The sequence below is a fragment of the Ferdinandcohnia sp. GQ5 genome, assembly GCF_059759275.1.
The window spans coordinates 115,344-214,504 of record NZ_JCAXEW010000009.1 but is presented as its reverse complement, the minus strand read 5'-3'; the positions used below and the strand labels follow the sequence as shown (position 1 = coordinate 214,504).

At 37.3% G+C, this 99,161-nt stretch carries 92 protein-coding genes, 1 riboswitch and 1 other annotated feature; of the genes, 29 read left to right on the top strand and 63 right to left on the bottom strand.

Annotation, left to right across the window (positions count from 1 at the left end; all coding sequences use genetic code 11):
• Positions 1-3: 3 nt before the first annotated feature.
• The 5 genes from AC6CHV_RS13265 to modB all read right to left on the bottom strand — a co-directional run bounded on the left by AC6CHV_RS13265 (position 4) and on the right by modB (position 4,070).
• Positions 4-645, bottom strand: a complete 642-nt coding sequence (locus AC6CHV_RS13265; RefSeq protein ID WP_498079028.1) for a hypothetical protein — start codon at positions 643-645, stop codon at positions 4-6.
• Positions 646-655: 10 nt separating this feature from the next.
• A complete protein-coding gene (locus AC6CHV_RS13260; protein WP_498079027.1) occupies positions 656-1,264 on the bottom strand; it encodes an SCO family protein in 609 nt (202 codons plus the stop codon).
• Positions 1,254-2,741, bottom strand: a complete 1,488-nt coding sequence (locus tag AC6CHV_RS13255) for a cbb3-type cytochrome c oxidase subunit I (protein WP_498079026.1) — start codon at positions 2,739-2,741, stop codon at positions 1,254-1,256. Before AC6CHV_RS13255 ends, AC6CHV_RS13260 begins: the two co-directional genes overlap by 11 nt.
• A gap of 14 nt (positions 2,742-2,755) precedes the next feature.
• Positions 2,756-3,280, bottom strand: coding sequence for a cupredoxin domain-containing protein (locus AC6CHV_RS13250; RefSeq protein ID WP_498079025.1), 525 nt, complete (start codon positions 3,278-3,280; stop codon positions 2,756-2,758).
• A gap of 136 nt (positions 3,281-3,416) precedes the next feature.
• Entirely contained in the window at positions 3,417-4,070 is a 654-nt protein-coding gene (gene modB / locus AC6CHV_RS13245; RefSeq protein ID WP_341332367.1) for a molybdate ABC transporter permease subunit, read from the bottom strand.
• Between the two features lie 172 nt (positions 4,071-4,242).
• Between modB and AC6CHV_RS13240 the strand changes: the two genes are divergently transcribed.
• On the top strand, positions 4,243-4,947 hold the full coding sequence (locus tag AC6CHV_RS13240; protein WP_341332368.1) for a Crp/Fnr family transcriptional regulator: 705 nt from the start codon (positions 4,243-4,245) through the stop codon (positions 4,945-4,947).
• A gap of 41 nt (positions 4,948-4,988) precedes the next feature.
• On the opposite strand, the gene AC6CHV_RS13235 is transcribed toward AC6CHV_RS13240, so the two are convergent.
• The 4 genes from AC6CHV_RS13235 to AC6CHV_RS13220 form a co-directional block, all read right to left on the bottom strand.
• A complete protein-coding gene (locus tag AC6CHV_RS13235; protein ID WP_498079024.1) occupies positions 4,989-6,113 on the bottom strand; it encodes a TIGR04053 family radical SAM/SPASM domain-containing protein in 1,125 nt (374 codons plus the stop codon).
• Positions 6,114-6,448: 335 nt separating this feature from the next.
• On the bottom strand, positions 6,449-6,742 hold the full coding sequence (locus AC6CHV_RS13230) for a DUF5316 family protein (RefSeq protein ID WP_121445440.1): 294 nt from the start codon (positions 6,740-6,742) through the stop codon (positions 6,449-6,451).
• 140 nt (positions 6,743-6,882) lie between these two features.
• Positions 6,883-7,488 (bottom strand): molybdenum cofactor guanylyltransferase, encoded by a 606-nt coding sequence (locus AC6CHV_RS13225; RefSeq protein ID WP_341332370.1) that lies wholly within the window; start codon positions 7,486-7,488, stop codon positions 6,883-6,885.
• Positions 7,489-7,637: 149 nt separating this feature from the next.
• Complete coding sequence (locus tag AC6CHV_RS13220; RefSeq protein WP_121445442.1) at positions 7,638-7,868, bottom strand: DUF2249 domain-containing protein; 231 nt, start codon at positions 7,866-7,868, stop codon at positions 7,638-7,640.
• A 201-nt stretch (positions 7,869-8,069) separates the two neighbouring features.
• On the opposite strand from AC6CHV_RS13220, the gene AC6CHV_RS13215 reads away from it, so the two are divergent.
• The 7 genes from AC6CHV_RS13215 to AC6CHV_RS13185 all read left to right on the top strand — a co-directional run bounded on the left by AC6CHV_RS13215 (position 8,070) and on the right by AC6CHV_RS13185 (position 11,718).
• Entirely contained in the window at positions 8,070-8,207 is a 138-nt protein-coding gene (locus AC6CHV_RS13215; protein ID WP_341332371.1) for a hypothetical protein, read from the top strand.
• Positions 8,208-8,365: 158 nt separating this feature from the next.
• Positions 8,366-9,055 (top strand): cyclic nucleotide-binding domain-containing protein, encoded by a 690-nt coding sequence (locus AC6CHV_RS13210; protein ID WP_121445443.1) that lies wholly within the window; start codon positions 8,366-8,368, stop codon positions 9,053-9,055.
• Between the two features lie 121 nt (positions 9,056-9,176).
• Positions 9,177-9,416, top strand: a complete 240-nt coding sequence (locus AC6CHV_RS13205; RefSeq protein WP_341332372.1) for a DUF2249 domain-containing protein — start codon at positions 9,177-9,179, stop codon at positions 9,414-9,416.
• Positions 9,416-9,622 (top strand): DUF2249 domain-containing protein, encoded by a 207-nt coding sequence (locus tag AC6CHV_RS13200; RefSeq protein ID WP_341332373.1) that lies wholly within the window; start codon positions 9,416-9,418, stop codon positions 9,620-9,622. The genes AC6CHV_RS13205 and AC6CHV_RS13200 overlap by 1 nt, the downstream gene beginning before the upstream one ends.
• A 14-nt stretch (positions 9,623-9,636) precedes the next feature.
• Positions 9,637-10,878 (top strand): hypothetical protein, encoded by a 1,242-nt coding sequence (locus tag AC6CHV_RS13195; RefSeq protein WP_498079023.1) that lies wholly within the window; start codon positions 9,637-9,639, stop codon positions 10,876-10,878.
• Positions 10,879-10,893: 15 nt separating this feature from the next.
• Entirely contained in the window at positions 10,894-11,193 is a 300-nt protein-coding gene (locus tag AC6CHV_RS13190) for a metal-sulfur cluster assembly factor (RefSeq protein WP_099354253.1), read from the top strand.
• Positions 11,194-11,409: 216 nt separating this feature from the next.
• Positions 11,410-11,718, top strand: a complete 309-nt coding sequence (locus AC6CHV_RS13185; protein ID WP_121445447.1) for a metal-sulfur cluster assembly factor — start codon at positions 11,410-11,412, stop codon at positions 11,716-11,718.
• Between the two features lie 46 nt (positions 11,719-11,764).
• On the opposite strand, the gene yjfP is transcribed toward AC6CHV_RS13185, so the two are convergent.
• Positions 11,765-12,532 (bottom strand): esterase, encoded by a 768-nt coding sequence (gene yjfP, locus AC6CHV_RS13180; RefSeq protein WP_498079022.1) that lies wholly within the window; start codon positions 12,530-12,532, stop codon positions 11,765-11,767.
• Between the two features lie 152 nt (positions 12,533-12,684).
• Here yjfP and AC6CHV_RS13175 point away from each other — a divergent pair, with 152 nt between their 5' ends.
• From AC6CHV_RS13175 to AC6CHV_RS13165, 3 genes are all read left to right on the top strand, one after another.
• Complete coding sequence (locus tag AC6CHV_RS13175; RefSeq protein WP_498079021.1) at positions 12,685-13,506, top strand: Cof-type HAD-IIB family hydrolase; 822 nt, start codon at positions 12,685-12,687, stop codon at positions 13,504-13,506.
• A gap of 109 nt (positions 13,507-13,615) precedes the next feature.
• The gene (locus tag AC6CHV_RS13170) at positions 13,616-13,765 is read left to right on the top strand and encodes a competence protein (RefSeq protein WP_099354257.1); all 150 of its coding nucleotides are present in this window, start codon (positions 13,616-13,618) and stop codon (positions 13,763-13,765) included.
• Between the two features lies 1 nt (position 13,766).
• Complete coding sequence (locus AC6CHV_RS13165; protein ID WP_099354258.1) at positions 13,767-13,964, top strand: DUF3813 domain-containing protein; 198 nt, start codon at positions 13,767-13,769, stop codon at positions 13,962-13,964.
• Between the two features lie 58 nt (positions 13,965-14,022).
• On the opposite strand, the gene AC6CHV_RS13160 is transcribed toward AC6CHV_RS13165, so the two are convergent.
• Together AC6CHV_RS13160 and AC6CHV_RS13155 are read right to left on the bottom strand one after the other, a co-directional pair.
• On the bottom strand, positions 14,023-14,904 hold the full coding sequence (locus AC6CHV_RS13160; protein ID WP_341332377.1) for a BsuPI-related putative proteinase inhibitor: 882 nt from the start codon (positions 14,902-14,904) through the stop codon (positions 14,023-14,025).
• Between the two features lie 49 nt (positions 14,905-14,953).
• A complete protein-coding gene (locus tag AC6CHV_RS13155) occupies positions 14,954-15,796 on the bottom strand; it encodes a YitT family protein (RefSeq protein WP_341332378.1) in 843 nt (280 codons plus the stop codon).
• 157 nt (positions 15,797-15,953) lie between these two features.
• Between AC6CHV_RS13155 and AC6CHV_RS13150 the strand changes: the two genes are divergently transcribed.
• Both AC6CHV_RS13150 and AC6CHV_RS13145 read left to right on the top strand, forming a co-directional pair.
• Complete coding sequence (locus AC6CHV_RS13150) at positions 15,954-16,817, top strand: DegV family protein (protein WP_341332379.1); 864 nt, start codon at positions 15,954-15,956, stop codon at positions 16,815-16,817.
• A gap of 64 nt (positions 16,818-16,881) precedes the next feature.
• Positions 16,882-17,013 (top strand): DUF3941 domain-containing protein, encoded by a 132-nt coding sequence (locus AC6CHV_RS13145; protein WP_099354262.1) that lies wholly within the window; start codon positions 16,882-16,884, stop codon positions 17,011-17,013.
• A gap of 36 nt (positions 17,014-17,049) precedes the next feature.
• Here AC6CHV_RS13145 and AC6CHV_RS13140 read toward each other — a convergent pair whose 3' ends face one another.
• On the bottom strand, positions 17,050-17,913 hold the full coding sequence (locus AC6CHV_RS13140; RefSeq protein WP_341332380.1) for a CvfB family protein: 864 nt from the start codon (positions 17,911-17,913) through the stop codon (positions 17,050-17,052).
• A 169-nt stretch (positions 17,914-18,082) separates the two neighbouring features.
• On the opposite strand from AC6CHV_RS13140, the gene AC6CHV_RS13135 reads away from it, so the two are divergent.
• The gene (locus tag AC6CHV_RS13135) at positions 18,083-18,574 is read left to right on the top strand and encodes a YajQ family cyclic di-GMP-binding protein (RefSeq protein WP_341332381.1); all 492 of its coding nucleotides are present in this window, start codon (positions 18,083-18,085) and stop codon (positions 18,572-18,574) included.
• A 35-nt stretch (positions 18,575-18,609) separates the two neighbouring features.
• Here the strand turns inward: AC6CHV_RS13135 and AC6CHV_RS13130 are convergent, their stop codons facing one another.
• The 8 genes from AC6CHV_RS13130 to AC6CHV_RS13095 all read right to left on the bottom strand — a co-directional run bounded on the left by AC6CHV_RS13130 (position 18,610) and on the right by AC6CHV_RS13095 (position 25,554).
• Positions 18,610-19,050 (bottom strand): YtoQ family protein, encoded by a 441-nt coding sequence (locus AC6CHV_RS13130; RefSeq protein ID WP_341332382.1) that lies wholly within the window; start codon positions 19,048-19,050, stop codon positions 18,610-18,612.
• Between the two features lie 47 nt (positions 19,051-19,097).
• Positions 19,098-19,607, bottom strand: coding sequence for a GNAT family N-acetyltransferase (locus AC6CHV_RS13125; protein WP_341332383.1), 510 nt, complete (start codon positions 19,605-19,607; stop codon positions 19,098-19,100).
• Between the two features lie 593 nt (positions 19,608-20,200).
• Positions 20,201-20,404, bottom strand: coding sequence for a hypothetical protein (locus AC6CHV_RS13120; protein WP_341332384.1), 204 nt, complete (start codon positions 20,402-20,404; stop codon positions 20,201-20,203).
• A gap of 16 nt (positions 20,405-20,420) precedes the next feature.
• Positions 20,421-20,567 carry a hypothetical protein gene (locus AC6CHV_RS13115; RefSeq protein WP_341332385.1) on the bottom strand — a complete coding sequence of 49 codons (147 nt, stop codon included), beginning with the start codon at positions 20,565-20,567 and terminating at the stop codon, positions 20,421-20,423.
• A gap of 13 nt (positions 20,568-20,580) precedes the next feature.
• Positions 20,581-22,296 (bottom strand): M56 family metallopeptidase, encoded by a 1,716-nt coding sequence (locus AC6CHV_RS13110; protein WP_341332386.1) that lies wholly within the window; start codon positions 22,294-22,296, stop codon positions 20,581-20,583.
• 9 nt (positions 22,297-22,305) lie between these two features.
• Positions 22,306-23,382, bottom strand: a complete 1,077-nt coding sequence (locus AC6CHV_RS13105; RefSeq protein ID WP_498079020.1) for a LolA family protein — start codon at positions 23,380-23,382, stop codon at positions 22,306-22,308.
• A 1-nt stretch (position 23,383) separates the two neighbouring features.
• Positions 23,384-24,847, bottom strand: a complete 1,464-nt coding sequence (locus AC6CHV_RS13100) for a HAMP domain-containing sensor histidine kinase (protein ID WP_341332388.1) — start codon at positions 24,845-24,847, stop codon at positions 23,384-23,386.
• Entirely contained in the window at positions 24,844-25,554 is a 711-nt protein-coding gene (locus AC6CHV_RS13095) for a response regulator transcription factor (protein ID WP_341332389.1), read from the bottom strand. Before AC6CHV_RS13095 ends, AC6CHV_RS13100 begins: the two co-directional genes overlap by 4 nt.
• 157 nt (positions 25,555-25,711) lie before the next feature.
• Here AC6CHV_RS13095 and AC6CHV_RS13090 point away from each other — a divergent pair, with 157 nt between their 5' ends.
• Complete coding sequence (locus tag AC6CHV_RS13090) at positions 25,712-26,578, top strand: SDR family oxidoreductase (protein WP_341332390.1); 867 nt, start codon at positions 25,712-25,714, stop codon at positions 26,576-26,578.
• 152 nt (positions 26,579-26,730) lie between these two features.
• Here AC6CHV_RS13090 and AC6CHV_RS13085 read toward each other — a convergent pair whose 3' ends face one another.
• Positions 26,731-28,119 (bottom strand): alpha-amylase family glycosyl hydrolase, encoded by a 1,389-nt coding sequence (locus AC6CHV_RS13085; RefSeq protein WP_498079019.1) that lies wholly within the window; start codon positions 28,117-28,119, stop codon positions 26,731-26,733.
• 212 nt (positions 28,120-28,331) lie between these two features.
• Here AC6CHV_RS13085 and AC6CHV_RS13080 point away from each other — a divergent pair, with 212 nt between their 5' ends.
• Both AC6CHV_RS13080 and AC6CHV_RS13075 read left to right on the top strand, forming a co-directional pair.
• Complete coding sequence (locus AC6CHV_RS13080) at positions 28,332-29,702, top strand: MATE family efflux transporter (protein WP_498079018.1); 1,371 nt, start codon at positions 28,332-28,334, stop codon at positions 29,700-29,702.
• A 138-nt stretch (positions 29,703-29,840) separates the two neighbouring features.
• On the top strand, positions 29,841-30,404 hold the full coding sequence (locus tag AC6CHV_RS13075; protein WP_165918095.1) for a DUF2777 family protein: 564 nt from the start codon (positions 29,841-29,843) through the stop codon (positions 30,402-30,404).
• 168 nt (positions 30,405-30,572) lie between these two features.
• Here AC6CHV_RS13075 and AC6CHV_RS13070 read toward each other — a convergent pair whose 3' ends face one another.
• From AC6CHV_RS13070 to AC6CHV_RS13060, 3 genes are all read right to left on the bottom strand, one after another.
• Entirely contained in the window at positions 30,573-32,006 is a 1,434-nt protein-coding gene (locus AC6CHV_RS13070) for a putative bifunctional diguanylate cyclase/phosphodiesterase (RefSeq protein WP_341332393.1), read from the bottom strand.
• Between the two features lie 129 nt (positions 32,007-32,135).
• A complete protein-coding gene (locus AC6CHV_RS13065; RefSeq protein ID WP_341332394.1) occupies positions 32,136-32,495 on the bottom strand; it encodes a YisL family protein in 360 nt (119 codons plus the stop codon).
• A gap of 137 nt (positions 32,496-32,632) precedes the next feature.
• On the bottom strand, positions 32,633-33,538 hold the full coding sequence (locus AC6CHV_RS13060; protein WP_341332395.1) for a fumarylacetoacetate hydrolase family protein: 906 nt from the start codon (positions 33,536-33,538) through the stop codon (positions 32,633-32,635).
• Between the two features lie 231 nt (positions 33,539-33,769).
• Between AC6CHV_RS13060 and AC6CHV_RS13055 the strand changes: the two genes are divergently transcribed.
• Positions 33,770-33,937 carry an aspartyl-phosphate phosphatase Spo0E family protein gene (locus AC6CHV_RS13055; RefSeq protein ID WP_121445467.1) on the top strand — a complete coding sequence of 56 codons (168 nt, stop codon included), beginning with the start codon at positions 33,770-33,772 and terminating at the stop codon, positions 33,935-33,937.
• A gap of 14 nt (positions 33,938-33,951) precedes the next feature.
• On the opposite strand, the gene AC6CHV_RS13050 is transcribed toward AC6CHV_RS13055, so the two are convergent.
• Positions 33,952-35,148: a DUF418 domain-containing protein gene (locus tag AC6CHV_RS13050; RefSeq protein WP_341332396.1), complete on the bottom strand. Its 1,197-nt coding sequence runs from the start codon at positions 35,146-35,148 to the stop codon at positions 33,952-33,954.
• A gap of 222 nt (positions 35,149-35,370) precedes the next feature.
• Between AC6CHV_RS13050 and AC6CHV_RS13045 the strand changes: the two genes are divergently transcribed.
• The 6 genes from AC6CHV_RS13045 to AC6CHV_RS13020 all read left to right on the top strand — a co-directional run bounded on the left by AC6CHV_RS13045 (position 35,371) and on the right by AC6CHV_RS13020 (position 37,790).
• Entirely contained in the window at positions 35,371-35,592 is a 222-nt protein-coding gene (locus tag AC6CHV_RS13045; protein WP_121445469.1) for a spore germination protein, read from the top strand.
• Positions 35,593-35,606: 14 nt separating this feature from the next.
• Positions 35,607-35,822: a spore germination protein GerPB gene (locus tag AC6CHV_RS13040; RefSeq protein WP_341332397.1), complete on the top strand. Its 216-nt coding sequence runs from the start codon at positions 35,607-35,609 to the stop codon at positions 35,820-35,822.
• Between the two features lie 258 nt (positions 35,823-36,080).
• Positions 36,081-36,707: a spore germination protein GerPC gene (gerPC, locus tag AC6CHV_RS13035; RefSeq protein ID WP_341332398.1), complete on the top strand. Its 627-nt coding sequence runs from the start codon at positions 36,081-36,083 to the stop codon at positions 36,705-36,707.
• Entirely contained in the window at positions 36,704-36,883 is a 180-nt protein-coding gene (locus AC6CHV_RS13030) for a spore germination protein GerPD (protein ID WP_099354282.1), read from the top strand. The genes gerPC and AC6CHV_RS13030 overlap by 4 nt, the downstream gene beginning before the upstream one ends.
• A gap of 5 nt (positions 36,884-36,888) precedes the next feature.
• The gene (locus AC6CHV_RS13025) at positions 36,889-37,272 is read left to right on the top strand and encodes a spore germination protein GerPE (protein ID WP_341332399.1); all 384 of its coding nucleotides are present in this window, start codon (positions 36,889-36,891) and stop codon (positions 37,270-37,272) included.
• A gap of 299 nt (positions 37,273-37,571) precedes the next feature.
• On the top strand, positions 37,572-37,790 hold the full coding sequence (locus AC6CHV_RS13020; RefSeq protein WP_099362373.1) for a spore germination protein: 219 nt from the start codon (positions 37,572-37,574) through the stop codon (positions 37,788-37,790).
• Between the two features lie 32 nt (positions 37,791-37,822).
• Here the strand turns inward: AC6CHV_RS13020 and AC6CHV_RS13015 are convergent, their stop codons facing one another.
• The 4 genes from AC6CHV_RS13015 to addB form a co-directional block, all read right to left on the bottom strand.
• Positions 37,823-41,209, bottom strand: a complete 3,387-nt coding sequence (locus AC6CHV_RS13015; protein ID WP_498079017.1) for an AAA family ATPase — start codon at positions 41,207-41,209, stop codon at positions 37,823-37,825.
• Complete coding sequence (locus AC6CHV_RS13010; protein ID WP_341332401.1) at positions 41,206-42,390, bottom strand: exonuclease SbcCD subunit D; 1,185 nt, start codon at positions 42,388-42,390, stop codon at positions 41,206-41,208. Before AC6CHV_RS13010 ends, AC6CHV_RS13015 begins: the two co-directional genes overlap by 4 nt.
• Positions 42,391-42,520: 130 nt before the next feature.
• A complete protein-coding gene (gene addA, locus AC6CHV_RS13005; protein WP_341332402.1) occupies positions 42,521-46,282 on the bottom strand; it encodes a helicase-exonuclease AddAB subunit AddA in 3,762 nt (1,253 codons plus the stop codon).
• Positions 46,275-49,763, bottom strand: coding sequence for a helicase-exonuclease AddAB subunit AddB (gene addB / locus AC6CHV_RS13000; protein WP_498079016.1), 3,489 nt, complete (start codon positions 49,761-49,763; stop codon positions 46,275-46,277). Before addB ends, addA begins: the two co-directional genes overlap by 8 nt.
• 169 nt (positions 49,764-49,932) lie before the next feature.
• Between addB and AC6CHV_RS12995 the strand changes: the two genes are divergently transcribed.
• Positions 49,933-51,084 (top strand): MFS transporter, encoded by a 1,152-nt coding sequence (locus AC6CHV_RS12995; protein WP_341332404.1) that lies wholly within the window; start codon positions 49,933-49,935, stop codon positions 51,082-51,084.
• On the opposite strand, the gene AC6CHV_RS12990 is transcribed toward AC6CHV_RS12995, so the two are convergent.
• From AC6CHV_RS12990 to AC6CHV_RS12975, 4 genes are all read right to left on the bottom strand, one after another.
• Complete coding sequence (locus AC6CHV_RS12990; protein ID WP_341332405.1) at positions 51,081-51,536, bottom strand: flavodoxin domain-containing protein; 456 nt, start codon at positions 51,534-51,536, stop codon at positions 51,081-51,083. The two genes, AC6CHV_RS12995 and AC6CHV_RS12990, sit on opposite strands and share 4 nt — an antisense overlap.
• Positions 51,537-51,538: 2 nt before the next feature.
• A complete protein-coding gene (locus AC6CHV_RS12985) occupies positions 51,539-52,582 on the bottom strand; it encodes a ribonucleotide-diphosphate reductase subunit beta (RefSeq protein WP_341332406.1) in 1,044 nt (347 codons plus the stop codon).
• Between the two features lie 14 nt (positions 52,583-52,596).
• Positions 52,597-54,885 carry a ribonucleoside-diphosphate reductase subunit alpha gene (locus AC6CHV_RS12980; RefSeq protein ID WP_341332407.1) on the bottom strand — a complete coding sequence of 763 codons (2,289 nt, stop codon included), beginning with the start codon at positions 54,883-54,885 and terminating at the stop codon, positions 52,597-52,599.
• 143 nt (positions 54,886-55,028) lie between these two features.
• Positions 55,029-55,226, bottom strand: a riboswitch (cobalamin riboswitch).
• Between the two features lie 97 nt (positions 55,227-55,323).
• Complete coding sequence (locus tag AC6CHV_RS12975; protein WP_498079015.1) at positions 55,324-55,833, bottom strand: GNAT family N-acetyltransferase; 510 nt, start codon at positions 55,831-55,833, stop codon at positions 55,324-55,326.
• A gap of 157 nt (positions 55,834-55,990) precedes the next feature.
• Between AC6CHV_RS12975 and AC6CHV_RS12970 the strand changes: the two genes are divergently transcribed.
• Positions 55,991-56,401: a VOC family protein gene (locus AC6CHV_RS12970; protein WP_498079014.1), complete on the top strand. Its 411-nt coding sequence runs from the start codon at positions 55,991-55,993 to the stop codon at positions 56,399-56,401.
• Positions 56,402-56,435: 34 nt separating this feature from the next.
• Here the strand turns inward: AC6CHV_RS12970 and AC6CHV_RS12965 are convergent, their stop codons facing one another.
• The 19 genes from AC6CHV_RS12965 to AC6CHV_RS12875 form a co-directional block, all read right to left on the bottom strand.
• Positions 56,436-56,975, bottom strand: a complete 540-nt coding sequence (locus AC6CHV_RS12965) for a GNAT family N-acetyltransferase (RefSeq protein ID WP_341332410.1) — start codon at positions 56,973-56,975, stop codon at positions 56,436-56,438.
• Positions 56,976-57,114: 139 nt separating this feature from the next.
• Entirely contained in the window at positions 57,115-63,999 is a 6,885-nt protein-coding gene (locus tag AC6CHV_RS12960; protein WP_498079013.1) for a 5'-nucleotidase C-terminal domain-containing protein, read from the bottom strand.
• 287 nt (positions 64,000-64,286) lie between these two features.
• Positions 64,287-65,789 (bottom strand): long-chain-fatty-acid--CoA ligase, encoded by a 1,503-nt coding sequence (locus AC6CHV_RS12955; RefSeq protein ID WP_498079012.1) that lies wholly within the window; start codon positions 65,787-65,789, stop codon positions 64,287-64,289.
• 546 nt (positions 65,790-66,335) lie between these two features.
• Positions 66,336-67,073 carry a 3-oxoacyl-ACP reductase FabG gene (fabG, locus tag AC6CHV_RS12950; protein WP_498079011.1) on the bottom strand — a complete coding sequence of 246 codons (738 nt, stop codon included), beginning with the start codon at positions 67,071-67,073 and terminating at the stop codon, positions 66,336-66,338.
• A complete protein-coding gene (phaZ, locus tag AC6CHV_RS12945; RefSeq protein ID WP_341332414.1) occupies positions 67,070-67,981 on the bottom strand; it encodes an intracellular short-chain-length polyhydroxyalkanoate depolymerase in 912 nt (303 codons plus the stop codon). The genes fabG and phaZ overlap by 4 nt, the downstream gene beginning before the upstream one ends.
• Positions 67,963-68,994: a 3-oxoacyl-ACP synthase gene (locus AC6CHV_RS12940; RefSeq protein WP_498079031.1), complete on the bottom strand. Its 1,032-nt coding sequence runs from the start codon at positions 68,992-68,994 to the stop codon at positions 67,963-67,965. The genes phaZ and AC6CHV_RS12940 overlap by 19 nt, the downstream gene beginning before the upstream one ends.
• A 12-nt stretch (positions 68,995-69,006) precedes the next feature.
• Positions 69,007-69,186 (bottom strand): hypothetical protein, encoded by a 180-nt coding sequence (locus AC6CHV_RS12935; RefSeq protein WP_121445486.1) that lies wholly within the window; start codon positions 69,184-69,186, stop codon positions 69,007-69,009.
• Between the two features lie 12 nt (positions 69,187-69,198).
• On the bottom strand, positions 69,199-70,206 hold the full coding sequence (locus tag AC6CHV_RS12930; RefSeq protein ID WP_341332415.1) for a branched-chain amino acid ABC transporter permease: 1,008 nt from the start codon (positions 70,204-70,206) through the stop codon (positions 69,199-69,201).
• A 4-nt stretch (positions 70,207-70,210) separates the two neighbouring features.
• On the bottom strand, positions 70,211-71,071 hold the full coding sequence (locus AC6CHV_RS12925) for an ABC transporter permease subunit (RefSeq protein ID WP_121445488.1): 861 nt from the start codon (positions 71,069-71,071) through the stop codon (positions 70,211-70,213).
• Positions 71,072-71,102: 31 nt separating this feature from the next.
• The gene (locus AC6CHV_RS12920; RefSeq protein ID WP_440272894.1) at positions 71,103-71,810 is read right to left on the bottom strand and encodes an ABC transporter ATP-binding protein; all 708 of its coding nucleotides are present in this window, start codon (positions 71,808-71,810) and stop codon (positions 71,103-71,105) included.
• Complete coding sequence (locus tag AC6CHV_RS12915) at positions 71,794-72,561, bottom strand: ABC transporter ATP-binding protein (protein WP_440272893.1); 768 nt, start codon at positions 72,559-72,561, stop codon at positions 71,794-71,796. Before AC6CHV_RS12915 ends, AC6CHV_RS12920 begins: the two co-directional genes overlap by 17 nt.
• Before the next feature lie 66 nt (positions 72,562-72,627).
• A complete protein-coding gene (locus AC6CHV_RS12910) occupies positions 72,628-73,881 on the bottom strand; it encodes an ABC transporter substrate-binding protein (protein ID WP_498079010.1) in 1,254 nt (417 codons plus the stop codon).
• A 97-nt stretch (positions 73,882-73,978) separates the two neighbouring features.
• Positions 73,979-74,983, bottom strand: a complete 1,005-nt coding sequence (locus tag AC6CHV_RS12905) for a 3-oxoacyl-ACP synthase (protein WP_498079030.1) — start codon at positions 74,981-74,983, stop codon at positions 73,979-73,981.
• 69 nt (positions 74,984-75,052) lie between these two features.
• The gene (locus tag AC6CHV_RS12900; protein ID WP_498079009.1) at positions 75,053-76,537 is read right to left on the bottom strand and encodes an o-succinylbenzoate--CoA ligase; all 1,485 of its coding nucleotides are present in this window, start codon (positions 76,535-76,537) and stop codon (positions 75,053-75,055) included.
• A 15-nt stretch (positions 76,538-76,552) separates the two neighbouring features.
• Positions 76,553-77,158, bottom strand: a complete 606-nt coding sequence (locus AC6CHV_RS12895; RefSeq protein WP_341332420.1) for a TetR/AcrR family transcriptional regulator — start codon at positions 77,156-77,158, stop codon at positions 76,553-76,555.
• A gap of 109 nt (positions 77,159-77,267) precedes the next feature.
• Positions 77,268-80,504 carry a winged helix-turn-helix domain-containing protein gene (locus AC6CHV_RS12890; RefSeq protein WP_498079008.1) on the bottom strand — a complete coding sequence of 1,079 codons (3,237 nt, stop codon included), beginning with the start codon at positions 80,502-80,504 and terminating at the stop codon, positions 77,268-77,270.
• A gap of 123 nt (positions 80,505-80,627) precedes the next feature.
• On the bottom strand, positions 80,628-81,188 hold the full coding sequence (gene lepB, locus AC6CHV_RS12885; RefSeq protein WP_121445496.1) for a signal peptidase I: 561 nt from the start codon (positions 81,186-81,188) through the stop codon (positions 80,628-80,630).
• Between the two features lie 27 nt (positions 81,189-81,215).
• Entirely contained in the window at positions 81,216-81,836 is a 621-nt protein-coding gene (locus AC6CHV_RS12880; RefSeq protein WP_341332422.1) for a TVP38/TMEM64 family protein, read from the bottom strand.
• Positions 81,837-83,772: 1,936 nt separating this feature from the next.
• Positions 83,773-85,764 carry a prolyl oligopeptidase family serine peptidase gene (locus AC6CHV_RS12875; protein WP_498079007.1) on the bottom strand — a complete coding sequence of 664 codons (1,992 nt, stop codon included), beginning with the start codon at positions 85,762-85,764 and terminating at the stop codon, positions 83,773-83,775.
• Between the two features lie 170 nt (positions 85,765-85,934).
• Here AC6CHV_RS12875 and AC6CHV_RS12870 point away from each other — a divergent pair, with 170 nt between their 5' ends.
• Positions 85,935-86,312 carry a YhjD family protein gene (locus AC6CHV_RS12870; RefSeq protein WP_498079006.1) on the top strand — a complete coding sequence of 126 codons (378 nt, stop codon included), beginning with the start codon at positions 85,935-85,937 and terminating at the stop codon, positions 86,310-86,312.
• Between the two features lie 34 nt (positions 86,313-86,346).
• On the opposite strand, the gene AC6CHV_RS12865 is transcribed toward AC6CHV_RS12870, so the two are convergent.
• A complete protein-coding gene (locus AC6CHV_RS12865; RefSeq protein WP_341332426.1) occupies positions 86,347-86,886 on the bottom strand; it encodes a competence protein ComK in 540 nt (179 codons plus the stop codon).
• Positions 86,887-87,071: 185 nt separating this feature from the next.
• Positions 87,072-87,287, bottom strand: a complete 216-nt coding sequence (locus tag AC6CHV_RS12860; RefSeq protein WP_121447029.1) for a hypothetical protein — start codon at positions 87,285-87,287, stop codon at positions 87,072-87,074.
• Positions 87,288-87,474: 187 nt separating this feature from the next.
• Between AC6CHV_RS12860 and AC6CHV_RS12855 the strand changes: the two genes are divergently transcribed.
• On the top strand, positions 87,475-87,711 hold the full coding sequence (locus AC6CHV_RS12855) for an IDEAL domain-containing protein (protein WP_121447030.1): 237 nt from the start codon (positions 87,475-87,477) through the stop codon (positions 87,709-87,711).
• A gap of 74 nt (positions 87,712-87,785) precedes the next feature.
• Here the strand turns inward: AC6CHV_RS12855 and aceA are convergent, their stop codons facing one another.
• The 3 genes from aceA to AC6CHV_RS12840 form a co-directional block, all read right to left on the bottom strand.
• A complete protein-coding gene (gene aceA, locus AC6CHV_RS12850) occupies positions 87,786-89,063 on the bottom strand; it encodes an isocitrate lyase (RefSeq protein WP_498079005.1) in 1,278 nt (425 codons plus the stop codon).
• A gap of 36 nt (positions 89,064-89,099) precedes the next feature.
• Complete coding sequence (gene aceB / locus AC6CHV_RS12845; RefSeq protein ID WP_498079004.1) at positions 89,100-90,689, bottom strand: malate synthase A; 1,590 nt, start codon at positions 90,687-90,689, stop codon at positions 89,100-89,102.
• A 200-nt stretch (positions 90,690-90,889) separates the two neighbouring features.
• Entirely contained in the window at positions 90,890-92,152 is a 1,263-nt protein-coding gene (locus AC6CHV_RS12840) for a M48 family metalloprotease (RefSeq protein WP_498079003.1), read from the bottom strand.
• A 163-nt stretch (positions 92,153-92,315) separates the two neighbouring features.
• Positions 92,316-92,682 (top strand) — a binding site (T-box leader).
• Between the two features lie 41 nt (positions 92,683-92,723).
• On the opposite strand from AC6CHV_RS12840, the gene argS reads away from it, so the two are divergent.
• The gene (argS, locus tag AC6CHV_RS12835) at positions 92,724-94,409 is read left to right on the top strand and encodes an arginine--tRNA ligase (RefSeq protein ID WP_498079002.1); all 1,686 of its coding nucleotides are present in this window, start codon (positions 92,724-92,726) and stop codon (positions 94,407-94,409) included.
• 28 nt (positions 94,410-94,437) lie between these two features.
• On the opposite strand, the gene AC6CHV_RS12830 is transcribed toward argS, so the two are convergent.
• The 5 genes from AC6CHV_RS12830 to AC6CHV_RS12810 form a co-directional block, all read right to left on the bottom strand.
• Positions 94,438-94,743, bottom strand: a complete 306-nt coding sequence (locus tag AC6CHV_RS12830; RefSeq protein WP_498079001.1) for an MGMT family protein — start codon at positions 94,741-94,743, stop codon at positions 94,438-94,440.
• Positions 94,744-94,791: 48 nt separating this feature from the next.
• Positions 94,792-95,568 carry an enoyl-CoA hydratase gene (locus AC6CHV_RS12825; protein ID WP_498079000.1) on the bottom strand — a complete coding sequence of 259 codons (777 nt, stop codon included), beginning with the start codon at positions 95,566-95,568 and terminating at the stop codon, positions 94,792-94,794.
• Positions 95,569-95,696: 128 nt separating this feature from the next.
• Entirely contained in the window at positions 95,697-97,250 is a 1,554-nt protein-coding gene (locus tag AC6CHV_RS12820; protein ID WP_498078999.1) for a long-chain-fatty-acid--CoA ligase, read from the bottom strand.
• Positions 97,251-97,421: 171 nt separating this feature from the next.
• Positions 97,422-98,411 carry a lipoate--protein ligase gene (gene lplA, locus AC6CHV_RS12815; RefSeq protein ID WP_341332435.1) on the bottom strand — a complete coding sequence of 330 codons (990 nt, stop codon included), beginning with the start codon at positions 98,409-98,411 and terminating at the stop codon, positions 97,422-97,424.
• Positions 98,412-98,417: 6 nt separating this feature from the next.
• Positions 98,418-99,149, bottom strand: a complete 732-nt coding sequence (locus tag AC6CHV_RS12810) for an MBL fold metallo-hydrolase (RefSeq protein ID WP_341332436.1) — start codon at positions 99,147-99,149, stop codon at positions 98,418-98,420.
• Positions 99,150-99,161: the final 12 nt, after the last annotated feature.

The following is a 99,161-nucleotide window of genomic DNA, read 5'->3' as shown; positions in this document are numbered from 1 at the left end:
TCTTTATGTCATCCGTTCATCTAGTTCTTTTGCATGAATATTCAGGTTAATATATTTCCTTTTTTTCATAGTTGTATTCTTATTGATTTCAGGCTTTCCTAAAAATACCCGTCCAATAAATAAAAAACAGATTGCTAATCCTAATACAAACATCGCTTTTCCAAGCTGTTGTTGGGCTGTCACTAAGTAGTTATTACAAAGCCGGACTGGTGATACTGAATAAAGCCAGCTCATCACAAAAATCATAGAAATCAGATTAGCCCAAATAAAGGCTTTACTTATCGGACCTAGCAGTTGCCAACTATAAAACAATAGTACCCCCGCAAGAAGTGATAGACTCATATATTTCGCAATCTCCATGATTGGCTCATTAAGTGCGGCATCTACTGACCTAGGCAATACCCAAAAACCTACAACACATATTGTTATTAATATACCCGCTATTCCATTTTCATTGTATAACACGATGAAACCTCGCCATTTTCTCGGAAACCCTTTTGCAAGAAAATATCCACTTCCTATTAATAGTGGATATTGAATAAGCATTGTTCCAACCATACTCTCTTCTAACAATGACCTTATATACGGAAGTGAAACGAATAGAAGTAAAAGTAGCCCTATCATTACATATCGAAAACGGTACATATTTTCACCTCTAGAATAGGATAGAATCCATGTATTCCACAACAACTTGTGGTGTTTGGTAATCAAAGATATTAGTTAATTTTCCTTCTGGATTAATCACATAAAATGCAGAATTGTGCTCATAGCCTCCGTATTCATTAGGGATAACTACTACTTCAAGAGCGTCAAGGACATTCTGTAATTCCTGCTTATCCAGAATCGTAGCCATTTTCCAATGCTCTCCATCTGCACCAAAATGATTAGAATATGATTTTAATACCGTCGGAGAATCATTCTCTGGGTCAAAGCTTATGCTTACAAGCACAACTTCTTTCCCTAGGACATCATTAGGAATATTTTCATAAATCTCTGCAAAATTTCTTTCTAAAACCGGACATACGTCCCCACACGAGGTATACATAAAGGTTAAAAGCGTATATTTCCCTTTTAACTCTTGTATTTGAAAGTTTTCTGAATTGGAATCAATTAATGTAGCAGATGGGAGTTTTGGCTGCTCCCTTTCTAATTCAATAATTCTTGCTTTCTCAGCAGTAAAAGCTCGTAATCCATCTGTACCTATCCATAGCAATGAAAGACCCGCTACAAGTGCAAATAGAATTCCAATACTTTTACGCAACATGATGATCTAATCCTATTTTTTCTTTAAACTTATAATCAATTGACCTACAGAAATTCCAAAAGCGGATTATAAATATCAATACAGCAAAGACTATAAAGATACCGAAAATAGCTCCCATCCGGTCATATGGAATCCACTCTGGAAAATGCTCCGCCCATCTTCTTGGAGCTCCGACCTTACCGGAAAATAGAAAAGATCCACATAATCCAATGAAAAACATGATGTATACCCAAAAGCTAATTCCATCAATTGCTGTTTCCTTCTCTTTTTTATTCACTTTTGCCAAGTAATACATAAAACCAAATAACATCGCAGTTGCACCTAATCCCATATACATATGGAAATGACCTGGTACCCATTTTGTGTTATGCATGACATGGTTTACAACAATTGTTGCATCAATAATTGCTGGTACGACTCCGATTACCCAACCAAACATGGATAAAAACATGAACGAAGAGGCAATGTCCCATTTAATTCCTGAACGATAGACAATCATTAGCGCACCGTAGGCTGTGATAACTAATACTGGTAATCCGTTTGCATAGGAGAGCACTTGTCCAATTATAATCATCCACTTTGGTAATGCAAAGTCCATTAACAAGTGATGAGTATAGATAGTAATCGTAAATAATGTTGAACAGTTCCACGCAATTAAGAATGGGCGGTTTGCCTTCCATGGTCGATTTGTATAAGCCGCTAATATCTCATAAACTGCGATAACCCCCATGTAAATAATAGAATTTGCAAAGATATGACCAAATGCATATGTTAGATTTTTTGCAAGTAGTGGATCAATTTTGATTGTTGGAATATATAGATTAATAAGGTTCATAACGAGTGCTGTTGCACCTGCGATTAATGCAGTGGTGTTTACAATTGAAACCATTGTACTAGCAACGACAGCTGCTGGGGGACCATAGCCTTTTACCTTACCGAAGACGATAGACCACCCTAAACCTTCTCCTAAACTTCCATATTGTTTAATAATCGCTCTAGCAACATCCAAATTTAATAATAAGAATCCCACACCAAGTATGAGCATACCACCTAAATATAATGTTGCCCCCGCCATCTCCCATCCACCAGCAGAGATAGCTGGTAGCGGATATAAAAACGTCCAAGCTCCTGCAAAGTCAAATACAAATATTCCTACCAATACCATTAGGACACCGATTATAAATGTGATAAAATTTGTGATTAAAATTGCTTTGCTTAATTTTACATATTTACTTAAGAAGAACCACATGACTGCAGCTGCGGCTAATGCTGCGGCCCCTATCATTCCCGTTCCATGGACGGTCATAATTTCATAAAAGAATGCAGGGTCCACATCAATCATTTTTCCTTGTGCAAGTAGCATTAAGACTCCGAATACCATCATTGAAAAAATGATGAGGCTTCCTGTTAATAGATAAATAGCGATTGTTTTGTTTCGGGAGTTATTTGTCGCTCCCATTACCATATTAGTAGACATTGTTAACCCCCTCCTTAATTTGTTACAACAATTTCACCAACCATGAGATGGTGAGCAAGCCCACAGTATTCCATACATAATATTTGATATGTCCCAGGCTCCGAGAATGTGTAGTAAACCGTATTAGTATAATCTGGCATTGCCTGAGTCTGTGCTAATAAATTCATGTCTTTGTCATAGATACCAAAGCCATGGTTAACATCTGAGCTTGTGATATCGAATTCAATTGGCTCTCCCACTTTGAATTCCATTTGACTCATGTTCCATCCAAATTGAACGGCTTCAACATCGACAATGACTGGATTTTCTTCTTGTCCATATACCGGTCTTTCAAATGGAAGATCCTGGAGTGTAAAATACGTTAAAGTTCCAAATACAACGAGTAGAACTAAGAAATAAATCGTTCTAAAACGGTACCATTTTTTCTGAATTGGTTCATACTCTCTTTGTTTATTGGTTTTTAATACGACGGTAATAAAAATAACTGTAATTAAGGCCATTAAAATAATGGAAAGATACCAAGCGGCTGTTTGGTACAAAGAAACCCCCTCCTAATTTCTCTTTTCAGCAAGATTGTCACATATTGCTCGGCCATAAATCTGTTAAGTTTGTCACAAAATGGGACTGAAACAAAAAAAGACACATTCTTGTCAAGAATGCATCTTTTTATAACGACTATTTAATTAAGTAGGTTAACGCTAGCATTAGAAATGAGATGAAGACCGTTGTTAATACCCATAGCCAGGCCAATTCCATATTTCCGCTATCAATGGCAACATAGATTGCTGTTGGTAGTGTTTGTGTTTTTCCTGGTATATTGCCCGCAAACATCAAAGTTGCACCAAACTCCCCAAGTGCTCGAGTAAAACTCAAGATAAAACCCGTTACAATTGCTTTCAACGATAAAGGAATCGAAATGAACAGAAATATACTAAATTCATTTGCTCCATCCGTTCTTGCCGCATCCTCAATATCTGTATTTACTGTTTGAAATCCCGTCTTTACAGATTGGTACATTAACGGAAATGCAACGACAGAAGAAGCAATAACAGCTGCCAACCACGTGAACATAATCGGTTGTCCTGTTAATTTCTCAAGGAACATTCCTACAAAACTATTTCGTCCAAAAATCACAATTAATAAAAAACCAACAACCGACGGAGGCAGAACCAGTGGCAGCATTAATACTGTTTCCAGAAAGAGTTTGCCTCTAAATTGCTTATGTGACATCCATTTGCCTATGATTAAGCCTAGAAGTAAGACAATACAACCGGCCGTGATAGCAATGATTATCGATAGTTTAATAGGTGACCAAAAAGTAAGTTCCATTATGCAAACCTCAATTGTTTAAAATTGTTCAAAAAGTCAGGAATCCTTATTTTCTAAGGTATTATGCTTAATAAATGAAGGATGTGTGATTTATTATACACCTAATGTATGCCTAACATTATATGATTTCCTTAGAAACAAGTATAGCATTCCTATATGGAAGGTGGTACCTATGAGTAAATTAGCTTTACATCAATCAACTATTTCAGATGAATTAACCGAACTTCTTAAATCAGCTAATCAAGTCATCAATATGAAAAAAGGAACCTATTTATTTCGTGAAGGAATGAAAGCTTCTGAACTCTATCTGATTCTATCGGGGCGTGTAAAAGTAAGTAAAGGGACATCGGATGGCAATGAGTTATCGCTTCGAATCTGTAGCCAAAATGAAATCGTTGGGGAGTTGACCCTATTTACAGATCAACCTAAATATTTATTTGATTGCAGGATATTGGAGGATTGTGAAATTGCTGTAATTCAAAAGGATGAATTAGAAAAAAAACTCTTTGAAAATACAACACTAGCATTTGAATTTATGAAGTGGATGAGTGATCATTTCCGAAAAACACAAACAAAGTTTAGAGACCTTGTTTTATTAGGCAAAAAAGGAGCATTATATTCCACATTAATTAGGATGACCAACAGCTATGGGGTGGAAAAGGAAAACGGCACTTTAATTGACCTACGTCTGACCAATCAGGAACTAGCTAATTTTTGTGCAACCACAAGAGAAAGTGTAAACCGGATGCTGCATGATTTACGAGTGAAGGATATCATTTCTGTTCAAAAGGGCTATATCACTATTCACGATTTAGGATATATAAAAAAAGCAATACAGTGCGAGGAATGCCCAGCTAAATATTGTAGTATTGAATAACCTAAAGAAAAGACCCACGGGCTCCATGGGTCTTAGGTATTTTAATGTAATGTTCTTTCTTTTTTACGAAGTGCTTCAGGAATATATACACAGAATGGTTCACTCTCCATGTAATCGCCTGTCATGGCATATGCACGAGAACGGGATCCACCACATACATGTCTAAATTCACATACTCCACATTTCCCTTTATATTTGTCAGGATTACGCAAATCTTTGAAGATTGGGGATTCACGATAAATTTCAGCAAGTGGGGTCTCACGAACATTTCCTGCTTTTACAGGTAATAAACCACTCGGATACACATCTCCAGTATGAGAAATAAAGACGAATCCATTCCCATCGTTTACACCTTGTGGCGCTCTTCCAAGTCCATCAATTTGCCCCGTTTTCCCTTGCATAAGGGCATCTTCATAGCGGATTTGTTGTTTTGCATCCTTTGTTTCACGCAATTTTGATTGAATAACTACACGGCGATAGTGTTGTGCAGCAGTCGTTTTTATATCAAATTTCACACGTTTACTAAGGTCATACAACCAGCGAAATACCTTTTCATGTTCAACTGGAGAAATCATATCCGTTTCTTTTCCACGACCAGTAGGTACTAGGAAAAAGACGCTCCATAATACACAATCGAGGTCCTCAACTAATTTTGCCATTTCATCTAATGCATGGACATTGTATCTTGATATTACAGTGTTGATTTGAATTGGAATTTCAAGTTCATGTAAATATTTAATGGCTCTCATTGTTAAATCGAATGAACCATTTGTTCCGCGGAAATGGTCATGAATTTCAGCAGTTGGACCATCTAAGCTAAATGCCCAGCGAGCTAATCCTACTTCTTTCGCCTTTTGAATGGCTTCTTTTGTTACATTTGGTGTTGCACTTGGTGTCATGGAAACGTGCACACCTTTTTTAATTGCATATTCGGCAATGTCATAAACGTCAGTCCGCATTAACGGGTCCCCACCTGTGAATACAAGCATCGGATTATTCATCTCATATATTTGGTCGATTAGCTTTTTCCCCTCTTCAAAGGAAAGCTCTCTAGGGTCTCTTTTATACTGGGCTTCGGCACGGCAATGTAAACATTTTAATTGGCAAGCCCTTGTAAGCTCCCAAATCACAATAAATGGAACTTCGTTATAGTCTCTTTCAAACATGAGGCAAACCTCCCTTGTTAATGTACACATTTTAGCATTATAAAATAGTGAGCAATGTGAGGTACATCACAGGAAACGGAGGTGTTTAAAATTGTTCACAAATTAAGAAAAGCGTAAGCACCTTGAAATTGAACGTCTACTTACTACTGCCACGTCCTGTGGCAAACGTAGACGCCAGCACATCGTGTGCAAGTCCGAAAAGCATAAGAAAAGCTGGCGAGAAGGATGCATTTTATCCTTCTTGACTGATTGGCTTATGACCTCAAGGGGGTAGGCGATGGAGCTAGACAACAAAAATATATGAAATTGAAATGAAGAAATATTCTTTGAAGAAATTAAATGTAATTGAGGGTTAACACTACAGCTACAAGTAGGTTTGGAGCCCCCAAGAGGAAAAACAAATAGGAATATCGAATTCTTGTTTTGCGTTCTTTTTTGCTTTCGGTGTAATAGTTCGCTCTGGCACGATCGCCACTTACAAAGGTATCAGATACAATTCCTGCAAGTAAAAAACATATTATACCCAAAGTCCCAGAAATAACTGAATATGTTTCAAATTGACGAGTAGACAAACCAATTAATAGTAGAAGTCCAGAGGTTACTATACCTAAAATTAAGCCTACTCTCAAACATAATCCCTCCTTAAAGATAGCTCAGATATTATTATTTTATCACATTTTTCAGAAAATTATGAGTGTTAGACTTGAATAATAACAAAGACGTTGCGATGTAATATGGCAACGTCTTTGTGACATATATCGTGTGATCCTCAAGTCGGCTTATGGTTTATTTTTTCATATTCAGTTTTATTATTGATATTCTCAAATTCCATACCTTGTAGCTGAAGATCTTGGTCGGTAACAAATTTTACATTGCAAGTGCCTAATAACTGTGTCATTTTTAATTTTTTATCTTTAAGTAATTGTTCAATCTTTTTTGCGACTCTAGCATGATACACGGCAATTAATGGCTGTTGTCTGTCATTTATAATGGGTACGATTGCATCAATACTTTGATCATTGGTAAAAGTAATAAGCTGCTTTACTAGATTGTCTGTAACAAAAGGAGTATCACAAGGTAAAATTACATACCAATCTGAGTTTGTTTTCTGCATGACTGTGAATATGCCAGCGAGTGGTCCATTGCCCTGAAATTCAGGTAAATCCTGAATTATGGAAATCGAGGCTTCGTTTCGAAATTGCTCTTCTAATACAGGATGGCTCACAATATAAAGTTGGTCCACGTTATCTTTTAATGCATCAACTGCATATTCGTAAAAATATTTGTTTTGAAATTGCGCAAATGCCTTAGGGCTTCCGAATCTCCTTGATTCCCCCCCAGCCAAAAGAACACCTATGAATGTCGGGATTTTCATCAGTAAACACCCTTTTGATTTTTTCTTCATAGTAGCATGAATGAAACAGCCTACCAAACAAAATTCATCATGAATCAAAAAAAGTGTAAACAAAGCCTTTAAAGACCATGCCTACACTATGTAAGAGATTGGAATCTGCGATTGATTTTTTATTTTTTACCGATTGCAACGCGCCATACTTCTGGTCCCTGTTCAAGGTATTCCCAAGTGAATGCGTCACCACGTTCGATCATAAACTGGTATTGGAGTGGTCTTGGATCGTGGTCATTTGATAGCTCCATGATTTCACCTGGTTGTAAACTATCAAATGTTCTAAAGATTGTTGGATGCTTATCCTTCGGTGCATAATCTGGTGCGTTTACTTTCGCTGCAAATACCATTTTAAAATTCCTCCTTTTGATTTATGGGTCCATTGTACCCGAGTCTTTTTAGACCATGTTGTGAAGCAAATCACTATTTACGTATGTTTTTTATCATATGTTCCGAAAACTATGCGATAATTAGATTAAATGAATATCCCACGTAAACATCTTGTCATTCTTCATGATTGTGGAGTTTAAAAGAATTAACGGGGTGAACACATGAAGGAATTTGTAGGCAAATGTAAGGAATGTGAAAAAGATATTTTTTGTTTAGATGGTTTTATTAATGGTGTTGTATTAGATGATAAAAATGGAATACTTTGCTTTAATTGCGCTGAAGAAAAGCATGATAACTAAGCTAGGAGTTTGACTCCTAGCTTTTTTGTGTCCAATTTTTGAACATTGTTGTCATCCTCACCGACTATGATTTATATCACTGTTTTAAAAAGTGGAATTGTTACACTAAATGTTGAGTAACCGCATATATAGTTTATTTTGAACAAGGAGTGAGACAGATGGGATTGCCATCGATTCGTGAACAATTGAAAGGAGTACCCTTGTTTCGGGAACTAACATCAGAAGAACTCGACCCAATTGTAGAAATTTCACAGTCACGATTATATAAACAAAAGATGTTTATCTTTATGCAAGACGATCCACTTGATCGTGTATTTTTCATCCAATCTGGAAAAGTAAAAATTTACAAGTCTGATATGCATGGGAAGGAACAAATTGTTTCTGTTCTAGAAGCAGGAGAAATGTTTCCTCATGCTGGCTTTTTTCGAAAAGGCGGATATCCCGCACATGCCGAAGTAATCGAGGATTCAAATATCATCTTCACCCCCATTGATAAGTTTGAAGACATATTGCTAAAAAATCCTGAGCTTTGCATAAAAATTTTTAAAGTGCTTGGTGAAAAAATAATAGACCTCCAAAAACGTCTAGAAGAACAAATTTTGTTAAGCACCCAAGAACAAATCATAATGCTTTTACTTCGTCTATGTAGGAGTAATGGTGAAAAGACTGGAAATCGCTTTAAACTTACAACTCATTTTACAAATCGAGAACTCGCTAATATGATCGGAACAACTCGTGAATCAGTGAGTCGAACGATTTCTGTTTTGAAAAAGAAGCATATTGTTGACTTGACTACAGACGGTTATTACTTATTAGATCATATGAAACTGCATGATGAGATTTTCTAAAACTAACTTTCAGCCTAATTGACAATCCTAAATAAAATTTGCATTTGTGATTCAGGTCACAACGTTTCTCATTGAAAATGATTATCATTAGTTTATAAACGTTGATAAGGGGGACTTTCAAGTGGAATCAAAAGTAGTAGAAGTAGATGTTAGGGAAGATCTTAAAAATAAGATTGAGCCATTTCAAAAGATTATGGAAGCCGTTAAACCTCTACAGAATGGAGATACATTCATCTTACATGCTCCATTCAAACCGACTCCTTTATTTCCTATTTTAAAGGCAAAAGGGTTTTCAAACGAGGTAGAGCAAATTGATAAAAAACATTGGAAGGTTACCTTTACTAAAAGAGGTGACAAATAATGATATTAGATAACCGAGGTCTTGAGCCACCAACTCCAATGATGCGAACGTTAAAGGCTCTCGAGAAACTAAACAAAGGTGAAACATTGACGATTATAAATGATCGTAAACCTATGTTTTTATATGAACAGCTTGAAGAACTTGGTTACAAGCATATAACAGAACCACATCCTGAAGGCGGCTTTCAAATTGAGATTACAAAATAAGGAGCTGCTTGATCATGATACCTCAATTATCAAATGAAACAAATATCAGGCTACCACTTTCTTTCATTTTATTTAGTGTTGCGGCATTGGTCACATCCCAAGTCATCCTGCTATTCAATGGACATATGGTGATTGATGGGAACTTTAGGGCCCCTGCCATTCTATCATCAGCTCATTTACTTATTCTTGGTTGGGCCTTAATGGTTGCGATGGGGGCAATGTATCAGCTTATACCGGTAGCATTTTTGACTCCGATTTGGAGTGAAAAATTCGGATTTATTCAATTTTGGATTACGGCAATTGGGTTTGGCGGATTTGGCATCACTCTTTCTTTTTCACCAGCCATTTCTATTTTTACAGGATCACTCGCTATAATTGGAATATTATTATTTCTTGTTCAAATGTTTATGACAATGAAAAAACAGGCAAAGAAAAACATTCTAACTGCATTCGTTGGTAGTGCTCTATTTTGCTTGTTACTCACTATTTCGTTAGGAATTCTATTGATTGTTAATTTAGGTGCTGGAATAGCTCACCTAGATCATTTTGCTGTTCTAAAAAGTCATATTCTACTAGGTGCCGCAGGATGGTTTACATTTTTAATTTTCGGCTTTTCCTATAAAATGGTTCCTATGTTTTCGTTAGCACACGGATTTTCGATGAAACTATCAAGTTGGGTTTATTTTGTTTATGCCCTCGGACTTGTTGTAACCATTTTCAGCTTTATTACTGAATTGAACCTAATGTTACAAGTTGGTATGGTTTTGCTTTTTGCTGGTTTCGCCTTATTTTCTTACCATATTTCCACTATCATCAAGGTTAGATTAAAGAAAAAGCTTGATAAACCATTTATTTTTTCATTAATTGCCATTTGTTTTGGCTTAGTTATTCACTTTTTCGGAATGGTTCTTGCTCTCTTACCAGGGTATTACAAATTATATGGTGTACTAGTCTTTCTTTATATCTTTTTATGGGTTGCAGGTAGCATTCTTGGCTATTTATATAAAATTATTCCTTTTCTTTGGTGGACACATAAATATAGCAAACAGATTGGTAAAAGCGATGTTCCTACTTTAAAACAAATGATTGATGAAAAAATGGCAATACCCATTTTTACAGGTTTCGTTGCTGGTTGTATAGTCGTAATTTTGGCCCTTGCCACAGGACAATTGCTTATCTTTTCGATTGGTCAAAGTATTGTTGTCGCTTCAGCATTCTTTTTCAGTTACAGCATTATAAGGGTTCTATTTAAATAAAAGGGGAGAAACATAATGGAATTAAAAGAAAAAATCCTTGAGCAGTTAAAACAAGTGATTGACCCTGAATTAAATATTAATGTTGTTGATTTAGGACTTATTTATGAAATTAATATTAAAGAAAATAATAATGTGTATATTGAAATGACGCTAACTACACCTGGTTGCCCACTACATGATAGTATTACCAGTGGAGTAAAGCATGCAGTTGCCTACCTTGAAGAAGTAAATGATATAGAGGTTTTAATGGTATGGCATCCTGCTTGGTCCCCTGAACGGATGTCTGAAGCTGCCATGAAGCAACTCAGAGGTTAACTATATTTAGCAAAATGCAGGGGATTTCACATTCTTAGATTGTTTCGTTATACTTAAGAAAAGCGCAAGGCGCCGTATATCGGCGACAAGCATAAGACGAGCGCTGACAGAAGGTGTTCTTTACCTTCAGAAGCGATTGGCTTATGACCTCAAGCCGATGGCACCTGGAGCTAGACACCTTTTAAATAAGCTATTTCTCGAAAGGAGAGGTTTTAAATGGATGAAGCTTTAAAGGAAAATATGTTGGGGGCGCTTGAACAAGTGGTAGACCCTGAGTTAGGAATTGATATTGTTAACCTAGGTCTTGTTTATGATGTGGATATGAACGATGAGGGTGTCGCTCAAGTTACAATGACATTAACATCCATGGGATGCCCACTTGCTGGAACGATTGCAATGGATGTAAAACGCGTTCTTACTGAATTGCCAGAAGTAAAAGACGTAGATGTTAACATCGTTTGGAATCCACCATGGAACAAAGATATGATGAGCCGGTACGCTAAAATCGCACTAGGAATCCGATAAATCAAATGAAAAAGAACGTGTCGACTGTGGCACGTTCTTTCTCTTATTATAGATGCTTTTTAAACCATTCAACAGATGCGAGTAGTCCTTCTCTTGTCACTTTATGATCTGCTCGTGTATCAGCAATAAAAGATAGATTCTCCTCTTTCCCCTTATACAGTGGTTTAATTTTTTGGTAAAATTCATACGTGTATTTGAAAGGAACCATCTTGTCTTTTTCACCATGCCAGAAAAACAATGGTCTTCCGTTTACTTTTTCAGGTTGCATGCTTAAATCATATTTCCGTAATTCCGCATATTTTTCTTCCAACTCTGCATCTGAGAAAGGAAGTTCAATGTCAAGTCGCTTTAATTCCTCAATTTGCCCCCGACAGAACTCTTCATAATATGGACTACCCATTAAACTTACTGCTGCCTTTATCCATGGGTATTGGGTCAATGCCCCTAATGTCACGATACCTCCCATTGAAGTACCTGCCACACCGATTCTTGCCTCATCGATTTGGCCTTGGTTTAGCAGTTCGTCCTTAATGATTTGAAGTTCTTTAATTTCATTGACGACAATATCCCAAAACTTAAAATCCATTTCATGATCATCTATGCCTCTATCTCTTTCACCATGATAGTCAGCTTCAGGCAATAATACCCGAAATCCTTGTTCTGCATAAAGATAAGCATAGTGTAAATTATGTTCTTTCGCACTGCCAAATCCATGAACAAAGAGAATTAACGGTAACGCTTCGTCTTTTAACTGATTTTTAACAATATGTAATGCTGGTATTTCTGCATATTTCTTATTTTCGATAATAATCATCTTTTTGTATGTACTCCTTTTATGAAAACTTTTGCCATCCTCTAGTGTATCATTTGTTGGAAGTTTATTGAAAAATATTGACTTTTCAATTGACGATTATTTTAATATCTGTTTAAGTTAAGGAAAGAGATAAGGTTCACAAGGAGATTGATATGACTAAACAACATTTAATTGCACTTGACCTAGATGGTACTCTACTAAAAGATGATAAAACGATCTCAAAAAGAACAAAAGACGCTTTAGAAGAAGCCAAAAAAGCCGGCCATATGGTGATGATTGCGACGGGAAGGCCTTTCCGTTCGAGTTCAATGTATTACCAAGAACTTAGCCTTACAACACCAATTGTTAATTTCAATGGAGCATTTGTCCATCACCCACTTGATCAAAATTGGGGAGTTTATCATGATACGCTCGATTTAAAAACGGTAAAAGAAATTGTTGATGTTGCCGACGAGCTCCGTGTAAAAAATATTTTAGCGGAAGTAATTGATGATGTATATTTTCATTTTCACGATGAAACAATGTTAGATATTTTTGGAATGGGGAAACCAAATATTGAAACGGGTGATTTACGAAAAATCTTAAAACATGATCCAACTTCATTACTAATCCACCCCGATGAAGAAATTGCAGATAAAATCCGAAAGTATCTTTCTGACATGCATGCCGAGGTAGTCGATCATCGCAAATGGGCAGCCCCTTGGCACGTGATTGAAATTGTTAAATCAGGATTAAATAAAGCTGTTGGAATTCAAAAGGTTGCTGACTATTATCAAATTCCAAAAGACAGAATTATTGCTTTTGGAGATGAAGACAATGATTTGGAAATGATTGAATACGCTGGTCACGGAATTGCCATGGGTAACGGGATTGATGAGTTAAAAAGTATTGCTAACCATATAACAATGACTAACGAAGAAGACGGAATTGCCCTTTATTTAGAGGATGTTCTAAAATTGGAGAAAAATAAGTAGGTTGGTTCAGAAATAATTACCTGATATAACCCAAACGTAAAACTCAAACAATATAACTGGTGCTACAAATAAGCACTTCTTTTAAAGCTGTTAAAGGGGGAATTTACGGATGGGTAGTAATAAATCAAAACGATTTGTTCATCAAGGTGCAGATGCTGTTCAACAACATGCTCAGCGCTTTCCTTACCGTTCCACTCTAGCTGAAGCAGAAGCAAAGAAAAAAGCGAATGTCGAAAACTCATCACTTGGAGGCATCTAATATGGGAAACCGTTTATTCCAAAAGGCTCGTGAAACCGTAGAAGTTGCGAAATTAGCGAGTGCTGGCCAAAGTGATACATCCTTACAGGATGCCGTTTCGGTTGCTAAAAATGCACTTTCTTCTGCATATGCTAACTCTACAACAGCCGAAAAAGAACAACTCCGCGAATTGCAAAATGAATTAGACCAACTTCAATAACCTTTGGTTAATTCAAGAAAAAATAGGGTCAGACTTATCGTCTGACCCTTCCCTGTTTTTATTGGAATTGTTGAAGTTTTGCATGATAAAGGTTTGTGATCGAACCGTCTTTTGCACTTCTTTCGTATAAATGAAGAATCAATGCCCCGTTTGTCGGAATTTTATCCTTCGGAATGGAAATCTTAATTTCAAATGGTGCCCATGCTGGAGCACCCTCTGATGCCGTTTGAAGTGTTTCAGGAATTACATAATCATGACCATCCTCCACTGCATAGAAGAAGTTTGCTTCGAATACTCTTACTTCCCCTGTTACCGTATATTCACCATTTTCACCAAGTACTTGAACTTTACGAAATGCTGTATTTCCTTCTTCAGGAATTGTAAAACTCTCGTCTGCCTGCAATGAATTACTTTCGATTTTTTGACCATTTACTTCTGATGCAGTTAGGAAAATATGTGCTTTGTATTCTCCGGGAGCAAGTCTCGTTCCATCATTTGAAGTGTAATCCCATGGTTCTTCCCATACCTTTTCTTGACCAGGCTTTAATTCCATTTCCTCTATTGATTGGATAAACATTTTATCGATTGAATAGCGGTAAACTTCTTTATCATCTGCATCCTTTACAATAATTTCATATTTTTGACCAGATGGTATCGTTAGTTTCACAGAATTGTCGCTGGTGTTTTTTATTTTAATCGTAAAGGTTGCTTCGTTTTCCCCTGTTTTAATTAAAAGGTCAGTTTGAAGTTTTTCAACCACGTTCTCTTCACCTCCAGGTTCTTCACTTTCTTGCGCTGGTGGTGTTTCTTTTTCTGTGTCTACTTTTTCACTACCACCTGAAGTTACTGGAAGAGCCTCTTCGTTTTTTGTTGAGCCACATCCAGTGATGATAAATAGACTCATAACAAAAACTAATGTCACTAGAAGCCATTTTTTCATATTTGTCACCCCTTTACTCTATATGTCGATGTCTCGTATTAAAAAGTTACTACTCTTTGCGAAATAATCCATATACGCCAATTGTTTGTACAATATTTGTAAATGCATGTGGGTCAACTTCTTTTATTATGCGCTCTAAATCATATAATTCATATCTTGTTAAAACAATCATTAACATATCCTTTGTCTCACTCGAAAATGCTCCTTTTGCAGGTATCAACGTTATTCCTCTAACTAAATTTGAATGAATTGCACTTTTCAATTCGTCCGCTTTCTTCGTAACAATCATCGCTGTAACCTTTACATGACTTGTATGTACTGTATCAATAACCTTTGTCAATACATACAAAGCAACAAGTGTATATAATGCCTTTTCCCAACCAAATAAGAATCCTGCTGTAATGATGATTAGTCCGTTTAATGTAAAAATATAGGTTCCAATTGGTTTATCTTTTGATCTTGATAATACAAGGGCTATTATATCGAGACCACCTGTAGATGCACCCCACTTTAAAGTAAGCCCGATTCCAATGGCTTGAATGACAGCACCAAATACAGCATTTAGTAAAATATCATTAGAGATACGTTCGAGTGGAATAATTGCCAAGAATAAAGTTGTAAGTGCAACCGAAATAAAGCTATAAAGGGTAAATGCCTTACCTACTTTTTTCCATCCTAGAATCGCAACCGGGATGTTTAATAATAGTAGTATTACACCTGTTGAAATATGAATAGGCGTGTAATCACCAAGGATCCTAAACATAAGCTGTGACACACCGGTAAAACCAGAAGAATAAACATCAGCCGGAATTAAAAAAAGATTTAGGGCAGCAGCATTTAGTAGTGCACCAAATGTCACAATTAATATTTTTTTCACTTCTCTAGTTACCATTCAAATAGTCCTCCTGGAACAACATTCTTCAATCCTAGTAGTAAATTAGTAGTCATACAAAATTTTTCCTCAATTGTTGTATTTTTATCCAATACTCGCTACACTTACGATAGGCAAGTTTGTTTCAAACTTGACCAAAGAAAAGAAGGTGAGACTTTTGACCGTTAGAATTCTTACTGATAGCGGTAGTGACCTACCACTACAATTTTTTAAAGAAAATAATGTTACATTATTCTCCTTGGGAGTTCATCTAGATGGGCAAGATTACGAAGATATTGCAACAATTAACCCTGTAAAAGTATTTGAAGCCATGAGAAATGGGAGTGCTCCAAAAACATCCCAAGTTCCACCACATCGGTTTAAAGAGGTTTTTACTGAAATTGCAAAAGAAAAACAATCTGCTGTCTATATCTCCTTTTCATCACAATTGTCAGGAACCTATCAAACGGCAGTGATGATGAGTGAAGAAGTAAGAGAAGAGTATCCAGACCTTGACTTAACAATTGTGGACACAAAATGCGCTTCCCTTGGCCAGGGTCTTGTTGTAAAAGCTGCAGCTGAGCTTGCTAGCACGGGTGCTTCAAAGGATGAAGTTGTGAACCTTGCGAAATTTTACAGTACTCATATGGAGCATCTTTTCACAGTAGATGACCTTGAATATCTAGCACGTGGGGGAAGAATTAGTAAGGCTTCCGCTTTTGTTGGTGGACTCTTAAACATAAAACCACTCTTAAATGTAGAAGATGGAAAGCTTATACCGCTAGAAAAAATTCGTGGTAAAAAGAAAGTATATAAGCGAATTGTTGAGTTGATGGAAGAGCGCGGGGCAGATTTATCAAAGCAAACGATTGGTATTAGCCACGGAGATGTGGAAAATGAAGCGCTTGAGGTAAAGAAGTTATTTGAAGAAAAATTCGGATGTAACTCCTTCTTCATTAATGTAATTGGTGCTGCGATTGGTTCTCATGCTGGTCCAGGAACGATTTCAATTTTCTTCTTAAACGAATTGCCAAACAGCTAAATTTACATAGTTTGAAAAACGACTGGATATCCTAAATTTGAACGGATTGAAGGGAGTGTTATTTATGCCAAAAACAAGTGACAATGATAAAAAAGCAAAAGATAACAATGCATTACGCCATGAAAAGAATATGATGAGAGAAAAGAATCGTCAGGCGGGCAAACATCAATATTCAAAGAAAACAGATCATCTATAGAATGAAACGCATCGGTAACAGCCGATGCGTTTTTCTTTACTCCTCTTTTTTAAAGTATGTCCAGCCATCCTCTTGGTATACTTTTCCTTCTTTCATTAGCTTTCCAATTGCTCGTTTAAACGCTGCTTTACTCATGTCAAATCTGGCTGAAATATCTTCAGGAGAGCTTTTATCCCAATATGGCATAGCCCCACCACGGCTTTCCATGTACTGATAGATTTTCCCAGCATCATCACCCATTATTTCATGGCTTCGGCCCATTAGGGACACATTTACAGTGCCGTCTTCCTTTACGTCAATAATTCGCCCTTGCACCTTTTCTCCGACTCTTGGTTCCCTTGTTCTTTGAGACTCGTGGATAAAGCCGAGAAATCCTTCCTCCGAAATCATAAAAGAGCCAACCATTAATAATCGGTAAACAGTTCCAGTTATATTTTTGTTAAAATCTTTCCTTGTTGCTGGTTTTGAAATAGAACGAATGACATCTTCAGTTGCAAGCTTTCCAAAAAGTCTTCCGTTTTTATCTGTCCGTAATGAAATGTACAGCTGGTCACCTGGCTCTGGCCAGAGATCCCACACCTCATGCAAATCATCCTTTGAGACTAAAATATCCTTGCTAATCCCAATATCAACAAAGGCTCCCAAGTCACGTTTGACTTCAACCACACTGGCCCAATCATAGGAATCGATTTGAATAGTCGGTATTGTCATAGAGGCTGCCAGTCTTCCTTGATGATCTTGAAAAAGAAAAACAGTTACGTCCTCTTCCGGATCGAATCCTTCTATAATTTCATTTTCATGTAAAAGCACATCTTCTTCACCGTTTGTTAAAAAATAGCCAAATGGAGCATCTCTATCTACACGTAAAGTTACAACCGTGCCCGGTATTAATTCATTCATTTATTAAAGCCCTCTTTCTTATGTACTTAGCTAATCCGCTATTGCTATTGTCTTACATAGTATAGACGTTTACGACCATCATTTACTAGTATTGTTTTGGAAAAAGTTGTCCTAATTGCTAAGATTGACTATAATCAAGGGAAATAAACTATTTTTTTGGAGGTTGGCAATGGCAAAGGATAGCTCATTCGATATTGTGTCAAAGGTAGATTTGCCTGAAGTAACGAATGCAATTAGTATTGCAAAAAAAGAAATTCAAACTCGATATGATTTCAAAGGCAGTAAAAGTGACATCACACTTGATAAGGAAGAACTTGTTTTAGTATCTGATGACGAGTACAAACTGGAACAACTAAAGGATGTCCTAATTAGTAAAATGATTAAACGTGGGGTCGCAACCCGAAATATTGATTATGGAAAAATTGAAAATGCATCTGGTGGAACCGTACGTCAACGAGCGAAACTTATTCAAGGCATCGACAAGGAGAACGCGAAGAAGATTAACACCATTATTAAAAACAGCGGCTTAAAAGTAAAGAGTCAGGTTCAGGATGATCAAGTTCGAGTAACCGGAAAAAACAGAGATGACCTTCAACAGATTATCAACGCCATCCGTGAAGCCGATTTACCGATTGATGTGCAGTTTATTAACTACAGATAGTAAAAATGCAGCGGACTAATACCCGCTGCATTTTTTTATTCAAATATGTAATTTAACACATCTAATGCTTGATCAACCGTTTCGACAGTGACGTTGGCTTTATTTGATAATTCCTTTAATGGATGAATCAGTGATGGTGGTCTAACAATAATGGTTGGTTTATTCATCGTAATGGCCGCACTCGCATCCATCGCTGTATTCCATTGTTTGTACTTTTCCCCAAATAAAGCAATGACCACATCCGATTTTTGCATTAATACTTGTGTTCTGAAATTATTAATGGCTGATGCTGCATCGTCCTTGTAATAACTACCAGGTTGTTCTCCCAAAATTTGTTCTCCAATATCATCTGATTTATCATGGTCTGTTTGTGGTCCAACAAATGTTAACGGAAGATTTTTAAATTTCGCCTTATCCTTAATTTCCTCTCGCCAATTGTCATGAATTTGCCCAGCTAAATATACTGTCAGTTCCATGTTTTCTCCTCCTATTACCTTTTCATTATTTTATCATACATCAATGGCTATTTTACAAATTTATACATTATGATTTCATCTTCGTAATGTGTATCACTAAATTTAACAAACTTAACTTTTCGCCCTTCCTCTTGGAAGCCAAACTTTTTATAAAGATGGATTGCCCTTTCGTTATGTGAAAATACTTCTAGACATACCTTTTCAAGACCAGGCTCTTCTTGTGCCCAATCAAGCAAATAGCTCACTAATTTGCTACCAATTCCTTGATTACAGTATGTTTCTTGGATACTTACCCCAAAATAACCTAAATGAGACAGGCGTTTCCTTTTCGATGTCTTGAAATTTAAATTACCGACTATTTTCCCATCTTTTTCAGCTACTATGATTAAATTCCCTGGCTTTATATGATTCTCAATCCATTTTTCCTCGTCCTCAACACTTGTGTTAAATTCCTCAGGGGTTGTCAGCATGAATGTGGATTCATTAAGAACAATTTTTGTATGTTCAATTAACTGTAATGCATCCTCTTTTCTAGCAGGTCTAATATTAATTCCCATAAAAACCTCCAGCTCGAAATAGTATCTATTATCTATTTCCATAAAATTGATGGAAATCCTTTTTATTAGAGTGATTTCGGAAACATTGTGGTTTGAATCGTTCAAGCTTGAATATGCTTTGGATATGGATGAGTAGTAAAAAATCTAGTATATGGTCGGTCTTTTGGAATTCTCGGAAAAACGTATGGCTAAACACCTTTTGTGAGGAGAGTATGGATGGTTCCGGAAGAACCGATTTCATAAATACTTTTTATGAATGCACTTTTAGATGATTTTGCAAAAACCATTGGCATAAACACCTTTTATAAGTAGACCTTTGGATGGTTCTGGAATAACCCTTGGCATAAATACCTTTTATAAGTAGGCTTTTGGATGGTTCTGGAAAACCCTTGGCATAAACATCTTTTATAAGTAGGCTTTTGGATGGTTCTGGAAAATCCAATGGCATAAACACCTTTTATAAATAGACTTTTGGGTGGTTCTGGAAACCCCCTTCTCATAAACACCTTTTATAAGTAGGCTTTTGGATATTTCCAGAAATACTCAATGAATAAAAAAAGACCTCCCTTTGAGGAAAGTCTCCTGACTAAAACTTAGTAAAAACCAACATCTTGCAAAACAAGTACACCCACGATTGATACAATACGGCCTGTTAAAAGCACTATAAGAAGAGTTTTTAATTTTCTTGTATCTATCCAAACTATGCCTCCAGCCAAAATCGTAAACAGCAGTCCGAAAAAGAGAGCAGCATATGGATTTGTCGGGGTGATCCAATCATTTACACTCAGGAAATCCATTTACTCACCCCCTACTCTATGATTGTATTGCTGGTGTACTTAAGAAAACCGTAAGCCCCCCAACAATCGCTAAAACTACTCCTATAGGGCTATATGACGATAAGTAAATACCTAGCGGAAAAACAATTGCCCCAAGGACAAATAGTATCTTTGCGATTTTCATGTCCTCACCTCTTCTATCTCAAAACTGACTCCTTTACGCGATCTAACATCCATCGACTTCGAATACTTCTACCCCAGCCCCCTTTGTATTCTTTTAAGGACTGGATTCTCCAGTACATGGGTGGATGAAGCATGAATTGAAATTCTATAAACCTCCATAATAGGGAATCTCGTTCAATTGATGACTTTGCCATATCTTTCTCCTCTTCGAGAACCGTACTGTACGAAAGGGATTTAGTTATTGCTTCGTCTTGTTTCTTAGCTAAAGCGATTAAACTGTTTGACATTTGTTCACTTCCCCCATCTAGAAGCGATGCTCCAAGGTGGTCTGCACGGACTTCCATCCATTGCGAACAAAACGATTGGATGATAGGGAATAGAATCATTAAAAACCATATTAAAAGGAAAATCTGTGTACTGTATTCATCAATATTTTTAATGTATTTTTGTATAGCTAAAACCACAACAAGAACAATTAACAAATAACCTAGTCTCCAAAGCTGCCCCCACAAAACATCTCGCTTTTTGACGTGAATTGCTTCATGTGCGAGGATTCCTTCAATCGCTTCAATAGGTAACTTTAAAGTAGCAGTCGTTAGGGTAACCATCGATTTACCAATATTCATGCCTGTCGCAAGGCCATTATACTCGCTGCTTTCGGTTTCATATACACGAATGTTCGGAACTCCGGCCTTTTCAAAAATCCGTTGGGATATTTGGATTAGTTGTGGATTCTTAGTCTCCGTTGCATCCATTGCTACTTTTAAAACCTGATCAGAAATATAGAGATTAAAAAGCCAATAGGCTAAAAGTACAGTAACCATGATCCAAGGCGCAACTTCAAAATAATATAAAAGGAGAAGTAAACCTGTATAGGCTGATATCCCTTTTACTGTTGTTGCAAAATAAAGCTTTCCAATTAATCGTTTTACATTTTTTCGATGCCAAAATGGCAGAACGACTTGTGGCTCTTTCACACTTTCATCAACCTTGGTCATGTCCTCGAACGTTCTTTTCCATTTATCCGGTTCTAGGATCGTTAAATAAATTGTTTCTCCAGGCACAGATAGACGTAATACCTTCTGAAAGTTAGTTGTCCAGTCAGTATTGGAAGAAAACATTGTAAATAATGGATGAAGCTTTAACAAGTCTACATTCGTTTCTAGTTTCACTTCCTCCAAATCTTCTATCGGAATTTTTCGAGATTCAAAATGTGAGATGAGATACAATTGCTTTTCTTCTACGTCAAAAAATATTTTTACAGTAGCATAACTACCGATTCTTTTTATGACTTCTGTCAATGTACTGACCAGCCCGAAAACAATAATATATTTTAAAGGACTATATTCAGGACCAAAGATGTAAAACATGATACCACCAAACACAACCAACCCCGTCATCAACAAATCAGTTGCGATTCTCATAAAATTACGAGCTAATGTGATTTCTTCCACTTTAATCTGATGTAATTCTTTTTCAATTTCAATCCGTTTTTCATTTCCTGTAGTTAGAGAGATTGCAAGAAAATATCCACTTGAAATAAATGCAAGATAGATGAACCCATCCATAAAGGAAAATTTATAATAGACAAATCCTATTGAAAGGAGAGCTAAAAATATTTCACACGTCGTTCCTATTTTTTTATTTAATTTTCCGGAAACCAAACCAATGATTTGGATTCCGGCTCCTACTAAAATATACAGTACAATTAAATTCCAACTTGGTAGCAAAAGCCCCACCTACATTTCATTATTAGATACCATTTTTTCCGTCATTTCGAGAATATCTTCCATAACAAGATCAGGATTTTGAATGAGAATGGTATAACGCAGACCGTTCTCATCCCAGCTTAGTGCATTAATAAAATCATCATATTCTGCATTCTGGCCACGCACTTGCCATTTTCCAGGTTTAATTTCCGTTCCCGCATCTTCTGGGGTTGGAAAGATTGAAACTAATACAGAAGGGACGGCTTCATGTAAATAATAAACAGTAATTTCTGGGCGATTGATTACTCCTTGAAGGTTTACAACTTCAACATTATCAACAGTCAAGTCTTCTTCTGAGAAAACAAGGAATGGTTGAGCTAAAGCTGTCTGTGCATCTTCAAGTGACCCATAAGATGGTTCAAGTTGTGACTCAATTGGAGTAATTTTTACATTTTCAGGTATGTCTAAAGTGAAAGTATCCTCCTTAAAATTTGGTGAAAAATCGAGCACCTGATATTCAAACTCTGATTTTGTATCTCCCACGACAGATACAGATTTCACTACAAACCAAGTCTTTTGATCAATCCAGAGTTCAATTTCTCCGAATAAATTAGAATCTGTATTCGGAGTTGCCTTTATATGATATACATTAAAATCTAGTAATTTTTCTTCACCAACAATTTCATATTCATGTGTTTTTTTAATAGCATCTAGCATTGTCATGAGTTGTTCCTTGGGTGAGGCATCTAATAACGGCATACTCTCCTCTGTTAAATCGATACTTAATGCCGTTTCACTCCCCTTTTCATAGGAAATTATTTGTTTTCCGTTGTTTAACACATATGATTCAAGGTCATTCGTAAGACCTGTTGTAATGATTTTTCGTTTTCCATCCTCTGCAACGTATTCTTTAAAACTAGCATCTTCAGTGATCTCACCGTTTGTCTCAAGCTTTATAACACCTTCTCCATAAAAAGAATGCTTATCTTCCTTTGCTGATAAGACTTTTGTAACAATTTCTTCAGAAGACACAGCCATTTCCGCCTTACAACCAGATAAAATCCCCATTATTAAAATTGCAAGTAGCATGAATTGATTTTTCTTCATATTAATCCCTTCTTTCCTTTATCCAGCAAGCCAGTAATGTTCCGTTTTTTTTCGCTGACCAGATTCCAATTTTTCCATTTTGTTGCTCCATCAACATTTTTGCAATACTAAGTCCTAACCCAGAACTTCCACCATAATTTCTAGCATCCTCTGCCTGGTAAAAGGGTTGGAATACTTTATCCAATTGTTCTTTCGGTATTCCTTTTCCCTCGTTTTGTATTAAAATGACGGTACCAGCTTTTCTCCATTTCTCAAGTTCTACCTGAAATTCTTTGAATACCCAATCCGGTAGTTTGGTGTCACTTGATATAGCAGCAAGCCAAATTTGTTTCCCTATTTCAGTATGTCGAATGGCATTCCCCATAATATTATCTACAACCCTCACCATTTGTTTCGGGTCAACCTCATAGGATTTTTTTACAGATTGATATACTTGTAGTGAAACGTCTTTTCGAATACAAGGTTCATCATATCCTGATAACAACATCTCAAAGTATTCTTCCCCTTCAACTTCAACAAGCTCAGTCCGTTGTTTAGAGGATTGTAATGCCGTATACATTGTTAAGTCATCGAGCATCCGTTTCATGTACTCAAGTTTCTGAAATAAGATTTCCTTATATTCTGCCCTTTCATGCTCGGTTAGTGTTCTATCATTTTGTAGGACTTCAGTATAAGCTCGTATTACTGTCAATGGTGTTTTTAAGTCATGGGATAATGACGCCACAATAAATTCTTTTTCCTTTTGTTGAACAGCTAATGCCTCTTGTGTTTGTTCAATCTGTGCTTTCATTTTCCAAAAATGTTTGATTAAATCCCCTATTTCATCATTAGATTCACGAATTTGAATAGAAGGACTTTCCCCATTTGCAAAAGCTGTCATTTGAGCTTGCAACTGACTTAATGGTCGATTCAATTTTCGATTTAATAAAATCACAACGACCGTATAAAGTAAGATGAAAAAAATACTAAAAAGCACACCTAAATAGAGATAGCGATTTGTTACCCCTGCTATCCATTCGTCTCTAGCAATGGATATTTCAAAAATTCCAACAACGTTTCCATCATTACTAACAGGTTTTTTCAACGAATAAGTACGAGCATTCTTTTGGAGATCATTTAAATTCCTATATGCCTGTTCCATGTTTATCGCAGGAAATCCATATGAACCTGGTTCAGGTAAACTAGAAAACAAAACGACTCCATCAGAACGATATAATGTAATTTTGATAGATTCATTTGTTAATGCTTGAACAGAATCATACATTTCTTTTGACTTTAGTGTGTATATATTTGGATCCAAGAGCTTTGGCTCAATTTCCTCCATTTTATTTGTCACCTCGACGTACTCCACGAGAGCTTGCTTATCATCAAGGTTACTTATACTTATATAAAGAAAATAAAGTGCGCCAACTGGAAGTAGCATTACAATAAAATAGCTAATCATTAACCATTGTTTAATTCTCATACAAGTTGTTCTCCTATGAAACGATAGCCAACGCCCCAGACCGTTTGGATAAACTTAGCAGATCGTGTACCATCCATTAATTTCGATCGTAAACTTTTAATGTGAACTGTGACTGTGTTATTTCCGTCGACATCCTCCTGTTGCCAAATATGCTCATAAATTTCTGTCTTCGAAAAAGTTTGTAATGGATTTTTTGCTAGGAGAAACAACAATTCTTTCTCTTTGGAACTCATTTGAACTATACTTCCATCCAGGTATACTAGATCATTTGTAAAATCAATGGTCAGCCCATTTAAATAAGTTATACGATTTTCAAAAAATGTCTTATTGTTGTATCTTCTGTATCTTCTTAAATGGGAGCTAATTCTCGCACTCAATTCCTCAAGACTGAATGGCTTTGTGACATAATCATCAGCCCCAATATTTAAGCCTTTTATTTTGCTCTCATCCTCATTTCGTGCACTCAAAATGAGTAATGGAATTTCACTTTCCAATCGAATGGTCTTACATAATGTATACCCATCCATTTCAGGTAACATTAAATCAATTAAGGCAAGGTCAAATTGATCCGCTTTAAAATCCTCCCACCCTTCTTTTCCAGTCGATGCCCATGTTACGGTATAGCCTTCTTTCCGTAAATGATCACAAACAATACGGGCGATTTCCTTATCATCTTCAACAAGTAGAATCTTTTCAGGTTTTTCCATGGATAACCCCTCTTTCTATCTATTTTCATTATAAAGGATGTTCCTGAGAGTAATTGGATTTTTTATAAATGCTTTATATTTATCCTGAATGTATATTAATGGCCCTTTTATAAAAAAGTAAGTAAGGTGCAGTTACTACATAAAAGAGGTGTTTATTTTGTCTAATAGTCAAGGGAAGAATATTTTGCCTCCACAGCATCAAAATCAGCAGCCTGGAACAGAAACAGAAATGGTACCAAGACCTGTATCTGAGGATCATTCTTATCAAGGAAGCAATAAGTTAGCAAATAAGGTTGCCATTATTACAGGTGGGGATAGTGGAATAGGAAAGGCAGTTGCGATTCATTATGCAAAGGAAGGCGCAAATGTTGTCATCGTTTATTTAGATGAGCATGAGGATGCTAAGGAAACAAAGCGCCAGGTAGAAGAAGAAGGACAAAAATGCTTACTTTTATCTGGGGATATTGGGAATGAAGAGTTCTGTAAAGAAATAGTAAAGAAAACAATTGATACATTTGGACAACTAGATATTTTGGTCAATAATGCAGCTGAACAGCATCCTCAAAAGAGTATTTCTGCTATCACAGCTGAGCAGCTTGAAAAAACATTCCGAACCAATATCTTTTCTTATTTTTATTTAACGAAGGCCGCTCTTCCCCACTTAAAACAGGGTAGTTCAATCATTAATACAGCATCTGTCACAGCTTATAAGGGGAATGAACAACTTGTTGATTACTCTGCAACAAAAGGAGCCGTTGTCTCTTTTACAAGGTCACTTTCGATGCAATTGATCGGTAAGGGAATTCGTGTCAACGGAGTAGCACCAGGACCGATTTGGACGCCACTTATTCCATCTACCTTTACAAGTGATCAAGTGGCGAAATTTGGTTCGACAACACCTATGAAACGCCCTGGACAGCCCGAGGAAGTCGCACCCTGCTATATCTTCCTGGCAAGTGACGATTCTTCTTATATGTCTGGACAAATCCTTCACGTTAACGGTGGAGAAATTGTAAACGGATAGAACTACGTAAGGCACGTACCTTAGGCACAAGCATAAGTCATACGCGACATGGTGTATTTTACCTTTAGAAGCGATAAACTTATACTCGAGCCGATGGTGCTTTGAGCAGGACAAAAAAAGCATCATCCGCAGATTGGATGATGCTTTCCTTATTATTCAGGTTTTCGGCGACCGTGCCTTTTTTTATTTAAATAAATGAATCCAATCATTAACACTGGTACGATAAATACAGCAATAAATAAAGTATAATTAATTTTCGTTGTGTCCCTAACTACGAATACTTCTGAGATATCACGATTTACAACTACATGAAATTCATCATCTGTAGGACGGATAAGATCCTCCGTAATCAGTCCGGTTAATTCCTTGTTTTGTCCAACTTGATCGGTTGTTAGACTAAAGCTTTGAGTTTTCGTTGTGTTATTAATCGCCACAAACGCTATTTGCCCCTCAAACTCTCTTTTAAAAACTAATAAACCAGCATCATTTTTAACTAATTCAATGGATCCCTTTGTTAATGCTGGTACTCCTGAACGGACCTTAGATAGCAAAGTGATATATTCCACAAGCTCTTGGTCTGTTCGAAAATCCATTAATCCAAGATTGTCTGGTGGCTCACTCCCATTTAATGCGATTTCCGTACCATAAAATACAATAGGAATTCCAGGTGTCGTATACAAATACGTTAATGCTGACTTTAAGCGTGGCGCTGGGTGCTCATTCGCTTCTGTTGCCAAATAAGTAAATCGAACTGTATTCGTGTTATCCATGAAATTAATTAAGGAATTTGTATTTTCAAATTCTTGATTCTGCTCCCAGATTGAATCTACATTGTTAAAAGGTTGATCCGGAACACTAAAACTCGTGATTCCTTCATAAGGTATCGGATTGAAAACTGAATCAAGACCTGCTGCTTTGAACTTGCTTAGATCATCTAGTCCAGCAGGTTCACCAATTAAAATCAGATTTTCTTTTTGGGATGTAAGCTCCGATGTGAATGTAGATATATAATTTGGTGATATGCCTTCTACGAGGTCTATTTTATAACCGTCAATATCTGTTTCTTGAACCCAGCCTAATGCTGTATTTACTAATTCACTATCAAATGGACCTTTGTTTGAACTGATTCCAAGGTCTAGAATAATTTTCATATCCTTTTCATGTGCTTCTTTTACAAGTTGTTTTAAGTCATCTTTCGTACCAAAGTGCCTATTGATTTCTTGTCTGTCAGTTACATGATACGGATAAAATGTATTCGAATCATTTTCAAAAATAGGAGATAATAATATTGAGGTAAACCCCATATCCTTTATGTAATCGAGTTGACCGATAATCCCCTGAATGTCTCCTCCATGGTATGCGAGTGGATTTGAACGATCCACATCAGAATCATTCGTGCTGTCACCATTATTAAAACGATCGACCACTATATAATAAATGCTTTCTTCATCAATCGAACGGTCATCAGCTGCCATAACAGGCATAGCTAACATTAGTAACAATGGTAGTAGAAACGCTACTATGTATAACTTTTTCTTCATCCATTTAACTCCTATCATATTAGTAATTATCATACTTAAAAGTAACCTTTTCCCCTCTAAAAATCAAATATAACAACGGTTTGTTCAAATTTTGTACAAATTTAATATATAAAAAATTCGTGATTTTTCCTAAAAAATTTCGTATCTTTCCCTCCTTAAACTGTGATAAACTAATATAGTTTTACACCTATGAAACAAAGGGAGTGGACTGCTTGGAAGCTTCTATCAGTACGAAAAAATTAACACTGTTTGCATTGACATGGCCAATTTTTATTGAATTACTTCTACATATGTTAATGGGTAATGCAGATACATTGATGCTAAGTATGTATTCCGATAATTCTGTTGCAGCGGTTGGGGTTGCAAATCAAATCTTATCATTAATTATTGTCATGTTTGGATTTATCGCAACCGGTACTGCTGTATTAGTGGCTCAACATTTTGGTGCGAATAATCAAAAAAGTGCAGCGGAAGTTTCCGTTGTCTCAATTATTGCGAATCTGGTATTCGGTCTTATTCTAAGTTTTATCGTTTTTATTTGGAGCAAGAAGCTTTTGCTATTAATGGATTTGCCTGTTGAGTTATTAGATGAAGCAGATAGCTATCTAAGTATTGTAGGTATATTCTCCTTTCTCCAAGCACTAATAATGACGATTGGGGCTGTCATACGAAGCTATGGTTTTACACGGGACACAATGTACGTAACGATTGGGATGAATATCCTAAATGTGATTGGTAACTATATATTTATCTTTGGTCCTTTTGGATTGCCAGTGCTCGGAGTTGAAGGGGTTGCCATTTCTACTTCTGTCAGTAGATTAATCGGCTTATTTGTTATCACCTTTCTCCTAATCAAACGAGTAGATCATGGCCTTCCATTCAAAGAGGTATTCACTTTACCAAAACAGCATATCCAGAACCTACTTAAAATAGGGATACCTTCTGCCGGTGAACAACTCTCTTATAATTCCTCCCAGATGTTTATCACCTATTTTATTACGATTATGGGGACACAAGCGCTGACTACGAAGGTATACGCACAGAATTTAATGATGTTCATTTTTTTATTTAGTATTGCTATTAGTCAAGGAACACAGATTTTAGTTGGACAAATGATCGGAGCCCGTCAGATAAACGATGCATATCAAAGGGCATTAAAAAGTCTAAAGCTCGCAATCTTAATCTCAGCCGCAATGGCTATTGTTTTTTCAATCTTCAAAGAACCGCTGCTCTCTATCTTTACAAATAACCAGGACATAATAAAAACCGGTGGTATCCTCATTCTTTTAACCATTATTCTTGAACCCGGCCGAGCCTTTAACCTTGTCCTAATTAATGCATTAAGGGCGGCTGGAGATGTCAAATTACCGGTTTATATGGGGATTCTTTCGATGTGGGGAATTTGTGTACCAATTGCCTATGTGCTTGGCGTTCATTTTGAATTAGGGTTAATTGGTGTTTGGATTTCCTTTATTGTGGATGAATGGCTTCGTGGTATCATAATGCTGTGGAGATGGCGTTCGCGGGCGTGGGAAAGGAAATCATTTGTTACACCTGTTGAGAATGCAAACATAACAGCCTGAATGAATCAGGCTGTTTTTTTTATGTAGAAAATATCCAAAGCATAAGTAAAATCCTTGGTTATAAATTTCCTTTTTTTTGTCTAAAAAGAGGATAACAACAGTTAATATAGATTACACATGATGGATGGAGGATTTGCATTGGATTTACAACAACGTCTCGGCAGCATAAATGAACAAAAACGCTCTTTTATTATGGGAACGACTGAATGTATAAATGACCAGTGGATCTTCTTTGATGCTGAAACAGATGAAGCATCTATGCTTGAAGAAATGATTGGAAAGGAAGTAGAAGTTTTCACTTTGAACAAATGGGAAAAAGGCATTTTTGTGGAGGACGGCCTTATTCAAATGAATGATTATTTTTATAAGCTTGATAATGGGGACTGCCTTCGTTTTCGTAAAAAATTATCACTTGCCTATAAAGAACTTTTAGAGAATTTCTCAGAAGATCAATTTTTACGATTTACTTCTACCTTAAATAAACTTTCCTTTTCATTATATGATTGCATCCATTGTCATAATCAATTGATGTACCAACAAGACAATGGTGAAAATGAGGGTGTTAATTTTATTATGTTTGACAATACAGAAATGCTCCTATCTGTTCACCATCACTTTTCACGAGGAAAATTAAAGAAGGATCGATTTGAATTTACGTTGGCAAATGGAAAGAGAGCGGTTCTTTCAACATTATACAAATAAGAAAAAGCTCTAAGCGCACTCAGTTTTAGCTGACAAGCATAAGGCAAGTGCTGACAGAAGGGTCATGTTACCTTCCTATACGATTGACTTAGACCTGCGAGCCGATTGCGCCTGGAGCTGGATATGATAATAAAGGGGCTGTTCATCCGTGAACAACCCTTTTTATTTTTACAATGCCTTAAGTATAGCTAACCCATTCTCAAATTCTTCACTTTTCATTGGTTTGTCAATATAAAATCCTTGTGCATAATGGCACTCCAGTTCTTTTAGTAATTCAATCTGTTCATCGGTTTCAACACCTTCAGCCACTACCTTCACAGATAAACCATGTCCCATTGTGATAATCGCCTTAACGATCGCAATATCAGAGGTATTGACCTTCAGATTATTAATAAAGGTCCGATCAATTTTCAATGTATTAATAGGTAAATCCTTCAAATAACTTAAAGATGAATAACCCGTTCCAAAATCATCTATTGACACCTTAACGCCGAGCTTTTGCAGTTCTTTCATCACGTATACACTGTGGGTGATATTTCGAAGCATCACACCTTCTGTGAGTTCAAGTGTTAAAAATTGCGGTGGTAGACCTGTTTCTAATAGTGCCTCCTTTACCTCATCGATAAAGCTAATTTGTTGAAATTGATTAGCAGATACATTAACGGCAATCGTTAAATAATCATACCCCATATCATGCCATTTTTTATTCTCTCGACACGCTTTTGTTAAAACCCATTTGCCGATATCATGTATCAAACCTGTTTCTTCAGCTAACGGAATGAATTCCCCTGGTGAAACTAGTCCAAGCTTTGGATGTTCCCATCTTAAGAGTGCTTCACTTCCGTAGACACTTCCTGAAGCTAAATCTATTAGGGGCTGGTAGCATAAATGAAATTCTTTTTTTTCAAGGGCTCTGCGCAAATAACCTTCAAGCTCAAGCTTATACAAAACCTGCTGATTCATATCGGCACGGTAGAATTTCATTTTGTTCCCCCCCTGCTGCTTTGCAAGGTTCATCGCAGTATCAGCATGCTTAAAGAGCAATTCAGTTGTTATACCATCATTAGGATAAAAACTAACTCCAATACTTCCCGTTAAAAAGAACTCACGTGCTTCAAACATAATTGGTTTGGCGATATCATGTAAAAGACTTTGTCCAAGGTCAACAATCTTTTCAACCTCAACATCATTGGTTAATAAGATTGTAAATTTATCACCGCTAAATCTTGCAAGATGGCTCTTATTGGGTAGTAACGCTTTAATCCGATTTGCAAGTTCTTTTAATATAATATCCCCTGCATAATGTCCCACTGTATCATTAATAATTTTAAAACGGTCTAAATCTATAAATAACACAGCAAATTTATTTTGTTTCTTTTTCTGCTTAAACCTTTTCACAAATTCCTCTACTTGATTCGTAAAATGCTGACGATTCGGCAAGCCAGTGTCAGCATCATAAAAAGCTAAACGCGTAATCTTTTCCTCAGCCTTTTTCTCGTAAAAAGTCTCGATTTTTTTATATTTTTCGGTAGTAAGTTGGTGTTGCTCTATTAGTTCAATGATATCTATCAATTGTTTATATACAAAGCTATTTGTTCTCATTACGAGATTCACCACTCTTTTTCCCTCAAGAAGTATGTATATCTATTCATAAAGATAGCACAGATTTTGTCGAAAGACATAGAAAAAAAAGAAAAAGCTACCGCAAATGGTAGCTTTTTCACAAATTTTTTAGAAACTCCACATACCGAGTGGAAGTTTTGCTCCTAACGCAATTGTTAAGATTAGCACAATAATAAATAACACCCAAAAAAGTCCAGTTGATTTTGCCTTGCTAGAACGTGCTAAAATCATTTCCATAAATCCAATCGTTAATACTCCAAGTATTGCTTTACCTATGTATTCACCATCAATCTTGGATACGCTAAATAAAAGAAGTAAACCGGTTGCTAAAATGAAAAGATAAAATAAACGCAAAGTCATTTTAACGATTTTTTGAGACTTTTCTTTTCCAGCCTTATTAAGAACTGTTGCTGCAATTACAAAAAGAATAATAGCAACTACCCAAGAGGTAACATGTGCATGAGTCATGTACTACTCCTCCTTTTTCTTTTTTATTCCAAAGAATATCATAGCATGTTTATCGGGAATTTCAAAAGGTTACATCGAGTCTTTTTCACTATGTACATAGTAAATATGACTTTTCTGTGACAAGATATTCCTTACAATTATGCCTCAATTTTATTTCGCAATGTACCAAGGCCATCAATTGTAATTTCAATGACGTCTCCACCTTTTAAGAAACGTGGAGGTTTAAAGCCTTTACCGACCCCTGATGGTGTTCCTGTTGCTATAATATCTCCAGCCTCCAGCGTCATACCTTGTGAAATGACTGAAATAATCGTTTCAATCGGGAAAATCAATTGACTAGTATTACCTGACTGACGAACCTCCCCATTTACCTCCGTTTTAACGGACAGATTACTTGGATCTGGAATCAATGATTTATGAACTAATACCGGACCCATCGGACATGTCGTATCTAAGCTTTTTCCAAGAAAAAATTGTTTATGTCTTGATTGAATATCACGGGCTGTTATATCGTTTAAGATTGTATATCCAAAAACATAGTCAAAAGCTTCACTTTCTTTAATGCCTCGACCAGTTTTGCCAATTACGACAGCTAACTCGCCTTCGTAATCTAACTGTTCAGTGATATGTTTATGATTTAGTACAGTTTCTTCTGGACCAACTACTGTTGTTGGTGTTTTTGTGAACATTACAACATGCTCAGGGATATCCTTTTCACTTCCCATTTCAATGACGTGTTCTGCATAATTTTTACCGACACAGAAGATATTTTTGCTCGGTCTTGGAATTGGAGCCCTTAATGTAATTTCTTCAATGGAATAAGAAAAATCTGTATCAGGATTTTCGCGTACCCACAAATTGATTTCCCGAATTCTCTCAAGACACTCTTCCCCTTGAGCAATCACTTCAATCATTGTTTCTGGAATGGTTGTTGTGCCATTCATTTTCATTTCAGCAATTTTTACATCTATTACTTGATTAAGCTGCTCGTTTACAATTCCAATAAATTGTCTTTCATTCTTTTCAGCTGTTACAAACCTCATTTTTAATCACCTCTAATTTAGTCATATACTTAATTCTATTTTAGATGTTGAAATTCCTCTTTCTATACTTTTTGTAGAATTTTGTATGTTTTTGTAACATTATTAGAGGTTTTAGCGAACTTGTTTTAATCCCTGTAAAGGCAGGTATAATAATGGTACAAAGCTTGTATGTACTACTTTAGTATAAGTATGCATGATTATTATGTACTAAAAAAAAATGGAGAAATGAAAATGTTCATGTTGAAGATTGCAATTGAATTGAAACGCCGAAAGATGACAACTTTAGCAGATCGGCACGGCTTTACTGCTTGGGAGACGGTAAAGTGTAGTCAAGAGTTAGATCAATTATTGAATATTTATCAAAAGACAAAACAAAAGAAATTAAAAATGGTCAACTAAAAAGACTATTCGCATTAGCGAATAGTCTTTTTTCTTATTTCAACCTTATTAGCATATGTTAATGTTCTCCAAACCCATTCAAATGGACCGAATCTGAATTTTCTCAACCATAAATAACTTAGGATGATTTGAACAATGTAAATACCAATAGTCAAAAGGAAGCCTGTATATGGCTGTAACTTACCATATAATCCAAAACCATAACCATAAAACAATAATGTACAGACTATGGATTGGAAGAGATAATTACTCAGCGAAAGCTTTCCAACAAGAGCTAGTGGAGATAGCAGCTTTTTCCAAACGGGTAATCTCATTAACAGGACTATCGACGTTGCATATAATAAGGCTGTACTCGGGCCACCGATTGTGTCCTGTAAATAATCAGTTGCAGGATTTTTAGCAGTGTAATAGGGTAGTAGTTTCATAGGAACCCCAATTACCAGCGAGATCAACCAAAGAATCTTAACCTTCTTAATATCTTCATCTCGACCTTCAAACCATTTTTTCTTAGCGATAAAGGCACCCAGGAGGAACATTGGTAGCAATGTAATGACCATTACAAATATGCTTGCAACGTTATTAACAAAATACCAGTCTTGAAATCTCTGACTCGTGATCTCCCAAAAACCGCCGTTTGCATAAATTTCTGCCGATTTTAAAGCAAGCTGTTCATTGTACATAACATCATTTAAACCCGGTTCAAACAACACCGCTACAAACATAAGTCCACCGAGAACAACATTTGGAACAAAGATAAGGACTAATGCCCAAATAAGCAAAGTAATCGGCTTTGCCTTATGAAATAATAGTAGAATCGCACCAATTAGAGCATACGTAATTAAAATATCACCGTGCCAAACAAAGAACGCATGTAAACATCCAAAAAGTAATAGCACAGTTAATCTTCTTGAAATCAACGGATAAAATGAATAACCTTTAGCAACTGCTCTTTCCTTAAACAGAATAAAACCAAAGCCAAAAAGAAATGAAAATAATGTATAAAAACTTGCTTGTGCAAAAATATCGATGATACTATTTGTCCACTTATTGAGATCCCCAGTCCACCATGTCTCTGGATTTAAATAGAGAATGGGGGAAAAAAACGATGGCATATTGACAAAAAATATCCCTAATATTGCTAACCCTCTTATAACATCAATTGAGTGAATCCGCTCTGCTCCTAATACGGGACTTAATCGTTCATTACTCATTCTCACAACTCCTTACCACGTTTACATATATACGATTATAAGAGAACTCAATTGGAAACACTAGGAAAATTTCCTACTATTGGTTCAAACCTTCGGAGGAGCCATGGTAAAAATCACATCTTCTGGGCAGTTCTCATAGAATAAAAAAAACTGTTTATATTCGTATCAATGATATCACTATTCGTAATTCTTCAAATTCGTTTTGTAAAAGGGTGTTTTTGTATGCCAGCAATCGTAGGAGCCGTAAAAGTAAATAGTGTTGGAAATAGCAGTGTTTTCAATATTGGTGATGTCTTTCAAATCTCCCCTACCAGCACAGCCAAGACTTTTGCAGGTGCTGGCTCATTTAATACAGGGGATGGTCTTCGTGTCTATAATAATCAGAGTGTTACGAACACTTACGATACAGATAATATTGACAATGTCATTGTTGGTAATGCCTAAGGAGGGATGAGGACATGAATTTTTATATTAACCAAAGTATTTGTATTCATTCTTTACGTGTAGAGAGCGTTAGTAATTCATCCGTTTTACAAATTGGAAGTGCTGGGCTAATCAAGCCTTCGTCTAATCTTTATAATACAGGGCAATTTACGGAGCCTGCTCCAGAAATCGGATCTCAAACTTCAACTTCAGAGCCAGCTGTTCCACTTGTCGGACCAACTTCTTCATAGGCATTCACCCATGGTAATGTTCATGCATATTATAGACTATCATTGTTTAACTTTATTATTTAGAAGTCAACTACTTCCGATAATAAAGCAAAAGCCTCCGGAGGATGCCACGATTTTTCAAAGGAAATTTTTCGAGCAGTAAAATTAAAGACTAATAACGCCACCTCCTGTGGCAACGTCTTTATGACCCACTTCCTGTGGGCATAAAAATCGGGCGCAAATACACCAAGGCGTATTTGATAGAAAGGGTGAATGCCGTTGTACACGTATCCTTATGACATTAACTCTTATATTCGGAGCCTTCATTACTATATCCAACAACAGAATCAACGAATCGCACAACTAGAAGAGACACTGCAGCTCATCCAGGGAGATCTTAAAGAAATCAAGAATAGGCCAACAACTCAGATAGAAAAAATTGAATATAAATTTGATCAACTTAAGGTTGAAACGTTGGAAGGTACATTAAATATCGGATTAAACCCTATGAACGGAGAACAAATAGAAGATTTTGCAGTTTCACAGAGTAAGATGAATATACCTGACGTCCGACATACCCATAAAGATTTCATTAATGAAATAGAAGATGAAATTGATGAATACTTAAATAATGATTGCTCGGTTTATATTCAAAGTAAGTTAAACCAACAAAGGACTTCAATCCCCAACGAGCATGTCCAGTTTGTTGTGGAAGATATTCGAAAGCAGATCAATGAACGGATTATTTATTATTTAGAACAAAAGCAAACTGAACTCCAAGATCCTACGAGGATACATGAGGTATATACAGCCATTGTTGAAAGAATAAAATTGGATATTCAAAACTCAATCACAGCTTATCTGAATAATCTTCCAGATAATTTGAAAGAAGGTCACGATACATGAACTTTACTGTTGTAAATAAAGAAATCCATGTTGGGAATATTGAAATCGTTGGAGTCTCCACTTCTTCTGTTTTTATTATCGGGGACGCTAAAACAATATCAATGGCATCTGCGTTTGATACTCCACCGGAATCACTGATTATTGGACCATACGTTCCATTAGCACCACAAGGTTGATGTCTATGCAACGAATATCCGTTGTTGACCTTATTTATGTCAATTCTGTATCTTTTAGTAGTATTTTAGAAATTGGAGACTCAAAAAAAATCACCCCTGTTTCTCAGGCACTTGCGGTACAAAGAGAGGTTCCACTTTTTTTTACAAATGAAGGGGATTTTTCACAATATCCTATTTTTTCAATGGAACTTCCGAAAGTAAAAGTGACTGAATCCGTTAATATGGAGATATTTAATCAGAACCCAGTTATTAAGGTAAATTCCATAAAGGTAACTGGAGTTTCGTCGGCTGCCGTAATGCAAATAGGTTCAACGGAAACGATTCACACTGAATCAAAGGTAAAGCATATTCGAAAGCTCCTTGATGACAAATCAAAGAAGAACAGGTAACGAAATACCCAGTTTTTCATAAAGTAATAGTATGATAAATTAAATTGTAAAAATAGGCTTCAATAGGAGGACAAAAAGGACCAAGAAGATCAAGGCGGTGCAGTTTTGAGTACCGGAGCGAGGCAACTGCTTGAGTTAACTCCCTTGCAGCCTTGCGCTGAGGAATTGACTTCGTGAATAAACTAGTAGACGCAAGTGCATAATCTGGTTATTCACCATGTACTCGGAGCAACTTACGCAGAAATTCGATGTGTCATTTTTATCCGACTTTTGAGCTTCCTCTAAAAGGATGACGCGATATGCCCTCAATAGTAGGACCAATCAAAATCAATAGTGTTGGTGGCGGAGTTGTGAATTTCGGGGACTCCTTCTATGTTTCACCAAAGAGCACAGGTAAGACATATTCAGGCTCAGGCTCGTTTAATACTGGTGACTTTATCTGTACAAATAATGGTTTGAATGCTACCAATACAAACGATGAAGATTTTGCAGACCAACTTATTAAAAAGAATGCATAGAAAAAAGGCCATTACTGGCCTTTTTCCTATTTCTATAAAGTTTCTAATTTTACAAGCGTTCCTCTGCCAGAAGGCTCAGCAGGTTCAACAATTAGACGTTTTGGCAGCCTTGCCCTTAATTCCTGAACGTGGCTAATGACGCCTACCGCTAATTGTTTTGAGTGAAGTTTTTCAAGTGCGGATACAACAGTATCCAGTAAATCTGCATCCAGTGTTCCGAAGCCTTCGTCTAGGAAGAAGAATTGTAATGGATATTCTCCCCTTAGTTGGATTTGAGCAGATAATGATAGTGCCAGCGCCAATGATGTTAAGAATGTTTCCCCTCCGGAAAGTGTTGTCACAGGTCGTCTAACACCGCCATTTGCATCATCCCTCATAATAAATCCACCCTGTGAATCCACTTCAACAGCATAACGCTGCCTTGTTAAAATACCGAGTCGATCTGTAGCATCATGACTTACTTGGACTAATTGTTCTTCGGCAATATATTCTACGAAGCTATTCCCTTTAAATACGGATTGTAGCTTATTATATTGCTCTACTAGTTTATCTAATTCAATTCGTCTATCTTCAAGCTCGTTGAAACGCTCATGTTTATCTAAAAGAACTTGGAGAGCCTTTAATGCAGCTCCCTTTGTTTCTACTGCTTGATTTAGCATCTCTCTCATTTCGGTACGTATTATTTGGATTTCTTCCCATTTTTCTTTTGTTAGTTCTTCACCATTAAGTAAATCATTTACTTTTTGCAAATCAGTTTGGATTTGCTTGAAACGATCCCAGAACATGTCAATTTGTTTTTGCAGTTCTGATTGCACATGTTTGGAAAGAAGCGATTCCTTCACATCAGATATTGAATTAAAGCTTGTAGTCTCAAGCACATCATTCCATTTTGCTGTTGCTTTTTCACTTCGAAACTTACCATCTTGTACAGCCTGCAAGGCTGCATGGGTTTCGTTTTCGAGTTTCTGACATTGTGATTGGACCATCTGCCAAGATTCATACGCGATACTCTCAGTTTCTTCAAGCTTTTCTACCATTTGCTCGGTTTCAGCCACTAGCTGCTTGATGTTGTTTTCTCCAACTTCTTTTGAGAGCTTTTCATTTGCTTCTGTTAATGCCTCAAGTTTACCCTTTAAGGTTGATTTGATTTCAACAATATGCCGTTCAATGGTATTACAGTCATCCTGATATTTCTTCTTTTCTTGTTCTTTTCGTTCTAATAAATTTGTTGCACTTTCGATTTCAACAGAAAGACTTTGTGCCAACTTATCATTTTTCGATATTACTCCAAGCTTCGCTTCAACTGTTTCGAACTCAAGCTGAGGAAAAGTTTGCTTCCAATTCATGAACTGTTCTTTCACTTTTTGTTGTAAACTTGCAACGCGCACTTCCAGTTCATTATAGGACTTCGCGTTAATTGATATTGTCTGTTCTAGCTGACTTACTTTTTGCATGACCGCTCGGATTTCTTGGATCACTTTTCTTCCTGCTTCTTGAATCTTTAAGTAATCCTGATGTAATGATTTTTGTTCGACAATTAGAAATTGAAATTTTTCGGTTAAATCACCCAATTCCTGATCATTTACCGCTGTATTAGATTTTGGAGGGATAGTCATTTCACCTGGATATTCTTGTACAAGCCCCCCAGAAATTTGTTCAAGTTTAATCTTTAATGTAGAAAACTCTTGTTTCACACTACGTGCTAATGCTATCTCATTTGTCAATTTTTCAATTTGTGTTTCTAAGGAATCTCCATAATCCTCATGAACAACTGGATTTGGATGATGGGTAGATCCGCAAACTGGACATGGTTGCCCAGATTGAAGCTGGTTAGCAAGCCTGATGGCAAGATTATTTCTACGGCTATCCTCTAATTCTTGCTTGAGCCTAGATAATTTTACTTCCGCAAATCCGATAACCTTCTCGCATTCTCTATCCCGTTCACAAACCGTTTCATATGTTGATGCATTTTTTATAAAGATGGTTTCCATTTTGTGTTTAGCTTGGGCAAGTGACTCATATTGAGAATGTAGCTTTTCTTTCGTTTGCTCGAGCTGTACGCAATTCTTTTCCAATTCCGTCTGTTGGTCCTTAAGGCTTTCAGTGGAGAACATAATGGATTGTTTTATTTGATTCGCTTTTTGAAGCTCCTCACGAACATCTGCTGAAACAGTTAATTGAGACAGCTTTTCTCTCCGTTCTTTTTGCATTTCTGAGTCTGATGTAATGGATGCTGCGATCGCTTCAATCTGATTTTGCTTTTCACGTACAAGTGATTGTAGGTTGTTCACTTGTTGTTGTAGTTCATTTACTTCCTTTTCTAGACTGATTGCTCTTTCCTGAACAATGATAGCATCTGAAAGTCTTTGTTTCTTGGTTAGATAATACGGTAGCTTTTCAGTCTTTTCCTGACGTGCCTGATGATACTCATTGGTCTTGATTTCATTTTCCTCTTTTTTTGCCGTTAACTGGCTTTGTAGGGATTGATAACGAACAGTTGCTTTTTCTAAAGCATCCTTCGCCGTTTCGTATTCTTCGAGATATGGCAGGATAAGAGCAGCTGTTTCTGCATTCTTCCGTTTTTCTTCAAGCTGAAGAATTTGCGGTTTCTCTTGATCCATTTCAACTAATTTTTGTGATAGAGCGCTCTTTTCCAGCTGCCATTGCCAAATATTTTTACTTTTTTCAAAATCAGCGTCTATCTTATTAACTTCGTTTTGACGTTTAGTCAGAAGAACTTCTGTTTCTTTTAGCTCTTGTTCCGCAGCTTTAATTGCTTCTGTTGATGCATCCCCTAGACCAGCCTGCTCGGCTATTACTTCGTTCAACTCGTTTTTTGCTGTCGTTAGCTTATTCTTTAACTTTTTATTTAGCTTGTCCCCATATTGTTCAAGATTGAATAGACGTTGAAGCATTTGTCTACGGTCTGCACCTTTCAGTGATAAAAACTCAGCGAACTTTCCTTGTGGTAATACGACTGCTCTCGTAAAGTCATCAATCGTCAAGCCTAATAAATCCTGTACGCACTGATTTACCTCACCAATTTTATCAGCCAGTACAACAGATTCCTCACCTACTTCAATAATCCGACTCACTGAGGATTTGACCTTTAAATCATCCTGTCGTTTAAAGCTACGTTCAATCATATAACGCTTTGTTCCTTTGGCATTTTCAAGTTCAAATACAAAAGAAACATGAAGTTGATTTTCTGCATGATTCAAAATCCCATGGGTATTATTTGATGCGCGTTCAACCTTTCCATACAAGGCAAGTGTCATAGCATCAAGGATTGAGGACTTTCCACTTCCTGTCGGACCAAATATCCCAAAAACTCCTCCTTCACAAAGGGAGCCAAAATCAACAGTTTGTTTCTCTCGAAAGCTATGAAGCCCTGCTACTGTGAGTGTAATTGGTTTCATGCTTCATCACCTTCCCCATCTGCATCTTCAGTAAGGAGTTCTAAAAACAACTTTGTAAGTTCAGGCTCTGGTTTTGCCCCACCAGTCTGTTTTTCATAAAAACGTGCAAAAAGTTCATCAATTGGGGTGTTCGTACTTACAGTCCGTTCCAGTTTATCTTTTTCGAGTTCATCAAAAACAGGCCGAATATGGATCAGGCCACTATGATACTTACGCAATCTATGAATCTCTTCGATTGATAACGCATTTGTTACATGAATTTCAAGGTCAATCCATGCATTTGCATCCTTGCCTTCATCAAGCCAACTGTATACTTGAGCAAGCCCCTCTTTTGCCTTCCATCTTATAAGTGGCCTTCCACTTGATAAAAACACCTCAGACATTTCAACCGGCAGGCCAGGTTTTGCATCTAAAATTGTAACTGACTTCGCATAACCAGCCTCTGAGAAACTATAGGCTAATGGTGAACCTGAATATCTTGCGATGGTTTTCGCTCTTGATACCATTTGCGGGCGATGCAAATGCCCTAATGCAACATATTGTGCAGATTCCGGAAGGCTTGTGGCTGCAACGGTGTACGCTCCGCCAACTTCAATTGGTCGCTCAGAATCAGTGCTACTGCCACCTGTCACATAAATATGACTCATTGCGATATTAATCGTTTCAGGTGTGAAAGCTTTACTCATTTGTTCAAAGATTCCTTGAATCCGTTGGTCATATTTATCTCGAAGCATTAATTCTTCATGAGATTCAGATAGTACTTCAGCCAATCGTGACTCAGACGGGTATGGTAATGCTGCTAGTTTAAGAGTTTCATTTGTAGAGGGTACATAGATGGTTTGGACATCCATCGTTGGCAAGCCCAGTAATTGAATTCCCTGACCGTGTGCAAGTGGTGATGCTGCTGACAAGCGGTCAGGATTATCATGGTTTCCTGCAATGATTGATATTGGTCGCTTACCCCCATCTGATAAACGAGAAATACTTTCATAGAATAAGCTTTCAGCTGCAGCTGGTGGATTTACTGTATCGAAGGCATCTCCAGCCATTAGCACAACATCGATTTTTTCTTCCTCGACGATTTTTACAAGCTCATCCAAGAATTGTGCTTGTTCTTCTAATCTACTTCTTCCCTCAAGTGATCGACCTAAATGCCAATCAGCGGTGTGAAGAATTCTCATTTGAAAGTCCCCTTTCTAAACCGTAATCCAGTACTATTATTTTAACATAGGAGGCTGGCTGGAAATGGTAGAGTTAACTGGAAATTGATATAAAAAGTACTGCCCTAAATTAAGAGCAGTACTTCTTAAACTACACCTCTAACAAATGGCCACCATCAAAAAAGTATAAATACTTTTCTGTAAGTGGTTTTCTCCAAATGTGTTCAATGGCCTTACTATATAATTCAAGCTGTACACGATAACGGTCTATAAGCTCTGGCTTTGCATCATCAAAGCTTCTGAACTTCCCAGTTATTGTATCTGTTTTATAATCAATCAGAACAATACCTTTATCATCCTCAAAGATACAGTCAATGACCCCTTGGATAAGGACATTTTCCCGCTGTTCATCAGACCAGTCCGCATAGGCATCAATAGCTGAAATAGCTACACTAAACGGAACTTCTCGTCTTACATTTTCAGCTGCAAGCATACGCTTTGCAAGATCCGATTTAAAAAATCCCAGAATACTTGTTACATCAATAACATCAGCCTGTTCCTGTGTTACTAATTCATGATGAACCATTTTTTGAATCTGCTCACGAATTGATTCTTCATTTATTGGTTCAACAAGGCTAATATGCTGCATAACCATGTGCATCGCTGTACCACGTTCTGCAGGTGTCAATGATTTTTGCTGCATGAACCTTGGTCGATCTGCAGAGCTCGAGCGGAACTTTGGAAGAAAGAGTGTATCACTTTGTTCATCCATGCTCTCTCTTTGTCTTTTGATTTCTGAAACAGATTGTTTGGAACGCTTATTCGCCGCAGATTTAAATGGATAACTCCAAGTTAATTGACGTTCAACTCTTTCTAAAAGTTCACTACTGACTGGAATTGGCTTTCCATCTTTCATTGCGGCTTCTATTTGTTCTTGCTTACTTTCTTCCCCAACCTCAATTTTTTGTAGCTCTACAGAAGGAATTGTACGAATCTCCCATTTTGCTGGATGATTTACGATGTCGGTTGGGATCTGGTCAACTGTTTCTTCCCCTCGTAACAGCATGGCATCCTTATGTCGAATTAAACCGTGTCCTATCCAATCTAAATAGGATTTTGCACCTGCTCTTAGATGGTCTGCAATTAACCATTCTTTGTTTTGAAGTGTGGCCTGCCATCTACCAATTTGCTTCTCTACATCCTTCACCGTACCAACAAGATATAGCTTCTCCTTTGCTCTCGTAAGGGCCACATAAAGCACGCGCATTTCTTCTGAAATCAGCTCTAGATGCATTTTCTTCTTAATCGCAAGCATAGGTAGAGTTGGATAGCTAATCCTAAGCGTTGGATTTACATATTTCGTTCCAAATCCAAGCTCTTTATCTAATAAATATTTTTTATTTAAATCCATCATATTAAATTGCTTCGAAAGTCCACCAACAAACACAACAGGGAACTCTAGTCCCTTACTTTTATGAATTGTCATAAGGCGGACAACGTCCTCTTGTTCCCCAAGGGCTCTTGCGGTACCCAAATCATCGCCACGATCCTGCATGCGTTCAATAAATCGCAAGAAACGAAATAATCCTCTAAAGGATGTCGCTTCATATTGACGGGCACGGTCGTAAAGTGCACGAAGGTTTGCTTGACGTTGCTTTCCTCCAGGCATGCCCCCTACAAAATCATAAAAGTACGTTTCTCGGTACAATTGCCAAATCAATTCAGATAATGAACCTGTTCTTGCTCTTGTACGCCAGCTATCTAACTTATGATAAAAATCGGAGACTTTCCCGTGTGTTGCATCATCAGAGGATACTTCCTCTAGAAATACCTTCAACGCCTCATAGTAAGGACTGTTTTTTTCAAACGTTCGAATTTTGGCAAGCTCATCAGCTTCTAGCCCAACAATTGGTGAACGTAAAACGGATGCGAGTGGAATATCCTGGTATGGATTATCAATCACTTTCAATAAGGACATCATAACGCTGACTTCTGTCGCATCAAAATAGCCGGTTGAAAGATCTGCATATATCGGAATGCCTTGTTGTTTGAATTCCTCCATAATTTGAGGAGCCCATGGCATTGAACGCATCAAAATGACAATATCGCGATACGTGATGCTCCTCATACGATTTTCTTTGCGATCATATACTTGGAATCCAGAGTAAATCATATCCTTAATTTGCTTCGCCATCGCGCGAGCTTCAAGCTGTGCTGTTTCAAGCTCTGCTTCGTCAAAGAGGATCAGTGGCTCTTCATCTTCCTCATTTTCTTCTGGCTCATAACTCGCTACTTCTTGGCCATTCTTATCAATTAACAATAGTTCTGCAGCCATCTGATTACTTTCTGGATAATCAGCGCCTAGCTTTAGCTCAGCATCATCGTCATATTCTATTTCACCAACGGCTTCACCCATGATTTGTTTGAACAGATAATTCGTTCCGTCCAAGACCTCAGCACGGCTACGGAAGTTTTTCGATAAATCGATTCTTAATCCAGTATTTTCTCCTAATTGGGTAAACCTTTTATATTTACTTAAGAACAACATGGGTTCTGCAAGTCGAAAGCGATAAATCGACTGCTTCACATCCCCAACCATAAACATATTTCCAGTTGCTTCTCCGTCTTTTGTAACTAGTTTTAAAATGGACTCCTGTACCATATTGGTATCTTGATATTCATCCACAAAAGCCTCTTCAAATTGGAGTCGGTATTCAAGCGCTGCTTCGGAAGGAACTAACTCGTCTGATGAAGTTCCATCTTTTCGTAAAATTTCAAGACAATAATGCTCTAAATCAGAAAAGTCAACTAGTCCCTTTTCTTCTTTTACCTTCTGAAATCTGTCACCGAATTCCATTACAAGTTCAACAAGCATTTCAATAGACGGCAGCATTTCTTTGATATTATCTAAATAGCTTTCAGGAGGTCGGCTGAACAAATCTTCCTTTATTTTTTCAACCTGCTTTTTCGCATCGTCCCTAAGCTTTGTTACCTGGTCCTTCAGATTTTCGTCATACTCATCACCCTTAACCGGCTTGGCTCTGCCAAATACAAGAGTTTGCATTTCATGATAAAGTGCCGTCCATGAGTGGTTCTTCGCATGTAAGAGGCGATGAATTTGTTCAAGGTCTGCTTCAATATTTTCTGCCCTTGGAGCAGGTCCTCCAGGCATTCGAATTAAGTCCATTGCATGTTCTAAATTAGCTTTTGCCCCCTCAAGCTGAAGAGTAATATCTGCTAACAAATATGGAATATACGGAGTTTGATCTAAACTTTGATCATCTACTCGGTAATCCTCCACAATTTGCTTAAGCCATTCATTAGGAGTAGGATGTGCTCGTGAAAATTCATATAGTTTTCGAATTATATTTTGCAATTCAACATCAGTACGGTCATTCGTAAAGCGATCAACTAAGTCAAAGAATTTCGTGTTTTCCAGTTTGCTGTAATGCTCTTCAAAAAGTTCTTCCATTACCTCATCTCGCATCAACTCTGCCTCAGTTGAATCTGCTATTCGAAATCCAGGGTCAATGTCAATTAAATAGTAAAACTTCCGAATGACTTCCAAACAGAAAGAGTGAATCGTTGATATTGAAGCACGGTTTAGTAAGCTAAGTTGGCGTCTAACATGTAAGGAAGCTGGATCTTCCTTTAATGCTTTTTCTAGCGCTTCTCCAATTCGATTTCTCATTTCAGCCGCAGATGCATTTGTAAAAGTCACAACAAGTAAACGGTCAACATCAACCGGATTTTCCTTAGATAATATTTTTCTGATAATCCGCTCAACAAGAACTGCCGTTTTACCAGAACCCGCAGCAGCTGCGACTAAAATATCTTGACCATTTGAGACAATCGCTTTCCATTGATCATCGGTCCATTGACTTCCTTCTGGCTTTGGTATGAGATTAGTCATGAATTTTCACACCTCCATTCCGAATTTTCTCGAGGATAACGTCTTTACTTTCATTTGGGAGTACTCGGTATTTATTTTCCTCTAAACTTTGATCAAACTGACAAACAGATTTAAACGAACAAAAAGTACAAGGCGTTTTATCCTTAAGTTTATATGGTGCAATATCAATTTCACCATTGGTAATCCTGTTTCCAGTGTTTTTAAAGACTCCCCGTACATGGTTGCGAAGATATCCCAATTCTTCTTCACTTGCCACTTGTGAATTAGAATAAAAGCTACCATCCTTCTTAATGGCTGCAGAGACAATTTGTGAGTAGCCTGTCCCGAGAGATTGGTCCATTAAACGAACAGATTCCTCATCCCCTAATAAGAGTCCTTTCATTTTAAATCTCTTAAAAATTTCCTCTTCAATTTTATCCTCAGACAGGACTTTATTTGAATGAATTAATGGATCATGGATATGGAAATATAGAACTCCTGCAGGTTTTGCAGCAGTACCAATCCAATCTTTTGAGTGAGTAATAATTACATCCAAATACGTTAGCATTTGTAGAGCAAGGCCATAATAAACCTCTGAGAGATTAAGTGCCTTTTGACTAGATTTATAGTCGATCACTCGTAAAAGCACACCATTTGAGCTTTCTGCTTTATCAACGCGATCTATTCTACCAATTAGTTCCATTGTACTGCCATTATCCAAATTAAAGCGGATTGGTGGAAGTGGGCCCTTCTTACCAAAGCCCAGCTCAATTCCTACTGGGGCAAAGCCACTTGCCTTCGCATGGTCACTTAAAATCTTTGATGCACGACTAATGATTTTTTGTAATTTATGCATGATATAGTGATAACGATTTGAGCTTAATAAAATTTCCTTCTGTAATCGTGGAGCTAATTCTTCTACTGCTTTTATCGCTAACTTGTCACATTGCTCTTTTGTTAAGTCCCGCCAGTCGATACCATTTTTTCGTAAAAAATCGGCAATATTCTTTAAAGCCGCATGGAATAAATCACCGATATCAGGAGATTCCAAGCGGAATACTTTCCGTTCTTTCAACTGAAGTCCATAGCTTGCAAAATGGGAGAAAGGACAGCCCTGGAACACTTCCATTCGAGAAACGCTCCCTTGAATATGTTCACCATATAGGGCATCCGTTATTTCTTTTGATAGCTTTTTCGGTTTGTTTTTATAAAATAAACTACTTAATACAAGCTGACTTTTATCTTTCATTTCATCGTGGTTTGCAAAATAATTGTATACATCCCACCATAAATCCTGAATTGGATACTGCTTTTTCCAAGCCTGTAATTGTGTTGCCAATGAAGATAAGGCAACATCAGGATTCACAATGTATTCTAATTGTTCTATAGCTGGTAACTCTGAAGGTTCATTCATGTAAAACTTTTCTTCTGCATTTGGGAATAAATCCTTCAGACGTTTTATGATGGGTGATGGAAGAAGTGACTTTCCTTCTTCGTTAGCTAAAGGATAGCTAATATACAAAGCTTCCTGTGGACTAGTTAGTGCACAATAAATAAGGAAATTTTCATCTAAAAGAGTCTCTCGACTTCCTGGCGCTAATTGTAAACCAGCATCACCTAATGTGTCTCGGTCTGATTCCGAAAATACACCTTCTTCATTTGGACGTGCAGGAAGGACACCATCATTCACACCGATAATAAAGGTACATTTAATGTTTGAAAATCTTGACCGTTCCAAGCTTGCCACAAGGACTTGGTCAATCGCAGGAGGCACTAGTGCAAATCGCATGCTTTCTAACCCAGTTTCAATCATGTTACTAAACGTAGTTAGGGAAACTTTTTCGTCACCAACGATTTCAACATATTGATCTAGTAGTTCTAAAACCGCATTCCACACCTGATCATTTTCTCTTGCCTCCGAAAGTCGTCCAGCGAGTTCTGCGTTCAACTTTAACTCTTCCATTTTTGCAGGGATTTCAAGATCCTCTAAATACAGAAAAAGTGCCTCGCACATCCCTCTACCGTCCTTCGCTTTTTGGAGACGTTTCCCTAGGGAAAGTAACGGTCGGGCAATCATGTCACGAAGATCATTTAGCTTGTCCTCATATTCACGTTCTTTGTCTGTTTGCGGAAGGTCTGAATCCTCCAATCCCCTTATGCGCTTATATTTCCATCGCTTATCATTTGTCCATTTATAGCCTTGAATCCCGTACTCAAGGACATAGTTTTCAAGCTTGTCCATGTCCTCTCGAAGTGTTGAAATCTCTTCACCAAAAGGATATAGGAGATCTGTTTTAACACAACGAAATACAGACTCATAGCGCCAATTGCTATTTACGACCTCAAGACTTGAACGAATCAATTCAATTAATGGATGATTTAACATCGATCGTTTTTGGTCAATGAAAAATGGGATGTGATAGTCTTGAAAGATCGTTTCGATAATTTCATGATAATCACTCGCATTTCGAATCATAATCGCAATATCACGATATCGATAATTTTTATCCCTGGCTAATTTTTGAATTTCACGCGCAATCCCTTCAATTTCAGCACGGCGATTCACCGCTTGGTTTAGTGTGATTGACCCCTTACCTTTATATGGAATTGTTGGTCTTTCATCAAAATATCTTTCTAGATGTGCTAAAGAAGGTTCAGAGGAGTAGCGATATTGACTTGTTAACAAAATGGGCTCCTCAACCTTTATCCTATTTTCTTGAGCGAATTGAATAATAGATTGATAGGTTTTTCCAGTCATTCGGAAAAGACTTAAATCATGTGGCGGAACTTCATACGCCTTATCAATCGTTAAAGCAATTGATACTTTCTTTGAGACTTTCATGAGCTGTCCTAAGACTTCAAGCTCCTGTGGGGTAAAGCTATGGAAGCCATCAATTAAGATTTCAGCTTCCTTCATATAGGTCGATTGAGGAATTTTTTCCGCTAAAAGTCGTAAATAATCTTCAGAGTCCACATATTTCTCAAATAGATGCTTTTCTAATTCATCATATAAAAGTTGAAGATCATGTAATTTATCTGAAAGTACTTTGTTATCAGGTTCAACTGTTTGTTTTTGTTCTTTAAGAATTTCAGGAGTAACACAATATCGTTTAAACTCCGCGACCATTTCTTCCATTTGAGTAATAAATCCATTTTTATCGGCAGCACGTGAGAAAACCTTAAGGTCCTGTTTTTTGGAATCAATAATCTTACGAAGCAGCATATTCACTCCAACATTATTCACATGATAACGGCTCATCCCCCCTGTTTCTTGCAAAACTCGCCATGCCAAACGAGTAAAACTGAATACTTGAGCTCTCATCATACCGCCAATTCCAGGGGTATTGATTAAATCATATTCTGATTGGAACGTCATTTGGTCTGGAACTAAATACACAATTGGAGAACCAGTAGGATCTTCAATAAGCTTTGATCGAATCTCTTCAAGACATGTGTATGTTTTACCTGTACCAGCACGTCCTAATATAAATTGTAGAGACATATAGTAACCTCCTAAAGAGAGAGAAATAATTCGTTTCATTCTTATCCTCTAATTGTATCAAAAAAAATGTCGAACAGTGAATTGTAACACCATCCAGATTCTAGAAATGTTCTTTTTCATAACAATAATTCCAGTTTAGGCATATCTTACAAAAGGGTGGTGGTTTATCTTGAAGCATTTATTTCTTGTAGCATTTTTGCTTATTATTACGGGGTTATTTGTTGCGGCTAATATCTACACATTTATTCCCATTTATCAAAGTATTTCAGATTCAATTCATATTTCTATTGAAAAAGCAGTACTTGGAGGAAGCATTTTTTCGTTTTTTTATGCTATTGGGTTACTAACCTTTGGTCCACTTTCTGAAAGGGTAGGCAGAAAAAAAGTGATTGTATATGGCTTATTCTTATCAATTGTTACGACTGGGTTAGTTAGTTTTTCTTTTAACGAGGCAAGTCTATATGTTTTTCGTGGTTTACAGGGGTTTGCACTTGGAAGCTTTGCACCGGTAGCGTTTGCCTACACATTTGAAATATTTCCAGTTCAACATCAGACCCTTGTACTAGCCCTTATTAATAGCGGTTTTTTAATTGCCGGAATACTCGGACAGCTTATGAGCTCAAGTATCACATATTTTTATGGTTGGGAGAATGTTTTTTATTGTTTTGCTGGTATCTATCTTGTTCTTTTTATTGGTAGTTTGTTCATATACCCCAGTTTACCAGTTACGAAAAAAGATGATGCATCCCTTTTACAAGACTTTTATAAAATTGTAAGAAACCCTGCATTAGTCATATGCTATATCATCACTTTTTCAATTTTGCTATCCTTTGTTGCGTTCTATGATGGAATCGGTCAATATTTAAATGAACAACATGGGGCCGACGAACAGACATTATTCAAAATCAGGGCAATTGGACTGATTGGTGCATCTTTATCCCTATTTACCGGAAAATTTGTACAACGATTTGGAGACCGTAGAACATTATTATTTGGACTAATCCTAGCTACCACAAGTCTTATTTTTCTTTTCATGTCCCAAACACCTGGATTAATCGCAATTCTAAGCGTACCTTTTGTTGCGTCAATATCTTTGCTCTTCCCTTCAATCATTTCCCTTGTAGGAAAGTTGGGGGAACACGCACGTGGTTCCGCTATTTCGTTATATTCATTTACATTATTAACCGGCGCTAGCCTTGGTCCAATCATTGCATCAACTTTAGATTTTCCTATATTACTAGTGATGCTCATTGGAGTATTTATTTTTAACATTGCCATGGGTTTACGTTTAAAATTTTCCTATGAAAAAGGGTACCACTAAACAGTGATACCCTTTTGACTATTTACTCGATCTGTTACAACTTGGGCAAAGCGCTCAAATCGATGTTCATCCATTTGCTGTGGCATTAGTTCAATTTTTAATGTAGCTGCTAAATTTGAGTGTACGTAAAGCATATCGCGAAATTTATCAACCGCCCCACAAAAATTTGGATAGCATTGATCCCCAGTACCAAATACACCCGTTACTATACCCTTTGTATGATTGTTCTCAAAAGCACGGTAAAGCTGAATCATTTCTAAAGGAATATCTCCATCCCCCCATGTATAGGTACCGATGATGACGACACCAAAGGATTCTAATTCGTAAAAAGGAAATTGTTCTACCGAATAGATCAAACACTCACTTGTATACCTTCTCATATAATGGTTGATGATTCCTGCTGCTTCCTCTGTGTTTCCTGTGATTGATGTATAAACAATGGCGACTTTCATTCTTATAGCTCATCAAATCCATTGGATTGGGATACTTTTGTATAGGTTCGTGATTTTTGCTCGAAGAAGTCAGATTTGGTGTCATTCATCATCTCATCACTAAATACTTGAATCCATGGCATTGGGTTTTCTTTTTCATCATACATATTTTGAAACCCTAGTTGGCGGAAGCGTTTGTTCGCAAGATACTCGACATACTCTTCAAACTCACGTAAATCGATTCCATCAATGTCTTTTAAGATATAGCGTGCCCACTCTTTTTCAAGCTCTACTGCCTGTCCAATTGACTTATAAACGTAATCTTTATTTTCTTCAGTATTCAATTCTGGGTTCTCAGATAAGAGAATCCGAACAAATTGCGCAATAAAATAGGCATGCTGCATTTCATCTCTTTGAATATAGCTAATCATCGTACTAGTCTTAAGCATTTTTTGTTGTCTTGCCAGATTATAGAAAAAGGCAAAACCTGCATAAAAATAGATGCCTTCTAGATTAATCGAATTAACCGCTAACTTAAATAAGTTTTCCGGAGTTGGCTGTTCCCTAAAACCTTCGTAAGCCTCTAGAATAAGTTGATTTCTTTTTCGAACAATTGGGTCCTCTTTCGCCTGATTAAAACGCTTATTTTGTTCTTGAAATGGTACAAGCGAGCTCAGAATATAAGAATATGATTCATTATGGACCGCTTCCTGTTGCGAAATTACTGCAAATATGGCTTTAAAACTAGAATCCGTCACATAATCCATGACCTGATTCATTGTTGGTGTTTGCAAACTATCTAATGATGCAAGTTGCGTGTTGATTCGTAAAAACACATCCTTTTCAATAGAACTTAGTTGGTCCCATTGTTTGATGTCATCCTGCATATTGATTTCTTGTGCTTTCCAAAAATTCGAAAGCAAGGTTTGATAGAGTGTATACATTTGTGGATACGCGATATCGTTCCAATTCAATATTCCCGAAGTTTCCCCATTAATGATTCCTGTTGATTTATTCGGAAACTCTGGATTAAACAATTTTATTTTTGTTAATGGCTGACTACTCATCAACTTATTCCCCCTTAACTATGGCATAGTTCACATTCTTCAATTTCTGCTTGTGACGTGCTTCTCACATAATATGTTGTCTTAAGTCCATGTCTCCATGCTTCTAAATGAAGCTGCAAAAGGTCCTTTGCTTTAATGTCATGTCTTACATACAGGTTGAAGCTAATTCCCTGGTCGATATGACGTTGGCGTGCAGCATTTTGTCTAATGCTCCAAATCTGATCGACCTCATGACGTGCTTTCCGATAAAACTCATATGTCTTATGATTGATATCTGGTGCGGTAACTTTAAACTTAAAATTCTTTTTTTCCTCCGCATATTCAGCCGCATAAATGGGGTCAATTCCATCTGTGGAACCTCCAATTTTAGCTGTCGATGAATTTGGCGCCACAGCCATTAGCCAGCCATTGCGTATTCCATGTTTAGATACATTTTCTCGTAACATATTCCATCTGTCGGACAAATACTTTCTGCGGGTAAAATAGGTGCCGGTTTCCCATTCAGAACCATTATATTCACTATAGGCTCCTTTTTCCTTTGCAAGCTCCATCGATGATTTGATCGCATGATAAGCAATTTCTTCATATAGTTCATCAGCATATTGAACAGCCTCATCTGATTCCCAGTAAATTCCCTTTACTGCTAAAAGATGATGCCACCCAAATGTACCTAAGCCCACCGCCCGAAACTTCTTATTTGTGAGATCAGCTTGTTTAACGGATATCGTATTCAAATCGACAACATTATCAAGCATCCTAACCTGAATTCGAATTAAACGTTCAAGTACCTCGTCCCCAATAGCTCTTGGTAGATTGACAGATGAGAGATTACAAACCACAAATTTACCTGGTTTTCGAATGATCACAATATTTCCTTCATCGTCAATATACTCCTTCGTAATCGCAGTTGCGGACATGTTTTGTGCGATTTCTGTACATAAATTACTACAGAAAATCGAAGTACGTCCTGTTCCTAGAAGGTGCTTGTTTGGATTCTGGCGATTTACTTCATCACGATAAAACATATATGGTGTACCTGTTTCTAGTTGAGCAATCATGATCCTTGCCATGACATCCATCGCACGATAGGATTTCCGTGGTAAAAGTGGATGGTTCACAGCTTCCAAGTATTTTTCGGTAAAGTATTTATTATCATGTTCATCGTAAAAGTCCTCGAGCCCTAATGGATTTCCTTGCTCATCTCTCCAGCCCATGATTTGCTTTACTTCATGTGGACAAAAAGTTTGCCATTCCCCAATACTTCTGCCGTTTTCATCTACCTCTTGCAGCTTTTCCATAAACAAATCAGGTACCGAAACCCCCGTAAAGATGTCGTGAGCTTTACGACGTTCATCTCCATTATTTGTCTTTAAATCTAGAAAACCATTCATAATATCTTTGTGGAAGAGATCTAAATAGATGGCGATTGCTCCTTGTCGTTGTCCTAATTGATCAACACTTACTGCTGTATCATTGATAAGGCGAATCCAAGGAACGATTCCGGATGAATTTCCTTTGAATTTCTTTATGTCAGACCCTAACGCGCGAACCTTGCCATAGTATACGCCAATTCCACCACCATCTTTTGATAATCTAGCAATATCCCAATTGTTTAAATAAATTCCATCAAGTGAGTCCTCAACAGTATCAATGAAACAAGAGGACAACTGGCCAAAGCTTTTACCTGCATTTGATAGAGTTGGTGTGGCGACTGTCATATATAAATTACTTAATGCCCAATAGGCTTCTTTCACGTAAGTAAGTCGAACCTCCCTTTCCTCATGCTCCATTAATGTCATTGCAATTATCATGAATCGCTCCTGTGGAAGTTCGTAAATATTTCTTTCATAATCCCTTGCAAGATACCGATCCGCTAATAAAAATAAACCGATGTATGTAAACAAATGATCTTTATCTGGATCAATTACATCTCCTAGTTCAAGTATCTCTTCCTTAGAATAGGAGTTTAATAATTCATCAGAATATATTCCTTTTGATGTAAGTTCCTGTAGCAACTCATACAAACTTCCGTATTTTAGAGCCCTGTTGTAATTTCGATTCGTTGCAGCTTTTTCATACAGTTCATTTAAATAGAGATTAGCCGCTAAATATGTCCAGTTGGGTTGATCCATGGCAATTTTGTTTAAGGAATAAAAAAGTGCATGCTGGTTCGCTTCAACTGTATTAAAATTTATTTCCTGCAGTTTGTTTCGAATTTCGGTAGTGTCAAGCTGGTAGGTACTTTCTGCATATTCAAGCGAGTGTAAAATGGAATCCAATTCCCCTTGTGTTGTATTATTCATCTATTTCTCTCCCTTAACAATTTATTCGTTAAAATAAAAAATCCGCCCAATTCAATTGAGCGGATGAAACGATAACATCAAGAGAGCACAAGAGTTGCTCTACCTGTCGCCACCGTTTCATCTTCCCAATCCCCGAAGAAGGTGAAACATCTTAAGAAAAGACAGGTCTCCTGACTCATGCGTCGCTCTACTTTGAACCCTTCCCATATAAGTACCTTTATTTAAGTTATCTTATACAGTGGTCTGTTCATTTCGTCAGCATTTACAGTTGCGGGGGCAGTTCTGGATTTTCACCAGATTCCCTTTTAAGCACAAATGGCATCTTTTCCCCAAGGCTAAACACAATATGTAGTTGTTAACATTCAAATTCTATCAATATATACTATCACATTTAATAATAAGGGACACCTATTATTTTAGCAAGGCAAAAATTGACAATTATTTCTCGAGAAATAATACCATGAGCTCTTCATCCCGATATTGTCCATTGTATTTAATGCCCTTTTTATCTACAGCAAATGTTTGAAAACCTAGTTTTTTGTACAATTCTTTAGCTGGTTTATTCTCCGCATCTACTGTTAAATATATCTGCTCGATTTCAGGGAGATTTACTGCCATTTTAATAGCTTCATTTAGCAATGCATTTGCAATTCCCTTGCCTCTTTTTTCATCATCAACATACATCGCCACAATATTAGCCCTATGTCTTATTTTTCGCCGTGTTTCCCTGACTAAGGTTACCATACCCACTAAATGTTCTCCTTCGAATGCCCCAAACGTTATTATTTCTTCAGATTGAAAACTTTTCTTGTACTCTCCTATTGGGTTATCTTTATTTTTTGCTTCATCATACGTAACTAAAAATGCATCAGGGTCAGTTGTTAGAGCTTGTAATCGCAACCTAAAATAGCTTTCAGCATCCTCTGGCATTAGTCTTCTGATAAACAAAACGCACCTCCGAAAAGAACATTTGTTCTTGTATTTTGTATTATATTTAATTATAATGATTCATGAGGAAAAAATATACAATCGTGTATGATTTCTTTAGTAAATAGAAAACATAGTGTAGGGCAACTTGCTGATATTAAAAAGGAGTGTTTTGTGAATGAAAGGACAAGCGACACCTTATTTAATGTTTAATGGGAATGCGAAAGAAGCCTTGGAATATTATCAGGAAATATTTAAGGGCGAAATATTGGATGTTCAAACATATGCTCAGGCAGGCTATGAAACTCAGGATTGGGCTAATGACCGACTTATTCATGGTAAGTTCAAAAAGAACGAACTCTTACTAATGGTATCAGATGACTCTCCCGACCAAAGTGTATCCTTTGGAAACAATATCTCTTTAGTTTTGGAATTTGAAAGTGAAGAGGAAATTACGAAAACCTACAATGACGTAAAGCAAAAAGGCACTGTGTTCATGGAATTACAGGATACTTTTTGGGGGGCAAAATATGCAAAAGTAAAGGACCAATTCGGGATTATTTGGGACTTAAACTATGAAATGAAGTAGATTAAATTCCCCTAGCTTCTAGGGGAATTATTTTTTATTTCTTCCATTCATGTTTTAGCAGCCCATAAAAGTACATATCAAATCGCTTCCCGTCACGCTCTAGAAATTCTCTTGAGGTGCCTTCTCTAACAAATCCCAACTTTTCATATAAGGCGATGGCCCTCTCATTATACTGAAAAACGGTTAATTGGATTCTATGAAGATTTAACTCTTTGAAAGCAAAATCCAACACGAGTTGCATGGCTTCGTATCCAAGCCCTCGATTACGGTTTCCTTCTCCACCAATTGCGATTGCAAGCCAAGCATTTCGATGTGGCCAAATAATGCTGTCAATGTCCACAAATCCAACTAATTTCTCTGTCTCCAATTCTTTAATCCCAAAAACAAACTCCTTCTCGTTTTTCTGCTCAACCCACTCTTTAAAAGCAGAAGGATGTTTAGGGAAAGATGGTAAAGTATCTAGATTTCTAAGAAACTCTTGGTCCTCATACCAACTTACAATAATCGGTACATCATCTTCTTTAATTCTGACAAGCTGAACCTTTTTTCCTCTTAACAAGCTGTACGTAATCATTCGAATAACTCCCTTATTTTACTAATAAAGTAATTCAACAATTTTTGTAAAAATCCTTTAGAAATATTTATTAGGTCATTTAAATAAAAGAGAGAAAAACACTATGTTTTTCTCTCTTTACTAGCTTGTTGACAGTCTATTAAGCTGTTTTTCTTCTGTTTACATAGAGGATACCAACAGCTATAAGGATTAACACGAGACCGATAACTAACAAGTTGGTGGAATTCGTTGCTGTAATCGGAAGCTTTTTGCCACCATTGGCATTCTTACCACCAGATTCTGATGTCGTTGAGTCATTCGTATTATTATCTTTTTCATCAGTTTCTGGAGTTTCCTTAGAATCCTTAACCTCTAGTACACCAAATGTACTGAAGTGATCGGTAGTGGCTGTAATTTTACCATCTTTAAAGTCGCCACCCACCAATTCCCATTTCTTACTTTCTGGATTCCAATAGAAGACCTTCACTTTTTTCGGATCATCCACCGATTTAGGGTCAACCGAAAAAGTCATTGTGACTTTTTCGTTAAACTTGTGATAGCCCTTACCCTCAGATTTGATTGTAAAATCATAGGCAACTATAGCATCCTTACGGTTGTCCTTCTGTACTTTAATTTCCGTTTCACTATCAGGTAAGATAGAAGAAGGAATTTGAAGGTCAACCACGCCATTTGAGATGACTAATGTTGCATTTGCTGCTTTAAGTTTCTCAATGGCCTCAGGGCTCAATGATACAAAAATTGTGTTTTTCTTAGCAGGGACTTCAACTCTAACAATAGCTCCATCGTTTAGATCACCCAAATCATCTTCTGATACTACATATTTATTTCCTCTTTCGACTTCTGGAGTAACAACAATAATTTGAGGTTCTTCCGGTTCTTCTTCACCCGGTGTAGTAGTAATATCAACGATTCTACCTTCAACCTCAGTTGGGATTCCCTCGCTGCCAATGCTTACTAAGTGATCACGGAAGTTTTCCCAATCAGAAAGTCCTAAATCTGTTACACGGCCTTCTTCATATGCTTTTGCAAATACATCATAACCATCTCCACCTTTAGCTGTGAAGGCATTTGTTGCTACGATATATGTTGTATTTTCATCAACTGCTACAAAGTTACCTTTAGCATCTTTAATGTAAACTTCAACTACACGTTGGCCAGCTGGTTTTGTAGAATCGAATTCTACCTTTCCTCCAGCGACATGAAGGAAACCACCATTCTCATCCGGGTACTTACTAACAGAAATTTCGAACGCTTCTTTAAGCTCAGCACCTGTTACTTCCATCGTAGCTAACGTGTTACCAAATGGAAGAACTGTGATCACTTCACCTACTGTGATTGGTCCTTCATTTATTGCTGCACGAATGCCACCGCCGTTTTGTAAAGCCATCACTACATTTTTTCCAGTAAACTCTTTTGCATTTTTTAGCATTCCATCTGTAATTAAGTTTCCTAAGATTGTTTCGTTTTTACGTACACTTGGTTTTTTATTATCACCATTTGTACGTGGGTTTGCTAATTCTATAGGAGTTGATACTCCGATTTCCTCTTGTGCTACTTTGTCCACTTGCTCTTTGAATGGTGCTAACACTTTTGCTGCTTCAGGATCAGCCTCTTGATCACCGATTGAAATTAATTCCCCCGCATGTTCAATTACTACACCATTTTCATTAAATACTACATCTAGCACGCCTAAGTTACTATTCGCATTACCTGTTTGAACGATTAAAGTAGGTGTATCATCTTTTGCCACAACAGATGGGACATCCAAAGCTGTATGACTATGCCCACCTACAATGACGTCAATGCCTTCTACTTGTTCAGCTAAGATTAAGTCGTTATCTACGGCAGCATTATCATCATAACCAATATGTGTTAATGCAATAATCTTGTTAACACCTTCTGCTTCAAAAGCTTCAACAGCCTTTTCAGCCTCTTGTAGGTAGTTTTCAAATGCGATGGAACCTGGGCTTGAGATATCGACAGTTTCTTCGGTTGTTAATCCGAAGATACCCACTTTCTCACCGTTTACTTCTTTGATGATTCCATTGTAAATTTGTCCATTATTAATATCTGATGCGATAGAATCATTGAAAATTCCATCGAAGTTTGCATCCTTCGAGAAATCAACATTGGCACTTACAAATGGGAACTGAGCTCCCTTAATAAATTCAACTAATTTTTGATGTCCTTCCGATGAAGAACCTAAGTCAAATTCGTGGTTACCAAAGGTCATTGCATCGAATCCCATTAAATTCATCATGGCTAAATCTGCTTTTCCTAGGAACTCATTAAAATACAAGGTTCCTGTAAAAGCATCTCCGGCATGAAGAATTAGTGCACTCGGATCCTTAACTCTTTGCTCTTTCACTGCAGTTACCGTTTTAGGCATGTTGTCTAAAGAAGCATGTGTATCGTTAGTATGCATTACCTTTAATTTAAATTGACCTTCTACATCAACGATTCTGCCTTCAACCTCAGTTGGAATTCCCTCGCTACCAAGACTTACTAAATGGTCACGGAAGTTCTCCCAATCAGAAAGTCCTAGGTCAGTTACGCGACCTTCTTCATAAGCTTTTGCAAATACGTCATAACCGTCACCACCTTTAGCTGTGAAGGCATTCGTTGCAATAGTATACAATTTATCGTCTTGTACTTCTACATACTCACCATTTTCGTTCAGGTATGATACTGATACCACACGTTCATGTTCTGGCTTAGTAGAGTCAAACTTAACTTTTCCGCCAGCAAGATGTAAGAATCCACCATTTTCTCCAGGATACTTGCTCACTGAGATTTCAAATGCCTCTTTTAATTCAGCACCTGTAACATCCATTGTAGCTAACGTATTACCAAATGGTAGAACTGTGATTACTTCACCAGTTGTGATTGGACCAGCATCGATAGCAGCACGGATACCACCGCCATTTTGTAAAGCCATTATTACATCTTTACCAGTGAATGATTTTGCTTTTTCAAGCATACCATCTGTAATTAAGTTTCCTAAGATTGTTTCATTTTTACGTACACTAAGTTTTGTATCATCACCATTTGTACGCGGATTTTCTAATTCAATAGGAGTTGATACTCCGATTTCTGTATTAGCTACCTCTTCAACTTTTGTCCTGAATGGTGCTAATACGGCCTGAGCTTCTTCGTCAGGATCTTGCTCTTTAATTTCAATTAATTTACCATTATGTGCCTCTATTACACCGTTTTCATCGAATTCAACGTTTAGCAAACCTAAGTTACTATTCGCATTACCTGTTTGAACGATTACGGTAGGTGTTCCATCTTTTGCAACAATGACTGGTTCAGCCAATGCTGTATGGCTATGTCCACCAACAATAACGTCAATGCCTTCTACTTGTTCAGCTAGGATTAAGTCGTTATCTACAGCAGCATTGTCGTCATAACCAATATGAGTTAATGCAATAATCTTGTTAACACCTTGTTCTTCGAAAGCTATTACAGCCTTTTCAGCCTCTTCAAGATAGTTTTCAAATGCGATGGAACCTGGGCTTGAGATATCGACAGTTTCTTCAGTTGTTAATCCGAAGATACCCACTTTCTCACCGTTTACTTCTTTGATGATTCCGTTGTAAATTTGTCCGTTATCAATATCAGTTGCGATAGAATCATTGAAAATCCCATCAAATTTAGCATCCTTCGAGAAATCAACATTAGCACTTACAAATGGGAACTGAGCTCCCCTGATAAATTCAACTAATTTTTGATGTCCTTCACTTGAAGAACCTAAGTCAAATTCGTGGTTACCGAAGGTCATTGCATCAAAGTCCATTAAATTCATCATGGCTAAATCTGCTTTTCCTAGGAACTCATTAAAATACAAGGTTCCTGTAAAAGCATCCCCTGCATGAAGGAGTAGCGAATCAGGATTTTCTGCTCTTATTTCCTTCACTGCAGTTACCGTTTTTGGCATGTTGTCTAAGGAAGCATGAACATCATTTGTGTGCATGATCGTTAAGTCATAATTTTCTTTTAGATCAACTTGAACCATTACCGGGTCATGGTCACTCGCACGCCCCGCCATATCTGTAAAATCTGAATTAATGTGTAAAATATCAATTTCAGTACTAGCCACTAAGTTATTTGATACCACAATGTGGTCTAGAACCTGTGAATTACCTTGGAACAGATATGTGTAACGATCACTTTGTTCAACATGGTTAATCATGTTGGTCATTAAGTCGCCTTCAAGAATTTTTAGAGACTCAGCGAATTGGTAATCATTAAAATCACCAACTGATACAATATTTGCATCCGGGTTATCAACTTTGATTTCCTCGATAAAGTCATAAACAATATTTGCAATTTGTTTACGCTGGACTTCACTGCCATATACCGGCGGTTGTGTTGAACCGAACAATGGAGTGTCGCCAGATTTGGAGTTCCAGTGGTTTACAATAACCACTACATCTTCACCATTGAAGGTAAATTGCGCTGCTAATGGTTTACGACTGTTTTCAAATGCTGTATTTGTAGGATCAATTCGTCCAGGGTTATGAGTTAATTTACCATCTTCATAACCAACAGCTGTTGTTGCATCACCGGTTGGAATCCCTTCTGGTAAAGAAACACGTTCTGGATTGTATAGGAATCCAACACGGATGTTTGCATTTGGTGCTCCACCATCTTGATTATTAACTGGGTCAATATTTAAATATTGATATTCAGGACCGCCAGCCGCAACAATGGCTTGAATTAAACGCTCATAACTTTCGTTAGCAGTTGAATCCCCTGCACTCTGTCCATTGTTATCTTGAACCTCAGTTACCCCGATGATATCAGGACTCTTCATGTCTTGAACAAAAGCTCTTGCTAATTTTCGAGCTTTATCATCCGATGTTTCTTTCGTATTATTTGAGAAGTTTTCTAGATTATAAGAAGAAATGGTAAGCTTATCGTCTTCTTTAACAATCGTTGTTGTCTCAGGTTCTGAATTACCTTCAACATGCTTTGCTTGCATGTCTTCTAAATCGACATAAATCTTAAAATTTTGGAAACCGTAGTTTACTACACCTGTGATTGGCCCAGTAAATTTGTCCCCGGTTGCTACCTCGAAATCTCTAGCAGCATTGTTATCATACATTTTGAATTGGATGCGATCCGGATTCGCATTGTCTTCTGTTAGTAATACTCCACCATGGATTGTATCCGTCTTTCGATTTTCTAAAACAGTAATTAAATCTCCGTGTTCTTGAGGTGCAACAGCTTTAACTGTTCCAACTTCAACAAGCATTCCTTCTATACTTTCCCAGAAATCAATTGCATCTTCTTCTGGGTCAAACTCTCCGAAACTATCATTATCAATAACTTGATTTGGTAGGTTTTCGCTCGTAATTTCTACTGGAGCAGGAAGTTCTACATTGTTTTCAATTACTTCTATCACACCACCGCGGTCATCTCTAGCATTGATTTGTGTTACGGCTAAATCGGTTTTGTTTGCATCACTATAACCGTCGATATGATATTCATCAACTGTACCTGTCACACGAACTAAATTACCTACTTTTACATCTGCTTTATTGCCTGTGTATACGACAATACCCTCAGATGTCTTTGAATTGTCATCGGTTTGGTCATCTGGTGTTTGCATATGAAAGTAGTTGCCGCCTTTAATACTATAAATATACGTTACGATACCCTCGACGTCATTTACCACTACACCATCTAACGGTGAAGTATGAGATTCACCTTGAATCTCGTGTATTTTAATGTCTGCTGCATCATAGACGGTATAAGTAAATTCTGTTACTTCACTTGTTGTTAAACCTTCTTTTACAGCAATAGCTTTAATAATCACATCTTCATTAACCGTAATTGGTTCACTATATTTTTTACCATTTTCAACCGTTGGATCAGAACCGTCTGTTGTATAGTAAATTTCTGCACCTGAAGTTGAAGTAGATAATGTTACTTGAGTCCCTGCAGAAATTGTACCCGATGGTTGAGATGCTCTAACTGGCTGAACTTTTGATGAATCTACTACGATATCTGCTTGTCCTCGAGGAATGATTTGATAATCTTGATCAAATTGTTGAACAATACCTGTGATCGATTCGTATGTAGTTCCAATAGATAACTCTAAAGTACCATTTTCATCACGAATTAAAAATTCTGTACCATCTTCGGCTTTAGCTGTGAAATTTGCCCAGCCACTACCTTTATTCACATCGATTAATTCTACATTTTTTACGAGGGCTAATTTAGATTCGTTTTCTTCATTAATTTTAGCTCCTGCTAATTCAACTGGGGATGGTACACCTTTATCTTCTGTTTTTTCAATTAATTTTGCAGAATCTAATTGTAACAGTCCTCTGTACTCTTGTAATGAACCACTCACAGTAATTTCATCACCAAGTTGAACATCTAACGAGGTTGGACGAACTGCAATTGCAGCTGTTTCATCTTGAATATGAATTGTATTTTTTAATAATGCAGTTACTGTACCTTTGATTGCTGCTTGACCAGTACTTTGGGTGCGTGCTTCAGCAATTGTAATTACGGTTGGTTGTTCTGGTTCTGGTTGTGGTTCACCAGGATTTGTATCCTCCTCAAGTTCATAAGAAGTTGCGCTTTTTAAACCCGGAACGCTAAAATATGCTTCTAGGCTCCCTGTAATCGCCACTTTTCTTTGAAAATTTTCTGGATGATCTACTAAGTTTAATCCTGTTCGAACATCACCTTTTGGTAACTGTACAGGTAAAATCTTAGCAGGATCCGTTTCGTTTGGATCATCAGCTAAACCAAGATTTGTATTAATATCGAATGGACTAACTTGGTCGTAGCTTGTTCCACTCTTAGCAGTGCCAACAATATATCCTTGTACTGTAGCTTTGCCAGTATTATTTGCAATTGCATCTGCTACAGTTTTATAGGATGTTTGTTCCACAGTTGCTTCTGCTGCACTTACAACAGGAGCAAAGTTTAATAGAGTAGTAGGCACTATTAAACTAAAAACGAATAATAATGACAGTAATTTTCTCACTATGCCTTTTTTCACAGTTTTCTCCCCTCACTTAGTAAATTAGTAGAATATGGTACGCCTACAGAATACTGGGAAAGGGGTATTTGGTCAATAAAATTTACGAAAATTAAACAAAAGTATTACAAAATATTTGCATAATACACGAACAATAGGTAAATAGTCGTAGTCTAATGTTAATGTAATTACCCTAGATATTCATACAACACAAAAACGACTACAAATGAAAATAGTAGTCGTTTTTTTAATACATATAGTCCTCTGATAAGTTGAATGCACATGGTTAACTCGAATCTTATTTTTCATTAACCAACTATATTTTTATATGTCTTTTGCAAATGGTTTTTATCAATTTTTCCAACATGTGTTTTAGGAATCTCCTCTACAAAGATAAACTCTTTTGGCACCTTATATTTACCTATCTTTTCTTGACAGAACACTGTCAATTCAGTCTTTGAAACGTGTTGTTCTGGCATTAAAGAGACCACAGCAATCACCATCTCTCCCCATTTTTGATGGGGTACACCAATAACAGCAACCTCGTTAATTGCTGGGTGTTTACTGATGCACTGTTCAACCTCAAGTGGGTATACATTTTCTCCACCTGTGATAATCATTTCTTTCTTGCGGCCCACAATATAGTGATAGCCTTCAGCATCACATCTCGCTAAATCCCCTGTGTGCAACCAACCGTCATTGTAGACTTCCTTTGTTGCATCTGGATTATTCCAGTAATGATGGAATACATGTTTTCCACGAATCAAAAGCTCTCCAACTTCACCAGCCTTTGCCACATGTCCTTCAGCTGTCATAATCTTCACTTCATTGAAAAACATGGCCTTTCCAACAGACCCTCTTCGAAACCTTGATATTTTTGGATCAATAAAGAAATTATTTGGCCCTGCCTCTGTTAAACCATAGCCTTCTTTAAAAGATAATCCCTTCTCTTCAAATGCCTGATAAATTTCAAGTGGGCATGGCGCACCTCCCGATAGAAAAGTATGCATGGTTGGAAATGTCACATGTTTGAAGGAAGGGGTGTTCACCATCATATGATACATCGTTGGAACGAGTAAAACGATTGTACATCCTTCTTGATTAATAATTTGAATGGCGCGTTTGGGCTCAAAGTTTTTTGCAATTACAACCTTGCCTCCCATCATTAAAATTGGAATGGATAACGCATTAAGACCTCCTGTATGGAACATTGGCATATATGTTAATGTCACATCTTCTGCTGACAAATTCCAGCTCACAATTGTATTTATCCCGTTCCACAAAATAGATTGATGAGAAAGGACAACTCCTTTTGGTTTTCCTGTTGTTCCACCTGTATAAATAATCGCCAATGGATCTTCTTCTAGAATGCACTCCTCTTGGTCAATCGAAGTACTAACTACATTGAAAATCCGATGATACTCCTCAGAATCAATTTTTATGTTTTTCCTAGTTTTATGTCCTTTTAATAATTCCTCAAATTGGCTTGAAAATGCAACCAGTTTTGGTGACGAATTTGAAAGTATATACTTGATCTCTTCACTTGATAAGCGCCAATTTAGCGGTACAAAGATTGCCCCAATTTTTCCACATGCAAATAACAAATCGAAATAACTGACATCATTCGGAGATAGTAGTGCTACACGATCTCCCTTCTTGATTCCAATTGTTCTAAAAAAGCAAGCGATACTTTCCGCACGTTTATTTAGTTCCTGAAAGGTAAATCGGCTGCCAGTTTCTCCATCCACGACAGCAATCGAATCAGGTGATAGTCGAGCCCGATTTGCAATCCAATCCAGTTCCCACCTCACAACTATCTCTCCTTACGTCTTCTTAATTCTATTCTTACTATAGAAAACAGGAGTTACATAGAAGTTACATGAGGATAGTGAAGAGTTTAGGTTTAAATAGAAAGTCCAATTTGGTTATTTTTCTTCGGGTTGTTCGCTTGGTTTGAGAAATTCACTTTCGGTGTGGGCTTCATTAACGGATGAGTTACCAGCTTGTTATGTTTATTATTGAATAAGACGCTTTTTCTGAAAAAGGCCTTACCATTTTGTAGATTCCTTAAAGGAAAGGGGTTACAGGGACATTCATTCGATTATTCCCTTTGATTTGACCGTGAACAAGGCTCTCAGAGACATTTCTTTCAACATTCCTCTCTGATTTGTCCGTGAGCGAGGCTTTCAGAGACATTTCTTTCAACATTCTTCTCTGATTTGACTATGATCAATGTTTTCTATTCAACCAACTATCCATGAACTTCTCCGTTCCGCAGCTCTCTATTCGTCCTTATTCCAACAAGTATCTTTCACTTACAAAAAAAATTAGGGGCTAACAAGCCCCTAATTTACAACTTACATCATAATCCCACCATCAACATGCAAGGTTGTACCGTTCACATAATCGGCTTCATCGGAGGATAAAAATAAATACGCATTGGCGATATCCGATGGTTTCCCCAGTTTTTGAAGTGGAATCATTTGCTTTAATTGATTGATAACTTTTTCAGGCACGGTTGCCACCATTCCTGTTTCAATAAATCCGGGTACAACTGCATTGACGTTGATTCCTTTTCTGCCAAGTTCTTTTGCCCAGGTTTTTGTCATCCCTACTACCGCGGCCTTGGATGCTGCATAATTTGTTTGCCCAACATTACCGTATACACCCGTTACAGAAGAAGTGGAGACAATTTTTCCTTTACCATTTGCAATCAGATGTGGAACCACTGCTTGTGTGCAATTGAAAACGCCCGTTAAGTTCACATCAATAACCTTTTGAAAGTCCTCCTGAGAAATCTTTGTCAGCATTGCATCGCGAGTAATTCCCGCATTGTTTATTAAAATATCAATCTTACCAAATCGCTCCATTACAGCAGCGACCATTTGATCGACGCTGTTTCTATCTGCAACATCGACCTGAAAAAACTCTACATCTGCACCTTGTTCCTTCAGTTCTTTTGCTCTTTCAACCCCCGTTGTATCATAATCTGTTAAAGCAACCTTCGCACCCTCGCGTACAAATGTAATAGCTGCTTCTAGCCCAAGTCCATTTGCCGCTCCTGTGATGATTGCTACCTTATCCTTTAATCTCATTTTGCAGGCTCCTTTTGTTCGATAAATTCATGTATATGTTTTAATAACAAATCTAGGTTATCAATTAACGGAGAATGTCCACAGTCTGCTAATTCAATAAATGTTCCTACTTCACCTAAATCCTCAACTATTTCTTTTGTCATTTTATCTGTAATCACCAGGTCTCTATCACCACGTAAAATTAAGACTGGGATTTTAATCTTTTTCACAAGACCGTTTCCCTCAACCAATCCGTTATGATATTCACTGATATTATATTTATTTAATGAATAATAGACTTCAGCTAGATTTCTTTGTGTTAACATATCGTCTAAATATTCGTCATAATGATTCTCATCAGGCAAGTTATGGGTATAAATTAAAGCATTCCAAATCAATTTTAATACTTCTTTATTTCTAGTGTCATACGCATTTTGAATCGGAATAATTCTAAGTGGATCCTTTAAGATATCCTCATAAGTTTTAAGCCTCTTTGAATAATCCTCTTTCCCCTCTGAATTAACCTCATAAAGCGCAATACCTCTTGTTGAGACGGACTCCACTAATATCAACTTATTACAATATCCTGGATAATCCGCTACAAACTGCATTCCTACAGTACCACCAGTTGACCAACCAGCAATGATAAAATCTGATAAGCCTAATTCATCAACAAATAATTTGATATCATCAGAAAAGTCCTTTATCGATTGTATGGGCTTGTTATATGAGGATATTCCAAATCCTCTCATATCAACAGCGATAATTTTGTAATCGTTATCAATTTTATCAATTAATATATCCCAGTGCTTTGACGAAGTCATGTTACCATGTATAAGTAAAAGAACCTTTTCGCCACCCTCACGTTCCCGATATCCTAACGTTTCTCCATTTGCTAGATTGACAGTTTTCAGTTCGATAGCTGGCATGAACAATCCCCCCATTTTATTGCCGTGGCCCCCCACGCATATCCAATTCCTGCACTCACTAACACAACAAGATCTCTTTCTTTTATTTTACCTTTTTTTTCCGCTATTTCCAAAGAAAGAATTTGATCTATTTGACCGATGTGCCCATACTCATTTAGATAGATTGATCGCTCCTCAGATAGGCCTAATTCCTTTAACACGTAATCATGGGCTGATTTCTTCATGTGAAGTATACCTAAATAATCAATATCTTTCTCTGTATATCCACTTTTTTCTAACGCAGTTCGAATAACTTTAAGAAAGTTTTGCATGGACTTTTCTTCAAGCCGCTGCTTCATCCCCTCTGGGTCAAGGACATCGAGCATGTTTAATTTTTGCTCAAGCGCCTCTTTTGTGATTGGATTTTTTGTCCCCCCTGCTACAACGACAACATCCTCAGAAAATGTGCCATCTGTAATAAGATGACTTTCAAGGACGTGATTTTTTTGTACACCTCTTTGTAAAAGAATTGCACCTCCACCAGCTCCTAAATTATACATAAAACGAGTTCTCGGATTCTCGTAATCAATGAAATCTACATTGCGATATCCACCTGCAAGTAAAACCGTTTTAATAGAATCATCCGATCTCATCATATTCTTAGCCACTTTTAAAGCCATGATTGTCGTACCACAGCGCATCGCAACATCAAACCCCCAAGCATTAACAGCACCAAGCTCTTGTTGCATTTTAATTGCAGCTGTCCACAAGGGATATTCCTTATGTTCCTCACCAATATAAATGATTAAATCGATATCCAGTGGACTGATCTTGGCTTTATTTATAGCTTCTCTTGCTGCAATTATTCCCATTTCACACGTATGGTCATCAGGACCGGGAATTGGCTTTTTCAATATGCCCAGTTTCTTTTCAACAATTTCCTTTGGTATCCCGCTCCTTTTTGAAATGTCTTCTCCAGTTAGAAAATCCTTCGGAATATAAGTTCCTGTACTTATAATTCCAACTGATTGCAAAGTCAATGTGAGTCACTCCTCTATTACACGTTTCATGTACTGAACAGCATCATCTAAATCGGTAACAACTACTTCATCTTCCCCTTGAACATGGCTTACCTTTATCCGCCATTGCTTTTTCATTGTCTCACTATCTACATGAATTAAGGCACAACGGACAACGAATGAAGTTATGGTTTGATTATCATTCATGACCCTCTCTCCTTAGCCAGCTATTTTTTCTTTATCGACGTCTTTCGTTTTATTCGTTCCTTTTCTTTTATAAAACCACGATTTTACAGTTCCGACGATTCCCATTGGGAAGAACATAACGGCTAAAATATATAAAATGCCAAAGAAGATCATCCATCGTTCAAAAATCCAATGAACCTTTGCGAGTCCTGTTAGCCAATGATGGGCAAATTCAATTAGTCCCGCTCCAATAATTGCCCCAACAAGCGTCCCTACTCCACCAATGATTGTCATGAGAAGAGCATCCAATGTCACATCGAGCGCGAATACTGAAGTATTTACAAAACGTAGTGTAAGAACATACATGGAACCAGAAACACTTGCGATAACACCAGCTACAATACTTGCTATGATTTTATAATGAATCACATTGTAGCCTAGTGACTCTGTCCGAGGCTCATTTTCACGGATAGCTTGAAGAACTCTCCCTAGAGGAGATTCTGTGAATCTTTTTAATACTAAAAAGACAACAATCATTAGGATTAATGTAATAAAATAGAGAGTCATCCGATCTTTAAAGACATCCGGGATACGAAAGGTAAATCCGTCATTCCCCCTTGTTAACGACCTCCACTTTTCAGCAGCTACTAAAAACAATCCTGAGAATGCCAACGTCAGCATCGCATAAAAGTGACTTTTTAACCGTAATGAGAGTAAACCAACAACATAACTTAAAATGGCTGCCAGAATCATCCCAACAATAATCGAAAGTAGAAAAATAGGAACTGTTGGTTCAAAGCGATCTAACAGAATTCCTGTCGAATAGGCACCTATTCCAAAAAACATGGCATGCCCGAATGAAACAATCCCTGTAAAACCTAGTAAGATATCATAGCTCATTGCAAAGACAGCAAAAATAAAAATTTGTGTAAATAAAATTAATATACTTCTAGTATCATTGATAAATGGATAGCATAGAAGAAACACAGCTGCTGCAATGTAGATAATATTAGCTTTTGAAGAACCAGTAAGAAGCTTCATTTCCTCACCCCTTTGCACCGAATAATCCTTGTGGTCTAAAAATTAATACAACGGCCATTAGAAGCATATTAACTGCTAGTGATAATTCTGGGACATAGTAGGCCATGAAGGATCCCGATAACCCTACTAGGATTGCTGCAAACAGGGAACCTGTAATACTTCCCATACCACCAATAACAACGACAATAAATGCGAGTATTGCAAATTCCATTCCCATCTCTGCATAAATTTGGCCGGAGTAGGGTCCTAGTAATACACCACCTAGTGCTGCCATAGCTGCACCTACCATAAAGACAAGCATAAAAATCCTTTTAATATTGATTCCAAGTGACTGAACCATTTCCTTGTTAATTACACCGGCACGAACAATTAATCCGATTTTTGTATTTTTAAGGATATAGTAAATGAGGAAGAAAACTAGAAATCCAATGAATATGATAAACAGCCGGTATTTGATTAAAATCACCCCGCCAAACTCCCAGCTCCCACTTAAATATTCAGGGGTTTTCGCACTCAATTGGTTCGGTCCCCAAACTACCTTCAACATTTCAGAAAGAACGATCATAACCCCTAGCGTTATCAAGATTTGCTGAACATGATTTCCATATACAGGAGTAACGATGAATTTTTCCATAAGTAAGCCTAGAATAAGACCGGTTATTAGTGCAGTAATAATTCCGGCAACAAAGCTTCCAGTTTGCCCATATGACCAAACCCCTGCATAAGCTCCCCAGGCAAACAAACCTCCATGTGCAAAGTTTAGGACATCCATAAGACCAAAAATCAAGGTTAACCCTGCCGCAAGTAGGAATACTAACATACCTGTAGCAAGGCCGTTAATCGTTAAGTTGATGATTGCTTCCACAAATTTTTCCTCCTTTCGCAAATGTTTCCGACTAAGCAATTCCTAAATATTGTTTACGGAGATGTTCATTTTCTTTTAACTCCTTCATTTCACCATGATGTACGGTTCTTCCATCGTCAATAATAAAAAAGCGATCCCCAATCGTACTTGCCATGATAAAGTTTTGCTCCACAAGAACAATTGTCGTTTTTGACTTCATCTCTTGAATGGATTCCATTACTTTTTCAACAACAATTGGTGCTAGTCCCTTACTTGGTTCGTCAATGAGCAATAAGTCATTGTTATTGACATATGCTCTGGCAATTGAGAGCATTTGTTTTTGTCCACCACTCAGGTTTCCACCCTTTCTTTTCCAGAACTTCTTCAAATCTGGAAACAGATTCAAAATATAATCTAGGCGCTCCTTCGTTTCTTCATTCTCCTTTTTGATTGCAACTTTCATATTTTCTTCTACAGTCAACTCCCCGAATATACCTTGGTCCTCAGGGACATAACCAATTCCTTTTGTGGCAATATGGTAGGTTGCTAAACCCGAAATGCTTTCACCATTAAATTCTATTTTTCCTTTAGCTGGAGGATTAAGTCCCATTATCGACCTTAAGGTAGTTGTTTTGCCTGCACCATTTCTGCCTAATAAAACGGTAACCTCTCCTTTTTTAGCCTCAAATGAAATGCCTTGAAGTATATGAAATTGATCGATATAGGTTTCAATTCCCTCAACCTTAAGATGCAGTGTCATCGTACAAACCTCCTAAATACGCTGATTGAACTGTTTCATTGTTCATGATTTCTTCAGGTGTTCCATCAGCAAGTAATCTGCCGTTAAATAAGACCATCACACTATCAGAAAGATCAAGAATCATATCCATTTTGTGTTCAATCAAAATGATTGTGCGATTCCCTTCCTCCTTAATTTTTTTGATAACTTCTAGGATTGCAGGAACCTCCTCAAGTGACATTCCTGCAGTTGGTTCATCAAGTAATAGAACCTCCGTCTCCAATGCTAATAACATAGCTATTTCTAACTTGCGTTTTTCACCATGTGCAAGGTTTTTTGCAATTGCATCAGCTTTATTATCAAGAAGAACAAGCGATAATATCTGTAATGCCTTTTCTTCGAATTGTCGGTATTTACGGAAGTGCTTAAACATTTGGTAGCGAACACCAGCTACCGATTGAACGGCTAATCGTACGTTTTCAAGTACCGTCAGATTTGGAAAAACATTAGTTATCTGAAAGGAGCGACCGATTCCTTTACGTGTACGTGTTGTTGGAGATAAATTTGTAATATCATCTCCTTTTAAAAGAACTTGGCCAGCAGTCGGTGTAAGCTGACCACTTAATAAATTGAAAAAAGTTGTTTTGCCAGCACCATTGGGACCAATAATTGATTTGAAGTGGTTCGGAGGAACTGAAAAATTCACATTATCAACAGCGATATGACCTCCAAAAGCAATTGTCAGGTTTTTCGTTTCAATAATATTCATCACGTTTCTTCACCTCTTTTTTCTAAAAGTAAGCTTCGGTAGTAATCCTACCGAAGCTTATCGTTCAAATTAGTTGCGAACTGGCGGAGCAGTTTCTTCTGGGCTTAACTCTCTCATTAAGACCGGAACTGGATAATCGACACCATCAACCTTTTCCAGGCGAATCGCATATAAAGTTTGAAGAGCTTGGTGATCCTCTTCACGGAATGTCATTTGTCCTTTCGGTGTATCAAAGCTCATTCCTTCCAATGCTTCGATTAGCTTATCTGCATTTGTATCGCCATCTGTCTTCTTAATCGCTTCCACAATTGCTAAGGCAGCGGTCATTCCTCCAGGTGTAAATAGGTCAGGAACCTCACCATTAAACTTTTCTTTGTGCTTTTCTACTAACCAATCGTTAATCTCATTTTTCGGAAGCTGATGATAGTACACTGTGAATCCTTCCATTCCAACTAACGCTTCCATTGTTGCAAGTGCTGGGATATCTGGAGCACCTGTCGATATTTTAATTCCATTTTCTTGGACTTTCATATCTGCAATTTGGTTCCACGGTGAATTTGCACCTGCCCACACAACAAATAAATAATCAGGCTTTGCTTCAATAATCTTTTGGATATTTGAAGTAAAGTCAGTTGCTGCAGGATCTGCATATTCCTCATGGATAATCTCAGCACCTAAATTTTCGGCGGCCTCCTTAAAGGCTGCAACTCCATCTCGACCGAAAGCATAATCTGGTGCAAGGGTTGCAATTTTAACCCCTTCTTTTGCAATCGCTGCAGCGCCTGCAACCGCATCCTGTGATGAATTACGGGCTGTTCTAAATATATACTCATTCCAGTCTGCACCTGTAATACTGTCCGCTGCAGCTGGTTCAACAATCATAATCTTTTCATATTCTTCAGCTAATGGAAGAACTGCTAATGTATCTGCTGAACTGGATGATCCAACTAAGAAGTCAACTCCGTCTTCCTCAATTAACTTTGTAGCCTTTTGAATTGCAACTTCTGGTTTTGTTTCAGTATCCTCTACAATGAATTGGATCTTTTGGCCATTTACTTCCATTGTTCCGTCTGTGGCGTACTCTAGGCCGAGTTCAAATCCTTGTGTTGATTGCTTGCCGTAGGATTCAAGCCCACCACTTAATGAAGCAAGCACACCGATTTTAATTGGATCCTTTGTTTCTTCTGCCGGTTTGCCTGAGTCACCTGAGCTTGGATTCTCTTCTTCTGTAGTCGATGATCCTGAGCTACATGCTGCAGCAATCACCATCAGCATGGCAAGCATGCTTAAAAAAAGCATTTTACGAAATGAGAACTTCTTCATTTTTCCTTCCCCCTTATGTTCGTTGAAACTGTAAAACCTTGCATTCATCGTACTTGAGGATAGTTACAACTGAGTTACAAGTTCAATTTAGAATTTTTCAGCCACCCTTCCATTGAATAACAGTAGCAGCCCATGTATAACCTGTTCCTGCACTTACTGCAACAGCTATGTCCCCATTAGATAACTTACCTTGCTCTTTTGCAAAATGAAGACCAATACATGGGTCAAGTGCTGACATATGTCCATGATGTTCTAAATAAATTGTGTTTTCTTCTGGTATTTGTAATGTTTGAAGTAGTTCTCTAAACATGGAGCGTTTCGTATGTAGAGGGAGAAGAACTTTTATATCATGTGGTGAATACCTGCTTTTTTTTAGTGCTTGACGAATCACTTTTTCAAAGTTTGGTATAGAGACAGGGTCAAGTCTTTTTTTCATACTTGTTGGATTAACAACATCAATATAATGTTGTCTATTCCTCACTGTTTCGAAGCTGGGAAACAGTTTAGATCCTCCAGCCGGTACACGAACATCTTCATAGAATGAACCGTCCGTGATTATTGAGCTTTCGAGAATGGCACTAGTGGTTGAATTTTTCTTAATCAATGCTGCTGTCCCGCCATCTCCAAAATTAAACATAAACCTGGAACGAGGATTATCATAATCAATAATTTGAGATTCTTTACTGCCCCCAACGAGTAAAATATTCTCAATTGTTTCGTCAGATCGAAGCATATCCTTTGCCACTTTTAAAGCAATTGGAAAACAAGAACTCACATTCATTAATTCAAATGCATATGCGTTTTTCGTTCCTAGCTCATATTGAAGCTTTGGGGCACATGACCAAACTAAATAATCCTTATGTGGACTCCCAAAATAGATAACAACATCGATAGATAAAGGATCTATTTTTGATACTATTTGTTTTGCTGCTGCAATTCCGAGGTCAGTTGCCTGCATTGTGTCATCAGACACATGTTTTTGATACAAACCGAACTTTTCAATGATAACTTGTTCAGGAATCCCTGTTTTTTTAGACAAGACTTCCGCTGTTTCAATTCCTTCTGGAAAATATACACTTGTTTCGTCAATTCCGATATTTATCATCCCAATACTCCTTTTGATGGAACCCTCATAACTGCTTTCCCTGTTATGACAAGTTCGCCTTTTTGATTAATATGAGATCACTAGCTGGTTCTTCTGAATTTTCCCGGTTGCGTTCCTTGGAAGTTGATCGATAAACACTATTTTTTTTGGAATCTTGTATCTTGCTAGAAACGTATTACAATATTCGATTATTTCATCTTCATTAAGTAAACTCTCTTTCTTTTTTACAACAAAAGCTACTGGAGTTTCTCCCCATTTCGCATCAACAACTCCAATCACCGCTACTTCTACAACATCTGCTATCTGACCGATTATTTGTTCGACTTCCAATGGATAAATGTTTTCTCCACCTGAAATAATCATTTCTTTTTTCCTACCCACGATATATAAAAATCCATCTTCATCAACCCTTGCTAAATCTCCAGTGTATAGCCATCCATCACGAAGAGCTTCAGCTGTGGCTTCCGGTTTATTCCAGTATTCCTTCATTACATTTGGACCACGGACAACTAGTTCTCCAACGTCTCCCCTATTAACAATTGAACCCTCTAAATTTATTAATTTATAATCACAATACATAACTGGCTTTCCAATCGATCCGATTTTCCGTTTTGCGTCCTCTTTCGAAAGCATAAATAATGTTGGTGATGTTTCAGTCATCCCAAAGCCTTGACCAAATAATAGCCCTTTTTCAAAAAAAGCTTGAATAAGTTGACGAGGACATGGTGCACCACCATTATAAAACCATCGAACAGATTGCAAATTTGTTTTTCCAAATGAAGGACTATGCAAAATAGCCTGATGAATTGTAGGAACGCCCATTACAATTGTCACTTGATGTTGCTCAATCATTGATAAAGCCTTCTCAGAATCAAATTTCCCCTCAGGTAAGACTATGGTCCCTCCAGTAAAGAGTGTCGGAAATGCAAATAAGCCAATCCCTCCAATATGAAACAGTGGAAGTAAAACAAGTGAACGGTCATTTGATGTGATATCAATTGCAGTACAATTATTAACTGCATTCCAAAACATATTACTTTGTGTTAAAACCGCACCCTTCGGTTTTCCAGTTGTTCCCGAAGTGTAACAAATTAAATAGGAAGCGTTTTCATTTATATCAACTGGAACATTATCATTCTCAGCTTTTAGATGTTGTATTGCGTCAATAGAAACTATTTCTTTCAGGCAAGTTTCCTTTTGCAAGGAAAATGATGTTTTTTGATAGATTTCTTCTGCAAATAGCACCTCTGTCCCACTGTCATTTAATTGATACATAAGCTCATTTACTGTTAAACGAAGATTTAGTGGGACAGCAATACATTCAATCTTTGCGATTGCAAAAAGCAATACAATGTATTCATATCTATTCTGAGACAAAATCGCAATTCGTTCCCCAGTTTTTATACCTAACTTGAATTTCAAGAAGAAAGCTAACTTATTTACATCTTGACTCAGGGTTTTATATGTGACTTGTTCCGTTTCTGTGATGATGGCAATACGCTTCGGATGTAATTCAGCTCTTTTTTCAATCCAATAAGCAATGCCTTGCATGATTTACACTCCTCTCTATTCTTTTTTAAGCCCTTCAAAAATGAGTGTCATGGCTGCTTCAAACGCCTCCTCTGGGACATCCTGTTGCTCCCAATACACCCATCTCATCCCAAGAAATTGACCAATTGACATTAAGCAATACGCTACCGTTTCTTGATCGATTTCTTTAAATTCCCCAACATTGATTCCAGCAGTAAGACTTTTTAAAAATCCATTTGCGAGTTTATCATAATACCAGCGATAAAGGTCTTTATCTACCACTACCGCTTGTTGAACAATACTATATAAATTTCTACGACTTTTTACCCAATTAAAGAAAGCCTTGAATCCTTTCCGTTGTGCATCTTCGTAATTGTTGGATTTACGCATTTCTTCTTTAATTGCTAAACGAAGTTCACGACTATATTGCTGAATTAGTTCGTCAAAGATATCTTTTTTTGAGGGAAAATAATTATAAAATGTACCTTGAGCAACTTTTGCTTCTTGCGAAATATTTACAATTGAAGTTTCATAGTATCCCTTTTGTCCAAATACCTCCTCTGCTGCGCGTAAAAGTTTCTCTCTTGTTTCTTGCCCTTTTTGTGTCAATACTTTTTCTTCTGACTTTATAATTTCTGACACCTGAATCACCTCTCAGTTTCTATTATATATACTTTTTTTGAATTTTACAACAATTAATTCAAAAAAAATAAACTACTATCATGTAGTAGTTTATTGGAGTTTCTTTTATCTATTTTTGTGTTTGAAGGACCATTTCGTACATTTGTTTTGTAGGTTGCATTGGGTCTACTCCTAGTTCTTCCTGCAATGCAGCTACACATTTTCTGTACCACTTGATTGCCTGGGGACGGTTGTTTTTATGATAATAGCAAAACATCAATAACCGATATGCTTCTTCCCATGTTCGATCCTTTTCTAGAATTTGTTCACACCAATATATGGCTTCTTCAAATTCTTCCGTTTGAACAAAACCTTGTGCAATGCGTTCAGCTCCCCGTAAAAATAATACTTGAAGCCTCTCCCTCTCACCCAAGCACCAATCTTCATATCTTCGGTTTGGTAAATAATCACCTTCATAGTATTCTAATGCCCGCCGTAAGCATTTGATAATCTGATCTGTATCCTTTTCATGCAAACCTGCATGGATCCATTCTTCGAATTCGATAATATCCAACTGATAGCCAGCTTCCTGATTCAACCCATAAGATGATCCTTCCCGTTGGATAAAAAAAGGAGTCGATCTAGCGACACGGTTTGGCTCTAATGCATTGTTTAATGCATTTAAAGCAACCTTAAAATCTCTTGCCGCTGCTGCTTCTTCATGCTCTGGCCAAAGCATCGCAAAAATTTCTTCGCGTGCAATCATTCGATTTCGCATCGTAACAAAGAACTCAAGCAACTCCTTTGCCTTTCCACGCTGCCAATCCGATTCCTCCACCTCTTGACTGCCAAGCCACACTCGGAATTTTCCTAAAGTTTGAATTCGTAATGTGTAACCAGGATGAGAGGTGATATTTGAATATCCTAAATCATTTAGCAATTGATTTACATACGGAAGATGTATTCCTTCCTTTTGAGCTTCTAGTAATAAAGGCACAATATTATATAAATCTAGCGGTCCAAAAGTCGTCCGTTTTGTTAGGATAAAATCATATCCTCCAACCTGCAATTTCTTGAGAAAGTTCATAATAAACCCTTTAAAAGCTTCTCGGTTCTTCTGATAAAAATAGAGAAATGCAAACCAAAGCTGCGTTAGTACAATTCCATATTGGTCACCACAATTTGTATACAAAGCCTCACATCTTGTTAAATATTGTTCAGCCTCTTCCCATTTTTCATTATGAACAGAAGAAATCCCCATGCATAATAAAATTAGTGCAGATAACCAAGCGTCCTTTACCTTTTCTGTCTCATCTAAGGCCCTATTACCATATTCAATGGCCCGGTCATATAATCCTCGATTTCCATTTAGAAGACATAAGCCCATTAATGGTTCTGCCTTTCCTCTTGATACATTTATTTCATCCATTATTTCAAGAGCTGTTTCATAGCATTGTGATGCTAAAGAAGAATCATATTTATCGAGTAGTTGCACCGCATGTCCCATCCGAATCCAGCCACAAGCCTCAACAAATGGTGCTTGAAATTGAACTCCTTGCTTTATCCCGGATTCTGCGAGTTCTTTTGCCTCTTGCCCATTTCCCATAAAGGCTTCGATTAAGGATAATAGTAGATCTGTTTCGCGATGAGATTGCTGTAAATGAATGGTTTTCTGATTTCTTTCAACCACTTTCTTTTGTGAAAGAATTTTTTTCGCTTCTACAAGTTTACCAGTTCGTAAATAAAGCCTAGATTCCAAGTTTCCATCTAATAGTGGAATATTTAGGCTTCTCCCTTTTTCAAACCATTTTTTCGCTTTATTCGCTTGGCCCGCATTTGCGAGATTTTCAGCCATTAATTGGTATAATCTACTTTTATCCTCATTTGAGGAGGACTCCTTTTCTTCAAGAGCCTCAATCGCCTGTAATAAATAGCGCTCGGCCTTTCCCGGTTGGATTGTATCAAGATAGATTCTCGCTTGTCCTTCATAGGCCTTACTTAAACTCCGAAGGTCTCTGGCAGACTCTGCTAGGTGTATTGTTTTTATGTAACAAGCCTCAGCCTCTTCATAGGAACACCGGTACCTCAATGCTTCCCCCTTATATAGCCATAATAAGTAATAATGACTCATAAGTGATTCTGGAATGCTTTTTATCCGGTCCAACAAACCCTCAAGTTGCCCGTTTTGAATCATTTTCTCTCCATAATGGTGGAGAATTTCTGCTATTCTCTCAAAATCTCGAATTGCCTCAAGATGATATATTGCTTGATTAAAATCACCAATTCGTTGATAATATCTTGCAGTTTGAATATGGAGGTTATAAAAGTGCCTATCATTCGTCGAAAATAGCCTTTGCTCAAGAAACTCCTTAAACAAAGCATGATATCGATACTGCCCTTCTCCAATCGAAAGTAAAAAAAGATTATGATCAGAAAGCTCCTTTAACATTTCTGCTGAACTTCGAATACCTAATACCTCATCACATACCTTTCCATTTACTTCCTCAAAAATGCATGTGTTCTCTAGAAATTGCTGGATCATTGGAGGTTGTTTCATAAATACCTCCATCGCAAGGAAACGGAATAACTCATCAAGTGTTTTTGATTTATTATTTAAAATCGATTCCAATCCACCGTCAGAAGAAAGCTGTTGGCGAATCATGCCAATCGCAATAATCCATCCTTCTGTTAGTGAAAAGATTTTTTCAATTTCTTTCTCAGTCATATCCCCTTCATACAAATCACTTAACAGTACTTCAACCTCATCATATGAAAACATAAGGTCCCGCTGCCTTATTTCTAAGAGTTCTTCTTTCACGATCATCGAAGTCAGGAAATCCCAGGAAGGTTTTTTCCTACTAGAGATTACAAGATTTAAATTGGGTGGAAGATGTTGAATCAACCATGTCATCCATTGGTCAATTGAAGAAGAATGCTGAATCAAATGGTAGTCATCGATGACGAGCATAATATTCGAATCTAGTATGGTAATTTCATTGATAAATAACGAGCACAGTGTTCGTATTTCTTCATCACGTACATATCTTTCAATATTTTCAACATAAAGCAGGAGTTCTGTTCCAAAACCTTGGTGGTTTTTGCGTATAGCATAGACCATATATATTAAAAATGGAATAATGTCATCGTCACTTGGTCCGACACTATACCAACATGACAACTTTTTTTGATCACGAATATAAGATGCAAGTGCAGTTGTTTTACCATATCCAGCTCCAGAATGCAGAATGGTTAGCGGATATCGTGGAATCGTTTTCATTTTTTTCATCAATGAAGGTCTTCTTAATATGGTGTCCTTTAAGTTCGGTGGAGTAATTTTTGTTTGTAGAACTTGTATCTTGGTACCCATCCCAAAACCCCCCTTCTTCTAAAATTGATAAATTTGGTACCATTTTATCATATCCAAGCTAAAAAAGAACTCGAATTTCGACTGAGTTCTTTGTGGTGGTATAGATGATTTATAAAGTTCTTCTTAGTGTAATAGTTCCATTTTGTCGAAAGGCCAGTATTTGATATTAACCTTTCCCACAACTTGTTCCATCTTTACAAAACCAAAATGGCGACTATCCCAACTGTCTATGCGATTATCGCCAATCACGAAAATATGATTTTCTGGAACAGTTGATTTTCCTGCCACTTCTTCAAGGGTAAAATCACCGGTTAATTGCCCAACGAATAGCTTCTTTTTAAAAGTATCTAAAAATGGTTCGGGAACACTTTTTCCGTTTACATATAGTACATCGTCACGATACTCGATATGATCACCTGGCAATCCAATAACCCGCTTTACAAAATCTTCTTCCTTATTTTTATGGAATACGACAATATCAAAGCGGTCAAGTTCTCCAATTTTCATCCCAAACTTGTTGACCATTAGAAGGTTTCCATCCTCGAGGGTTGGCATCATCGATTCACCCTCGACTATATAATTTGTAAAAAAGAAGGTTCGCAAAAAAACAACAATGATCAAACTGATTCCTAATGATTTAATAAAAGAAAAATGATGTTTATTCTTTGCTGGGGTTTCCTCCATCTACACTCCACCCTTCACTTTAGCATTTTATGCCTCATCTTCCGTAAGACGAGTCGGCTTAACTTTTAATCTTGCTTCAACCCTTTTACCTACAACCCATAGGACAAATATTATAACAACTACAATTATCGTTCGAACTGGCTGTTGAAAAAGAGCTCGTATATCATAACCTATGAAGCTAATGGTGAATATCATTACTAATTTTCCACATAAAACTGCTAAAACAAATTGAGGTGTACTTACTCTCGAAAGCCCGGCTACTAGATTGATTGCCGCTGATGGGGTAAAAGGAAAACATAATAGGAGGAATATTGGACCAAATCCGTGCCGTTCAACCCAGTTAATAAGGCCTTTCACTTTTTTATGGCGACTGACAAATGAAAAGAATCTTTTTTGACCATACTTACGAACTAGGAAAAAGACAAGGAGAGAACCACCAATTGCCCCTACCCATGAATACAAAAACCCAAGCCAAAGTCCAAATGCATTCGCATTCGCTACAACAAATGCAACAAGTGGTAGAAACGGGAGAAACGCTTCTAACATTGGAAGAAAAATTCCAGGCAATGGACCAAATGACCGATAATCCTTTAATAATTCTTCAATATTTTTTAGTGTAATGAGTTCTTTGATTGCTTCTATGTCCATAAGAATCTCCTTGTTAACTTACTACCTTTATTGTACACCCAATTGGGCATTACTACCAAAAATAATTTTCATATAGAAAAAGACACTAGAACTTAGATTAATGGATCCCGACTGGGTTGCAAACAGACCGGCTATCATTAAAAAATGCATATGATTTCTAATGTCAAATAAAAATAAAAATGATAGTCAAAAAGCTACGAAGAAATAAAATCTTCGGACAATCGAATTTAACTTAGTCACAGTTTTGTCTGAAGTTGAAATAGTTTCAGACAAAGGAACGGCACTTTTTACGTCGTTGTGTTTTAGTTAAGGGGACTTCGGACAAGGATGGGCACTTTCTCCTTGCTGTGTCCGATGTTTAGGGATCTTCAGACAAGGATCGGCACTTTCTCATTTGGCGAGTCCGAAGTTTAGGGAACTTCAGACAGGGAAAGGTACTTTTACCTTTGCTGTGTCCGAAGTTAAAGGAACTTCGGACAAGGATCGGCACTTTGACCTTTGGTGTGTCCGAAGTTTAGGGAACTTCGGACTGGATCAGCACTTTCTGCTTTGCTGTGTCCGAAGTTGAGATAGCTTCAGACAAGAATAAGCACTTTCTGCTTTGCTGTGTCCGATGTTGAGATAGCTTCAGACAAGGATCGGTACTTTCTACTTTGGCGAGTCCGAAGTTTAGGGAACTTCGGACAAGATTGGCACTTTCTGCTTTGTTGTATCCGAAGTTTAGGGGACTTCAGACAAGGATCGGCACTTTCAACTTTGCTGTGTCCGAAGTTTAGGGATCTTCAGACAAGGATCGGCACTTTCAACTTTGCTGTGTCCGAAGTTTAGGGATCTTCAGACAGGGAAAGGTACTTTTACCTTTGCTGTGTCCGAAGTTTAGGGATCTTCAGACAGAGAAAGGTACTTTTACCTTTGCTGTGTCCGAAGTTAAGGGAACTTCAGACAAGGATCGGTACTTTCTGTTTTGGTGAGTCCGAAGTTTAGGGAACTTCGGACAAGATTGGCACTTTCTGTTTTGCTGTGTCCGAAGTTTAGGGATCTTCAGACAGGGAAAGGTACTTTTACCTTTGCTGTGTCCGAAGTTGAGATAGCTTCAGACAAGGATAAGCACTTTCTGCTTTGTTGTGTCCGAAGTTTAGGGATCTTCAGACAGGGAAATGTACTTTCTGCTTTGGCGAGTCCGAAGTTTAGGGATCTTCAGACAGAGAAAGGTACTTTTACCTTTGCTGTGTCCGAAGTTTAGGGATCTTCAGACAAGGAACGGCACTATCTCCTTTGCTGTGTCCGATGTTTAGAGATCTTCAGACAGGGAAAGGTACTTTTACCTTTGCTGTGTCCGAAGTTGAGATAGCTTCAGACAAGAATAAGCACTTTCTGCTTTGCTGTGTCCGAAGTTTAGGGAACTTCAGACAGGGAAAGGTACTTTTACCTTTGCTATGTCCGAAGTTTAGGGGACTTCAGACAAGGAACGGAACTTTCTCCTTTGCTGTGTCCGAAGTTTAGGGATCTTCAGACAGGGATCGGCACTTTAACCTTTGGTGTGTCCGAAGTTGAGATAGCTTCAGACAAGGATGGCAACTTTCACCTACGTTGTGTCCGAAGTTAAGGGAACTTCAGACAAGGATCGGCACTTTCTGCTTTGCTGTGTCCGAAGACTAGGGAACTTTGGACAAGGATGGGCACTTTCACCTACGTTGTGTCCGAAGTTGAGATAGCTTCAGACACGGGACTTTCTTGGATATAAAACAATCAACCTATTTTCACTCATATTCACACCGTACAACACGTATTGGTACACTCAAAAAACGGGATGTTAATATGAACTTTTTTAAATCAGCATAAATATATCAAAAAAAATTAAAGCGTGAATTCATATGTGAATTCACGCTAAAAGTATATAGTGATTAACTGTTATGCACCCAGAATCACCCGTTAATTACACGAGATATTCTACAAACCAATCTTTAATATGGTCAAGGCGTGCCACCCTTAATTTAGGATTTCCGCTTCTAGATAATTCATGGTTAGCACCTGGGAAACGAACAAATTTTGTTGGTTTCTTTTGGTGTTTCAATGCAACATAGAACTGCTCTGCCTGTTCGATTGGACAACGGAAATCACGCTCACCATGGATGATTAATAAAGGAGTTTCTACATTCCCAACATATTTGAGTGGTGAATGGTTCCATAACTTTTCTGGATCTTCAAGGAAATTGCCTTTTAACTCCCACTCAGTAAAGAAGTAGCCAATATCACTTACCCCATAAAAGCTAAGCCAGTTTGAAATTGAACGTTGTGTAACGGCGGCTTTAAATCGATTTGTATGACCGACGATCCAGTTCGTCATGAAACCACCATAGCTTCCACCTGTTACACCAAGTTTTGTTTCATCAACAAAATCAAAATGATCCACTGCATAGTCAGTTGCTGCCATCACGTCTAAATAATCCTTGCCGCCATAATCACCTCGAACAGCATCAACAAATTGCTGACCATAGCCATGACTACCGCGTGGATTAGTAAAGATAACAACAAATCCCTTACTAGTTAACACTTGAAATTCATGGAAATACGTATTGGCATACATCGCATGAGGACCACCATGTACTTCAATAATTGTTGGATACTTTTTACCTTCTTCATAACCAACTGGCTTCATCACCCAGCCATTAATTTCCCAACCATCTGGGGCATTAAATGTAAAGCTTTGCGCATCAGACAATTCAATATCCTGTAAAAACTTTTCATTTACATTTGTGAGTCGATTTATTTCTCCAGTACTCAAATCTAAATAATATAAATCCCCTGGTTCTGTTGGTTTACTGATACCAACAACTGCCTTATGATTATTTACTGTTAGTGCAAATACATGCTGGTTCTCGAATAATGATGGATAGACTTCACCCTCAATAGATCCATAATAAACCCCTGTACTACCATGGTTAGTTAATAGAAAGTAAAAACTTCTACTATCTTCGTTCCAGATGACACCAGGATTGGATCCCCCTAATTGGAAGTCAGCAGCAACACAATCTCCTACATAAGCATCTAACTCACTTGTTAAACAAGTTAGCTCAGCACTTTCAATTGTATATAACCAAATTTTTGGTAAAGTGGCTCCTGCAAATTCTTGTTCATGTCCAACTAATGCAATATATTGGCCATCAGGAGACCAAGAAGGAGTACCAAAGTTCCCTGAGCCGTTCGTAATCTTTTCATAGCTCTTATCTTTGAGCGACATCACATAGACATCAGAAATCAAGTTATAATCTGAATCCTCATTGATATCTCCTACAAATGTAATTTTTGATCCATCAGGAGACCAACATCCTGCCGTATAATCATGTTCGCCTGATGTTAATTGCTCCACTGCACCAGTAGCTACATCTACCAATGCAAGATGTTGATTTTTGTTATCTAGAAATCCAGCTGCGTCAGATTTATAACGGATTCTTTCAACGATCATCGGTTCAAGATGTTTCTCATCTTCTTCCTTCTTCTTCTTTTCTTTATCCGTAACGCTCTCGTCATGTGCTAATGAAGTAGTAAATAAGATCTTTGAACCATCCGGTGACCAGATCGGATTTCGTGCTCCATTTGCACAATATGTAATTTGTTTTGGTTCACCACCATCTGTATGCAAGCAATAGATTTGCTGTTTTCCAGAACGATTCGATACAAATGCAATAGATTCTCCAGTCGGGGACCAACGTGGCGACCCATCTCTCACATCACCAAAAGTCCATTGAGTAACTTTACCCTCAACAGTGCCAACATATAAATGTGAGTTATACTCGTGCTTATCCTTATTAATTTCAGTCTCCACAAACACAAATTTGCTTCCATCCGGAGAAAGCTGTGGATCATTGACTGTTTTTAATTCATATAAATCCTCTGCTACGATGCCTCTACGTTTTATCTCTGTCATTCTTCTCCCGTCCTTTGTTTACGAATTGTCATTGTAGTACCTCATACATGATGCACCACTAATAAAAGTATTTCGACACTAGAAATACTTTTTCCTTCTCTCTTCTTGATTCTTCTAAAAATATGTCTTATCATATATACAAACATACGTTCTAAAAAAGAGGGATAATCATGACAAGAATACCTGAGGATGACCGAGCTATTTTTGAAAAAGCTATCTTTTTACCTATGGTTCTTACCATCCTTAATCGTGATCTGACAGCAATAGAAACCGCTGGCTTTAAGTTAAAGAAGCCATATCTCCATTTACTTGAACATACAATGAAGATGGTTCAAAAAGACCTCTATACAATTAAACAACAAATGAAAAAGAAAAATATGAAGGTATGGGAAAAACAAAGAGATGAGGCATTCACATTATTTTCATTCATGTATCGAGGCTATGAAGAGGAACATAACTACTTTAACCCACGGATTCGAAATGAAGTTCAACAGTTGCTTGAATCTTATTTCATCGAAAAGACATTGACTAACAATGAACAAACGTAAGGCTGGGAAAACCAATTCATTATTGGCAATCAGATTAGTTTGGAATACTTGGATCGTTTTGAGGATTTAATACAAAATTTATGCGTTTATTTGGCTTGTCCATTCTATTGGTAACAATCGTTCGCAGTTGTGCAGTTCTATGGAGTTGGTTTTGAAAGGAGCCTTTCGAGATTTGCAATTTAATGGCTTGCTTATTTGTAAAAATAACAGTTGTGTTCTCGTTCACACTGTATCTACAATCTGAAACATAGTTATGAGATAGCCATGCGCAGTCTTGCTTTGTTGGCGATGCGGTAGGAAATAAAAAAATCTTATTAGACGCTTCAACAATAATCGGTGCTTTATGGGTTACCCCCATAATTTCACGTGTCCCTTCTTGCCTGCCCTTAAGCGAGCTTCCAAAATAACGGCAGCTTCGGTCAACAATCTCAGTCGGCTTCATAGCAACAACATATTCACCTTCAACTTCAAGTACCCTTGAACAAGTATTTTTACCTATTTCAATAGGTAATACCGCCATAGTGTCTGGATTAATTTCATATTCCATCAAATAATTCGTTTGCTTAACCTCCATCTATTCATCCCCCTTTAAATTATTCTAATATTTTTACTAATGGAAGCATTTTCATATTAGCATTACTAGGTATTTATAACTATACAGTTCACAAAAAATTCACAAAAAAAGAGTGGAATTCTTTCTAAAATGTTTTTTTGGATGCAAAAACATTTTTAAAAGAAGACCACCGAGTTTATTTTCTGCTATGAATTTTCATTTATTTGTCCTAGCTCTTTTTCGGCCAGATAGGAGTTTGCTTGTTCTAATGTCGTATGCTCATCCACCGAATTACCCGCATAAGCAGATTCTGAAAGAAAAGGATTATTTGTGTCTAGGACATTTGACATGCCGAAAACTGGATTTAATGGTGTATTCTTTGGGATATCGTGATTTGAACCCTCATCTAAATTATTTTTCATATTTTTCCACCTCCATTCTTATCATGCATGAAAATATAAATTATCATACAAGAATTTAACTTTAGTCAGTTAAAGTTTGCCTAGACACTATTAGTATTCCAAATAAATTTTTAAAAAGTCTAAAAATTCGGTTGATTTTACGTGTCCACCTAAATATACTATTAAAAAGGATTAGGAGTGAGCTTTCATGAAAAAAAGAAAAACATACTCTGAGATCATGAAGTCACGGGATACGAAAAATTTCAAAGCACCTAGGGAATCGGTATTAGACATATATATTCAAATGATTATCGATGAGAGCCTATTTAAACGAAGAAAAGAGCTTTTGGAAACGAGGGTTAATGAAGCAATTGACTCAAAAAATGAAGGATTGTTTATGGAAGCTTCAGCGGAGTACCGCAAATTATTTAGCAAAACGTCATAATATAAAATTGTAAAGTCCAAGAATAACCGAATAAAAACTGACTAACAATATGTTAGCCAGTTTTTTTAGGCGTCTTATTTTGAAAATTGTGCTTCCTCGGTAGAGCCTTTTAAAGCAGTCGTAGATGATGTTCCTCCCGTAATAACCTGTGCCACTTCATCAAAATATCCTGTTCCTACTTCACGCTGATGTCTTGTAGCTGTGTACCCATGCTTTTCGCTTGCGAATTCAGCCTCCTGAAGCTCTGAATATGCCCCCATTCCTCTTTCTTTGTAACCTCTAGCTAATTCAAACATGCTGTGGTTTAGAGCATGGAATCCAGCCAACGTAACAAATTGGAATTTGTAACCCATTTTTCCAATTTCTTTTTGGAAATTCTCAATAGTCTTTTCATCTAGTTTCTTCTTCCAGTTAAAAGATGGAGAACAATTATAGGCTAATAGCTTACCAGGAAACTTCTCATGAATAGCATCAGCAAAACGCTGTGCTTGCTCTAAGTCTGGCTCAGACGTTTCACACCAAATCAAATCAGCATATGGTGCATATGCCAGACCTCGTGCAATTGCTTGCTCAATCCCTGCCTGTGTCCGGAAGAAACCTTCTGGTGTTCGTTCGCCTGTAATGAATTCCTGATCAACAGGATCAATATCACTTGTTATTAAGTCTGCAGCGTCAGCATCAGTTCTAGCAACTAAAATCGTTGGTACTCCCATTACGTCAGCAGCTAGTCGAGCGGAAATTAAGTTCCGTACTGCGGTTTGTGTTGGTAATAAAACCTTTCCACCTAAATGACCACATTTTTTTTCAGACGAAAGTTGGTCTTCAAAATGTACACCAGCAGCACCTGCTTCGATCATGCCTTTCATTAATTCAAAAACATTCAATTGTCCGCCAAAGCCTGCCTCTGCATCTGCCACAATCGGAGCAAACCAGTCAGTATCGCCTTGGCCTTCTAAATGTTGAATCTGATCGGCACGTTGAAGCGCTTGGTTAATACGCTTAACAACACTTGGTACACTGTTGACTGGATATAGGCTTTGGTCAGGGTACATGTGCCCTGAAAGGTTCGCATCAGCAGCTACCTGCCACCCACTTAAATAGATTGCCTTTAAACCTGCTTTTACTTGTTGAACGGCTTGATTACCAGTCAATGCTCCTAGTGCATGAATATAATCCTCTGTATGAAGGAGGTTCCAGAGTTTTTCAGATCCTCTTCGTGCCAATGTATGCTCAATATCAATTGAACCACGTAAGCGAATAACATCCTCAGCACAATAAGGTCTTTCAATTCCATTCCATCTAGAATCCATTTCCCAGCTTTCTTGCAGTTTTTGAACTCTTTTGTTTGTCATTTTAAATTCCTCCTTGTATTCTACTCATTTTTTAATCTATAAAATTTCATATCCAGGTAAGGTTAAAAATTCAACAAACTCATCATTCGTCACTAAGTCCTCAAACAGACGAGTTGCATCCGCGAAACGACCAGTTTCAAATGCTTCTTTCCCGATTTCTTGTTTAATTTTTTCAAGCTCTTCCTCTTTCAGTTGGTGAACTAGCTCAAGTGTGACCTTTCTTCCATCCGCAAGTATTCCTTTTGGATGGCGGATCCACTGCCAAACCTGAGCTCTAGAGATTTCAGCTGTAGCTGCATCCTCCATTAGATTATGGATCGGTGCGGCACCATGACCACGAAGCCATGATTCAATGTATCGAATGCCAACATTGATATTCGTACGTACTCCTTGCTCTGTAATAGCTCCTTCTGGAACCGCAATAAGTTCCTCGGCTGTTACTTGAACGTCTTCACGTTTTTGGTCAATTTGGTTAGCTCCAAGCATTATTGTATTAAATACTTCTCTAGCAACTGGCACGAGCCCTGGGTGAGCCACCCATGTGCCGTCATGACCATTGTTCGCTTCACGTTCCTTATCTGCTCTTACTTTTTGAAAGGCTTCTTCATTAGCTTTTGTGTTATTTTTTACAGGTATTTGGGCAGCCATCCCACCAATCGCATGAACATTGCGTTTATGGCAGATCTTAATGACATGCTGTGAATAAGCACTCATAAATGGGGCTGTCATCGTAACAACAGAGCGGTCTGGTAATATCACATCTTCTACATTCCGAAATCTTTTTAAATAGCTAAAAATATAATCCCATCTACCACAATTTAGACCTGCTGAGTGTTCTTTTAACCCATATAAAATTTCTTCGACTTCAAAGGTTGCTAGAATCGTTTCAATTAACACAGTTGCCTTTATCGTTCCTTGAGGAATTCCAATTTCATTTTGTGCAAAGATAAAAACATCATTCCAAAGTCTTGCTTCAAGATGGCTTTCCATCTTTGGTAAATAAAAATATGGACCACTTCCATTCTCAATCAAGTAATTCGCATTATGATAAAAATAAAGACCAAAATCTAATAAACTCGCTGATATTCGGTTGCCATCAAGTTGTATATGTTTCTCTTCTAAATGCCAGCCGCGAGGGCGGACAACAAGTGTTGCAGTTACATCGTGAAGTTGATATTTTTTTCCATTTTTATTTTCAAATGTGATCGTCTTTCTTACAGCATCTCGTAGATTTATCTGCCCTTCGATAATGTTATTCCAAGTAGGAGAGGTAGCATCTTCAAAATCAGCCATAAATACTTTTGCCCCTGAATTTAGTGCATTAATAATCATTTTTCGATCGACTGGGCCAGTAATTTCAACTCGCCGATCCTCTAAGTCTTTTGGAATCTGCGCAACTGTCCAATCTCCAGTTCGGATATGCTCTGTTTCAGGCAAAAATGTTGGCATCTTTCCACTATCGATTTCGTTTTGTCTATGCTGTCTCTTTTCTACAAGTTGTTTCCTTCTTTCTCCAAAGTTCCTCTCTAGTTTTTCAATGAAGTTCAATGCCTGGGGTGTCAAAATTTCTTCATACTGCTCATTCATCTTTCCCATGATCTGAATTCCTGAGGTTTGTGTCGTCATTTTGTCCCTAACACCTTCCTTAAATTGTTATAATACAGATTATTAAATACAGAAGTATTATATAACAGACTTTTTGAAATTGGAACATTTTTCTGTATTTTTTTATATAACAATTAAAAAATAGTAATTCTGTACTATAACAATATAAAAAAAAGAAAGCCTTGTTAACAGATTTCACTCTGAAAACAAGGCTATTTTGGTTATTTCTCATTCTTTTCAAATTCGTTTGTATACGTAATCCTTTCAAGCATTGTTGGGTGTCCATATCTAAACATCTTCACTAGGAATGGTGGATTCACTTGACTTAGACCAGCCTTTGATAATTCCTGGAAGGACGAAACTGCTGCCTTGTTATCCTCCGTCATTTCAAGAGCGTACAAATCAGCTGACTTTTCCTGGTGTCTTGAAACAGCATTTGAAACTGGGTCTGAAACAAAACTTAAAACAGAGATTAACAATAGAAACACTGGAAGAACGGCAATATCTTTCACACTTGTTATCTTAAACAGTTGACCCCATTTTCTTACCATAAAAGACATAAGCTTACTAATCATAAAGAGTCCAACTAAGGTTAATAGCAAATAACCAGCAATTCCAATATAAATATGTTTCATCACGTAATGCCCCATCTCATGGGCCATAATAAATAATATTTCATCTTCACTTAGACGTTGAAGTGTTGTATCCCAAAGCACAATTCGCGAATTAGACCCTATTCCGGTTACATATGCATTAAGGGCATTTGTTTTTTCGGACATATTCACTTCAAATACATGGTCTGCAGGAATTTCCGCACGATCTGCCATCTCCAGAATCTTTGTTTCTAACTCTTTATTGGTTAATGGAAAAAAATCGTTGTAAAGTGGGTCTATAATAACTGGTTGTACAAACATGAGAAACATGGAGAATGGGATTGATAGAAGCCATGCATGGAACCACCATCTTTTCTCATTTCTTCGAATCAACCAAAACAAGACGCCCACAATTACAATCATTAACGCGTAATTCACCCAAAAATCAATTAATAGGTCCTTCATCCAGCTTTGAGTGGTCTGTACAGTAATATTATATGTTTTTGAAACATTGTAGCTAATCCATGATAGTGGAAATGATAATACTTCAACCAACAAGGAAAGCCAAAATAAATAAATCGCTGTTTGTAGGATCGAAAACTTTGCTGATACTTTTGACCAATCACGGAATTTTGCTGAAATCCCAATCACGAGAACAAGTATATAAATCAGCCATTCAAACGGTACTGACAGGAAAAACAAAAGGTTTCTAATTTGTGAATACTCTTCACTTAGTAAAAGCTCACGATTATTCATAAATGTTTGTGGGTCCGCTGGACTTCCTTTCAGCTGCGCAGGTATGTCCGTATTTGTTCCAAAAAATAAATACCACGCTATAAATAAACCAAAGATGAGATAAATTCCAAGTGACCATCCAATTACTTTTTTCACTATGCTGTCCCCCTTTATGTACAACCCTCTTACTAGTATTTTAGTTAAAAGTAGGGCCAGATAGAACAATGACTTTCCTCATATCTTCATTTTTGACAATATAAGCGTATAAAAAACTCATTGATTTCTAATCCATAATTAGTTATCATGAATGAAATATAATCGAAATTCTGTGATGAAGAGAGTAGTCCTGATGTAACCGATAGCGAGTTGGGGATGGTGGAAGCCCAATGGTGAAGTCAAGATGAACCGCACTTCTGAGAAGCCCACCTGAAATAATAATAGTGGAGTTCAAAAAGGAGGATGAAAAGGACCAAGAAGTTCGAGGCGGCGAAGCTTCGAGTACCGGAGCGTATGTAGTTAATACGTGAGGAACGGAGAAGCAAGCCAACGAAGAAATTCGACGTGTCATTTTCATCGGACTTTTTTGAACATCCTCTAGTAGGGTGTGCCGGGGGAACCCGTTACTTATTAAGTTTGGTTCATCGTGAACAATTTGAGTGGTACCGCGGGTAAATCTCGTCTCTTTTAAGAGACGGGATTTTTTTATACTTTTAAAGGAGGTTAGATAATGAATGTTAGACAAATGTATGCCGAAGCGTTATCAAAGCAACTACAAGCTGTTTTATCATTTGAAGAAGTAATAAAACTTATTGAAAAACCAAAATTTCAGGAACAAGGTGATTTAGCATTTCCTTGTTTTGCACTTGCAAAGCACTTGCGAAAATCACCCGCTGTTATTGCACAGGAAATGGCACCTTTAATTCAAGACTCCCTTTTTGAAAAGGTTGTTGCAGAAGGGCCATATGTAAACTGTTTTCTAAACAAACAGGAAATAAGCAAATATATTCTTCAAACCATTCTTGCCAAAGAGTCTAATTACGGAAGCCACAGCTTTGGTCAAGGAGCGACAATAACCATTGATTTTTCCTCACCAAATATCGCAAAGCCTTTTTCAATGGGGCATTTGCGTTCAACTGTTATCGGAAATTCGCTTGCCAAGATTGTCGAGAAATGTGGCTATCAGCCGCTCCGGATTAATCATCTTGGAGATTGGGGTACACAATTTGGAAAACTCATTGTAGCTTATAAACTTTGGGGTAATGATGAGGCCGTTAGAAAAAACCCGATAACGGAGTTGCTACAGCTTTATGTTCGTTTCCACGATGAAGCCCAGACAAATCCTCAACTTGAGGCTGAAGCAAGAATGTGGTTCAAATTGCTTGAAGAAGGAAACGAAGAAGCCTTAAACCTATGGCGTTGGTTTAGAGAGGAATCATTAAAGGAGTTTTCACGTATTTATTCCCTGCTAGATGTAGAATTCGATTCCTTTAATGGAGAAGCCTTTTATAATGACAAAATGGAGACTACTGTTGAATTGCTAAATAAGAAAAATCTTTTGACACCGTCACAAGGGGCAGAGGTAGTTGATTTATCTGAACAATATCTACCACCTTGTTTAATAAAAAAATCTGACGGTGCAACCCTTTATGCCACCAGAGATGTAACAGCAGCCATCTATCGTCAAGATCACTACCATTTTGCTAAAGCAATCTATGTAGTAGGACATGAGCAAAGCTTGCATTTTAAACAAATCTTTCTAGTACTTGAAAAAATGGGTTATCAGTGGGCAAACGATATGGTCCATGTTCCATTTGGCTTCATCCTCAAAGATGGAAAGAAAATGTCGACTCGAAAAGGAAAAATAGTTCTGTTAGAAAATGTTATGAAGGAAGCAATCGAGCTCGCAAAGCAAAACATTGAACAGAAAAACCCCAGTCTCGATAACAAAGATGAAATTTCGAAAATGGTCGGTTTGGGTGCAATCATCTTTCATGACTTAAAGAATGAACGACTCAACAATATTGAATTCTCACTTGAGGATATGCTTAAATTTGAAGGAACTACAGGACCTTATGTTCAATATACTCATGCAAGAGCCTGCTCTATTTTAAGAAAGGCGAAGGTTTCAGGAGAAATAACAAATGGACTTTCCGATTCGCATAGCTGGTCAGTTGTGAAGCTACTGATGGATTTCCCGGCAACCATCCAAAGAAGTATGCAGCAGTATGAGCCTTCAGTAATTGCAAAATATGTGATAGATCTCTCTCAAGAATTCAATAAGTATTATAGTCATGTAAAGGTTCTTCATGTGGATGAAGAAATGAACGATCGGATTGCATTGGTACGTTCTGTTACTATCGTACTGAAAGAAGGGTTACGATTGCTAGGAGTAAAAGCTCCAGAAGAAATGTAGTTAGCCCAGGACCTTGTGTCCCGGGCTCTTATTCTGGATGATACTGATATTTTTTCAAATCTATAATGCCGTTAATAACCTCTATCCCTTCATCCTGTAGGTAAATGGCTTGAGCAGCACGTGTTTCCTCATCTGCAATTGCAATTTCACCCTTGGAGTTGATAACCCGGAACCAAGGAAGGTTATATTTCTTACTCATCGAATGAAGGATTCTCACAACCTGCCTAGCGCCTCTTGGACTTCCAGCGAGTTTTGAAATCTGTCCGTAAGTCATAACTTGTCCAGGTGGAATTTGCGTAATGATTCTAATAACACTTTCGGTAAATGGTTTCATTTTAACTTTGTCCTTACACTAGAAATACTTATTGTGAACTTACTATATTTATTTCCCTTTATAGTTCGGTTTTCTTTTTTCGTTGAAGGCAGCTAGTGCTTCCACTCTGTCTTCCGTTGGGATAATCACTTCATACGCTTTGCGTTCAATTTTAAAGCCTGTGTGCAGGTCAGTGTTCAATCCTTGCTTAATAGCAAATTTAGCTTGTTGTAAGGCAAGAGGACCGTTCTTTAACATATCATTTGCTAGCTTCATGGAAGCTTCCATTAGTTCGTCTCGATGAACAACACTTGATACAATCCCGTATTCTTTCGCCTCTTCGGCGCTAATTCGTTTTGCAGTTAAAATTAGTTCCATGGCTTTTGTTTCACCAATAAGGCGAGGAAGTCGTTGCGTTCCCCCGGCTCCAGGAATGATTGCTAGGCTTGTTTCTGTCAACCCCATCTGTGTATCCTGAACCGAAATTCGGAAATCACAAGCCAGTGCTAGCTCCATTCCACCACCAAATGCATAGCCATTGATTGCAGCGATAGTTGGCTGTGGTAAATCTCCAATACTAGCAAAAACCTGACCTATTTTATATACGTTTCTTCTAACCTGTGCTTCATTTAATGTTTTTCGTTCCTTTAAATCTGCACCCACACTAAATGCTTTTTCACCTGTTGCAGTAATGATAACAACGCGAACATCGGCATTTGTACGAATATCTTCGATAACCTCATCAAGTGTTTTAAGCATCTCATAATTAAAGCAGTTCAACGCTTCTGGGCGATTCAATGTGACAGTTGCAACATGATTTTCAACTTCGTATAAAACTGTAGTCATAGTTCCACCTCTTCATAAATATTAATATCGCTTACATCCTATTTCGCTTCAAACTAAAAAATTCCTTTAACAATTTTTATCATTGTCGCCATACTAAAAAGAACAGGCCGTTTGACCTGCTCTCTACCTTATTTGTTTGTAACTAAATCCTTTAATGCACGACGGAGAATCTTTCCGGTCGTATTTTTAGGAAGTTCTTCTAGGAATTCGATTTTACTAGGTAGCTTGTATTTAGCTAAATGCTCACGACAATAATCTAGAAGATTCTCTTCTTTTAAATCTTCTTCCTTCTTCACAACATAACAGAGAACTGCCTCACCCATATTCGGATCTGGCACCCCAAAAACAGCAGCCTCAACAACACCAGGATGATTATAAAGTACTTCTTCTACTTCTCTTGGATAAACATTATATCCACCAACATTGATCATATCTTTCTTGCGGTCAACGATATAAAAATAGCCTTCTTCATCCATTTTTGCTAAATCACCTGTATAAAGCCAGCCATTGCGTAATGTTGCAGCACTTTCTTCAGGCATTTTATAATAGCCCTTCATGACATTTGGGCCACGAACAATCAATTCTCCTACCTGACCACAAGGAACTTCCTCACCATTTTCGTCGACAACCTTATTCTCAACATTTACAATGTTTGTTCCAATTGAGCCTGGTTTTCGTGGCCGATCTAACGGATTAAAGCAGGTTACAGGCGATGCTTCAGATAATCCATAACCTTCAGATACAAGAACATTGAACTTCTGCTCAAAGCTCTTTAAAAGTGCCACAGGCATTGCAGCTCCACCTGAAATACATAGGCGTAAAGAGCTTAAGTCCTCAGGATTTCCTTCAGGATATTGGAGGAGAAAATTATACATCGTTGGTACACCCGCAAATACTGTTGCCTGATACTCGCTTGCGACTTGGAATATTTCCTTTGGACTAAACTTTGGTACAATCAACATTGTTCCGCCGCTCATTAATGGTGCATTTAATGCGACTGTCATGCAGAAAACATGGAACATCGGTAAGGTTGTAATAACCCTATCCTGTTCAGAAATTTTCAGGTATTCCGCAACATCCCTTGCATTGCTGTACAAGTTCATGTGGGTCAGCATTGCTCCTTTAGGTTTACCCGTTGTACCAGATGTGTACAAAATTACGGCAATATCGTCATCCTCAAGAGTTGGTCTAACGAATGAGAGTTCACCTGAGCTAACAATCTCTGTAAACGATTTCAATTTTGGGTAGATTGATAGTTTTGTGATATCGACTCCACTATTTGTACCCTGTGGTGTTTCGCAAACTATGAGATGTTCAACTTTCGGAAGGTGTTCATTCATCTTTTCAAAAAGTGGGATAAGCAAGTCCAACATAATGACAGCCCTTACATCTCCATTATTGATAATATATCCGATCTCATCAGGAGTATAAATCGGATTAATTGGGATAACTGTTGCTCCTACACGTAGAGCACCGTAAAATCCAATAACAAAATGTGGAGTGTTGCCCAGTACTAGAGCAATATGATCACCCTTTTTAATTCCCAGCTTCTCCAAGCCATTTGCAAACTTTGTAACTGCACCATCTAATTCAGCATATGTACATACATTACCTTGAAAAATATATGCTGGTTTGTCGAAGTATTTCTGCGCTGTTTCCCCTAGTCGTGATGATAGATTCAATTTTCTCCCTCCCTCAGTCAACATTATGAATGAATAGTCATTCATTTATTGACAAAAAATAAAATTCTAAATATATTATATTGAAAGAAAGTTTTTCTATCAAGATGGTATTGCATATTTTTATAAAAATCGGACTAGATTGTATGAATCTAATCCGCTTTCGTCATGTACTTAATAAATTAAATTGATAAAATCATCTTTCGTAATTTTACCGAAATAATGCTGGATATCAACATTCTCTAATGCTTTCTCGAGCTCCGCTTTTTCATATTTTGTTCCAATTAAACGTTTTTCAATATCTTCTACATCACCCACACCAAAGAAATCTCCAAAAATTTTACAGTTTTCTATCATTCCCTTTTGTACCTCTAATCGCACATCAATTGAACCTACAGGGAAGCGATGAGTATGCTGGTAATTGAACTTTGGAGACTTTCCATAGTTCCAATCCCAGTTTTGATAGCGTTCTTTTGAAATTTCATGTATGTTTTCCCAATCTTTCTCTGTTAGGACATATTCAGGAATATCACCATCGGTGTTGAAAATATAGCGTAGCAGCATTTGTCTAAATTCTTCAATTGTAATTTTTTCATTTAGGAATTCACTTATATTAGCAACCCTGCTTCGTACAGATTTAATCCCCTTCGACTCTATTTTATCCTTTTTCACTTTAAGTGCTGATACTACATGGTCAATTTCTGAATCGAACATTAGTGTTCCGTGGCTGAACATTCTGCCTCTTGTTGAAAATTGAGCGTTTCCTGAAATTTTTCTTCCTTCCACCTCGATATCATTTCTGCCACTTAATTGGGCATTTACACCAAGCTTATGTAATGCTTCAATTACAGGTTCCGTAAACTTTTTATAATTATGGAAGCTTTCTCCGTCATCCTTCGTAATAAAGCTAAAATTTAAATTTCCTAAGTCATGGTAAACAGCTCCGCCACCTGATAAGCGCCTCACTACTTTAATACCATTGTCTTCTACATACTGCGTATTGATTTCCTCAATTGTGTTCTGATTTTTTCCAATGATAATTGACGGGGCATTTATATAAAATAATAAGTAAGTCTCATTTATGTCTAAATTTTTAAGTGCATACTCCTCAATGGCTAAGTTAATTTGTGGATCATGTATTCCTTTATTATCGATAAATAACATCGTTTTTCACTCCCAAGTTAGTCCTGATTTTGCTAATTTGATAAGACCATTAAATTGTGATGAAGCTTGATTGACAAGGTCTTCATGTTTACCGTAATGAGGCAGGTGCGTTAGCCAAAGTTCTCTTACATTAGCCGCTTTTGCAATCTTACCTACTTCTGTACTATTCATATGGCCCATATTGGAACCATCTTGATCCGCATACAGATTACATTCACAAATAAATAGGTCTGCATCTTGAGTAAACGGAATAAACTCTTCTAAATAACTAGAGTCAGCTGAAAATACAACAGTCTGTCCACCTGCTGTAATTCTCATTGCATAGCATACAACTGGATGCTTAGTCTTCATAAATGAAATTGAAAATGGGCCGATTTGAATGGTTTCATCAGGGTTATATTCAATTGCTATTGTATGTCCTTTATGTTCCAATTTTGCGAAGCCTTCTTTATCAGCACTGTGGCCATATATCGGCAGTTCTTTATGTTGATTATGTATTGCACTTGTTACAAGTCTTGCATACTGCATCGGACCAATATCTGCTACATGGTCATGATGGTAATGAGATAATATTATCGCATCAAGCTCATTAATTGTTAAATAGTTTTGAAGCTGTGCTAGTACACCACTTCCACAATCAACAAGTAACCGAAAACCGTCCTGCTCAAATAAATAACCAGATGTAGCTTCATTCACTGCTGGAAATCCACCCCAAAATCCAACTACAGTTACCTTCATAGGATCACCTTT

What these genes read in the sequence shown, in the direction of transcription:
- AC6CHV_RS13265 (WP_498079028.1), bottom strand. Translation starts at nt 645, where the DNA reads ATGTACCGTTTTCGATATGTAATGATAGGGCTACTTTTACTTCTATTC.
- AC6CHV_RS13260 (WP_498079027.1), bottom strand. Translation starts at nt 1,264, where the DNA reads ATGTTGCGTAAAAGTATTGGAATTCTATTTGCACTTGTAGCGGGTCTT.
- AC6CHV_RS13255 (WP_498079026.1), bottom strand. Translation starts at nt 2,741, where the DNA reads ATGTCTACTAATATGGTAATGGGAGCGACAAATAACTCCCGAAACAAA.
- modB (WP_341332367.1), bottom strand. Translation starts at nt 4,070, where the DNA reads ATGGAACTTACTTTTTGGTCACCTATTAAACTATCGATAATCATTGCT.
- AC6CHV_RS13240 (WP_341332368.1), top strand. Translation starts at nt 4,243, where the DNA reads ATGAGTAAATTAGCTTTACATCAATCAACTATTTCAGATGAATTAACC.
- AC6CHV_RS13235 (WP_498079024.1), bottom strand. Translation starts at nt 6,113, where the DNA reads ATGTTTGAAAGAGACTATAACGAAGTTCCATTTATTGTGATTTGGGAG.
- AC6CHV_RS13225 (WP_341332370.1), bottom strand. Translation starts at nt 7,488, where the DNA reads ATGAAAATCCCGACATTCATAGGTGTTCTTTTGGCTGGGGGGGAATCA.
- AC6CHV_RS13220 (WP_121445442.1), bottom strand. Translation starts at nt 7,868, where the DNA reads ATGGTATTTGCAGCGAAAGTAAACGCACCAGATTATGCACCGAAGGAT.
- AC6CHV_RS13215 (WP_341332371.1), top strand. Translation starts at nt 8,070, where the DNA reads ATGAAGGAATTTGTAGGCAAATGTAAGGAATGTGAAAAAGATATTTTT.
- AC6CHV_RS13210 (WP_121445443.1), top strand. Translation starts at nt 8,366, where the DNA reads ATGGGATTGCCATCGATTCGTGAACAATTGAAAGGAGTACCCTTGTTT.
- AC6CHV_RS13200 (WP_341332373.1), top strand. Translation starts at nt 9,416, where the DNA reads ATGATATTAGATAACCGAGGTCTTGAGCCACCAACTCCAATGATGCGA.
- AC6CHV_RS13195 (WP_498079023.1), top strand. Translation starts at nt 9,637, where the DNA reads ATGATACCTCAATTATCAAATGAAACAAATATCAGGCTACCACTTTCT.
- AC6CHV_RS13190 (WP_099354253.1), top strand. Translation starts at nt 10,894, where the DNA reads ATGGAATTAAAAGAAAAAATCCTTGAGCAGTTAAAACAAGTGATTGAC.
- AC6CHV_RS13185 (WP_121445447.1), top strand. Translation starts at nt 11,410, where the DNA reads ATGGATGAAGCTTTAAAGGAAAATATGTTGGGGGCGCTTGAACAAGTG.
- yjfP (WP_498079022.1), bottom strand. Translation starts at nt 12,532, where the DNA reads ATGATTATTATCGAAAATAAGAAATATGCAGAAATACCAGCATTACAT.
- AC6CHV_RS13175 (WP_498079021.1), top strand. Translation starts at nt 12,685, where the DNA reads ATGACTAAACAACATTTAATTGCACTTGACCTAGATGGTACTCTACTA.
- AC6CHV_RS13170 (WP_099354257.1), top strand. Translation starts at nt 13,616, where the DNA reads ATGGGTAGTAATAAATCAAAACGATTTGTTCATCAAGGTGCAGATGCT.
- AC6CHV_RS13165 (WP_099354258.1), top strand. Translation starts at nt 13,767, where the DNA reads ATGGGAAACCGTTTATTCCAAAAGGCTCGTGAAACCGTAGAAGTTGCG.
- AC6CHV_RS13160 (WP_341332377.1), bottom strand. Translation starts at nt 14,904, where the DNA reads ATGAAAAAATGGCTTCTAGTGACATTAGTTTTTGTTATGAGTCTATTT.
- AC6CHV_RS13155 (WP_341332378.1), bottom strand. Translation starts at nt 15,796, where the DNA reads ATGGTAACTAGAGAAGTGAAAAAAATATTAATTGTGACATTTGGTGCA.
- AC6CHV_RS13145 (WP_099354262.1), top strand. Translation starts at nt 16,882, where the DNA reads ATGCCAAAAACAAGTGACAATGATAAAAAAGCAAAAGATAACAATGCA.
- AC6CHV_RS13140 (WP_341332380.1), bottom strand. Translation starts at nt 17,913, where the DNA reads ATGAATGAATTAATACCGGGCACGGTTGTAACTTTACGTGTAGATAGA.
- AC6CHV_RS13135 (WP_341332381.1), top strand. Translation starts at nt 18,083, where the DNA reads ATGGCAAAGGATAGCTCATTCGATATTGTGTCAAAGGTAGATTTGCCT.
- AC6CHV_RS13130 (WP_341332382.1), bottom strand. Translation starts at nt 19,050, where the DNA reads ATGGAACTGACAGTATATTTAGCTGGGCAAATTCATGACAATTGGCGA.
- AC6CHV_RS13125 (WP_341332383.1), bottom strand. Translation starts at nt 19,607, where the DNA reads ATGGGAATTAATATTAGACCTGCTAGAAAAGAGGATGCATTACAGTTA.
- AC6CHV_RS13120 (WP_341332384.1), bottom strand. Translation starts at nt 20,404, where the DNA reads ATGGATTTCCTGAGTGTAAATGATTGGATCACCCCGACAAATCCATAT.
- AC6CHV_RS13115 (WP_341332385.1), bottom strand. Translation starts at nt 20,567, where the DNA reads ATGAAAATCGCAAAGATACTATTTGTCCTTGGGGCAATTGTTTTTCCG.
- AC6CHV_RS13105 (WP_498079020.1), bottom strand. Translation starts at nt 23,382, where the DNA reads ATGAAGAAAAATCAATTCATGCTACTTGCAATTTTAATAATGGGGATT.
- AC6CHV_RS13100 (WP_341332388.1), bottom strand. Translation starts at nt 24,847, where the DNA reads ATGAGAATTAAACAATGGTTAATGATTAGCTATTTTATTGTAATGCTA.
- AC6CHV_RS13095 (WP_341332389.1), bottom strand. Translation starts at nt 25,554, where the DNA reads ATGGAAAAACCTGAAAAGATTCTACTTGTTGAAGATGATAAGGAAATC.
- AC6CHV_RS13085 (WP_498079019.1), bottom strand. Translation starts at nt 28,119, where the DNA reads ATGAAGAAAAAGTTATACATAGTAGCGTTTCTACTACCATTGTTACTA.
- AC6CHV_RS13070 (WP_341332393.1), bottom strand. Translation starts at nt 32,006, where the DNA reads ATGAGAACAAATAGCTTTGTATATAAACAATTGATAGATATCATTGAA.
- AC6CHV_RS13065 (WP_341332394.1), bottom strand. Translation starts at nt 32,495, where the DNA reads ATGACTCATGCACATGTTACCTCTTGGGTAGTTGCTATTATTCTTTTT.
- AC6CHV_RS13060 (WP_341332395.1), bottom strand. Translation starts at nt 33,538, where the DNA reads ATGAGGTTTGTAACAGCTGAAAAGAATGAAAGACAATTTATTGGAATT.
- AC6CHV_RS13055 (WP_121445467.1), top strand. Translation starts at nt 33,770, where the DNA reads ATGTTCATGTTGAAGATTGCAATTGAATTGAAACGCCGAAAGATGACA.
- AC6CHV_RS13050 (WP_341332396.1), bottom strand. Translation starts at nt 35,148, where the DNA reads ATGAGTAATGAACGATTAAGTCCCGTATTAGGAGCAGAGCGGATTCAC.
- AC6CHV_RS13045 (WP_121445469.1), top strand. Translation starts at nt 35,371, where the DNA reads ATGCCAGCAATCGTAGGAGCCGTAAAAGTAAATAGTGTTGGAAATAGC.
- AC6CHV_RS13040 (WP_341332397.1), top strand. Translation starts at nt 35,607, where the DNA reads ATGAATTTTTATATTAACCAAAGTATTTGTATTCATTCTTTACGTGTA.
- AC6CHV_RS13030 (WP_099354282.1), top strand. Translation starts at nt 36,704, where the DNA reads ATGAACTTTACTGTTGTAAATAAAGAAATCCATGTTGGGAATATTGAA.
- AC6CHV_RS13025 (WP_341332399.1), top strand. Translation starts at nt 36,889, where the DNA reads ATGCAACGAATATCCGTTGTTGACCTTATTTATGTCAATTCTGTATCT.
- AC6CHV_RS13020 (WP_099362373.1), top strand. Translation starts at nt 37,572, where the DNA reads ATGCCCTCAATAGTAGGACCAATCAAAATCAATAGTGTTGGTGGCGGA.
- AC6CHV_RS13015 (WP_498079017.1), bottom strand. Translation starts at nt 41,209, where the DNA reads ATGAAACCAATTACACTCACAGTAGCAGGGCTTCATAGCTTTCGAGAG.
- AC6CHV_RS13010 (WP_341332401.1), bottom strand. Translation starts at nt 42,390, where the DNA reads ATGAGAATTCTTCACACCGCTGATTGGCATTTAGGTCGATCACTTGAG.
- addA (WP_341332402.1), bottom strand. Translation starts at nt 46,282, where the DNA reads ATGACTAATCTCATACCAAAGCCAGAAGGAAGTCAATGGACCGATGAT.
- addB (WP_498079016.1), bottom strand. Translation starts at nt 49,763, where the DNA reads ATGTCTCTACAATTTATATTAGGACGTGCTGGTACAGGTAAAACATAC.
- AC6CHV_RS12990 (WP_341332405.1), bottom strand. Translation starts at nt 51,536, where the DNA reads ATGAAAGTCGCCATTGTTTATACATCAATCACAGGAAACACAGAGGAA.
- AC6CHV_RS12985 (WP_341332406.1), bottom strand. Translation starts at nt 52,582, where the DNA reads ATGAGTAGTCAGCCATTAACAAAAATAAAATTGTTTAATCCAGAGTTT.
- AC6CHV_RS12980 (WP_341332407.1), bottom strand. Translation starts at nt 54,885, where the DNA reads ATGAATAATACAACACAAGGGGAATTGGATTCCATTTTACACTCGCTT.
- AC6CHV_RS12970 (WP_498079014.1), top strand. Translation starts at nt 55,991, where the DNA reads ATGAAAGGACAAGCGACACCTTATTTAATGTTTAATGGGAATGCGAAA.
- AC6CHV_RS12965 (WP_341332410.1), bottom strand. Translation starts at nt 56,975, where the DNA reads ATGATTACGTACAGCTTGTTAAGAGGAAAAAAGGTTCAGCTTGTCAGA.
- fabG (WP_498079011.1), bottom strand. Translation starts at nt 67,073, where the DNA reads ATGAGATTAAAGGATAAGGTAGCAATCATCACAGGAGCGGCAAATGGA.
- phaZ (WP_341332414.1), bottom strand. Translation starts at nt 67,981, where the DNA reads ATGCCAGCTATCGAACTGAAAACTGTCAATCTAGCAAATGGAGAAACG.
- AC6CHV_RS12935 (WP_121445486.1), bottom strand. Translation starts at nt 69,186, where the DNA reads ATGAATGATAATCAAACCATAACTTCATTCGTTGTCCGTTGTGCCTTA.
- AC6CHV_RS12930 (WP_341332415.1), bottom strand. Translation starts at nt 70,206, where the DNA reads ATGAAGCTTCTTACTGGTTCTTCAAAAGCTAATATTATCTACATTGCA.
- AC6CHV_RS12920 (WP_440272894.1), bottom strand. Translation starts at nt 71,810, where the DNA reads ATGACACTGCATCTTAAGGTTGAGGGAATTGAAACCTATATCGATCAA.
- AC6CHV_RS12910 (WP_498079010.1), bottom strand. Translation starts at nt 73,881, where the DNA reads ATGAAGAAGTTCTCATTTCGTAAAATGCTTTTTTTAAGCATGCTTGCC.
- AC6CHV_RS12900 (WP_498079009.1), bottom strand. Translation starts at nt 76,537, where the DNA reads ATGCAAGGCATTGCTTATTGGATTGAAAAAAGAGCTGAATTACATCCG.
- AC6CHV_RS12890 (WP_498079008.1), bottom strand. Translation starts at nt 80,504, where the DNA reads ATGGGTACCAAGATACAAGTTCTACAAACAAAAATTACTCCACCGAAC.
- lepB (WP_121445496.1), bottom strand. Translation starts at nt 81,188, where the DNA reads ATGGAGGAAACCCCAGCAAAGAATAAACATCATTTTTCTTTTATTAAA.
- AC6CHV_RS12880 (WP_341332422.1), bottom strand. Translation starts at nt 81,836, where the DNA reads ATGGACATAGAAGCAATCAAAGAACTCATTACACTAAAAAATATTGAA.
- AC6CHV_RS12875 (WP_498079007.1), bottom strand. Translation starts at nt 85,764, where the DNA reads ATGACAGAGATAAAACGTAGAGGCATCGTAGCAGAGGATTTATATGAA.
- AC6CHV_RS12870 (WP_498079006.1), top strand. Translation starts at nt 85,935, where the DNA reads ATGACAAGAATACCTGAGGATGACCGAGCTATTTTTGAAAAAGCTATC.
- AC6CHV_RS12865 (WP_341332426.1), bottom strand. Translation starts at nt 86,886, where the DNA reads ATGGAGGTTAAGCAAACGAATTATTTGATGGAATATGAAATTAATCCA.
- AC6CHV_RS12860 (WP_121447029.1), bottom strand. Translation starts at nt 87,287, where the DNA reads ATGAAAAATAATTTAGATGAGGGTTCAAATCACGATATCCCAAAGAAT.
- AC6CHV_RS12855 (WP_121447030.1), top strand. Translation starts at nt 87,475, where the DNA reads ATGAAAAAAAGAAAAACATACTCTGAGATCATGAAGTCACGGGATACG.
- aceA (WP_498079005.1), bottom strand. Translation starts at nt 89,063, where the DNA reads ATGACAAACAAAAGAGTTCAAAAACTGCAAGAAAGCTGGGAAATGGAT.
- aceB (WP_498079004.1), bottom strand. Translation starts at nt 90,689, where the DNA reads ATGACGACACAAACCTCAGGAATTCAGATCATGGGAAAGATGAATGAG.
- argS (WP_498079002.1), top strand. Translation starts at nt 92,724, where the DNA reads ATGAATGTTAGACAAATGTATGCCGAAGCGTTATCAAAGCAACTACAA.
- AC6CHV_RS12830 (WP_498079001.1), bottom strand. Translation starts at nt 94,743, where the DNA reads ATGAAACCATTTACCGAAAGTGTTATTAGAATCATTACGCAAATTCCA.
- AC6CHV_RS12825 (WP_498079000.1), bottom strand. Translation starts at nt 95,568, where the DNA reads ATGACTACAGTTTTATACGAAGTTGAAAATCATGTTGCAACTGTCACA.
- lplA (WP_341332435.1), bottom strand. Translation starts at nt 98,411, where the DNA reads ATGTTATTTATCGATAATAAAGGAATACATGATCCACAAATTAACTTA.
- AC6CHV_RS12810 (WP_341332436.1), bottom strand. Translation starts at nt 99,149, where the DNA reads ATGAAGGTAACTGTAGTTGGATTTTGGGGTGGATTTCCAGCAGTGAAT.